108 protein-coding genes, 2 tRNA genes, 3 rRNA genes and 8 pseudogenes (1 of these 121 running past the window's edge) are annotated in these 115,343 nt (G+C 30.6%); 86 read left to right on the top strand and 35 right to left on the bottom strand.

The annotated features are described in order from the left end of the window. Together AJ882_RS05635 and AJ882_RS05630 are read left to right on the top strand one after the other, a co-directional pair. A protein-coding gene (locus AJ882_RS05635; protein ID WP_002859979.1) for a site-specific DNA-methyltransferase crosses the window boundary here: on the top strand, positions 1-407 show its 3' portion. Its footprint begins 1,621 nt before the window's first position; only the last 407 of its 2,028 coding nucleotides appear in the window; the start codon falls outside the window, past its left edge; the stop codon is at positions 405-407. Then, positions 400-2,949: a DEAD/DEAH box helicase family protein gene (locus AJ882_RS05630; RefSeq protein WP_002867719.1), complete on the top strand. Its 2,550-nt coding sequence runs from the start codon at positions 400-402 to the stop codon at positions 2,947-2,949. The genes AJ882_RS05635 and AJ882_RS05630 overlap by 8 nt, the downstream gene beginning before the upstream one ends. A gap of 30 nt (positions 2,950-2,979) precedes the next feature. Here the strand turns inward: AJ882_RS05630 and holA are convergent, their stop codons facing one another. Together holA and AJ882_RS05620 are read right to left on the bottom strand one after the other, a co-directional pair. Then, the gene (holA, locus tag AJ882_RS05625) at positions 2,980-3,945 is read right to left on the bottom strand and encodes a DNA polymerase III subunit delta (protein WP_002859981.1); all 966 of its coding nucleotides are present in this window, start codon (positions 3,943-3,945) and stop codon (positions 2,980-2,982) included. Then, positions 3,938-5,872: an RNB domain-containing ribonuclease gene (locus AJ882_RS05620; RefSeq protein WP_002867720.1), complete on the bottom strand. Its 1,935-nt coding sequence runs from the start codon at positions 5,870-5,872 to the stop codon at positions 3,938-3,940. The genes holA and AJ882_RS05620 overlap by 8 nt, the downstream gene beginning before the upstream one ends. A gap of 118 nt (positions 5,873-5,990) precedes the next feature. Between AJ882_RS05620 and ilvC the strand changes: the two genes are divergently transcribed. Genes ilvC through AJ882_RS05595 form a run of 5 tightly spaced genes read left to right on the top strand, consistent with a single transcriptional unit; the run spans position 5,991 to position 10,110 of the window. Then, positions 5,991-7,013 (top strand): ketol-acid reductoisomerase, encoded by a 1,023-nt coding sequence (gene ilvC / locus AJ882_RS05615; RefSeq protein ID WP_002852218.1) that lies wholly within the window; start codon positions 5,991-5,993, stop codon positions 7,011-7,013. A 3-nt stretch (positions 7,014-7,016) separates the two neighbouring features. Further along, positions 7,017-8,099: a divergent polysaccharide deacetylase family protein gene (locus tag AJ882_RS05610; protein ID WP_002859983.1), complete on the top strand. Its 1,083-nt coding sequence runs from the start codon at positions 7,017-7,019 to the stop codon at positions 8,097-8,099. After that, on the top strand, positions 8,089-8,862 hold the full coding sequence (locus tag AJ882_RS05605) for a DNA-processing protein DprA (RefSeq protein WP_002867721.1): 774 nt from the start codon (positions 8,089-8,091) through the stop codon (positions 8,860-8,862). The genes AJ882_RS05610 and AJ882_RS05605 overlap by 11 nt, the downstream gene beginning before the upstream one ends. After that, a complete protein-coding gene (gene ruvX / locus AJ882_RS05600) occupies positions 8,859-9,242 on the top strand; it encodes a Holliday junction resolvase RuvX (protein ID WP_002852281.1) in 384 nt (127 codons plus the stop codon). Before AJ882_RS05605 ends, ruvX begins: the two co-directional genes overlap by 4 nt. A 28-nt stretch (positions 9,243-9,270) precedes the next feature. After that, the gene (locus tag AJ882_RS05595; RefSeq protein WP_011049748.1) at positions 9,271-10,110 is read left to right on the top strand and encodes an RsmB/NOP family class I SAM-dependent RNA methyltransferase; all 840 of its coding nucleotides are present in this window, start codon (positions 9,271-9,273) and stop codon (positions 10,108-10,110) included. 175 nt (positions 10,111-10,285) lie between these two features. On the opposite strand, the gene msrA is transcribed toward AJ882_RS05595, so the two are convergent. From msrA to aspS, 4 genes are read right to left on the bottom strand one after another with little or no spacing between them, the layout of a single operon-like run. Further along, a complete protein-coding gene (gene msrA, locus AJ882_RS05590) occupies positions 10,286-10,783 on the bottom strand; it encodes a peptide-methionine (S)-S-oxide reductase MsrA (RefSeq protein WP_002852283.1) in 498 nt (165 codons plus the stop codon). Between the two features lie 41 nt (positions 10,784-10,824). Then, positions 10,825-11,343: an inorganic diphosphatase gene (gene ppa / locus AJ882_RS05585; protein ID WP_002867724.1), complete on the bottom strand. Its 519-nt coding sequence runs from the start codon at positions 11,341-11,343 to the stop codon at positions 10,825-10,827. 9 nt (positions 11,344-11,352) lie between these two features. Next, the gene (locus AJ882_RS05580) at positions 11,353-11,931 is read right to left on the bottom strand and encodes an adenylate kinase (RefSeq protein WP_011049749.1); all 579 of its coding nucleotides are present in this window, start codon (positions 11,929-11,931) and stop codon (positions 11,353-11,355) included. Then, entirely contained in the window at positions 11,928-13,679 is a 1,752-nt protein-coding gene (gene aspS, locus AJ882_RS05575; protein WP_011049750.1) for an aspartate--tRNA ligase, read from the bottom strand. The genes AJ882_RS05580 and aspS overlap by 4 nt, the downstream gene beginning before the upstream one ends. Positions 13,680-13,769: 90 nt before the next feature. Here aspS and AJ882_RS05570 point away from each other — a divergent pair, with 90 nt between their 5' ends. From AJ882_RS05570 to mrdA, 12 genes are all read left to right on the top strand, one after another. Beyond that, on the top strand, positions 13,770-14,630 hold the full coding sequence (locus AJ882_RS05570; protein WP_002852365.1) for an NAD(+) kinase: 861 nt from the start codon (positions 13,770-13,772) through the stop codon (positions 14,628-14,630). Then, on the top strand, positions 14,630-16,153 hold the full coding sequence (locus tag AJ882_RS05565) for an AAA family ATPase (RefSeq protein WP_011049751.1): 1,524 nt from the start codon (positions 14,630-14,632) through the stop codon (positions 16,151-16,153). Before AJ882_RS05570 ends, AJ882_RS05565 begins: the two co-directional genes overlap by 1 nt. 105 nt (positions 16,154-16,258) lie before the next feature. Continuing rightward, the gene (cbrR, locus tag AJ882_RS05560) at positions 16,259-17,503 is read left to right on the top strand and encodes a bile resistance response regulator CbrR (RefSeq protein WP_002852330.1); all 1,245 of its coding nucleotides are present in this window, start codon (positions 16,259-16,261) and stop codon (positions 17,501-17,503) included. Further along, positions 17,494-18,309, top strand: coding sequence for a TatD family hydrolase (locus AJ882_RS05555; RefSeq protein WP_002852210.1), 816 nt, complete (start codon positions 17,494-17,496; stop codon positions 18,307-18,309). Before cbrR ends, AJ882_RS05555 begins: the two co-directional genes overlap by 10 nt. Continuing rightward, a complete protein-coding gene (locus AJ882_RS05550) occupies positions 18,309-19,427 on the top strand; it encodes a lytic transglycosylase domain-containing protein (protein WP_002852087.1) in 1,119 nt (372 codons plus the stop codon). Before AJ882_RS05555 ends, AJ882_RS05550 begins: the two co-directional genes overlap by 1 nt. After that, a complete protein-coding gene (locus tag AJ882_RS05545; RefSeq protein WP_002852227.1) occupies positions 19,387-20,214 on the top strand; it encodes a septal ring lytic transglycosylase RlpA family protein in 828 nt (275 codons plus the stop codon). The genes AJ882_RS05550 and AJ882_RS05545 overlap by 41 nt, the downstream gene beginning before the upstream one ends. A 5-nt stretch (positions 20,215-20,219) precedes the next feature. After that, on the top strand, positions 20,220-20,708 hold the full coding sequence (locus tag AJ882_RS05540) for an HAD-IIIA family hydrolase (protein WP_002866504.1): 489 nt from the start codon (positions 20,220-20,222) through the stop codon (positions 20,706-20,708). Beyond that, positions 20,699-21,214 (top strand): hypothetical protein, encoded by a 516-nt coding sequence (locus AJ882_RS05535; protein WP_014517205.1) that lies wholly within the window; start codon positions 20,699-20,701, stop codon positions 21,212-21,214. The genes AJ882_RS05540 and AJ882_RS05535 overlap by 10 nt, the downstream gene beginning before the upstream one ends. Then, positions 21,196-21,657: an LptA/OstA family protein gene (locus tag AJ882_RS05530; protein WP_002859586.1), complete on the top strand. Its 462-nt coding sequence runs from the start codon at positions 21,196-21,198 to the stop codon at positions 21,655-21,657. Before AJ882_RS05535 ends, AJ882_RS05530 begins: the two co-directional genes overlap by 19 nt. Beyond that, positions 21,654-22,250 (top strand): ribosome biogenesis GTP-binding protein YihA/YsxC, encoded by a 597-nt coding sequence (gene yihA, locus AJ882_RS05525; protein ID WP_002867727.1) that lies wholly within the window; start codon positions 21,654-21,656, stop codon positions 22,248-22,250. Before AJ882_RS05530 ends, yihA begins: the two co-directional genes overlap by 4 nt. Continuing rightward, positions 22,247-22,741 carry a membrane protein gene (locus AJ882_RS05520; protein ID WP_002852364.1) on the top strand — a complete coding sequence of 165 codons (495 nt, stop codon included), beginning with the start codon at positions 22,247-22,249 and terminating at the stop codon, positions 22,739-22,741. Before yihA ends, AJ882_RS05520 begins: the two co-directional genes overlap by 4 nt. Beyond that, on the top strand, positions 22,742-24,547 hold the full coding sequence (gene mrdA, locus AJ882_RS05515; RefSeq protein WP_014517206.1) for a penicillin-binding protein 2: 1,806 nt from the start codon (positions 22,742-22,744) through the stop codon (positions 24,545-24,547). Positions 24,548-24,667: 120 nt separating this feature from the next. Here mrdA and AJ882_RS05510 read toward each other — a convergent pair whose 3' ends face one another. The 13 genes and pseudogenes from AJ882_RS05510 to AJ882_RS05450 form a co-directional block, all read right to left on the bottom strand. Continuing rightward, positions 24,668-26,458, bottom strand: coding sequence for an aminopeptidase P family protein (locus AJ882_RS05510; protein ID WP_014517207.1), 1,791 nt, complete (start codon positions 26,456-26,458; stop codon positions 24,668-24,670). Positions 26,459-26,473: 15 nt separating this feature from the next. Continuing rightward, positions 26,474-28,027, bottom strand: coding sequence for a peptide MFS transporter (locus AJ882_RS05505; RefSeq protein WP_002867729.1), 1,554 nt, complete (start codon positions 28,025-28,027; stop codon positions 26,474-26,476). 198 nt (positions 28,028-28,225) lie between these two features. Beyond that, positions 28,226-28,905 (bottom strand): annotated as a pseudogene (locus AJ882_RS09650) (oligopeptide:H+ symporter). 38 nt (positions 28,906-28,943) lie between these two features. Further along, positions 28,944-29,144 carry a hypothetical protein gene (locus AJ882_RS09645; protein WP_014517209.1) on the bottom strand — a complete coding sequence of 67 codons (201 nt, stop codon included), beginning with the start codon at positions 29,142-29,144 and terminating at the stop codon, positions 28,944-28,946. 11 nt (positions 29,145-29,155) lie between these two features. After that, positions 29,156-29,296 carry a Di-/tripeptide transporter gene (locus tag AJ882_RS09640; protein WP_014517210.1) on the bottom strand — a complete coding sequence of 47 codons (141 nt, stop codon included), beginning with the start codon at positions 29,294-29,296 and terminating at the stop codon, positions 29,156-29,158. Between the two features lie 8 nt (positions 29,297-29,304). Continuing rightward, complete coding sequence (locus tag AJ882_RS09635; RefSeq protein WP_014517211.1) at positions 29,305-29,631, bottom strand: amino acid transporter; 327 nt, start codon at positions 29,629-29,631, stop codon at positions 29,305-29,307. A 209-nt stretch (positions 29,632-29,840) separates the two neighbouring features. After that, positions 29,841-30,389 (bottom strand): hypothetical protein, encoded by a 549-nt coding sequence (locus AJ882_RS05480; RefSeq protein WP_002867650.1) that lies wholly within the window; start codon positions 30,387-30,389, stop codon positions 29,841-29,843. Beyond that, a complete protein-coding gene (locus AJ882_RS05475; RefSeq protein ID WP_074482723.1) occupies positions 30,382-31,488 on the bottom strand; it encodes a hypothetical protein in 1,107 nt (368 codons plus the stop codon). The genes AJ882_RS05480 and AJ882_RS05475 overlap by 8 nt, the downstream gene beginning before the upstream one ends. After that, positions 31,475-32,350, bottom strand: a complete 876-nt coding sequence (gene era, locus AJ882_RS05470; protein WP_002888740.1) for a GTPase Era — start codon at positions 32,348-32,350, stop codon at positions 31,475-31,477. The genes AJ882_RS05475 and era overlap by 14 nt, the downstream gene beginning before the upstream one ends. Next, complete coding sequence (gene hslU, locus AJ882_RS05465; RefSeq protein WP_002867647.1) at positions 32,347-33,666, bottom strand: ATP-dependent protease ATPase subunit HslU; 1,320 nt, start codon at positions 33,664-33,666, stop codon at positions 32,347-32,349. Before hslU ends, era begins: the two co-directional genes overlap by 4 nt. Next, entirely contained in the window at positions 33,663-34,205 is a 543-nt protein-coding gene (hslV, locus tag AJ882_RS05460; protein ID WP_070279685.1) for an ATP-dependent protease subunit HslV, read from the bottom strand. Before hslV ends, hslU begins: the two co-directional genes overlap by 4 nt. Further along, positions 34,205-34,648, bottom strand: a complete 444-nt coding sequence (gene rplI, locus AJ882_RS05455; RefSeq protein ID WP_002781628.1) for a 50S ribosomal protein L9 — start codon at positions 34,646-34,648, stop codon at positions 34,205-34,207. The genes hslV and rplI overlap by 1 nt, the downstream gene beginning before the upstream one ends. 12 nt (positions 34,649-34,660) lie before the next feature. Then, the gene (locus tag AJ882_RS05450) at positions 34,661-35,881 is read right to left on the bottom strand and encodes an argininosuccinate synthase (RefSeq protein WP_002867646.1); all 1,221 of its coding nucleotides are present in this window, start codon (positions 35,879-35,881) and stop codon (positions 34,661-34,663) included. A gap of 155 nt (positions 35,882-36,036) precedes the next feature. Between AJ882_RS05450 and AJ882_RS05445 the strand changes: the two genes are divergently transcribed. The 14 genes and pseudogenes from AJ882_RS05445 (at position 36,037) to AJ882_RS09605 (ending at position 46,659) form a co-directional block, all read left to right on the top strand. Further along, entirely contained in the window at positions 36,037-36,282 is a 246-nt protein-coding gene (locus tag AJ882_RS05445; protein ID WP_002864726.1) for an RNA-binding S4 domain-containing protein, read from the top strand. After that, the gene (gene tsaE / locus AJ882_RS05440; protein ID WP_002867644.1) at positions 36,279-36,686 is read left to right on the top strand and encodes a tRNA (adenosine(37)-N6)-threonylcarbamoyltransferase complex ATPase subunit type 1 TsaE; all 408 of its coding nucleotides are present in this window, start codon (positions 36,279-36,281) and stop codon (positions 36,684-36,686) included. The genes AJ882_RS05445 and tsaE overlap by 4 nt, the downstream gene beginning before the upstream one ends. Next, positions 36,679-37,407 (top strand): LPS export ABC transporter ATP-binding protein, encoded by a 729-nt coding sequence (lptB, locus tag AJ882_RS05435; protein ID WP_002855252.1) that lies wholly within the window; start codon positions 36,679-36,681, stop codon positions 37,405-37,407. The genes tsaE and lptB overlap by 8 nt, the downstream gene beginning before the upstream one ends. Further along, positions 37,407-38,657 carry an RNA polymerase factor sigma-54 gene (locus AJ882_RS05430; RefSeq protein ID WP_002854994.1) on the top strand — a complete coding sequence of 417 codons (1,251 nt, stop codon included), beginning with the start codon at positions 37,407-37,409 and terminating at the stop codon, positions 38,655-38,657. Before lptB ends, AJ882_RS05430 begins: the two co-directional genes overlap by 1 nt. 163 nt (positions 38,658-38,820) lie before the next feature. Continuing rightward, positions 38,821-40,245, top strand: a complete 1,425-nt coding sequence (locus tag AJ882_RS05425; protein WP_011049757.1) for an anaerobic C4-dicarboxylate transporter — start codon at positions 38,821-38,823, stop codon at positions 40,243-40,245. A gap of 141 nt (positions 40,246-40,386) precedes the next feature. Beyond that, positions 40,387-40,574: pseudogene (gene kdpF, locus AJ882_RS09240) on the top strand (K(+)-transporting ATPase subunit F). 9 nt (positions 40,575-40,583) lie between these two features. After that, complete coding sequence (locus tag AJ882_RS09630) at positions 40,584-40,787, top strand: potassium-transporting ATPase subunit KdpA (RefSeq protein WP_002864731.1); 204 nt, start codon at positions 40,584-40,586, stop codon at positions 40,785-40,787. A gap of 7 nt (positions 40,788-40,794) precedes the next feature. Beyond that, positions 40,795-41,289, top strand: a pseudogene (locus AJ882_RS09625) (potassium-transporting ATPase subunit KdpA). Further along, on the top strand, positions 41,261-41,749 hold the full coding sequence (locus tag AJ882_RS09620; RefSeq protein ID WP_041176763.1) for a potassium-transporting ATPase subunit KdpA: 489 nt from the start codon (positions 41,261-41,263) through the stop codon (positions 41,747-41,749). The pseudogene AJ882_RS09625 and the gene AJ882_RS09620 overlap by 29 nt, the downstream one beginning before the upstream one ends. A 43-nt stretch (positions 41,750-41,792) precedes the next feature. Then, on the top strand, positions 41,793-42,281 hold the full coding sequence (locus AJ882_RS09615) for a potassium-transporting ATPase subunit KdpA (RefSeq protein ID WP_250482766.1): 489 nt from the start codon (positions 41,793-41,795) through the stop codon (positions 42,279-42,281). Positions 42,282-42,290: 9 nt separating this feature from the next. Continuing rightward, positions 42,291-44,351 (top strand): annotated as a pseudogene (kdpB, locus tag AJ882_RS09355) (potassium-transporting ATPase subunit KdpB). Between the two features lies 1 nt (position 44,352). Beyond that, positions 44,353-44,961, top strand: coding sequence for a potassium-transporting ATPase subunit KdpC (gene kdpC / locus AJ882_RS05395; protein ID WP_014517212.1), 609 nt, complete (start codon positions 44,353-44,355; stop codon positions 44,959-44,961). A gap of 130 nt (positions 44,962-45,091) precedes the next feature. After that, on the top strand, positions 45,092-45,985 hold the full coding sequence (locus tag AJ882_RS09610; RefSeq protein ID WP_250482767.1) for a hypothetical protein: 894 nt from the start codon (positions 45,092-45,094) through the stop codon (positions 45,983-45,985). 23 nt (positions 45,986-46,008) lie between these two features. Continuing rightward, the gene (locus tag AJ882_RS09605; RefSeq protein ID WP_250482768.1) at positions 46,009-46,659 is read left to right on the top strand and encodes a DUF4118 domain-containing protein; all 651 of its coding nucleotides are present in this window, start codon (positions 46,009-46,011) and stop codon (positions 46,657-46,659) included. 101 nt (positions 46,660-46,760) lie between these two features. On the opposite strand, the gene uvrB is transcribed toward AJ882_RS09605, so the two are convergent. Further along, positions 46,761-48,734: an excinuclease ABC subunit UvrB gene (uvrB, locus tag AJ882_RS05385; protein WP_011049758.1), complete on the bottom strand. Its 1,974-nt coding sequence runs from the start codon at positions 48,732-48,734 to the stop codon at positions 46,761-46,763. A 153-nt stretch (positions 48,735-48,887) separates the two neighbouring features. Between uvrB and AJ882_RS05380 the strand changes: the two genes are divergently transcribed. The 4 genes from AJ882_RS05380 to AJ882_RS05365 are packed head-to-tail and all read left to right on the top strand — an operon-like array spanning position 48,888 to position 51,619. Further along, a complete protein-coding gene (locus tag AJ882_RS05380; RefSeq protein ID WP_002852327.1) occupies positions 48,888-49,118 on the top strand; it encodes a hypothetical protein in 231 nt (76 codons plus the stop codon). Next, positions 49,108-49,350, top strand: a complete 243-nt coding sequence (locus AJ882_RS05375) for a hypothetical protein (RefSeq protein ID WP_002854947.1) — start codon at positions 49,108-49,110, stop codon at positions 49,348-49,350. The genes AJ882_RS05380 and AJ882_RS05375 overlap by 11 nt, the downstream gene beginning before the upstream one ends. Next, positions 49,347-49,784, top strand: a complete 438-nt coding sequence (locus AJ882_RS05370) for a prepilin-type N-terminal cleavage/methylation domain-containing protein (RefSeq protein WP_002852324.1) — start codon at positions 49,347-49,349, stop codon at positions 49,782-49,784. The genes AJ882_RS05375 and AJ882_RS05370 overlap by 4 nt, the downstream gene beginning before the upstream one ends. Next, the gene (locus AJ882_RS05365; RefSeq protein ID WP_002867637.1) at positions 49,766-51,619 is read left to right on the top strand and encodes a primosomal protein N'; all 1,854 of its coding nucleotides are present in this window, start codon (positions 49,766-49,768) and stop codon (positions 51,617-51,619) included. Before AJ882_RS05370 ends, AJ882_RS05365 begins: the two co-directional genes overlap by 19 nt. 9 nt (positions 51,620-51,628) lie before the next feature. Here the strand turns inward: AJ882_RS05365 and AJ882_RS05360 are convergent. Further along, positions 51,629-53,024: pseudogene (locus tag AJ882_RS05360) on the bottom strand (DUF2972 domain-containing protein). A 145-nt stretch (positions 53,025-53,169) separates the two neighbouring features. Between AJ882_RS05360 and ispG the strand changes: the two are divergent. Further along, entirely contained in the window at positions 53,170-54,243 is a 1,074-nt protein-coding gene (ispG, locus tag AJ882_RS05355; RefSeq protein WP_002854766.1) for a flavodoxin-dependent (E)-4-hydroxy-3-methylbut-2-enyl-diphosphate synthase, read from the top strand. Between the two features lie 29 nt (positions 54,244-54,272). Here the strand turns inward: ispG and flgH are convergent, their stop codons facing one another. Continuing rightward, a complete protein-coding gene (gene flgH / locus AJ882_RS05350) occupies positions 54,273-54,971 on the bottom strand; it encodes a flagellar basal body L-ring protein FlgH (RefSeq protein WP_002864738.1) in 699 nt (232 codons plus the stop codon). Between the two features lie 89 nt (positions 54,972-55,060). On the opposite strand from flgH, the gene pta reads away from it, so the two are divergent. Continuing rightward, a complete protein-coding gene (gene pta, locus AJ882_RS05345; RefSeq protein WP_002864739.1) occupies positions 55,061-56,566 on the top strand; it encodes a phosphate acetyltransferase in 1,506 nt (501 codons plus the stop codon). 13 nt (positions 56,567-56,579) lie between these two features. Then, positions 56,580-57,770 carry an acetate kinase gene (locus tag AJ882_RS05340; protein WP_002864740.1) on the top strand — a complete coding sequence of 397 codons (1,191 nt, stop codon included), beginning with the start codon at positions 56,580-56,582 and terminating at the stop codon, positions 57,768-57,770. Positions 57,771-57,797: 27 nt separating this feature from the next. On the opposite strand, the gene AJ882_RS05335 is transcribed toward AJ882_RS05340, so the two are convergent. Continuing rightward, entirely contained in the window at positions 57,798-61,550 is a 3,753-nt protein-coding gene (locus tag AJ882_RS05335) for an Eco57I restriction-modification methylase domain-containing protein (RefSeq protein WP_011049761.1), read from the bottom strand. 149 nt (positions 61,551-61,699) lie between these two features. Between AJ882_RS05335 and AJ882_RS05330 the strand changes: the two genes are divergently transcribed. Beyond that, positions 61,700-62,191: a hypothetical protein gene (locus tag AJ882_RS05330; RefSeq protein ID WP_002852223.1), complete on the top strand. Its 492-nt coding sequence runs from the start codon at positions 61,700-61,702 to the stop codon at positions 62,189-62,191. Here the strand turns inward: AJ882_RS05330 and AJ882_RS05325 are convergent. Further along, the gene (locus tag AJ882_RS05325) at positions 62,179-63,117 is read right to left on the bottom strand and encodes a hypothetical protein (protein ID WP_002867634.1); all 939 of its coding nucleotides are present in this window, start codon (positions 63,115-63,117) and stop codon (positions 62,179-62,181) included. The two genes, AJ882_RS05330 and AJ882_RS05325, sit on opposite strands and share 13 nt — an antisense overlap. Further along, a complete protein-coding gene (rsmH, locus tag AJ882_RS05320; RefSeq protein ID WP_079254349.1) occupies positions 63,117-64,055 on the bottom strand; it encodes a 16S rRNA (cytosine(1402)-N(4))-methyltransferase RsmH in 939 nt (312 codons plus the stop codon). The genes AJ882_RS05325 and rsmH overlap by 1 nt, the downstream gene beginning before the upstream one ends. Positions 64,056-64,213: 158 nt before the next feature. Here rsmH and AJ882_RS05315 point away from each other — a divergent pair, with 158 nt between their 5' ends. From AJ882_RS05315 to flgG, 5 genes are all read left to right on the top strand, one after another. Continuing rightward, positions 64,214-65,704 (top strand): peptidylprolyl isomerase, encoded by a 1,491-nt coding sequence (locus AJ882_RS05315; RefSeq protein WP_002867632.1) that lies wholly within the window; start codon positions 64,214-64,216, stop codon positions 65,702-65,704. Further along, positions 65,701-67,089: a cell division protein FtsA gene (gene ftsA / locus AJ882_RS05310; RefSeq protein ID WP_002859607.1), complete on the top strand. Its 1,389-nt coding sequence runs from the start codon at positions 65,701-65,703 to the stop codon at positions 67,087-67,089. The genes AJ882_RS05315 and ftsA overlap by 4 nt, the downstream gene beginning before the upstream one ends. A 15-nt stretch (positions 67,090-67,104) precedes the next feature. After that, positions 67,105-68,217, top strand: coding sequence for a cell division protein FtsZ (ftsZ, locus tag AJ882_RS05305; protein ID WP_002852071.1), 1,113 nt, complete (start codon positions 67,105-67,107; stop codon positions 68,215-68,217). Between the two features lie 155 nt (positions 68,218-68,372). Continuing rightward, positions 68,373-69,185, top strand: a complete 813-nt coding sequence (locus AJ882_RS05300; RefSeq protein WP_002852052.1) for a flagellar hook-basal body protein — start codon at positions 68,373-68,375, stop codon at positions 69,183-69,185. A 28-nt stretch (positions 69,186-69,213) separates the two neighbouring features. Continuing rightward, positions 69,214-70,005 (top strand): flagellar basal-body rod protein FlgG, encoded by a 792-nt coding sequence (flgG, locus tag AJ882_RS05295; RefSeq protein WP_002852142.1) that lies wholly within the window; start codon positions 69,214-69,216, stop codon positions 70,003-70,005. 65 nt (positions 70,006-70,070) lie between these two features. Here flgG and glnA read toward each other — a convergent pair whose 3' ends face one another. After that, positions 70,071-71,501, bottom strand: a complete 1,431-nt coding sequence (gene glnA / locus AJ882_RS05290; RefSeq protein WP_002867631.1) for a type I glutamate--ammonia ligase — start codon at positions 71,499-71,501, stop codon at positions 70,071-70,073. 202 nt (positions 71,502-71,703) lie between these two features. Here glnA and AJ882_RS05285 point away from each other — a divergent pair, with 202 nt between their 5' ends. The 18 genes from AJ882_RS05285 to AJ882_RS05200 all read left to right on the top strand — a co-directional run bounded on the left by AJ882_RS05285 (position 71,704) and on the right by AJ882_RS05200 (position 84,670). Beyond that, positions 71,704-72,399, top strand: coding sequence for a hypothetical protein (locus AJ882_RS05285; RefSeq protein WP_002867858.1), 696 nt, complete (start codon positions 71,704-71,706; stop codon positions 72,397-72,399). Beyond that, a complete protein-coding gene (locus AJ882_RS05280; protein WP_002867857.1) occupies positions 72,396-73,649 on the top strand; it encodes a peptidase U32 family protein in 1,254 nt (417 codons plus the stop codon). The genes AJ882_RS05285 and AJ882_RS05280 overlap by 4 nt, the downstream gene beginning before the upstream one ends. Further along, on the top strand, positions 73,650-74,144 hold the full coding sequence (purE, locus tag AJ882_RS05275) for a 5-(carboxyamino)imidazole ribonucleotide mutase (protein WP_002852194.1): 495 nt from the start codon (positions 73,650-73,652) through the stop codon (positions 74,142-74,144). Positions 74,145-74,153: 9 nt separating this feature from the next. Then, positions 74,154-74,690 carry a DUF3972 domain-containing protein gene (locus AJ882_RS05270; RefSeq protein WP_002867856.1) on the top strand — a complete coding sequence of 179 codons (537 nt, stop codon included), beginning with the start codon at positions 74,154-74,156 and terminating at the stop codon, positions 74,688-74,690. Positions 74,691-74,701: 11 nt separating this feature from the next. After that, complete coding sequence (gene glyQ, locus AJ882_RS05265; RefSeq protein WP_002867855.1) at positions 74,702-75,565, top strand: glycine--tRNA ligase subunit alpha; 864 nt, start codon at positions 74,702-74,704, stop codon at positions 75,563-75,565. Then, positions 75,552-76,277, top strand: coding sequence for a Nif3-like dinuclear metal center hexameric protein (locus AJ882_RS05260; protein WP_002867854.1), 726 nt, complete (start codon positions 75,552-75,554; stop codon positions 76,275-76,277). Before glyQ ends, AJ882_RS05260 begins: the two co-directional genes overlap by 14 nt. Positions 76,278-76,286: 9 nt before the next feature. Further along, a complete protein-coding gene (locus AJ882_RS05255) occupies positions 76,287-77,003 on the top strand; it encodes a zinc ribbon domain-containing protein (protein WP_002856929.1) in 717 nt (238 codons plus the stop codon). Beyond that, positions 77,000-78,157: a lipid IV(A) 3-deoxy-D-manno-octulosonic acid transferase gene (waaA, locus tag AJ882_RS05250; RefSeq protein ID WP_002867853.1), complete on the top strand. Its 1,158-nt coding sequence runs from the start codon at positions 77,000-77,002 to the stop codon at positions 78,155-78,157. The genes AJ882_RS05255 and waaA overlap by 4 nt, the downstream gene beginning before the upstream one ends. Next, the gene (locus tag AJ882_RS05245; protein ID WP_002867852.1) at positions 78,138-78,890 is read left to right on the top strand and encodes an RluA family pseudouridine synthase; all 753 of its coding nucleotides are present in this window, start codon (positions 78,138-78,140) and stop codon (positions 78,888-78,890) included. The genes waaA and AJ882_RS05245 overlap by 20 nt, the downstream gene beginning before the upstream one ends. Positions 78,891-78,957: 67 nt before the next feature. Continuing rightward, entirely contained in the window at positions 78,958-80,295 is a 1,338-nt protein-coding gene (gene ffh / locus AJ882_RS05240) for a signal recognition particle protein (protein ID WP_002859618.1), read from the top strand. A 65-nt stretch (positions 80,296-80,360) separates the two neighbouring features. Further along, on the top strand, positions 80,361-80,588 hold the full coding sequence (rpsP, locus tag AJ882_RS05235) for a 30S ribosomal protein S16 (protein WP_002852274.1): 228 nt from the start codon (positions 80,361-80,363) through the stop codon (positions 80,586-80,588). A 2-nt stretch (positions 80,589-80,590) separates the two neighbouring features. After that, a complete protein-coding gene (locus AJ882_RS05230) occupies positions 80,591-80,833 on the top strand; it encodes a KH domain-containing protein (RefSeq protein WP_002852144.1) in 243 nt (80 codons plus the stop codon). Next, on the top strand, positions 80,826-81,365 hold the full coding sequence (rimM, locus tag AJ882_RS05225) for a ribosome maturation factor RimM (RefSeq protein ID WP_002867850.1): 540 nt from the start codon (positions 80,826-80,828) through the stop codon (positions 81,363-81,365). Before AJ882_RS05230 ends, rimM begins: the two co-directional genes overlap by 8 nt. Continuing rightward, positions 81,362-82,066: a tRNA (guanosine(37)-N1)-methyltransferase TrmD gene (gene trmD, locus AJ882_RS05220; RefSeq protein WP_002885710.1), complete on the top strand. Its 705-nt coding sequence runs from the start codon at positions 81,362-81,364 to the stop codon at positions 82,064-82,066. Before rimM ends, trmD begins: the two co-directional genes overlap by 4 nt. 10 nt (positions 82,067-82,076) lie before the next feature. After that, on the top strand, positions 82,077-82,433 hold the full coding sequence (gene rplS, locus AJ882_RS05215) for a 50S ribosomal protein L19 (RefSeq protein ID WP_002852307.1): 357 nt from the start codon (positions 82,077-82,079) through the stop codon (positions 82,431-82,433). A gap of 133 nt (positions 82,434-82,566) precedes the next feature. Continuing rightward, positions 82,567-82,980 carry a hydroxyisourate hydrolase gene (gene uraH, locus AJ882_RS05210; protein WP_002852246.1) on the top strand — a complete coding sequence of 138 codons (414 nt, stop codon included), beginning with the start codon at positions 82,567-82,569 and terminating at the stop codon, positions 82,978-82,980. Between the two features lie 23 nt (positions 82,981-83,003). Next, positions 83,004-84,344, top strand: coding sequence for a class II 3-deoxy-7-phosphoheptulonate synthase (locus tag AJ882_RS05205; protein ID WP_002867848.1), 1,341 nt, complete (start codon positions 83,004-83,006; stop codon positions 84,342-84,344). Continuing rightward, positions 84,341-84,670 (top strand): ArsC/Spx/MgsR family protein, encoded by a 330-nt coding sequence (locus AJ882_RS05200; RefSeq protein WP_002859623.1) that lies wholly within the window; start codon positions 84,341-84,343, stop codon positions 84,668-84,670. The genes AJ882_RS05205 and AJ882_RS05200 overlap by 4 nt, the downstream gene beginning before the upstream one ends. Positions 84,671-84,682: 12 nt before the next feature. Here the strand turns inward: AJ882_RS05200 and AJ882_RS09220 are convergent. Further along, positions 84,683-84,925, bottom strand: a pseudogene (locus tag AJ882_RS09220) (SelT/SelW/SelH family (seleno)protein). Between the two features lie 192 nt (positions 84,926-85,117). Between AJ882_RS09220 and dnaE the strand changes: the two are divergent. After that, positions 85,118-88,720 (top strand): DNA polymerase III subunit alpha, encoded by a 3,603-nt coding sequence (dnaE, locus tag AJ882_RS05195; RefSeq protein ID WP_070279684.1) that lies wholly within the window; start codon positions 85,118-85,120, stop codon positions 88,718-88,720. An 11-nt stretch (positions 88,721-88,731) separates the two neighbouring features. Here the strand turns inward: dnaE and AJ882_RS05190 are convergent, their stop codons facing one another. From AJ882_RS05190 to AJ882_RS05170, 5 genes are read right to left on the bottom strand one after another with little or no spacing between them, the layout of a single operon-like run. Further along, complete coding sequence (locus AJ882_RS05190; RefSeq protein ID WP_002852054.1) at positions 88,732-89,364, bottom strand: YggS family pyridoxal phosphate-dependent enzyme; 633 nt, start codon at positions 89,362-89,364, stop codon at positions 88,732-88,734. A 34-nt stretch (positions 89,365-89,398) separates the two neighbouring features. After that, positions 89,399-90,148 (bottom strand): flagellin C, encoded by a 750-nt coding sequence (flaC, locus tag AJ882_RS05185; protein WP_002860035.1) that lies wholly within the window; start codon positions 90,146-90,148, stop codon positions 89,399-89,401. A gap of 38 nt (positions 90,149-90,186) precedes the next feature. Further along, positions 90,187-90,657 carry a DUF4149 domain-containing protein gene (locus AJ882_RS05180; RefSeq protein ID WP_002856891.1) on the bottom strand — a complete coding sequence of 157 codons (471 nt, stop codon included), beginning with the start codon at positions 90,655-90,657 and terminating at the stop codon, positions 90,187-90,189. 12 nt (positions 90,658-90,669) lie between these two features. Then, positions 90,670-91,485, bottom strand: coding sequence for a HemK/PrmC family methyltransferase (locus AJ882_RS05175; protein WP_011049764.1), 816 nt, complete (start codon positions 91,483-91,485; stop codon positions 90,670-90,672). Continuing rightward, positions 91,482-92,669 carry a M48 family metallopeptidase gene (locus AJ882_RS05170; protein ID WP_011049765.1) on the bottom strand — a complete coding sequence of 396 codons (1,188 nt, stop codon included), beginning with the start codon at positions 92,667-92,669 and terminating at the stop codon, positions 91,482-91,484. The genes AJ882_RS05175 and AJ882_RS05170 overlap by 4 nt, the downstream gene beginning before the upstream one ends. A gap of 126 nt (positions 92,670-92,795) precedes the next feature. Between AJ882_RS05170 and AJ882_RS05165 the strand changes: the two genes are divergently transcribed. Beyond that, entirely contained in the window at positions 92,796-92,981 is a 186-nt protein-coding gene (locus AJ882_RS05165; RefSeq protein WP_002776553.1) for a hypothetical protein, read from the top strand. On the opposite strand, the gene mog is transcribed toward AJ882_RS05165, so the two are convergent. Both mog and corA read right to left on the bottom strand, forming a co-directional pair. Continuing rightward, entirely contained in the window at positions 92,978-93,520 is a 543-nt protein-coding gene (mog, locus tag AJ882_RS05160) for a molybdopterin adenylyltransferase (protein ID WP_002842823.1), read from the bottom strand. The genes AJ882_RS05165 and mog overlap by 4 nt on opposite strands. Positions 93,521-93,540: 20 nt before the next feature. After that, a complete protein-coding gene (gene corA / locus AJ882_RS05155) occupies positions 93,541-94,524 on the bottom strand; it encodes a magnesium/cobalt transporter CorA (protein WP_002873011.1) in 984 nt (327 codons plus the stop codon). A 116-nt stretch (positions 94,525-94,640) separates the two neighbouring features. On the opposite strand from corA, the gene AJ882_RS05150 reads away from it, so the two are divergent. Genes AJ882_RS05150 through AJ882_RS05120 form a run of 7 tightly spaced genes read left to right on the top strand, consistent with a single transcriptional unit; the run spans position 94,641 to position 101,074 of the window. Beyond that, the gene (locus AJ882_RS05150; protein ID WP_002776559.1) at positions 94,641-95,687 is read left to right on the top strand and encodes an ABC transporter substrate-binding protein; all 1,047 of its coding nucleotides are present in this window, start codon (positions 94,641-94,643) and stop codon (positions 95,685-95,687) included. Positions 95,688-95,697: 10 nt separating this feature from the next. Continuing rightward, positions 95,698-97,023 carry an esterase-like activity of phytase family protein gene (locus AJ882_RS05145; protein WP_002867841.1) on the top strand — a complete coding sequence of 442 codons (1,326 nt, stop codon included), beginning with the start codon at positions 95,698-95,700 and terminating at the stop codon, positions 97,021-97,023. After that, a complete protein-coding gene (locus tag AJ882_RS05140; RefSeq protein WP_079254350.1) occupies positions 97,020-97,829 on the top strand; it encodes an alkaline phosphatase family protein in 810 nt (269 codons plus the stop codon). Before AJ882_RS05145 ends, AJ882_RS05140 begins: the two co-directional genes overlap by 4 nt. Then, a complete protein-coding gene (locus AJ882_RS05135; RefSeq protein WP_002784190.1) occupies positions 97,826-98,665 on the top strand; it encodes an ABC transporter permease in 840 nt (279 codons plus the stop codon). The genes AJ882_RS05140 and AJ882_RS05135 overlap by 4 nt, the downstream gene beginning before the upstream one ends. A gap of 1 nt (position 98,666) precedes the next feature. Beyond that, positions 98,667-99,446 (top strand): ABC transporter permease, encoded by a 780-nt coding sequence (locus AJ882_RS05130; RefSeq protein WP_011049767.1) that lies wholly within the window; start codon positions 98,667-98,669, stop codon positions 99,444-99,446. A gap of 3 nt (positions 99,447-99,449) precedes the next feature. After that, on the top strand, positions 99,450-100,439 hold the full coding sequence (locus tag AJ882_RS05125) for an ABC transporter ATP-binding protein (RefSeq protein ID WP_002776579.1): 990 nt from the start codon (positions 99,450-99,452) through the stop codon (positions 100,437-100,439). Further along, positions 100,436-101,074, top strand: coding sequence for an HAD family hydrolase (locus tag AJ882_RS05120; protein WP_002781807.1), 639 nt, complete (start codon positions 100,436-100,438; stop codon positions 101,072-101,074). The genes AJ882_RS05125 and AJ882_RS05120 overlap by 4 nt, the downstream gene beginning before the upstream one ends. Positions 101,075-101,097: 23 nt before the next feature. Here the strand turns inward: AJ882_RS05120 and AJ882_RS05115 are convergent, their stop codons facing one another. Next, positions 101,098-101,853: a basic amino acid ABC transporter substrate-binding protein gene (locus AJ882_RS05115; RefSeq protein ID WP_002854837.1), complete on the bottom strand. Its 756-nt coding sequence runs from the start codon at positions 101,851-101,853 to the stop codon at positions 101,098-101,100. Between the two features lie 332 nt (positions 101,854-102,185). Between AJ882_RS05115 and AJ882_RS05110 the strand changes: the two genes are divergently transcribed. The 13 genes and pseudogenes from AJ882_RS05110 to rrf all read left to right on the top strand — a co-directional run bounded on the left by AJ882_RS05110 (position 102,186) and on the right by rrf (position 115,337). Further along, positions 102,186-102,908 carry a hypothetical protein gene (locus tag AJ882_RS05110; RefSeq protein WP_070279682.1) on the top strand — a complete coding sequence of 241 codons (723 nt, stop codon included), beginning with the start codon at positions 102,186-102,188 and terminating at the stop codon, positions 102,906-102,908. Beyond that, positions 102,838-104,751 (top strand): annotated as a pseudogene (locus tag AJ882_RS05105) (hypothetical protein). Before AJ882_RS05110 ends, AJ882_RS05105 begins: the two are co-directional and overlap by 71 nt. Before the next feature lie 11 nt (positions 104,752-104,762). Then, complete coding sequence (locus AJ882_RS05100; protein ID WP_002867989.1) at positions 104,763-105,182, top strand: filamentous hemagglutinin N-terminal domain-containing protein; 420 nt, start codon at positions 104,763-104,765, stop codon at positions 105,180-105,182. 1,178 nt (positions 105,183-106,360) lie between these two features. Beyond that, a pseudogene (locus tag AJ882_RS05090) lies at positions 106,361-107,285 on the top strand (hypothetical protein); the annotation flags it as partial. A 422-nt stretch (positions 107,286-107,707) separates the two neighbouring features. After that, positions 107,708-107,905, top strand: a complete 198-nt coding sequence (locus tag AJ882_RS09600; protein WP_223209782.1) for a POTRA domain-containing protein — start codon at positions 107,708-107,710, stop codon at positions 107,903-107,905. After that, entirely contained in the window at positions 107,877-108,119 is a 243-nt protein-coding gene (locus tag AJ882_RS09595; RefSeq protein ID WP_011049773.1) for a hypothetical protein, read from the top strand. The genes AJ882_RS09600 and AJ882_RS09595 overlap by 29 nt, the downstream gene beginning before the upstream one ends. Before the next feature lie 251 nt (positions 108,120-108,370). Next, positions 108,371-108,592 (top strand): hypothetical protein, encoded by a 222-nt coding sequence (locus AJ882_RS09590; protein ID WP_011049774.1) that lies wholly within the window; start codon positions 108,371-108,373, stop codon positions 108,590-108,592. Between the two features lie 250 nt (positions 108,593-108,842). Continuing rightward, positions 108,843-109,097, top strand: coding sequence for a hypothetical protein (locus AJ882_RS09585; RefSeq protein ID WP_002867991.1), 255 nt, complete (start codon positions 108,843-108,845; stop codon positions 109,095-109,097). A 502-nt stretch (positions 109,098-109,599) separates the two neighbouring features. Then, a 16S ribosomal RNA gene (locus AJ882_RS05080) occupies positions 109,600-111,112 on the top strand. Positions 111,113-111,214: 102 nt separating this feature from the next. Beyond that, positions 111,215-111,290 (top strand) — tRNA-Ala (locus AJ882_RS05075). A gap of 8 nt (positions 111,291-111,298) precedes the next feature. After that, positions 111,299-111,375, top strand: a tRNA-Ile gene (locus tag AJ882_RS05070). A 533-nt stretch (positions 111,376-111,908) separates the two neighbouring features. Further along, positions 111,909-114,964 (top strand): 23S ribosomal RNA (locus tag AJ882_RS05065). Positions 114,965-115,220: 256 nt separating this feature from the next. Beyond that, a 5S ribosomal RNA gene (gene rrf / locus AJ882_RS05060) occupies positions 115,221-115,337 on the top strand. Together the 16S, 23S and 5S rRNA genes with 2 tRNA genes alongside form the textbook arrangement of a ribosomal RNA operon. Positions 115,338-115,343 lie beyond the last annotated feature (6 nt).

Below are 115,343 nucleotides of genomic sequence, written 5' to 3'. Positions count from 1 at the left end.
CTATCACAAAAGAAAGACTCAAAAAAGTCATAGAAGGTGAGCAAGGTGGTATCAGCAAAGCAATAAATTGGCAAGGTGGTGGAAATTTTGTTTATGCTGAGCTTATGCCACTTAATGCAATTTATAAAGAAAAAATACAAAATTTAAATGATGAAAAAGAACTAGATAATATTTATCAAGAGTTAAAAACCAAAGCTTTTTTAGATTATAGAGTAGATATAAATGAAATTTTAAAAGATAAAGAATTTGAAAATTTAGACTTAGAAAGCAAAAAAGAAATTTTAAAACTTGTTTTAGACTCTAATATGGATTATCTTTTATATGGTGATATAAAAGATGAAGATTATGCCTTGTCTAAAGAAATAATAAAACTTAATAAAATATTTTATGGTGATGAAAATGTTTAATAAAAAACTACACGAGCTTTTACAAGAAGAATTTGGAAAAAGAGGTATAGAGCAAATAGAAATTCCTTTTTACGTAAAAGAGAATTTATCAAAAGAATTAAGAATTTATCAAGAAAAAGCTCTAAAGTATTATTATGCAAATTCTGATAGCATAAAACAAAGACATTTAATGTTTAATATGGCAACAGGAAGTGGAAAAACTCTTATAATGGCTGCATTAATACTAGATTGTTATAACAAAGGATATAGAAATTTTATATTTTTTGTAAATTCTACTTCGATTTTAGAAAAAACTAAAGCAAATTTTGCAAATAAATATTCTAGCAAATATCTTTTTAAAGAAAATATAAATATAGACTCTAAAAATATAGAAATTAATATTATAAATAATCTTTTTGAAAGCAAAAATGAATGCATTAATATATATTTTACAACTATACAAGCTTTATTTTCTCTTTTTAAAAATGAAAGAGAAAATTCTTTAAGCTTTGAAGATTTAAAAGATGAAAAGCTTGTATTTTTAGCTGATGAAGCTCATCATTTAAATAGTGATACTAAAAGCAAAAACGAAAACGAGCTTAAAGAAGGTTGGGAAGCTATTATAAAAAGAGCTTATGAAAGCAATAATGAAAATTTATTATTTGAATTTAGTGCTACTATTCCGCAAGAATTTAATGTTTTGGAGAAATATCAAGATAAAATTATTTATGAATACACCTTAAGAGAATTTTGCAAAGAGGGATATTCTAAACGTATATTTTTAGTTAAGTATGACAATGATAGTTTAGAACATAGATTTTTAGGAGCCGTGCTTTGTAGTCTTTATAGAGAGTTGTTGGCTCAAAAATATAATATCATATTAAAGCCTGTTGTTTTACTTAAGAGTGAATCTATAAAAGAATCTATGCAAAATCAAGAAAAATTTATAGATTTTATAGATAATTTAGAAAGCTTGCATATAGAAGATTTTTATAAAAATATAAACAAAGAAAGTGATCTTTTAAATAAAAGTTTAGAGTTTTTTAAAAAAGAATATCAAAATACTTATGCAAAAACTATTGTAAATTTTTTGAAAAATAATTTTAAAACGCTTTATATGTTAAACACAAATGATGATAAAGAGCTAGAAAAAAATCAAATTTTACTTAATAGCTTAGAAGAAAAAGATAATCAAATAAGAGTTATTTTTTGCGTTGATAAACTTAATGAAGGTTGGGATGTTTTAAATCTTTTTGATATAGTTAGGCTTGGAAATAAAAAGGCAAGTAAAACAATAACCACAAAGGAAGCACAACTTATAGGAAGAGGTGCTAGATATTATTCTTTCAAAAGCGATTTGTTTGATTTTGATGATGAGTTTAGATTTAAAAGAAAGTATGATAGTGATCTTGAAAATGAGTTAAATGCTTTAGAGAAATTAACTTATCATACTAGAAATGATGTTGAGTTTATCAAGCAACTCAATGAAAGCATGAATAAAGAAGGATTATTATTTGAGGAGGAAAAAACACGCATAGATTTAATAGTCAATGAAAAAATAAAAGAGATTATTAAAAATAACAAAATTTATTACGCTAATAATAAAAGAATCAAAAAGCGTGATTTGAAAAATTTTTACATTACAAGAATTGAGATGGAACAAAAAATAAAAGGTTTGCAAATTCCTTATTTTTCAAATTCTATAAAAGAAAGTGAGGAGAAATTTGAAGAAATCAAAGAAGAATATGATCTTCAAAAACCATCTGCTCTTAATCATATAGATAATATATATTTTTTAAAAGCTATGAATATATTAGGACTTGATTTTAACAAAATCAATGAAAATTTTACTTTTAAAAGCAAAAAAGATTTTATAGAAAATTGTTTAAAAAATACAGTTGTTTGTTTTTCAAAACGACAAGAATTTAATCAAATAAATAATCTTGAAATAGCCAAATATATTTTAGAAAATTTTAAATCGCTCAAGCAAAACATAAAACAAGAATACGAAGTAAGTGAGTTTATAACTCATGAATTTAATATAGGGAATAAGGTAGTATTTAAAAATAAAGAGAATTTTAAGGAAATGAATTTTGAGTGGCTTTATCACAAAACTTTTTGTTTTGATAGTAATTTAGAAAAAGAATTTTTAAATTTTATAGAAGTGAAAAAAGATGAAATCAATAAAGTGTTTTCTAAATGGTTTGTTATAAGAAATGAAGGCTTTGAAGAATTTAAAATTTACGATAATAGAAAAGATGAAGTAACTTATGCTATGGGATTTGAACCTGATTTTATTTTCTTTGGTAAGAAAAATAAAGATGATGATAATTTTTTAAGCATACAATGTTTTATAGAAACAAAAGGAGAGCATTTAGCAATAGCAAAAGATGCTTGGAAGGAAGAATTCTTAGAGACTTTAAAAGGAAAAATAATAACCACCAAGGATGATAAAAAATTAACTCTTCAATCTTTACCGTTTTTTATAAACAAGAACTTTAATATAAATGATAAATTCCTTAGTAGTTTTGATGAATTTGTAAGTTTTCAAGATGAAAGATAAGTAATATTTATTTTTACCAAGTATATAAATCTAGCTTTTCAAAATCCTTGCAAGTTTAAGCAAATTTGAAATCAAAAATTCTTTTTTTACGAGCTTAGAATTGGTTTTAAGCTCGTATTCGCTTTTAAGCAAAAGAGTGAAAATTTCTTTATATTGTTCGATTTTTAAATTAAAGGCTTGAGAGCTTAAATTTTGTCCCACTTGAGGAGGTGGAGTATAGCCTAAAAGATCTTTAAAGTCAATTTTACCATTGACTTTAGCATAAAGTGCGATTTTAAACAAACGATAAAAAGAATTATACAAAGAGTTGATTAAAGCAATTTCATTAAAATTATCTAAAATTTTTTCAAGTTCGCTTTTAAAGTCTTGTTTTTTTAAAATTTTCTCAAAAAAGCTTTCAAAACTTCCTGTATTCAAACTATAGCAGTATTGTTCTATGGTTTTTTCATCTACTCTTAAACCACTAAATTTATTAAGCTCACTCGCAGCAAGATATAAGTTTTCATCAAAACTTGCAAAAAGAGTAAATAAAGCATTTTGAGTGATTTCAACCCCTAGTTGTTTTGCTTTTATGCTTAAAAGTTCCACGCCTTCTTTAGCTCCGTTAGCTTTGAAAAATCTTACAAAATGAGGAGAGAAAATTTTTTCTATATCGCTTTGTTTAGAATTTTCATCATAAAGCTCTAAAAGAAAGAAATTGTTCGTATTGTTTTTGCAAAGTTCGACTAAAATTTTAAGATCTTTTGTTGGAATTTTTTTAGAAGTTTTGATTTCTAGTAATTTTTTTTCGCTAAAAAGCGATCCTGCGCTTAAAAAATCACTCGCACGAGTGAAGTTGTATTCTTCAAAAAAAAGTTTTAAAGTTTCATCGGGCTTATATTTTTCTTTTATAAATTCAGCATAAAGTTCGCTTTGAAAATTATCTGCTCCATAAAGAAAGAAAAAATTAGGTATTGAATCTTTAGAAAGTAAGATTTGAAGCTCTTTTCTATACATTTTCTTCCTTTATAAGTCTTTGGGTGATTTTAGCATAAATTTTTGCCATAACTATATCCGCTTCTATGATTTGCACCTCAACACTTTCTAGCAAATTTACACGCGTATCATAAAGGATTATATCTGCTCCTTTGATTTCATCATCTAGTTTAGCTATGCAAAGTCCATCATTTTGCACAACTAAAGCTTTAAATTTTTTGCCTATATTTTTAGCTGCCCATCTAGCAAATTTTCTATCCATAAAATCAAAAGCAACCTTATCCGCCTCTCTTTCAAGTGTGCTAAGATTCTCGCAAGTGCTTTCTATGTTTAAAAGTAGATAATTAAAAAGTTTTTCATCGTTTTTTTGTTTGGCTTTTAAAAGTCTGTGTAAAATAAGATCAGAATACCTTCTTATAGGGCTTGTAAAATGTGAGTATTTATCAAAACCTAAGCCAAAATGCCCCGCATTTACGCTAGAGTATTCCGCTTTTTTTTGTGCTTTGATGATGAGTTTATCTACTTCTGCTCTTAAATTTAATTCATCAGCTAAAGCTTGTATGTCGCGTATGAGCTCAGGAAGATTGGGTTTAAAATTTACATCGATTCCGAGTTCGCGTAATTCATTTAAAAGCTTATCGATTTTTCTTGTATCAGCACTTAAGTGATTTCTAAAAACGCCTATATCTATGAGTTTTGCTGCGGCTTTATTGGCTAAAAGCATACAATCTTCGATCAAATTATGCGAAGGCGTGTCTTTTTCAAAAACTGTGCTTTTTAGACTTAAATTTTCATCTAAATTCATTCTTAATTCTTCGGTGCGAAATTCAAAGGCATTTTTAAGACGCATTTTGCGTAAATTTTTTGTGATTTCAAAAAGCTCATAAAGCCATGAAAGTTCTTTTAAATCAGGTTTTTGTACCAAAATTTCATCAACTTCATCATAATTAAAACGGCGTTTTGAGTTGATAATACCTTCAAAAAGTTCTTCTTTGATGACTTTATTTTCATGATCGAGTGTGATTTTAAAACAATACGCTAAGCGATCTAAATGAGGTTTTAAAGAACAGATATTTTCACTTAAAGGATGCGGTAACATAGGTATAGCAATGTGCGGAAAATAAATAGAAAATCCACGATTTCTTGCTTCTTTATCTATAGCACTATAAGCATAAACATATTCGCTAACATCAGCAATAGCTACATAAATTTCTCGTTTTTGAGTGTCAAAATAAATCGCATCATCAAAATCTTTTGCATGTATAGGATCTATAGTGCAAAAAGGCAAGGCTCTTAAATCCATGCGATTTTCATACATACTCGCATCAACACTATCGCCGTTTGCTAGGGCTTCTTTGATACAAGCGTCGCTAAATTCGTTGTTTTTATTGAAAAGGGCTAAAGAGATTTTTTCATCTATACTTTCATCATCAATATGCCCTAAAACTTCTATGATATTGTTATTTTCATTTTCTATTTTTAAAACTGTTCCTAAAGGTAGCAATTTTAAGGATTTTTGAGAAGCTTTTAAGGCGGTGCTTAATCCTGTTTTGATATTCATTCCAAGTACGGCTTCGCCATACCTTTTGGTGATCACTAAAGAGGTTTCATTGGCTCTTTTTAGAACCAAAATCACCTTTGCACTGGGGCGTTTTTTCTTTAAAGGTAGAAGTTTTACTGCAACTATATCTTTATAGTTTGCACCTTTTAGGTTTTTGTTTTCTATCAAAAGATCTTTTTTAAAACTTTCATCAAAGCATTGTAAAAAACCTGTACCTTTGCTCGAAATATCAAGCACCCCAAAGGCAAAACCATTGTTAAGATAGTATTTGTTTTTGTGTTCTTTAATGATATGATTGGCTAAAAGCTCTCTTAAAATTTGTTTAAATTCATTACTTACTTCATGAGAGTTAATGCCATAACTAAGACTGTTTAAAAATTCTTTCACTTTTGATACTTTATGATTTTTTGTAAAATTCTTACATAAAGTTTATAAAAAAAATATGAAATTTATACTTTAATTGCTATAATAATACCTTTAATTTTTGAATTTTTAAGGAGTGAATATGGCTATTACAGTATATTATGATAAAGATTGTGATTTAAATTTAATCAAATCAAAAAAAGTAGCAATTATAGGCTTTGGCTCTCAAGGGCACGCTCATGCGATGAATTTAAGAGATAATGGCGTAAATGTAACTATCGGACTTCGTGAAGGTAGTGTAAGTGCTGTTAAAGCAAAAAATGCTGGTTTTGAAGTAATGAGTGTGAGTGAGGCTTCTAAGATAGCGGATGTGATTATGATTTTAGCTCCTGATGAAATTCAAGCAGATATTTTTAATGTCGAAATAAAACCAAATTTAAGTGAAGGCAAGGCTATAGCTTTTGCACACGGTTTTAATATCCATTATGGTCAAATTGTTGTTCCAAAAGGTGTAGATGTTATCATGATAGCACCTAAAGCACCAGGTCATACAGTAAGAAATGAATTTACTCTAGGTGGTGGCACTCCTTGTTTAATAGCTATCCATCAAGATGAAAGCAAAAATGCTAAAAATTTAGCCTTAAGTTATGCAAGTGCGATCGGGGGTGGACGTACAGGTATTATAGAAACAACCTTTAAAGCCGAAACAGAAACAGATCTTTTTGGTGAGCAAGCTGTGCTTTGTGGTGGACTTAGTGCTTTGATTCAAGCAGGTTTTGAAACTTTGGTTGAAGCAGGTTATGAACCTGAAATGGCTTATTTTGAGTGTTTGCATGAAATGAAACTCATTGTGGATTTGATTTATCAAGGTGGTATTGCAGATATGCGTTATTCTATTTCAAATACTGCAGAATACGGCGATTACATCACAGGGCCAAAGATTATCACTGAAGAGACTAAAAAAGCGATGAAAGGTGTTTTAAAAGATATACAAAATGGTGTTTTTGCAAAAGATTTTATCTTAGAACGCCGTGCAGGTTTTGCTAGAATGCATGCAGAACGCAAAAATATGAATGATTCTTTGATAGAAAAAACAGGACGCAATTTGCGTGCTATGATGCCTTGGATCAGTGCTAAAAAATTAGTAGATAAAGATAAGAACTAAACATTGTCAAAGAAAAAATTAGTTCAAATTCAGCGTTATTTAATCATAGCTATACTTTTTTTACTTTGCATAGCTTTAGCTTTGGGAATTTTAGTAAAATATCAAAATTCCCAAGATGTTTCTTCTGTTAAGCCGGATTATTTTATTGATAAGCAAGAAGATTTAATTTCATTAAATAAAGATCATTATGAAATTGGTATTTTTCAAGAGAATGAGTTTGATAATAATAAATCTGTAAGTATTTTAGAGCAAAAAATTCAAGAAATTGATGATTTAAATACAAGTTTAAATGAGCAAAATTTAAGCAGTGTGGAGCAGAATTTAAGTTTAGAGCAAAATCAGAGTTTAGAACAAAATTTTATTCTAAAAGATACAAATTTAACCCAAGATCAAAATTTAACTTTTAATGAAGATATTCATTTAAATAAAATTTCTAAAAAACCAAAACTTGCTATTATTATCGATGATATGGCAAATGCAAGTCAGGTTAGAGGTTTAAAAGCTTTAAATTTAAAGTTAAATCCTTCTTTTTTTCCGCCAGATAAAAACCATAGCGAAACGCCAAAACTTGCTTTAAAATTTGATTTTTATATGGTGCATTTACCTTTAGCAGCGATTAATTACAATAAACCTGAGCTTGATACTTTAAATCCAAATGATAGCAAAGAAAGAATTTTTAAAAAAATCAAGCAAATTAAAAAAGATTTTAAGGATTTAAGATACATCAATAATCACACGGGAAGTTTATTTACAAGCAATGAAGAAGCTATGAGAAAGCTTTATGAGGTTTTAAAAAATCAAAATATATTTTTTGTAGATTCTAAAACTATAGGAAATTCTAAAGCAAATAAAATAGCCAAAGAGTTAAATGTTCCTTATATACAAAGAGATGTGTTTTTGGATAATGAAGATGATGTTAATTATGTTAAAAAACAACTTGAAAGTGCGGTAAAACTTACACAAAAAAAAGGTTTTGTTATAGCCATAGGACATCCTAGAAAAAATACTTTTAAAGCTTTAGAGCAAAGTAAAGATTTGTTAAAAAGCGTTGATCTTGTGTATTTGAGTGAAATTTATGGCAAGTGAAATTTTGCCTGATGAATTTTTAGAGCTTTTTCAAGATTTAAAAAAGCCTCCTAAAAAATTACACTATAAAGGAAATTTATCTTTATTAAAACAAGATAAAATCGCTATTATAGGTTCAAGGCGTATGAGTGTTTATACGAAAAATTGTGTTTTTTCCTTAGCGAGTATGCTTAAAAATGCTCATCTTTGCGTGGTAAGTGGCGGTGCTTTGGGTGTGGATATCACCGCAAGTATGGCAGCTATGCCAAATACTATAGGTATTTTTGCCAATGGTTTAGATCAAATTTATCCAAGAACTAATGAAAAAATCATTAAACAAATTTATGAAAATGCTTTAGCTTTAAGTGAATACGAAGATGATTATTTGCCAAAAAATTATGATTTTTTACTAAGAAATCGTTTGGTTATTGCTTTAAGTAAGGCCGTTGTGGTTGCACAAGCAGATATAAAAAGTGGTTCTATGCAGAGTACAAAACTTGCTTTAGAACTCAATAAACCTTTATATGTTTTACCACAAAGACTAGAAGAAAGCACAGGAACTAATTTTCTTTTAAAGGAAAATAAAGCAAAGTTAATTTGTGATTTTAAAGAATTTGTAAGTGAGTTTGCAAGTATAGATATAAATCAAGATGAGTTTTTAGAGTTTTGTAAAAAAGGTGTGAGTGTTGATGAGGCTTTAAAAATTTATGGACAAAAAGTTTATGAATATGAACTTGAGGGAAAAATTTCCATAGAAGGGCTTTTTATAAGGGTTTTAGCATGAGAGCTTTGGCTTTAGATGTAGGTTTAAAACGCATAGGTGTAGCGCTTTGCATAGATAAAAAGATCGCTTTGCCTTTAGATGCAGTTTTAAGAAAAAATCGCAATCAAGCCGCTAATGAAATCAAAAATTTACTTAAAATACATGAGATTTCTTTACTCATTGTAGGCATTCCTAAGGGTGGATCAAGTGAAGAAGAAATGACAAGACGCATTAAGCATTTTGTTTCTTTGCTTGAATTTGATAAAGAAATTTGCTTTGTAGATGAAAGCGGAACAAGCAAAGAAGCTTTAGGATACGGCGTAGCCAATACACGCAAAAAAGATGGTAAATTAGACTCCTTATCCGCTTTTATCATGATAAAGGATTATTTTGCTCTCTAGAATAGAAAAACTTTATACCAAAGATGAAATGCAAAATATTTTATCTTCTTTTACTCAAGAAAAAAATGTTTGTGTATTTACAAATACTTTAAAAATTAGCATTGAAGAATTAGAAAAAGAATTTTTAAAACAAAAATTAAAATTTAAAAAGATCAATGCTTATTGTTATTTGTTTGATGCCAAAGATAAGGCTATCTTAAGTTCTATGAAAGTTTTTAATGAGGCGCACTTTTATATACAAAATTATTCTTCTTATTTGTGTGCTTTAAATTTAGAAGTCAAAGCAGGGCAAAGGGTTCTTGATATGTGTGCAGCTCCGGGTGGTAAAAGTATCAATCTTGCAAATTTTATGCAAAATACAGGTTATTTAGCTTGCAATGAGATGAGTAGGGATAGATTTTTTATTTTGCAAAAAAATCTTAAAAATTACGGCGTGAATGCTAAAGTTTTTATGAAAGATGGTAAAAATATAGGCAATTTATGTCCTTTAAAATTTGATAAAATCTTACTTGATGCACCTTGTTCGACTTTTGCTAAAATAGGTTTTGATTTGGAAAAAAGTTATAAAGAAATCAAAAATATTGCAAAAACTCAAAAAAAACTTCTACATTCTGCTTTAAAGGCATTAAAAATAGGTGGAGAGCTTGTATATAGTACTTGCACCTTTACCAAAGAAGAAAATGAAGAAGTGATAGAGAATGCTTTAAAAAGTGAGTTTAAATTAGAGCTTTTAGATATTGATTTGGAAAATGTTGAGGCTAAAGCAGGGCAAAGTGAAGAATTTGCTGAAATTTCAAAATGCAGACGGATTTTACCAAGCTTAGACTATGATGGATTTTTCATAGCTAAACTTAGGAAATTATGTTAATTAATAAAATTATTCACATTTAAATACAAATTCATAAAAAAACTTAAAAAACAATAAATAATTTTTTCTTTATTTTAAAGCTTAAAGTTCTATTTTTAAGTACTTTGAAAAGAAAATCACAGCGTGAAAAGGCTGTGAATAAAGTTGAATTTTTTTTAACCTTAAAAAGATGAAATTAGTCTGATTGTATTTTTTGCAGTTTTGGAGCTATTACAGCTTGACAATATCCTTGATCGGGATTATTTATAAAATAATGTTGATGATAGTTTTCAGCTTTATAGTAAGTTTGCAATCTTGAAATTTTAGTAACTATTTTTTTACTAAATATTTTTTGCTGTTCTTCAATGAAATTTTGAGCTAAAATTTTATCTTCTTCATTTTCGTAAAATATTATTGAGCGATATTGTATGCCAATATCTTCACCTTGTTTATCTATACTTGTTGGATCATGAATTTTAAAAAAGAGTATTAGGATTTCAAGAAGAGAGATTTGTTTTTCATCGTAATTTATTTTGACAACTTCTATGTTACCATCACCATTACACACGCTTTCATAGCTAGGATTTGGTTTTCCTCCGCTATATCCAACTTCAGTATTGATTACACCTTTTAGACGTTCAAATACGGCTTCAATACACCAAAAACAACCACCACCTAAAATGATATTTTTCATTGCGAGTTTTCCTTAATCTTAGCCCTTTGAAAGGGCTAAGATTATTTATAGTTTTTGATTGCTTTTTCTAAAATTTCAATTGCGGCTTTTTCATCTTTGAAGTCTTGCACTTTAACCCATTTATTTGGTTCTAAAATTTTATAAGTTTCAAAGAAGTTTTTGATTTTATTCAAAGTTGCCTGTGGTAAGTCTGTATAAGTTTTTATATTATCATATCTCGCATCTATTTTTGAATTTGGAACTGCAAGAAGTTTTTCGTCCATTCCACTTTCATCTTCCATGATTAAAACACCGATTAAGCGACAAGGAATCACAGCTCCAGCTTGGATAGGATATTCATTAAGCACTAAAATATCTACAGGATCACCATCATCAGCCAAAGTATTAGCAATAAAACCATAGTTTGCTGGGTAAAACATCGCGCTAGCCATAACGCGATCTACCATAATAGCACCGCTATCTTTATCGATTTCGTATTTTATATTTGAGCCATATGGAATTTCAATTACGGCATTGATTTTATTTGGAATATCTCCGATTTTGATTTTGTTTAAATTCATTTTTTCTCCTTATATACTTTGAATTTTTTTAATCAGTTCTTTCATGTCTGCAACGATAGGTTCGATAGCGCGCTCTCCATCGATAATAAAATGAAGTTTTTTCTTTTGATAAAAATCTAAAATTTCATTTAAAGGTTCTGTATAAACTTTCATTCTATTGTAAAACACTTCTTCATTATCATCTGTGCCGCGATTTCTGCCTAAAACTCTTTCTTTGGCAACTTCTTCGCTTACTCTTACTTCTATGACGCCTTTAAGACAAATTTCATTTTGCTCACTTAAAACCTTATCAAATTCCATCATTTGCTCTACGCTTCTTGGATAGCCATCGATGATGATAGTTTTAGTTGGAGCAGCTTTTAGAGCACAAACTATAGTATTTATAACAACATCTAAAGGAACAAGATTGCCTTTGGAGATAAAACTATCTATAGTTTTTCCAAGCTCGCTCCCACTTGCTACTTCAGCTCTTAAAAGATCTCCTGTTGAATAGTGTGTAATATTTGTCGCATCTGCTTGTGCGATTAAACTAGCATCGGTAGTTTTTCCACTACCTGGTGCACCTATGATTAAAAACAATTCTTTCATTTTATATTCTCCCTTAATTTGATTCCTAATTCTCTCATTGCTTCATTGCTAGCAGGCGATGGTGCATCTGTCATTAAGCATTGCGCTCTTTGGGTTTTTGGAAAGGCTATAACCTCTCTTATGTTGTTTGCTCCTGTAACTAGCATGATGAGTCTATCAAGTCCTATAGCGATACCTCCATGTGGTGGAGCACCAAAACTTAAAGCATCAAGCAAGAAGCCAAATTTTTCTTTTTGTTGTTCTTCATCGATATTTAAAAGTTTAAATACTTTTTGTTGAATATCATTTTTATGGATTCTTATACTACCTCCACCTAGCTCAACGCCATTTAACACTACATCATAAGCAATAGATGAAATTTCTTCTAAATCAGTCTCATCAATATTTTTTGGCATGGTAAAAGGATGGTGCATCGCAGAATAACTTCCGTCATCATTTTGCTCAAACATAGGAAAATCAACAACCCATAAGAATTCCAAGGCATTTGGATCTATAAGTTTTAACTCGTTGGCTAAGAAAATTCTAAATCTTCCCATATAATCAAGCACGGTTTTTTTAGCTCCTGCACCGAAAAATACCACATCTCCTACTTCAAGCTCACAGCGTTTGCTTAGCTCATTTAAATCTTCTTCGCTAAAGAATTTGCAAAGTGGACCTTTAAGCCCATCTTCTTTAACTTGTATGAAAGCTAAGCCTTGGGCGCCAAATTTACGCACAAATTCTTCAAATCTTTGCATTTGTCTTTTTGAAAAAATAGTATCGCCTTTTGGAACGCGTATGGCTTTGATGCGATTTTTCTTTGTATCTTTGGCAATATTTGCAAAAATTTCATTATTTGACTTAGCGAAAATATCAATCACATCAATAAATTTAAGATTAAATCTTAAATCCGGCTTATCAGAGCCATAATTTTCCATAGCGTCTTTGTATTGCATTTGTCTAAAAGGGGTTTGAATTTCTTTGCCGCAAGCTTTGAAAATATCTTTTAAAAAAGTTTCAGCTACATTGATTACATCTTTTTGTTCGCAAAAACTCATTTCAATATCAATTTGTGTGAATTCGGGTTGGCGATCAGCTCTTAAATCTTCATCTCTAAAACATTTTGCGATTTGAAAATAACGATCAAAACCGCTACACATTAAAAGTTGTTTGAAAAGCTGAGGGCTTTGTGGAAGAGCATAAAATTCACCCTGATGCACACGAGAAGGCACGAGATAATCTCTTGCGCCTTCGGGAGTAGCTTTGGTAAGAATAGGGGTTTCAACTTCTAAAAATCCCATATTTGCCAAAGAATTTCTAGCTGCTATACAAGCTTTAGAACGCAAGGCAAAATTTTCATAAAGTTTAGGATTTCTTAAATCTAAAAAGCGATATTTTAAGCGTAATTCTTCATTTACACTTTCATCAGCGATAGCAAAAGGAGGTACGGCACTTTCATTTTCTATGGTAAGTTTAGAAACAACTACTTCGATTTCTCCTGTTTTTAATTTAGGATTTATAAGTCCTTCGCCACGCGGACGAATAGTGCCTTCTGCAATAAGTACAAATTCATTTCTTGCATTGGAAGCGATTTCATGAGCTTCTTTGCTATCATTTGGATCACAAACAAGTTGGATAATACCACTTCTATCTCTTAAATCTATAAAAATAACTCCACCATGATCGCGGTAGCTATTTACCCAACCGCAAAGTTTAACGCTTTGACCAACATGGGAAATTCCCAAGTCTGTATTATAATGACTTCGCAAATTTATTCCTTGAAAAAGATTTTTTAAGATAATGAGCAAAATTATAGTATTTTTATTCTTTTGCTTTGCTAAGATTTGATATAATTTTTTATGCAAAATAAAATAGATTATAAAAATATTAAAAAAATTGGACTTGTTACGCGACCCAATGTGAGTTTAGATAAGGAAATTTTAAAACTTCAATCGATTTTATCTATATATAAAGTTGAACTTGTATTGCTTAAAGAAAGTTCTGAAATTTTAGATTTGCCAAAGTATGGATTGGATGATTTGTTTAAAATATCCGATTTTGTTATTTCTTTAGGTGGAGATGGAACTTTGATTTCTTTATGCCGTAAAGCTTGTGAATATGATAAAGCAGTTTTAGGAATTCATGCTGGACATTTAGGTTTTTTAACAGATTTTAAAGTTGATGAAGCTGAAAATTTTTTTCAAGCTTTTTTTCAAGGAGAATTTAGAATAGAAAAGCCTTATTTGTTAAGTGTTTTTTTAGAAGATAAGCAAGGAAAAATTTTAGAAAAATTAGCTTTTAACGATGTGGTCATCAGTAAAAACAATCAAGCTTCTATGGCTCATATAGAAGTTTTTAGAAAAGAAAAGAAATTTAATGAATATTTTGGAGATGGGCTTATTGTTGCAACTCCTGCGGGTTCAACAGCTTATAATTTAAGTGCAAATGGGCCCATAGTTTATACTTTAGCTCAAGCTTTTATCTTAACTCCTGTTTGTTCTCATTCTTTAACACAACGCCCTATTGTCTTACCAAAAGGTTTTGAAATAGAGATTATGGCAAAGGATTGTATACTTTGCATTGATGGGCAAGAAAATTATAAAATGAATGATTTTAAAAGTATAAAAGTGGGTTTAAGTGATAAAAATGTGGCTTTAATTCACCCAAAAAATAGGGATTATTTTCAAATTTTAAAAGAAAAATTACACTGGGGAAATTGATGATAAATAGAATTTTTATGAAAGAAAATCTTGGTTTTAAAAAGGCTGAACTTGAAATTTCTAAAGGGCTTACCGTTTTTACGGGGCTAAGTGGAGCTGGAAAATCAGTTTTGTTTAAAGGAATTTTATCCGCATTTTCTTTGAGTGAAAGTGAGGCTAAAATTGTCGAAATAGAACTAGATGATAAGTTGGATTTAGAAAGTTTTGGTATAGAAAGTGAAGAGGAGAATGTTTTTAAGCTTTTAAAAGAAAAAAACACAAAATATTTTATTAACAATCAAAGCATAGCGAAAAAAAGTTTGCAAAATTTAAGTAAAACTTTTATTAAGTATTTAAGCGCAAAGGAAAATAACGAATTTGGAAATGAAAAATTTTTAAATCTCTTAGATGCCTTGGAGATGCAAGAAAATACAAATTTTGTTTCCTTTTTAGAAGATTTTAAAAAAGATTTTAATGCTTATAGTCAAATTTCTAATGAGCTTAATGCAATTTTAGAAGAAGAAAAAAAAGTAGAAGAATTAAAAGAACTAGCTAGAGCGCAAATTGAAAAAATTTCAAGCATTAATCCTAAAATAGGTGAGCATGAAGAGCTTTTAATACTTAAAAAAAAGCTTTCTAAAAAAGATAAATTAGAAGAAGCTTGGAGTAAGGCAGAGCGTATTTTTGAGCTTGAAAAAGTTGTTATTGAAGCTTTAAATTTAAGCGAAGTTGATGCGAGTTTTTTTAGTGAATGTTTGAATGAATTGCGTGTGATTTGCGAAAATCAAAAAATGGAAGATTTGGATTTTGATGTGGAGGCGCTTTTAGATCGCATTGAAAATTTATCCTATCTTATCAAGCGTTATGAAAGCATAGAAAATGCTTTAGAAGTTTTAAAACAAAAAAAATATGAGCTAGAGCATTATGAAAATTTAAGTTTTGAAAAAAAAGAACTTGAAAAAAAATTTCAAGAATTAAAACAAAAATTAGAAGAAAAAGCACAAATTTTAACTCAAACAAGAAAGAAAAACCTTAAAAAATTAGAAAAATGTTTAAATAATTATCTTAAAGATCTTTATATGAAAGATGCAAGTTTGACGCTTAAAGAAAATGAAAAAATTTCAATTTTAGGCAAAGATGAGATAATGCTAGATATTAATTTAGCTCATTTAAAAAATTTAAGTTCGGGTGAATTAAATCGCTTAAGACTTGCTTTTATAGCCACAGAATGTAATATTTTAAATACAGGCAAAGGGATATTATTTTTAGATGAAATTGATGCAAATTTAAGCGGAAAAGAGGCTATGAGTATAGCTAAGGTTTTAGAGGAACTTTCTAAGTTTTATCAAATTTTTGCTATTTCTCATTTGCCTCAACTTTCCTCTAAGGCACATAATCATTTTTTAGTTGAAAAAAATGGTGAAGAAAGTAAGGTAAAAAAGCTTGATCAAGAAGAAAGAATTAAAGAACTTGCTAGGATGGTAAGTGGAGAGCTTGTTAGTGATGAAGCGATCGAATTTGCTAAGAGCTTATTTAAGAATTAAGCGGATTTTTTATTTTGCTATGTTAAAATATATAACTATAAAAATTTCCTTTCTTTTGAAACAAATATAATAAAAAATTTTAGATATAAAGGTATTTTACACACTATGAATAAGAAAATTTTAATTATTGATGACAATAAAATGCTCGGCAAACTTTTGGCTAAAAAAATTCAAATGACTTTAGACTATGAGGTAGATATTGCTTTTGGTTTTGCTGAAGCTAAGGAGTTAATGAATAATGATTATTTTTTAGCTTTTGTGGATTTATGCTTGCCAGATGCCCCAAATGGTGAAGTTGTGGATTATGTTATAGAAAAGAAAATTCCTGCTATTGTTCTTACGGCTAGTGGTGATAAGGCTACTAAAGAAAAATTTATGGATAAAGATATATTAGATTATATTTTTAAAGAAAGTGAAACTTGCATTGATGAGATTATTAGTTCTATTGTAAAACTTAATCAATATGCAAAAACTAAAGTGATTTTAGCTATGAGCAAGCTACCTGAACGTAATGAAATTAAAAAAATACTTACTCAAAGACAATTTAATGTTTTAGCTGCAGCTCATGGTGAAGAAGCAATGAGTTATTTAAATGATAATAATGATGTTAAGCTTATTATAGCAGATGTCAATATGCCAGTAATTAGCGGTTTTGAGCTTTTGACTCAAGTAAGAGAACGTTTTAGTGACGATGAATTAGGTGTGATTCTTTTGGGGGATCATAATGATTCATTTGAAGCGAATTCTTTTAAAAATGGAGTTAATGAGTATTTGTTTAAGCCTTTAAGCAAAGAAAGTTTTAATTGTCGCTTAGATCGTTGTTTATCTTACATGGATGATAAAAAATTTTTAAGCACTTATAATGTTTTAGATCCTGTATCTGGGGTTAAAAATTATAATGCTTTAATCGATGGAATAGATGATTATTTTAACGAAATAGCAACAAAAGACGAGGAATTTGCTTTTGCTTTCTTAGATATAGATAATCTTCAAATGATTAACGATGAATACGGCCGTGAAGTTGGTGATGAAGTAATTAAAATCTGCGCCAATGAAATAGTTAATGAAACTAAAGGAAGAGATCTTGTAGGTAGATATAGTGCAGAAAAAATTTGTATTTTACTTAAAAATATATCTCAAGAAAGAGCGATTAAAATCTTTTCTCGTATACGAGTAAATATAAAAAAGGCTGGTGTTTTGGTTAATTTAGATGAAGTCTTTTTTACAGCTTCTATAGGCGTGGTTTTTGGAAAAAGTGGAGATAAGATTGATTCTTTGGTTGATAAAGCAAGTAAAATATTGTCTCAAGCAAAAGATAATGGCAAGGATAGAGTTGAAGTATGTTCTTAAATCTTGATTTTCAAGATGGTTTAAGGATTGTTGATACACATTGCCATCTAGACAGTGAAGCATTTAAAGATGATTTAGATGAAACTTTAAATCGTGCTTTTAAAAATGGTATAGAGAAAATCATCATACCTGGTGCTGATATAAAAGATTTGCCCTATGCAGCTACAATTGCTCATAAATATAAAAATATTTTTTTTGCAGCAGGGGTGCATCCTTATGAAATTGATAATTATGATGAGAAAATTTTAAGGCAGTATTTATGCGATGAAAAATGTGTAGCTGTAGGTGAATGTGGGCTTGATTATTTTCGTTTTAAAAGTGATCTTGCTGAAGAAATTCAAAAAGAAAAAGAAAATCAAAAAAAGATTTTTATCGCACAGCTTGAACTTGCTATTGAATTTAAAAAACCTGTTATCATTCACTCAAGAGAAGCAAATCATGATACCTATGAGATTTTACATGGGTATTCTAAGGATCTTGTAGGAGGAGTTTTACACTGCTTTAATGCAAGCGAACATTTGCTAACTCTTTTTGAAGATGGATTTTATTTTGGTATTGGGGGAGTTTTAACTTTTAAAAATGCTAAGAAATTAGTTGAAATTTTACCTAAAATTCCAAAAGATAGACTACTACTTGAAACTGATGCTCCATATCTTACTCCAGAGCCTTATCGCGGTAAAAGAAATGAACCTTTGTTAACTCAATTTGTAGCAAACAAAATGTGTGAAGTATTGAATTTATCAAGAAAAGAACTTCTAGAAATTTGTTTTAACAATTCTGAAAAATTATTTTTTAAAGGTTATTAATGAAAAAAATTTTATTGTGTTTTTTAATATGTTTTAATTTTCTTTTTGCACAAATTAATACTCCTGAATTTTATGAAAGACAAATGAATGTTTTAAGAAATTTAGATATTAATCCAAGTTTTATCAGTGATTTGATTTTTGTGCAAACTCAACAAGATATAAAATCAAAACATGCTCAAACTTTAATAGATAGTATGCAAAATTTTTCAAAAGTTACTCCTATGATAAGAAAAATTTTAGCCCAGCAGGAAGTTCCTGATGAGATTTTGTATCTAGCTATGGTTGAATCAGGCTTGAAAACTCATAGCGTTTCTAATGCCAAGGCTGTAGGGGTTTGGCAATTTATGCAACCAACAGCTAGAAATTTGGGTTTAAGAATCGATGCTTATGTTGATGAAAGGCGTGATCCAGTCAAGTCAACTTATGCCGCTACAAATTATTTAAAAGAGTTAAAAGAAGAATTTGGCAAATGGTATTTAGCACTTTTAGCTTATAATTGCGGAAATGGCAAGCTAAGACAAGCTATCAAGCAAGCAGGAAGTGATGATTTAAGTGTTTTATTGAACCCTGATAAGAAATATCTTTCTTTAGAAACTAGAAATTTTATAAGAAAGATTTTAACGCTTGCTTTTTTAGCTAATGATAGGGATTTTTTACTAGATAAAGATGCGTCTTTAATGAATTATGCTTTAAGCAATGAATTTGCAAAAGTTGATGTGCCTTCTTCTGCATCTTTAAAAGAAATAGCTAAAAATTTAAATATGGATCTTGCAACTTTTAAGAAATATAATCCACAATTTAAACATAATTTTACGCCTCCTGGTAAAGGGTATTATATGTATATACCACTTAATAAAGTAGCATTTTTTGATAAAAATTTTAAAGCAGAAAAACTTGCGAAGGTTGATACAACTATACCTATGACAAGAACTTATACCGTTAAGTCTGGTGACTCTTTATATAAAATAGCAAAAAATTATAATATAAGTGTTGATGAAATTCGAGAATTCAATAAAATAGCAAAAAATCATCTTAGTATTAATCAAAAATTAATTATACCAATCAAGGAGAATAAAAATGCAAATAAAAACAATTACACTAAAGTTGTCAGCCGTTAGTCTAGGGGCTTTATTTTTTAGTGGTTGTTTAGGCACTAGTTTTTTTTCTAGCTTGGATAATGCTCAAGTGTATTATCCTTCAAATGATTTTAAAAGCAGTCCTAGTTCTTCAGGGACTAAAGGAACGATGAAGCCTTATACTATCAATGGTAAAACTTATTATCCTACTGTTGTAGCAGTAGGCGAAACTGCTGATGGTATTGCGAGTTGGTATGGGCCAGGCTTTCACGGCAAGAAAACCTCTAATGGCGAAACCTATAATCAAAATGCTTTAACCGCGGCTCATAAAACTTTACCTATGAATACCATCTTAAAAGTAACCAATCTAAATAACAATCGTCAAGTTACCGTTCGTGTGAATGATAGAGGTCCTTTTGTAAATAATCGTATTATAGATTTATCAAAAGGAGCTGCTAGTCAAATTGATATGATTGCTTCAGGAACAGCTCCAGTAAGGCTTGAGGTTATAGGGTTTGGATCAAGTAATTCGGGTAATAATATTGTACATTCTAATGTAAACTATGGAAATAGTGGAGAGATTGCAAATAATGGACAAATTTATGAAGGTGGAAATTTCATGGTTCAAATTGGAGCCTTTAAAAACCCAGCTGGAGCACAAACGATAGCAGCAAGATATAAAACTTATAGAACTTATAGCTCTACTATACGCACAAGTTCAGTGGATGGGTTAAATCGCGTTTTCTTAACAGGCTTTAGAAGTGAAGATGAAGCAAGGGATTTTGCTGCAAGTGGTGCATTTGCAGGTGCATTTGTTGTAAGAGAGTAGAAATTATGACAGAATTGATTTTTTTGGATGTAGATGGCTGTTTAACTGATGGAAAAATTATTTATACTTCTAATGGAGAATTTATTAAAGAATTTGATGTAAAAGATGGAGCAGCTATCGAGGCTTGGCTAAAGCTTGGTAAAAAAATTGCTATTATTACAGGTAGAAATTGTCCTTGTGTTGAAAAAAGAGCTAAAGATTTAAAAATAGAAATTTTATATCAAGGCATCAAGGATAAGTTAGCTTGTGCAAAAGAAATTTTACAAAAACTTAATTTAGATTTTTCTCAGTGTGCGGCTATTGGGGATTATTTTAACGATAAGGCTTTGCTTGAAAGTGTAGGACTTAGTTTTAAGCCAAAAGATGGTCATAAAGATTTAAATGTAGACATAGTGCTTAGCAAAAAAGGTGGTAAGGCTGCTGTAGCACAGATGATAGAAATTTTAGTAGAAAAAAATCATCTAGAAGAAGAATGGAATAAGCTTTGGCTATAAAAATTTTTGGAATTTTAATTGCTCTTTTTACAATTACTTTTACGATTTTAAGTTTGCAAGATCCATATTCTTTGAATTTGCAAACTAATGCTTTAAATTTTAAAAATATTGAGGCTAAAAATTTGAAAGCTTATGAGAGTAATACTAGTACAATTAAGGCATATTATAAGGCAAATTCTTGGGTGAGATATGCAGATAGAGATGAATTTAATGATTTTATTACTTTAAATTTAGATTTTAATCTTAGTGCAAATCGTTTAGAATTTTTTAATAAAGATATGAGCAAGGTTTTATTTGAAGGAAATGTTACTTATATAGGTGCTAATAATGTCAAAATTATTTCCCAAGAGGTAGAATACGAACCTAAGAATAAAGTTCTATATATAAATACTGATTTTAAAGCTCTAATTAATGGAAGTATTATTAACGGAAATGCTTTAAACTATGATGTAAAAAACAAAATTTTAAATATCCAAGGAGTAAATGCGTGGTTGCAAGACAAATAATTTTATTGTTAGCTTGTGTAAGTGTAACTTGGGCAACTCAAATTGAAGTAAAAGCTTTAAATTTTTACTCAGATGAAAATAAGGGTGAAAGTATTCTTAGTGGAAATGTAGAAGTAATTAGAGGTGATGATATTTTAAATTCTGAAAAATTGATTATTTATACGGATAAAAATCGCAAACCTATTCGTTATGAAGCAATGCAAAATGCTAGGTTTAAGATTGTTTTAAAAGGTAAAACTTATAAAGGTAGTGGAGATAAATTTATTTATAATGTTATTAAAGATACTTACGAGATTAATGGTCATGCTTATATAAATGAGCTTGGAAGCAATCAAAAACTTTTTGGTGATAAAATAATAGTCGATAGAAAAGCTAATATTTATCGAGTGGAGAGTAAGGATCAAAAACCTGCTCGTTTTGTATTTGACCTTAAAGACAAATGATAATTAGTGCTAAATTTATCACTTCTTTAGTGAAATTTGATGAGAATTTGAGCTCAAATTTTAGTGAAGTAGCATTTTTAGGGCGTTCTAATGTCGGAAAAAGTTCTTTAATCAATTCTTTGTGTAAACAAAAAAATTTAGCCAAAAGTTCGGCAACTCCTGGAAAAACTCAGCTTATAAATTTTTTCGAAGTAATTTGCAAAAGAAATGAAGAAAAATTTAATATCAATTTTATCGATTTGCCAGGGTTTGGTTATGCAAAGGTTTCTAAAAATTTAAAAGAAATATGGAATCAAAACTTAGATGAATTTTTAAAATTAAGAACCTCGATAAAGTTATTTATACATTTAATCGACTCAAGACATACTCATTTAGAGATCGATGTAAATTTAAATGACTATTTGAAAAGATTTTTACGACCTGATCAAAAAATTTTAAAAGTTTTTACCAAATGCGATAAATTAAATCAAAGTGAAAAAGCTAAGTTAAAAAATGAATTTAAAGACTCTATTTTAGTTTCAAATTTGAATAAATTTGGCCTTGATTCTTTAGAAGATATTATTATCAATCAAACTTTAGGTCTTGATAAATGAGAAGAAATTTAAGTGCTTATAAAGCAAAATTTAATGGAGCTTATGTCTTTTTAGGATTTTTTTTTCTAATTTATCAGATTCTTGGTTCGACTTTTGTATATACCCCGTTACTTTATGGGATTTTTTTCTGTTATATGTTTTGCTTATTAGAAGAGAGAGAGAGAACTTTTTCAAAGCTTGATTTTAGATGGTATTTTTCTTTATTTTTTTTATTTTTTACTGATATAACTTATAATTTTTTTATTTTTTCATCTTGGTTGGCATTTTTTATTTTTTATTATCTTTGTGCAGATTGGATTAAGACAAATTTAAAAATTGGTAAATTTATCCCTGTTGTTTTTGTGCTTTGTGCTTACGGCATTATTTTGTTTTTGGATATGATATTGTCTTATATTGGAGATGAAAAAATTAAAATTTTAGGATGGGCGTATATTGTTTCAGTTTTTATAGAATGTTGTTTAGCTTATGTGTTTTTTAAAGGTAAAATTTAAATGAGAATGCGTTTAGTTGTTGGATTTATACTATTGTTTTTTATATTTTTATTAAGTCGTGTGTATTATTTGAGTATAAAATCAAATGTATATTATGAAGAGCTTGCTAAACAAAATGCCATAAAAACTGAATTTTTACCACCTGTTAGGGGTCAAATTACAGATAGAAATGGAACTTTATTGGCTATTAATGATTTGGGTTTTAGTATTTCTATTAAACCTTATTTAAGTATTAAAAAGTCAAATAAAGGAATTTTAGATAAAGAATTATCTGAACTTACAAATTTATTTCCCGATTTAAATGCTAGTAAATTAGCAGAAATTTATAAGAGAAATGATTCTTACTATAATCAAGATTTTATTAAAGTTGTAGATTTTATACCCTACGATGAGATTATTCCGCATTATTCAGAGTTAAATCTTAATAAAACAATAAAAATAGATCCTGTTGTAAAAAGAAAATATCCTTTTGGAAAATTGGCTTCGCATATTATTGGGTATGTAGGTAAGGCAAATTTGCAAGATGTTCAAGAAAATGAAATAGCAAAACTTTCTAACTATACGGGAAAAAGCGGTATAGAACGCTATTATAATGATATTTTACAAGGAGAAAAAGGAACTAGGGTTTATAAGGTTAATGCCTTAAATCAAGAAGTAGAACAGCTTTCTTACACTCCTGCTATGTCTAATGATATAGAACTTACGATAGATATAGAGCTTCAGTCTTATTTAACTTCATTGTTTGAAGGGAATGCTGGAGCTGCTATAATTATGAATGTAAATGATGGATCTATTTTAGCTGCAGGGAGTTTCCCTGAATATGATCTTAATCCTTTTGTAACAGGGATTTCTTTTAAGGATTGGGATGAGCTTTCAAATAGTCTTGATCATCCTTTTACAAATAAACTTATAAATGGATATTATCCTCCAGGTTCTGTTGTAAAAATGGGAGTAGGGCTTTCTTTTTTAAATTCTAAAAATATTAGCCCGTCGACTCAATATGTTTGCAATGGAAGCATTGAGCTTGGAGGCAGGTTTTTTAGATGTTGGAATCGATCAGGCCATGGACCTGTGGATTTAAAACATGCGATAAAATATAGTTGTGATGTTTATTTTTATAATGGCAGTTTGCAAGTTGGAATCGATCAAATAAGTGAAACTTTATCTCGCATTGGCTTTGGAACGAAAACAGGGGTAGATTTACCTAGTGAATTTGTAGGAACTTTACCAAGCAAAGAATGGAAGATGCAAAGATATAGACAATCTTGGTTTCAAGGTGATACTTTAAATACAGCCATAGGTCAAGGTAATTTTCTTGCAACACCTATGCAAATTGCTAGATATACGGCTCAAATCGCAAAAGGTGGAGAGGTTATACCTCATTTTTTAAAAAGCATAGAAAATAATAATACAACTATAGAAAATCAAATGGATGAAAATAAAAAAGAAATTTTTACTTTATTTGAAAAGAGTCAATTGCCTTATATAAGAGATGCAATGTATGCCGTTGCCAATGAGCAAGGAGGAACCTCTTATCGTTATTTGCATAATCTTGATGTGAAAGTTGCAGCAAAAACAGGAACCGCTCAGGTTGTGGGATTTTCACAAACAGATAAAAATAGGGTCGATGAAAAACAATTTGAGTATTATACTAGATCTCATGCGTGGCTTACTTCTTATGCTCCTTATTCTAAGCCAAAATATGTAGTTACCGTTCTTTTGGAGCATGGTGGGAGAAATATTACTTCAGGGGCAACTGTAGCTAAAATTTATCAAAAAATGATTGATCTTGGATATTTTAAATAATTTTTAGTTGTAAATTGAGTTTTTCAAAAAAAACTTTTTTAGCAATTGGTTTAAAAACCTTGTATTAAATAAATTATAAGTTTAATACAAGGAAAATTTATCTATATTAACAAAAGTATCTTAAAAGATGGCTTTTGTTCTTTTTTCAAGCCAAACTAGAGCTTTTGGATAATCACCTAGCTTAGGAGAAAGTTTTTCAAATACTTCTTTGTGGTAATTGTTTAACCACTCTTTTTCTTTTTCATCTAACATTTTTGTATCAATACAAGATATTTCAAAAGGACAAAGAGTAACAGGTTTAAAGTATAAAAACTCACCAAAATCTTTATTTTTAGGATTTTCTACTTTGGTATGAATAACTAAATTTTCAAGTCTTATACCCCATTTACCTACTTTATAAATACCTGGTTCTATGGAGGTTAGCATACCTTCTTTGGCTTTTGTTTTTTCAAGCACAGGGGATAGATAAGATAAAACTTGTGGACCTTCATGGACATTTAAAAAATATCCCACGCCATGTCCTGTGCCGTGTATATAGTCAATTTGTTCTTTCCATAAAGGTGCGCGTGTGATTGCATCAAGTAAGGGCATAGCTATATCTTTTGGAAAAATTGCACTGGAAATGGCAATATGTGCTTTTAAAACCAAGGTATAGTCATGAATTTGTTCTGCATTAGCCTTTCCTATTGGTACAACGCGTGTAATATCTGTTGTGCCGTTTTTATATTGTCCACCAGAATCAATAAGTAAAAGCCCATCTTTTTTAAGATAAGCAAAACTCTCTTTTGTGGCTTTATAATGTGGATATGCTGCATTTTCGTTAAAGCCTGCTATAGTGGCAAAACTATCACTTATGTAGTACTTGCTTTGTGCTCTAAATTCGCTTGCTTTAACATCTATGTCTAATTCGCTTATTAGTTCTTTATTTTCTATCGCTTCTTCAAGCCAGGCAAAAAATTTACATAAAGCCACTCCATCTTCTATCATAGCATCTTGTATATGCGCTATTTCTTTTGTATTTTTAGCTGCTTTTAAGTGAGTGCTTGGATTAATTTCTTGAATGATTTTTACGCTTTTATCTAAAGAATTTATGAGTAAAGCGGTCATTTTTGAAGGTTCAATAAGCAAATTTGTATTTGCAAGTTTTTCAAGCTCCATGATGATTTCATCATAATTTTTAAGCCAAAACCCATCTAAATTTAATTTTTTTTCAAGTTCTGAATTTACTTTTTTCTGATCAACAAAAAGCAAGGCTTTGTCCTCCAAGATTAGCAAATGACTTAAAAATACAGGATTATAATTTACATCATTCCCTCTTAAATTTGTAAGCCAAGCTATATCATCAAGGCTGGAGATTAAATGAGAGGTAACATTTAAATTTTTCATTTTTTGATGCACTAATGCTAATTTTTCTTTTCTTGAGTAAGAGCAGTATTCTAGTTCGTGTTCATAAATTTTTTCTTGTGGTAAAGTGGGACGATCTTTCCAAAGCGGACTTATCAAATCTATATGTTTTAAATTTGCCTTGCAATTAATCTTTAAATCTTTTTGCAAAGATAAAGGTAAAAGTGCAAAATCGATGCCTAAAATTTGATCTTCGCTTAAATTTTTTTCCAACCATTTGGTAAAAGTATTTTTAGCATCTTGCTTTTGTAAAAGTATGCCACTACCTTCTAATTCCTTTTGTGCTTGAAGCCAATATCTTCCATCTACCCACAAAAAGCCCTCTTCTTGTGTGATAAGAACTGTTCCAACAGAACCCTTAAAGCCACTGATAAAGACTCTGTTTTTGTAATATTCTGGTAAATATTCGCTCAAATGCGGATCCGCGCTTAAGATGAGATAGGCGTCAATATTATTTTCTTTCATTAATCTTCTAAGTTCTAATACTCTTTGTTTGTAAATACTCATATTTTCTCCTTAATATTAATTTTTTAGTATTTTATTGATAGGTTTTTTGAGTATAAGTAAAATTATAACAGCACCAAGTAATATCCACATACATTGGTAAAATAAATTTGGCAAATAAGCTATATTTTCTTCACTTGCTTTACCACCTATGAATCCAGCTAAAGCATTGCCTAATGCACTTGCTACAAACCAAAGTCCCATGACTTGAGATTTAATTAAATTAGGTGCAATTTTTGTCATTATAGAAAGTCCCACAGGGGAAAGGCAAAGCTCTCCTAAAACCATAAGCAAAAAGCTACTGACAAGCCACCAAGGTGAAACTAAAATAATTTGTGATGAATTTTCTAAATTTTCTCTTAATGTATTAGCATCGCCATTTAAACTAATTGCATGATTTGAAGCTAAAGCCATTATTAAAAATGCCAAAGCTGCACCCAAAAGTCCTAATGCAAATTTAATAATAGATGAAATTTCTTTATTATTTTTGGCACATATAGTCCATATAAAAGCACTAAAAGGTGCAAAAAGTATAACAAATAAACCTCCAAGAGATTGAAACCATATTGTAGGAATTTCATAATTTAATATGGTTTTATCTGTTAATTTTTCTGCAAAAAAATTAAAAGAAGTGTATTGTTGCTCATATACTGACCAAAATAACGCAGCCGCTAAAAATAAAACAATAAAAATAATTAAATTTCTTTTTTCTTCTATTTTTAAAGAAGTAAAAGCGAAAAGATATAAAAAATAAATTCCAGCACAAGCTAAGATAGTTAGAATAATATTTTTATTAATAACTTGTGCATCTAATTTTATAAAACCACCAAGGATTAAAAATATTGCTCCAAGCAAAACAATACCTGATACAATGATGATGTAAAATGCGTTTTTGCTTTTTTTGCTTGGTCTATCCCAAGTAGAGTCTATGCCAACTTTTTCATCAAATTCTTTTAAATCAGGCATAGTTTTTAGGTAGAAAATAATTACCGCTAAAAGCATACCAATCCCACCTGCACCAAAACCAAAATGCCATCCGTATTCTTTTTGTAAAAAGCCGCAAATTAAAGGAGCTACAAAAGCACCAAAATTAAAGCACATATAAAAAAGAGTAAAACCAGAGTCACGCCTTGCATCATTTTTTTTATAAAGCATTCCAACCATTACAGAAGCACAAGTTTTAAAAAGTCCTGTACCTATAACCAAAAAAACCATACCAACAAAAATCATTTTATTGTTAAAATAAGAAAAGGCTATGCACAAATGTCCAAATGCTATAGTTAAAGCACCTAGTAAAATTGCTCTTTTTTGTCCTAAGTAATTGTCCGCAAGCCATCCACCTGGCAAAGCAGCAAGATATAAACAACTTGCAAAAATTCCCATAATTGCACTTGCTTCTTCAGGTTTTAAGTTCATTCCACTTTTTTCAAAACTTGCTATCATAAAAAGGTAAAGCAAGGGACGAATTCCGTAAAAAGAAAATCTTTCCCAAAGCTCAGTAAGTGAAAGAGATAAAAGTGGTTTTGGATGTCCAAAAAATGAAGTATCTAAATTTTTTACATTTTTACTCAATTTATATCCTTTGTGTATTTTTATTTATAAATTATAGACAAGAAATTAAAAAATATGTATAACTTTGTAATATTTTTAAATGATTTATATCATAATGTTACTTTTTTGCAAATATAAAAAAAGAAATATTAAGATCAATTTTAAACTTTGGTGTATTTTGTATTTTAAGTTTAGTTAGATAATTGCTTATTTTTTTTGTTAAGATGGTTTTTTAGCAATAAAAAGCAAAAGTGCTACAACAAAAAGCATCCACATGCATTGTCTAAAAATATTAGGAAGTTGATCGATGTTTTTAATATTGACATTTCCTCCTATAAGTCCTGCAACAAAATTTCCAAGCGCACTTGCTACAAACCAAAGTCCCATGATTTGATTTTTGATTAAATCAGGGGCAACCTTAGCCATTATAGAGAGTCCAATAGGAGACACGCATAGTTCCCCAAGTGTTAAAAAGAATATACTTATGATAATCCAAGCCATGGATATTGGTAAACCATTGTTGTTTATTAGATTTTGTGAAGCAAAGGTCATCATCATAAAGCCAATACCGGCAAATAATATTCCTAAAGTAAATTTTCCAATGGAAGAAAAATATATATTTTTTTCTCTAAAAATATCCAAATATAACTTGCTATAGGAGCAAGTATGATGATAAAAATTGGATTAAAAGATTGAAACCAGTTTGTTGGAATTTTCCAATCAAAAATATTTCTATTTGTAAAATCTTGCGCAAAAAGATTATAAGCGGTAGGGTTTTTGTTTAAAAGTACTCCAAAAAAAGTGGCTGCAAAGAATAAAACAATTAAAATTATTAATTGTTGTTTCTCTCTTTTATTTAAGGCTTTAAAAACAAAAAGATATATGAAATAAATTACCAAGCATAGTAAAATTACAATTAGAAGTTTTTTTGATAGTATTATATGGGATTAATATTTACAAGATTAATAAACATTAGAAAAAATCCAATAATACTTAACAAGCTTATACTTAGTATAAGAGTTAAATTTTTTACTTTTTTAAATGGTTGTTCCCAGTTTTGCTTTAAGGTGCAATTTTTATGAAATTCTTCAAGCTCAGGGACAGCTTTAAAATATAAAATAAGCAAAGAGATTAGCATACCTAAACCTCCTAGCCAAATCCTAAATGATAATTCCATTTTGCTTGAACAAAACCACATATAAGAGGAGCAATGAATGCTCCAATGTTAATTCCTATATAAAAAATCGTATAGCCAGTATCGCATCTTGTATCATTTTGTTTATACAACATTCCAACTGTTACAGAAGCGCTAGTTTTAAAAAATCCAGTACCAATAACGATAAAAGAAGTCCTAGGAAAAATATAGGTGTGCTTAAAATAGATAAGGCTATGCTAATATGTCCTAAAGCTATAATAAAAGAACCTAAAAATAAAGCCTTTTTTTGCCCTAAATAATTATCAGTAATCCAGCCTCCAGGAAGTGCTGCTAAATACAAGCATCCTGCAAAAATGCCATAAATTGCCGAGGCGTATTCAGTACTTATTCCAAGTCCACCTTTGCTTATGGTTGTTGCCATGAAAAGCACAAGTAAGATCGTATGCCATAAAAAGCAAATCTTTCCCAAAGTTCTACCATTGATAAAGAGAATAAAGGCTTGGGATGACCTAGGAAATTTGTATCGAGTTTTTGTATTTCTTGTTTAGTCACTTCCCAATACCTTTCTTTTTTATGCTTAAAATATTTTAACTAATAGTAATAGAAAAATAATTAAATTACAATATTTTTAAATATTTTTTTTATAATAATATTTAAAAATATAATATTTTAATATTATTATAAATTAACAAATTTAAACATTAAATCAAGCTTTAATTTTAAACCCTGTGTATTGTATAGTTTTATTTTATCAATTTTTAAAGCTATAGGAAGATTTTCTAAATTTTGTATAAAATTGAGTAAGTCTTTAAAGTTGCCATTTAAACTTAGAGAAACATAATTATAGTGAATAAAATTTTTGTTTTCTTGGGAAAATTTTATTTCATTAATGATTAAATTTTTGGATAAATTATTGATTTTTTTATTGAAAAAATCTTTATCATAAGAAAATAAATGCAATTTTTCTTTATAGTATTTTAATTTTTCTTCCTCTGTTTTTATCTGTTTTGTTAGCTTTGTCTCTATTTCTTTAAGATGTGAATTTTCTATTTTTGCTTCATTTAATGCAAGGCAATTATGTTCTACTAATGTTTTTTGAAAAATATCTTCCAAAAAGTGATCGTGAATTTTAAAAGCTAAAAACAAAGCACAAAGGCAGATAAAAGAAATAAAAAGAAATTTTTCCCTAGGATTTAAATTTTGCAAAAATACTTCTATTTTATTCATGTATGACTTCTAATATGATATTAAATGTTTCTTCATTTTTATCAAGAATTTTAAAAGCAGAATTTAGATTTTCTAATGCTCTTTTAAAGTGGTTTTCATCGATAAAAGAAAGAATGATTTTTGTTTGTTCAAATTCAAGATTTGTGATTTTAAGTTCATTGGAGTTAAGCCATGATATGATTTGATTTAGAATGATTGCTTTATTTTTATCTAAATTGATTTCTTTTGTTATGGTGGATAAAATATGAAATTGTTGTTGTGTAGATGATATTTTATTGGAAAGAGTAAAGTTTAAATCTTGTATGTTTGTTAATAATTTTTGCTTATCTTGTTTTAGTTTAGAAATTTCTTTTTGTATGATAAAATTTTTATTTTGAATTTCCTTATTTTGTTTGTACTCTATAAAATCTTTAAATAATAAAATCATCATGCTAAGACTAAAGCTAAAAATAAATATTAATATAATTTTAAAAGAAATAGATATTTTTATTTTATTATGCTTGATAAAATTACAATTTTGATCTAGATTTTTTATACTATATGAACTTAATTTCAATAAACTATTTTTATCAAGAATATCATTTAGATTTAAACATTTTATTTGAGATGAGAAGTAATGTTTGATTGTATCCAAATCTTGATAAAGTAGCAATTTGCTTTCATAGTGTTTTAAAAGTTCTGTAAATCGATTTTGTTTAAAAAATAAATCCATATTACCTGGGTTGAAATTTTCGATTTTTTTAAGATTGATAAATTTTCCTTCTTGGTAAAAATATAAATATAAAGTTTGATCATATAAATTTAAAACACAATAATCACTTTCTTCAATCAATCTTTCATCAAATAAAGCTTGAAAAATTAAAGGTTCAGGAAAGCAAAAACGACTTTTTCTCAATTTGCAAACAGGTGCTAAAAAACAATGATAAATTTCACTATGTTTAAAAAAAGCTATTTGATAGTCAAAGGGTTTGCTTAGCTTAAAATCTGCGGTTAAATTGTTAAAAAGTTCGTCTTCTTTGGATATTCCCGTTCTTTGAGCATAAAGTAAATCTGTAGATTTTATAAAATTTATTTTATTTAATGAATTAATTTTCATCATTTAGAAGTTTTTTTAAAAATTCTTCATCTTTTTGCCAGTTTTTTTTCACTGTTACAAAAAGCTTTAAAAGTACCTTTTTTTGGGCAAGTTTTGAAATTTTAAAGCGTGCATCTTTGCCTATTCTTTTTAAAGTTGCCCCTTCTTTTCCTATAAGCATACCCTTGTGAGAGTTTGTATCTGTGATGATATTGGCTTCTAGGATTAAAAGATTAGGTGTGTCTTTGGTGCGATTGATAAGCACTTCGCTACTATAAGGAAGCTCATCGCTTAAATTTTCATAAATACTTTCAAGTATGAAATCTCTATAAAGTTCTTTTTCGCTACTCGCACTTAAAAATTCAGGATTATAAAAATATTCATGTTCGTCAAGATATTTGACTATCTCATCTAACAAGCCTTTTTTATAGCTTTTTTTCTTAGAAGAATAAGGAATGATAGCCTTAAAATGTTGGCTAAATTTTGCATATTCGCTAAGTTTTTTTAAAAGCGTAGCATTGTCGGTTAAATCTACTTTATTTAAAGCGATGATATGTGGTACTTGTGGGTTTAGACTAAGGAAATTTTCATAGTCTTTTGTACTATCAAAAACACTTGCCACAAATAAAATCACATCACAATCTCCCATGGATTTAATAGCACTTTGGACAAGCAGTTGATTAAGCGTAGCACCGCTTTCGTGAAGTCCTGGGGTATCGATGAAAATGATTTGATTTTTTTCATGCATCACTATGGCTTTGATTTTACGCCTTGTGGCGTTTTGTTTGTGAGAAACTAGGGCGATTTTTTCTTCTAATAAGGAATTGATTAAAGTACTTTTTCCTGCATTAGTACGCCCTATGATACTAACAAAGCCACTTTTCACAAAATATACCTTGCAAGATCTTTATTTTCTATGATATCTCCGAGTTTTTCTTCTACCATTTTTTTATCCACTACGAATTTTTTACCCGCATACTCATCAGCTTCAAAGCTTAGATCTTCAAGTAATTTTTCTATCACAGTATGTAAGCGTCTAGCACCTATATCTTGCATTTCTTCATTGGCTCTTGAAGCTATTTTTGCTATTTCTTTAATAGCTTCATCATTAAATTCAAGTTCTAAATTTTCAGTTTTTAAAAGCTGAGAGTATTGTTTTAAAAGTGAATTTTTAGGGCGTGTTAAAATTTCATAAAGAGCTTTATCATCAAGACTATCTAATTCCACTCTTAAAGGAAAGCGTCCTTGCAGTTCAGGGATAAGATCACTTGGTTTGCTAAGGTGAAAAGCCCCTGCAGCGATAAAAAGAATATGATCGGTTTTTAAAGTACCTATTTTTGTTTGTACATTTGATCCCTCGACTATAGGAAGTAAGTCTCTTTGTACCCCTTCTTTACTTGGATCTTGGCGGTTTGAATTTCCGCTTGAAACAGCGATTTTATCAATTTCATCAATAAAAATAATCCCTTCATTTTCTGCTCTTTTTAAGGCTTCGCTTTTGATGCTTTCTTGGTCTAGGATTTTTTCTCCTGCTTCGTTTTTTAAAGCATTTTTAGCGTCTTTGATTTTCATTTCTTTTTTGACTTTTTTACTGCCAACGCCTATAACCTTAACTATATCTTGCATTGCACCCATTTCAGGAGGTAGGTTAGGATTGGTATCGAACATATTTTGTGAAATTTCTATTTCTATGGTGCTTTCATCAAGATTGCCATTTCTTAGTTTAGTTCTCATTTTTTCAAGACTGTTTTTATATTCTTCTTGTTTTTCATCGCTGATACCCTTTGGCAAAGGTGGCAAAAGTTTTTCTAAAATTTTATTTTCTATAAATTCATCGATTTTATCTTTGTTTTTTTCTCTTTGCTCATTTTTTACCAAATTTAAAGCTGCATTGGCAAGATCTCTTACCATGCTTTCTACATCACGACCTACAAAACCTACTTCAGTATATTTACTCGCCTCGATTTTGATGAAAGGAAAGCCCATCATTTTAGCTAAACGCCTAGCGATTTCTGTTTTTCCTACGCCTGTAGAACCTATCATCAAGATATTTTTTGGCACTATATCATCTTGCAACTCAGGGCTAAGTTGCATTCTGCGGTAGCGATTTCTTAAAGCTATAGCTATGATTTTTTTAGCTTTTTTTTGTCCTATAACATAATCATCTAAAAATTTAACGATTTCTTTTGGAGTTAGATTCATTTCTTATCCTCGATTACATAAGTTTTGATATTGGTATTGGTATAAATGCAAATTTCACCTGCGATTTGAAGGCTTGATTTTACAAGTTCTTCTTCATCTAAATCGGTATGTTTTGCTAAGGCTCTAGCAGCTGAAAGTGCATAGTTTCCACCACTTCCTATAGCTGCGATTTGCCCATCTTCAGGTTCGACCACATCGCCTGTACCAGAAAGTAGAAAAATGTGATTTCTATCAAGTACGAGCATCATGGCTTCAAGTTTTCTTAGGTATTTGTCTTTTCTCCATTCTTTAGAAAAGTCAATCGCTGCTTTTAAAAGATCGCCTTTAGAACTTTGAAGGAGATTTTCAAACATATCAAAAAGATTAAAAGCATCAGCTGTTGATCCTGCAAAACCTGCTAAAACTTTGCCATTGTTGAGTTTTCTAATCTTTACAGCATTGCCTTTTAGCACCGTATTTCCAAAGCTTACTTGTCCATCTCCGCCAATTACGGATTTATTTTTACCTTTGTAAGCTAAAATCGTTGTTGCGTGAAACATTATTCTGCCTTTATATTTATGTTAAATTTAGCATGGATTGCGTGTCCAAGTTTTACGCTTACTTCGTGGATTCCTAAGCTTTTTAAGGTATCACATTCTAAACTTTTTTTATCGATTTCTATATGGCTTTGTTCTTTTAGGGCGTGAGCGATTTCATCTTTGGTTACGCCACCAAACAAACTTCCATTTGCACCTACGGGTTTTGAAATTTCAAGAGTGATTTTGCTAAGTTCTTCTTTGAGTTTTTCTAAATTTGCGATTTCAAAGCGTAAATTTTCAGCCTCTTTTTTCTTGTCGCTTTCATATTTTCTTAAAACTTCATTAGTAGCTGCTTTAGCAAAGCCTTTAGCGATTAAGAAATTTTGTCCGTAGCCGTCTTTTACTTCTTTTATTTCTCCTGCTTTTCCAAGTGCTTTTACATCTTTGATTAATAATACTTTCATTTTATTCCTTTATTAAAATTTTCTTCCATTTTTTCCTGCGATGATAAAACGCAAAGCATTAAGCTTGATAAAGCCTGCTGCGTCTTTTTGATTATACACTTCATCTTCTTCAAAAGTACAATAAGCTGCGTTAAACAAGCTATCGTTCGAACTTTCGCGTCCTATAACTATCACATTGCCTTTATAAAGCTCGAGTTTTACTCTGCCATTGGCGTGAATTTGAGACTCATCGATTAAGGCTTGAAGCATCATTCTTTCAGGCGAGAACCAATAGCCATTATAAATTAAACTCGCGTATTTTGGCATGAGTTCATCTTTTAAGTGTGCTGCTTCTCTATCAAGCGTGATGCTTTCAAGCGCTCTGTGTGCTTTTAAAAGTATGGTACCACCTGGTGTTTCGTAACAACCACGGCTTTTCATACCTACATAGCGATTTTCTACTATATCAAGGCGTCCTATACCGTGTTTGCAGCCTAGTTCGTTAAGTTTGGTTAAAAGTCCTGCAGGACTTAGTTTTTCTCCATTTATCGCTACTAAATCTCCTTTTTGGAAATCAAGTTCTATAATTTCACTTTCATTTGGAGCATCTTTTGGGCTTTTACTCCATCTCCACATATCTTCTTCAGGTGCGTGTGCAGGATCTTCTAAGACAAGTCCTTCGTAAGAAATATGAAGTAAATTTGCGTCCATAGAATAAGGAGATTTTCCTTTTTTCTTAGAAATATCAATACCGTGTTTTTGTGCATAAGCAAGGAGTTTTTCACGACTGTTTAAATCCCACTCACGCCATGGAGCGATGATTTTTAAATCGGGATTAAAAGCAAGATAACCAAGTTCAAAACGCACTTGATCATTTCCTTTACCTGTGGCACCATGACTTACTGCATCAGCACCTGTTTGCAGGGCGATTTGTGCTTGAGTTTTTGCTATAAGTGGTCTTGCTATACTTGTTCCTAAAAGATATTCTCCTTCATAAATCGCATTGGCTCTAAACATAGGAAATACATAATCTTTAACAAATTCATCTCTTAAATCTTTAATGAAAATATTTTCTTCTTTTATGCCTAAAGAAAGGGCTTTTTTTCTTGCAGGTTCGAGTTCTTCACCTTGACCAATATCTGCTGTAAAAGTTACAACTTCACAATTATACTCATCTTGAAGCCATTTTAAAATAATGCTCGTATCAAGCCCCCCAGAATACGCTAAAACTACTTTTTTTACTTCATTTTTCATAAGATATCCTTTGTTAAAATAGATTTGAAAATTGTAAAATTGTATCCAAATTTCATTAAAGAAAAGTTTTTACTTGCTATTTTCTTAAAAAAATAAAGCAAAGGCGTAAGCAAATTTTGTTCCAAAAATTGATTTTTTTTGCTAAAATTGCTTTTATGAGAGTAGATAAATTTTTAAATGTAGTTAATATCACGAAAAGAAGAGCTATTTCTGAAGATATGTGTAAAAGTGGCGTAGTGGGGATTAATGGCGTTATTGTTAAGGCGAGTAAAGAGGTTAAGGTAGGTGATATTATCACTTTACATTTTACTGAATACACTCAAAAATATAAAGTGCTAGCTCTACCTAGTACGAAAAGCATTCCTAAAAACGCACAAAATGAATATGTGGTAAAATTATGAAAGAATTTATTTTAGCAAAAAATGAGATCAAAACGATGCTTCAAATAATGCCTAAAGAAGGTGTTGTTTTGCTTCAAGGAGATTTGGCTAGCGGAAAAACAAGCTTAGTGCAAGCTTGGGTTAAATTTCTTGGTCTTGATGCAAGGGTGGATTCTCCAACTTTTTCCATTATGCAAAGATATGAAAATCATGATATTTGCATTTATCATTATGATATTTATCAAGAAGGTTTAGAAGGACTTTTAGCGAATGGTTTATTTGAAAATTTTTTTGAAAAAGGTTTACATTTGGTTGAATGGGGCGGTGAAAATTTGAAAAAAACTTTAATGAAATTTGGAATTTCTACTATCCAGATTAAAATTAGCATTAAAGATGACAAAAGAAAGTATGAAATTTATGAGTAAATTAGAAATTGTAAATTTGGAAAAAATTATTAAAAAAACTAAGATTATACATGGAATTTCTTTGGAGGTTAATAGCGGAGAAGTTGTAGGACTTTTAGGGCCAAATGGTGCAGGAAAAACAACAACTTTTTATATGATATGTGGACTTATTTCTCCAAGTAGTGGAAAAGTTCTTTTAGATGGTTTAGATGTGACAAAAGATCCTTTAAATAAAAGAGCTCGATCAGGGATAGGTTATTTACCTCAAGAAAGTAGTATTTTTAAGGATTTAAGTGTAGAAGATAATCTGCTTTTAGCGGCTCAGATTTTTTATAAAGATAAAAAAATTTTACATGATAAAGTTGAGCAAATGCTTGAACTTTTAAGTATAGAACCTATTCGTTTAAGGAAAGGTTTAAGTTTAAGTGGAGGCGAAAGAAGGCGTTGTGAGATCGCTCGAAGTTTGATGTGTGAACCTAAGTTTTTGCTTCTTGATGAGCCTTTTGCAGGTGTTGATCCTATAGCAGTAGCTGAAATTCAAACTTTAATTAAAGAGCTTAAAAGATTGGGGATTGGGGTTTTAATTACCGATCATAATGTGCGTGAGACTTTGGCTATTTGTGATAGAGCTTATGTTATAAGATCAGGTTCTTTACTTGCTAGTGGGAATGCTGATGAAATTGCAACCAATAAAGACGTGAAAAAGTATTATTTAGGAGCGGAGTTTAAACTCCTTGATTGATGTTAAAGCAAAAAATCACCCAAGCGCCCAAGACTAAAATTTCTCAAACTTTACGCTCTTGGTTGCCTATTTTACAAGCAAATATAGAGGATTTAAAAGAAAATTTAGATAAATTTGCTGAGGATAATCCTTTCTTAAATGTTCAAGATTCGATACAAACTCATGATAAGGGTAAGAATTATTTTGATTCATTTTATAAACATAATGTAAATTCGGCTTTTGTGGATAGTAAAGGACTTGCCAAAAAAAGTGTTTATGAGCTTTTAAATGAACAGATTCTTCCTCCTTTGTTTCCTACAAACAAATCTCAAGAACTTGCAAAAAAAATTATAGAATGCTTAAATGAGGAAGGATATTTTGAATACGATGAAGAATTTTTAAAAGAGTATTCTTTGGAAGAAATTGAGCGAGTAAGAGCAAGATTTAAATTTTTAGATCCTGTAGGAGTGGGAGCTAAAGATTATAAAGAAGCATTTTTATTTGCTCTTGAAAATATGGAATTAGATGAAGATATTGATGAGTTTTGTAGAATGTTGATTATGGATTTTGAAAATATACAAAACTATACCAAAGAGCCTTTATATAAAGAAGCATTAGCTGTACTTAAGCGCTTTAGCACTCCTCCTTTTTTGGAATATTTTGAAGATTCTCGTATAATTGTTCCTGATATTTTTGTTTATAAAGAAAATGGTGAAATTAAAGTAAAAATCAATGATGATTATTATCCTGAAATTTCAATCCAAACTGATGGTTTAGAGCATGATTTTTTAAGTCATTACATCAAAGAAGCAAAAAATTTAGTCGATGCTCTAGCGATGAGAAAAGCTACTCTTTATAAAATAGGGCTTATGATAGTAGAATATCAATATGATTTTTTTATGGGAAAAGAGATAAAACCTATGACTTTTAAGGATTTAGCACTTGATTTAGAACGCAATGCTTCGACTATATCAAGAGCTGTGGCAAATAAATATTTAAGTTGTGAAAGAGGACTTATCCCTTTGCGTGATTTTTTTGCTTTTGCTCTTGATGAAGAGGGAGAGACTTCAAATGTAGGTGTTAAAGAATTTGTAGCAAATTTGGTAAAGAATGAAGATCGAAATAAACCTTTAAGTGATAGTAAAATTTTAGAATTAATCAAAGAAGAATTTAAAGTCGATATAGGGCGAAGAACTATTACAAAATATCGCAAACATCTTAATATAGCAAGCTCTACAGATAGAAAAAAATTATATGAACTTGAAGGATAAAATTCTATCAATCTATCAAACCCATTACACTTTTGTTTTATATTTAAATTTAATTTAAATAATATAAAAAATTATTGTTTTATTTTTAGAAATATTATTCTTTAATTTAAAAATGTGATACAATAATAACTGTTTTTAAATATTAATTTTCAAAGGAGTTAAAATGGACTTTTTAACAAGCCTTAGTGAGGGAGGGCAATTTGCAATCCAAATCATTATCGTTTTAATTTGTCTTTTTTACGGTGCAAAAAAAGGCGGCATAGCGCTTGGTTTACTTGGTGGTATAGGTATTTTAATGCTTGTATTTACTTTTCATATAAAGCCTGGAAAACCAGCCATAGATGTTATGCTTACAATTTTAGCGGTAGTGGTTGCGAGTGCAACTTTGCAAGCAAGCGGTGGTTTGGATGTTATGCTTCAAATAGCAGAAAGAATTTTAAGACGCAATCCTAAATTTTTAACAATATTAGCGCCTTTTGTAACCTGCTTTTTGACTATACTTTGTGGAACAGGACATGTGGTTTATACTATTATGCCTATTATTTATGATATAGCGATTAAAAACGGTATTCGTCCTGAGCGTCCAATGGCGGCAGCTTCTATATCATCACAAATGGGTATTATTGCATCTCCTGTATCTGTGGCTGTTGTGAGTTTGACTGCTTTGCTTTTAAATGCTAATCATAAATTAGCAGGTTTTGATGGCTATATCAATCTTCTTCAAATTACTATACCTAGTACGCTTTTTGGTGTTTTATGTGTGGGAATTTTTTCTTGGTTTAGAGGAAAAGATTTGGATAAAGATGAAGTATTTCAAGAAAAACTTAAAGATCCTGAATTTAAAAAATATGTTTATGGGGATTCTAAAACACTTTTAGGTGTTAAACTTCCAAAAAGCAATTGGGTTGCAATGTGGATTTTCTTAGGAGCTATTGCTTTAGTGGCTTTATTAGGTGTATTTGATTTCTTGCGTCCAAACTGGGGACAAGTTGTAAAAAATGGCATTCCTCAAGTAGACGCTTTAGGCAATCCTAAAATGGATGTTTTATCCATGGTTTCAGTTATTCAGATGTTTATGCTTTTAGCAGGTTCTTTGATTATCATCTTTACTAAAACAGATGCAAAGAAAATCGGCTCTAATGAAATTTTTAAATCAGGTATGATAGCTCTTGTTGCAGTTTTTGGAATTTCTTGGATGGCTGATACTATGTTTGCAGTTCACACTCCTATGATGAAAGCAGCGCTTGGAGATATAGTAAAAGAGCATCCTTGGACTTATGCTGTAATGCTTCTTTTAATTTCAAAATTTGTAAATTCTCAAGCAGCGGCTATTTCGGCTTTTGTTCCTTTGGCTTTAGGAATTGGTGTTGAACCTGGTGCAATTGTTGCCTTTGCGGCTGCTTGTTATGGATATTATATTTTACCAACTTATCCAAGCGATTTGGCTACTATACAATTTGACAGATCAGGTACTACTCACATTGGTAAATTTGTTATCAATCATAGTTTTATTTTACCAGGTCTTATAGGTGTAATCACTTCTTGTATAGCGGGATATTTTATCGCTATGGCAGCGGGTTATCTTTAAAAATTTTTAGTAGGATTTTTCCTGCTAAATTCTTCATTTGTCTTTTTATTTAATATAGATAAAAATTATAAATAAATCATAAAATTAGTATTAATCAAAATATAAGCTTAACAAGGATAGGATAAATCCTATTTTGAATCAATGAGAAAGGGCTATCCTATGGATGTTATCTTTGCTTTGCTTCTGCTTTTAGCTTTTGGTAGTTTATGGTTGTTTATCCGTTTTTGTGAAATTCAAACTAGGACAAGCGGATGATATTTTTACTAGTTTTAAGCTTAATACTTGCTCTTTATTTATTTTATGCTCTATTATATCCTGAAAAATTTTAAAGGAAAAATATGCTAGAAATTTTAATAACACTGATTATAGCTTTTATATTGGCTTTAATTTTTGGAAATTATCTTTATAAAATTGCAAGCTGTAAAAAAACTATTTTTGATTTTATTTTTAATCCAATTGATAACTTAATTTATAAAATTTGTGCAATTGATAGAAAAAATATGACTTGGCAAAAATTATTCTTTGCATTTAATTGCTTTTAATGCCTTAGTGGCTATTTTTTCTTTCGTGATTTTTTATTTACAAGATAAACTTTTTTTAAATCCTAATTCGATAAATTCTATGAAAGGGGATTTGAATTTAAATACTGTAATTAGTTTTATTACAAATACAAACCTTCAGCATTGTAGTGGAGAGAGTGCTTTAAGTTTGCTTTCGCAAAATACAGGCATTTTACTTGCTATGTTTGTTTCAAGTGCGAGTGGATATTCTGCTTGTATGGCTTTTTGTCGTGCTTTATGTAGTATGCAAATGGGAAATTTTTATGAAGATTTTACGCGTATTATTACGCATTTGATGTTGCCTTTAAGTTTTATTTTGGCTGTAATTTTTATCTCTGAAGGCGTGGTGTAAAATTATCACGCAAATTTTAGCGTGCTTACTTTAGAAAATAAATTTCAAAGCATTGCCACAGGTCCTGTTGCAGCTCTTGAGTCTATAAAACATTTAGGGACAAATGGGGGGGGGTGGTTTTTTTGGTGCTAATTCAAGCATGCCTTTTGAAAATCCTGCTTTACTTACAAATTTTTTGCAAATTTTATCCATGATGCTTATTCCTAGTGCCTGTGTTGTAGCTTTTGGATTGATGGTTTATCATAGAAAAGAAAGACAAGGTTTTGCTCTTATGGGAAAAGAAGGGGGAGTTATTTTTGGTGCAATGGGGATTATTTTTATCATTTCTTTGCTTTTAGTTTATTTTAGCGAAAAAATGTCAAATCCAAATTTGGATTCTTTGGGTTTAAATGCAAATTTGGGAAATTTGGAAGGTAAAGAAATAAGATTTGGCACAGATGGTTCGAGTTTATTTAGTGCTGTAACTACTGCTTTTACTGCAGGAAGCGTCAATAATATGCACGATAGTTTAAATCCATTAAGTATCAGTGCTACTTTGCTAAATATGATGCTAAATGTAGCTTTCGGTGGCGAAGGAGTAGAGGGCTTATGAATATATTATTTATGTGCTCTTAACCGTGTTTATTTGTGCATTAATGATAGGTAGAACTCCAGAATTCTTGGGTAAAAAAATAGAAAGCGCACAAATGAAGCTTATAGCTTTGGTAATTCTTATCCATCCTTTATTAATCCTTGTTTTAAGTGCATTAGCTGTTGTTTTTGCAAAAGATAGTATAAGCAATCCTAGCTTTCATGACTTGGCTCAAATTTTGTATGAATTTAGTTCTTCGGCAGCAAATAATGGTTCAGGACTTGAAGGTTTAAAAGATGATAATTTATTTTGGAATTTAAGCACAGCTTTTGCTATGTTTTGTGGGCGTTATTTGGTTTTAATAGCTCAGCTTGCTATAGCTGGATCGCTTTTGGCTAAAAATACACAAGAAAATACTGCAAATTCTTTAAAAACGGATAATTTAACTTTTATGTTTGTGCTTGTTTGTATTATATATATTTTTGCTGCACTTACTTTTTTTCCAGTGCTTACTTTATCAAGCGTTGCAGAATATTTATCTTTATGGCATTAAGGAGAGTCAATGTCTAAAAAACAAAATAAACTCATTACAAAAGAAATTTTAAATAATGCCATAAAAAAAGGAACATTTTTAAAATTTGATCCACGCTTGATGGTAAAAAATCCTGTTATGTTTATGGTGGAAGTTGGATCGATTCTTACTTTGATTTTAAGTATTTTTCCTACTTTATTTAATGGAAATTTTGATGAAAGAATTTATAACATCTTAATCACTTTTATTTTATTTATAATCTTGCTTTTTGCAAATTTTGCAGAAAGTATTGCAGAAGGAAGGGGTAAAGCCCAAGCAGCTACCTTAAGACAAAGCAAAAAGGATTCTAAAGCTAGACGCATAAAAAGTGATGGCAGTGAAGAAATGCTTAATTCTAGCGAGTTAAAAATAGGTGATATAGTTTTAGTTAAAGCAGGTGAACTTATACCTAATGATGGAGAAATTATAGAAGGTGCTGCAAGTGTTGATGAATCAGCTATTACAGGTGAAAGTGCACCTGTTATGCGTGAAGCGGGCGGTGATTTTTCTTCTGTTACAGGTGGGACTACGGTTTTAACTGATTTTTTAAAGATTAAAATTTTAGTTGGAGCTGGGGAAAGTTTTTTAGATAAAATGATCAATCTTGTAGAAGGTGCTGCGCGTCAAAAAACTCCAAATGAAATTGCTCTTAATACTCTTTTAATTGCACTTAGTTTGAGTTTTTTGGTGGTGGTTGTAAGTTTATATCCTTTTATACAATTTTTAGGCGTGAGTTTGCCTATTTCATGGTTAGTAGCATTGCTTGTATGTCTTATTCCTACAACTATAGGGGGGGGGGCTTTATCAGCTATAGGAATAGCAGGTATGGACAGGGTAACGCGTTTTAATGTGATCGCACTTTCAGGCAAGGCTGTTGAAAGTTGTGGTGATGTTGATACTATGATTTTGGATAAAACAGGAACGATTACTTTTGGAAACCGTTTGGCAAATGAATTTTATGAAGTCCAAGGTATAAGTAAAGAAGAAATGATTAAAGCTTGTGTTTTATCCTCTTTAAAAGATGAAACTCCAGAAGGTAAAAGCATAGTTGCATTGGCTTAAAAAATGGGTTATGAATTAGAAGGTAATGATATTAAAGAATTTATCGAATTTAGCGCTCAAAATAGAATGAGTGATGTGGATTTGCAAGATAATATAAAAATTCGCAAAGGTGCTTTTGATGCTATAAGAGCTTATATAAGCGAAATGAATGGAAAAATTCCTAGCGATTTAGAAACTAAGGTAATGGAAATTTCAAATCTTGGTGGTACTCCTTTGGTAGTGTGTAAAAATGAAAAAATTTTAGGAGTGATTTATCTAAAGGATACAGTAAAACACAGTAAAACCAGGACTTAAAGAGCGCTTTGATGAGCTTAGAAAAATGGGCATAAAAACTTAATGTGTACCGGAGATAATCCTTTAACAGCAGCTACTATAGCCAAAGAAGCAGGGCTTGATCGATTTATAGCAGAATGCAAGCCTGAAGATAAAATAGAAGCTATTAAAAAAGAACAAGCCCAAGGTAAGATAGTAGCCATGACAGGAGATGGAACCAATGATGCTCCAGCTCTTGCACAAGCTGATGTAGGTATAGCTATGAACTCAGGAACTCAAGCAGCTAAAGAAGCAGCCAATATGATAGATCTTGATTCTAATCCTACTAAAATTTTAGAAGTAGTTGAAATAGGAAAAGGTTTGCTTATTACTAGAGGCAGTCTTACAACTTTTAGTATGGCAAATGATATTGCTAAGTATTTTGCTATTTTACCTGCTATGTTTAGTGTGGTTTTACCTCAAATGCAAATTTTAAATATTATGCATTTAGCTACCCCGCAAAGCGCTATTTTATCAGCACTTATTTTTAATGCTATTATTATACTTTTGCTCATACCTATTGCTATGCGTGGAGTTAAATTTAAGCCTATGAAAAGTGAGCATTTGCTTTTAAGAAATTTGAGTATTTATGGTTTAGGTGGTATGATAGCACCTTTTATAGGGATAAAAATAATTGATATTCCTACAGCTTGGATACTTAGAATTTTAGGAGTGTGATATGCTTAGAACTTTGCTTAGTTTTTTTGTGGTAATGCTAATATTGTGTACTCTTATTTATCCTTTTGCTTTAAATACAGTTGCAAAATTTATTTTTCCTTATCAATCAAGTGGAAGTTTAGTGGGTAAAGAAGGTCGTCCGACTTTGGATATAAGCAAAGCGGTAGGTTCAAAACTTTTGGGTCAAGATTTTAATAAGCCTTATTTTCTACATTCAAGAGCATCTGTATCAAATTACAATACAAGTGATACAAATGAAAGCAGTGTAAGTTCAGGTGGATTTAATTATGCTATGTCAAATCCTGCTTTAAAAGAGCGTGTGCAAAAAGATTTGCAAAAATTTTTAGATGAAAATCCGCAAATTACAAAAGAACAAATTCCTTTGGATTTATTAAGCGCTTCAGGATCAGGATTTGATCCTCATATCAGTCTTCAAGCAGCCCTAGTGCAAATTCCTAGGATAAGTCAATCTTCAAAAATCATCAAAGAAGAATTAGAAAAAATCATTCAAGAAAATACAGAGTCTAAATTTTTAGGGATTTTTGGGGAAGAAAAGGTTAATGTTGTAACCGTTAATATAGCTATTACTAAAGCCATGAAAAAAGAATAAACATGTAAAGACAAAGTCCTGAACAAATTCTAAAAAACTTGAGGTTAAAGCTAAGGAAGAAGAAAAAAACAAACTTGCAAAATTAAAAATTTTCTTAGGTTATGCTGCAGGTTCTGGAAAAACTTATGCTATGTTAAGTGAAGCCAGAACTTTAAGGGATAATGGAGTTGATGTTGTTTTAGGCTATATAGAGCCTCACGATAGACCTGAAACAATGGCTTTAGCACAAGGTTTTGAAAGTATAGCTAATCTTGAAATTCCTTATAAAAATATAGTATTAAAAGAATTTGATTTAGACGCTACCCTTAAGAGAAAGCCTGCTTTGGTTTTAGTAGATGAGCTTGCACACACTAATGCTAAAGGCTTGCGTAATGAAAAGCGTTTTCAAGATATAGAAGAACTTCTAAAAGCAGGGATTGATGTTTATACTACTTTAAATATACAGCATTTAGAAAGTTTAAATGATTTAGTCGCTAATATCAGTAAGATAGAAGTTAAAGAGCGTATTCCTGATCGTATTTTTGATGAGGCTGATCAGGTTGAACTTGTTGATATTGAATCTAATAAGCTTTTAAAAAGAATGCAAGATGGTAAAATTTATAAGGAAAAACAAGCCAAACTAGCACTTGAAAATTTCTTTCGCCAAGAAAGACTTATAGCTTTGCGTGAGATTGCCTTAAGAAGACTTGCTTTAGCTTTTCATGCTAAATTGAGTGCGCTTTATATAAAAAATCCCAATATTAAAGAAGAAAAAGCCTTAGAAGAAAATATAGAACTAGCTAAAAGTTTTGATGCTGAAATCATTAGCGTATATGATGATGATATAGCAAGACAAATTGCAGAGTATTCAAGTCTTAGCAATGTTTCTAAAATTGTTTTAGGTAAAAATAAAGATAAAAAAAGTTTAAAGAAGAGATTTTTGAAGCTGTTGCTAAAAAAGCACCCAATATTGATTTATATCTTGTTAATGAAAATCAAATTTCTACTCCTAAAATACGAAGTAAAAAAGGTTTTGATTTTTTAGGTTTTTTAAAAATCACAGGAGTTTTGCTTTTAGCAACTTTTATAGCTTTTGTATTTCATAAATTTAATACTCAGCCAAGTAATATGGTTATGATTTTTATTTTAGCAGTTTTTGCTTCTTCTTTTATTTCTGATAATAAAATTTTCGCCTTTTATTCTTCTTTGGTAAGTGTTTTGATTTATAATTTTTTCTTTTTAGAACCTATTTTTAGTCTTAAAGTTCATGATAGTGGAAATATTGTTACTTTTACAACCATGTTTATAGTTGGATTTTTAACAGCTGTTTTTACTAGAAGATTAAAATTGCAATCTAAAGAACTCACTAAAAGAGCTTATAGAACAGCTATTTTGCTTGAAAATAGTGAAAATTTAGCAAGAGTGAAAAGCAAACAAGAGCTTTGGGAACAACTTGGAAATCAAGCTTTAAAATTATTAAATTTGCCTATTATTATTTATCCTATAAATAAAAACAATATTTTATCGAAACCTTTGTTGTTTTTTAACGATGATAAGCAAATGTTAAAAAATTGTTTTAGTGCTGATGAGATTGCTATTGCTCAATGGGTTGCAACAAATAAAGAAAGAGCAGGTGTTTGTACAAATACCCTGCCTAATGCTAATGCTAATGCTATGTATTTACCTATAGAAGATGGGAAAAAACTAAAGGGGTTATAGGTATAGTTTTAAAAGAAAAACGTCCCTTGCAAGACTTTCAGTATGAAATTTTAAGTGCTTTACTTAATGAGGCAGGAGTTAGAACAAGGGATATATTTTTATTATAAATCCCTTAATTTATTAATCTCATCTCTAATAGCAGCAGCTTTTTCAAACTCAAGTGCTTTAGCTGCTTCAAGCATTTGTTTTCTTAACTCTTTGGCAAGTTTAGCTCTTTCGCTAGCAGGCATTTTTTCTAGTTTTTTACCTTTGCGATAAATTTCGCCTAAATCCTCTTCATTTTTCAAACTCTCTTCAATATGGCGTTTGACTGAAGTTGGCGTGATATTGTATTTTTTATTATAAGCCATTTGAAGTTTGCGGCGTTCATTTGTGGTATCCATAGCTTCTTGCATGGATTTTGTAATCTTTTTGCAAAAAAGCAAAACCTTACCATTGACATTTCTAGCTGCTCTTCCCATGGTTTGGATTAAACTTGTAGTGCTTCTTAAAAAACCTTCCTTATCTGCATCCATAATGGCAATGAGTGAAACTTCAGGCAAATCAAGTCCTTCTCTAAGTAAGTTAATGCCAATTAGCATATCAAAAGCACCGCTTCTTAAACCTCTTATGATTTCATTGCGTTCTATAGCATCGATATCTGAGTGCATGTATTTGACTTTTATACCAAGCTCTAAATAATACCTTGTAAGCTCTTCAGCGAGTTTTTTAGTCAGTACAGTTACTAAAACCCGTTCGTTTCTTTGTATGACTTTTTTAGCCTCATCAAATAAAATTTCAACCTGATTATCACTATCTTTTAATTCTATTAAAGGATCAAGCAGTCCTGTAGGACGCATGATTTGATGAAAGATGTTTTCTTTACTCAGTTCAAGTTCTAAAGGTGCAGGTGTAGCTGAAACAAAAAGAAATTGACAATTTTTATGGATAAATTCATCAAACATTAAAGGACGATTATCCAAGGCTGAAGGCAAACGAAAACCATAATCCACCAAGGTTTGTTTTCTACTTCTATCTCCTGCAAACATACCTCTAAATTGCGGTAAAGATACATGGCTTTCATCGACTATGACAAGAAATTTTCTATTTTTAATCGCAAAATAATCAAAAAGCGTATAAGGAGTATCACCTTCTTTAAGCCCTGTTAAATGCCTTGCATAGTTTTCAACTCCTTTACACATTCCTGTGCTTGTAAGCATTTCAAGATCAAATTCAACCCTTTGTTTAAGGCGTTGATATTCTACGAGTTTATTTTCATGTTCAAAATAAGCAAGGCGTTCGTTAAGTTCTGCTTTTATGTCTTTTATCGCTTGTTTTAATCTTGTTTCGCCCACGCTAAACTGGCTTGTAGGATAGAGTATGAAGCGTTTTAAATCTTTGCCTTTTTTATTTTCTAAAACATTGTAATGATACATAGCATCAAGCTCATCGCCAAAAAATTCAAGTCTTACTACTTCATCTTCATAATAAGCTGGATAAATGTCTATAATATCTCCTTGAACTCTAAAATCTGCACGATCAAAAAAATTATCATTTCTTTTATAACCCATATCTACAAGTTTTTTTAAAAGTTCTTTTTGTGAAATTTGCATACCTAGTTCAAAGATTAAAACCATGCCTATGTATTCATTTGGATTACCAAGTCCATAATTTGCCGAAACGCTAGCTATGCAAACTACATCTTCATAACTTAAAAGAGAAGCAGTAGCACTCAGTCTTAAACGCTCTAAGTCTTCATTAGTGGAGCTGTCTTTTTCTATGAAAACATCAGTGCGTGGAATATAGGCTTCAGGTTGATAATAATCATAATAAGATATAAAATATTCCACATGATTTTTAGAAAAAAAGCCTTTAAATTCGCTATAAAGTTGTGCACAAAGGCTTTTATTGTGACTCATGATAAGAGTGGGTATATTAAGTTCTTTAATGACATTTGCCATGGTAAAGGTTTTTCCGCTTCCTGTAACGCCTAGTAAGGTTTGATATTTGTTGCCTTTTTTTATACTTTTTACTATACCTTTTATGGCTTCTTGTTGATCAGGACTAGGTTTAAATTCGCTGGTAAGTTCTAACATTTTTCTACTTTATTTTTATTTTTGAAAAAATTTTAAAAGAAAATGCTTTAATTAAAAATTAATTGACAATAAAAACCTAAATTTAAATTTTTTTCTGCTACAATATCAAATAATATTTTCCATAAATTACAAATTTTTTAAGAAGGCAAAAATATGTTTGATGAAAAAATAATCAATACTATGACAGATAAAGTAAATGAATTAATTGAAAAGTATAACGAAGTTTGCGAAGCCAATGAGGCTTTAAGAAATGAGCTTGTAAGCGTTAAAGCACAAAATGAAGCAAAAAGTAATCAAATTATGCGTTTGGAAGAAGAACTTAAATCTCGCAATATAGAAAGCGAAGATATTTATAAGAAAATAGAGGCTGTTCTTGGCAGATAATCTAAAACAAGTCATTGTTAATGTTAATGCAAAAGATTTCATTGTTAAGTGCAGTGAAGAATTTGCAAATTTTTTAGAAGATGATATCGCTTTGATTTCAGGGGGTACTAAAAAAATAGAACTTAAACGCTTTGTAGATGCGTTTGTTAAAAAAAGTTATGAAAATTATATTCTAGAAAGAGAACTTAAGAAACTAATAAAAGCAATCAATGAAGAACTCCCGACAAAATGAACAAAGCTTTTACTCTGCTTGAGCTTGTTTTTGTGATTTTGATTTTGGGAATTTTGTCAAGCTTATCTTTATCTTTTATCAATACTACAAAAGATGAGGTTAAAATTTTAAAATTAAAAATGGACTATGAAATGCTAAGCTCAGCTCTTGCTTTAATGCGTAGTCAAATGAGACTTAAAAATTTAAATTTTCCAGAAATTTTAGATAATGCGCAAAACAATCAAGCCAAAGAAAAACTCTTTTATTGTTTAAATGATTGTGATTATTCTTTGCTTGATACACCTATTTATTCTGATTTTAAATCTTGGATAAAAATAGGTAAAAATCACTATAGATTTGCATTAAATGCTAAAGAGATGGTTGAATTTATTTATGATTCTAAAGAAGGTTTGTTAAAATGTATAGGAAGTTCTAGATGCAAAGATCTGATATAAGATATTATGAACTTGCAATTTGTGGTTTGTATTTGGATAATTTAACTTTTCATAGTTTTGATGAAATCAAACCTTTAACACAAGTATTAGTGGATTTAAAATCTAAAAAAAATCTTAAAGCCATCGTACTTAAAGAATGTCAAAAACCTGATTTTAAAACTATAGAAATTAAAGAAATTACAGGGTATTTTCTAACTCCTTTGCAGTTTGAATTGGCAAATTTTATTGTTTATTATTATGCTTCAAAACTTGGTTTTGTTTTGGGTTTTTTTGAAACTAGTCCTAAGTATGAATGTCACAAAATGTTTTTTAAAGATACTCCTAAACTAAGCAATCAACAACAAAATGCCTTAAGTTTTCTTCAAAAAGAAAATAATTCCTTGCTTTTTGCTGATACGGGTAGTGGCAAGACTGAAATTTATATTTCTTTGATAAAAGAGTGTTTAGAACAGGGTAAGCAAGCTTTGCTTTTGATGCCAGAAATCGCACTTACTCCACAAATGCAAAAGCGTTTAGAAGTGTATTTTAAGGATAATTTTTTCCTGTGGCATTCTAAAATTTCAAAGAAAAAAAAGCAAGAATATTTAGAGCGTTTTTGCAAGGGAGAAGTGCTTTTAGTAGCGGGTGCAAGATCGGCTTTGTTTTTACCTTTTAGAAATTTAGGACTTATTGTAGTAGATGAAGAACATGATAATTCTTATAAGGCTTCTAACCAGCCTTTTATCAATGCAAGAGATTTAGCACTTTTTTTGGGTCAAAAAAATAATATTAAAGTGGTTTTAGGTTCTGCAACCCCATCTTTAACGAGCTTTTATAAACAAAAAAGTTTTAGATTAAAAGGAACTTTTTTTGAGAGTAAAAAACATTTTTTATATGATGAAAATGAGCTTGGTATAACGCCTATGCTTTTAAGTGAATTAGAAAAAAGTTTAAAACATCAAAAGCAAGCTATAGTGTTTTTACCTACAAGGGCTAATTTTAGGCAAATCATTTGTAAGGATTGCGGAGAAACGATAAAATGTCCTTTTTGTTCTATTGCTATGAGTATGCATAAAAAGAAAAATGTTTTAAAATGTCATTATTGTAATTATACTTCTTTAATAGAGCAAAATTGTCCAAGTTGCAAAGGAGAAATGTTAGAAGCTAGAAAAATGGGGACTGCTGAACTTTTAGAGCTTTTGCAAAATGCTTTGCCTTTAGCAAAAATAGCAAAATTTGATAGCGATGAAATCACAAGTGTTAAAAAGCTTAATACTATTTTAAAAGACTTTAATGAAAATAAGATCGATATACTTATTGGCACTTCTATGCTTGCTAAAGGACATGATTATCATAGTGTGGATTTGAGTGTGATTTTAGGGCTTGATGAATATTTGTTGCGTCCTAGTTTTAGAGCGAGTGAAGAAACTTTAGCTTTAGCTATGCAAGTTGCAGGCAGGGCAGGGCGTAAAGGCGAAGCAAGAGTACTTTTGCAAACAAAAAATAGAGCTTTTTTTGAAAGGTATATAGAGAATTATGATGCTTTTTTAAAAGATGAGTTAGAAAATAGAAAAGATCTTTACCCCCCATTTAAACGCCTTTTAAGAGTTCTTATAGAAGATAAAGATCAAAAAAGTGCACAAAAACTTTGTGAAAAATTTGCTTCTCAATTTAGAAATATCAAACAGGTAGAATTGGTAGGCTATGGAATTTGTGGAGTTGAAATGCTGTATGGAAAATATCGTTTTTATTTGTTGCTTAGAAGTGAAAATCATAAAGCTTTAGTGGCAATTGAAAATTATATTTTGCAATTTAAAAATGCAAGTGCGGATATTGATCCTATTGATTTTGTGTAAGTGATATGATTATTTATCTTTGTATATTTTTTCAAATTCTTTATAATATTTCCAAGAATCAATAATATGAGGATGTGTTTGTTTTAAATGATTTAGTTCATTTTCAAATATATTAAAAAAAGTGTAAATAAGTGATTTATTTTTTATAAAATAATCTATTACATCTTTTTCTTTCATCATTTTTGATTCTGTTTCATCTATGGTTATTTTAATTTGATATAAAAAATCATACAAATAATGTTTAATTGTTGAAAATAAAAGATTGTTTTGTTCTAATTGCTTAAAATCATTTTTATCAATATATACACCCATATCATTACATAGGTCGTTTTTTATAATTTCTTGTATTATGTCTATTTTTTCATGATTGATATGTTTTCTGTCTAAAATTATGGGAATGCTAGAAGTTCTATCAATATTGAAATTTTTATTATTTTTAGGAGTATTGAGATAAAAGGTGTTATTAATATCTTTAGAATTTGCATAAAGTGTAATAGGAAAAAGATAGCGAATATAACCTCTAAATTCTTTAATTTTAAATAAATCTAATTTATCTTTATGGGGGGGGGATAAAATTAAAATTTATAGCAAGTAAATTCATGGTATCGAAGGCCTTTGATTGGCGGATTTCTTCCATATCAAGATAGTATACATTGTCTTTGTTAAAATATTTTAATAAATAAGAGATGATAAAAACTCCTTGTTGTAGTTCATTTATATCGATTTTAATTTTATGATTTTGATGAGTAAGATAGTTGATGTAATAACGCCAATCATAAGTTAGATTAAATTCAGGGGGATAGTTTCTTAAAACTTTACTCCAATCTCTTCCCCAGCTATGCTTTAAAAGTCCTATTGGATCTCGAACTCCGCAAATAATCTTAGAATTAAAATCTAATAAAGATAGATATTTATCAAAATAAGGTAGATTAATTTCTGATATATTAATAGCATATTGAGCAATTGTATTATCATTTAGACACATGTAATTAATACAATATCTCTCTTTGCTATCAGGTGGTAAAACCCAGGAGGCAAAACAAGTTACATCGCAACATTGATTAAGGTATCTTAAAAATGCTGCTGCTCCAACGCCATGTGGAGAAATATAGATAAATTTATAGTGTTTAGGTAGGGGTAAATTTAAATCCCAAGCTAATTCTGCGCAATGTCGACTAGAATCTATTTCTATAAAATTAGGATTGATTAAAGGTGGATAAGGATGTTTTGTTGATAAATATCTATCCCTAAATTCGTTAGAATTGAGCCAAGTGCAAATTGTTTCAATATTTTTCAAAACAAAGGTAAAAAATTTTTCATTATTCGAATTTTTTAAAGCTTGTAAAAGAATTTGAGCTAGGGTTGGAGTTAGGTTATTTTTTATATAGAGTAAAAGATTTTGCATATAACCTCTTTTAATTGTATTTAATTTATATATAATTCATAAATATTTAAATGTCATGAAATTTAAATATATTATCAAAAATAAACTTTAATTAAAGCAATAAAAAGTTAAAATTTGATATTAAAATTTTTCAAAGAGTGAAGTTATGGAGTATAAAAGATTTAAAACCAGACAAATCAAAGTAGGAAATGTTTTAATAGGCGGTGATGCACCCATTTCAGTTCAATCTATGCTTTTTACTAAAACAAGAGATATAGAAGGTTCTTTAGAACAAATCAATCGTCTTTATTTTGCAGGAGCAAACATAGTGCGTTTGGCGTGCTTGGATATGGCTGATGCAAGGGCTTTAAAAGAGATTAAAGCTAAAAGTCCTCTACCTTTAATCGTAGATATTCATTTTAATCATAATTTGGCTGTATATTGTGCTGAATTTATCGATGGCGTGCGTATAAATCCTGGCAATATAGGCTCTAAAGAAAATATTAAAGAAGTGGTAAAAGCATGTAAAGAACGGGGTATCCCTATACGCATCGGTGTAAATCACGGCTCCATAGAAAAACAATTTAGTGATAAATTTGGTTATGGTGTCGATGCCATGCTAGAAAGTGCGATGTATAATATCAAGCTTTTAGAGGATTTAGACTTTTTTGATATTAAAATTTCCATGAAGACTTCAGATGCTCAAAAAACTATAGAAGCTTATGAGAGATTAAGACCGCTTTGTGATTATCCTTTTCACTTAGGGGTAACTGAAGCAGGAACTAAATTTCATAGCACTGTAAAAAGTTCTATAGCTTTAGGAAATTTACTTCTTAAAGGTATAGGCGATACTATGCGTGTTTCTATGACGGGTGAGCTTGAAGAAGAAATTCGTGTAGCAAGAGCAATTTTGCAAGATAGCGGAGTACAAAAAAGCGGAGTAAATATTATTTCATGTCCAACTTGCGGTAGGATTCAAAGTGATTTGTTAAGTGCGATTAAAATCGTAGAGGAAAAAACCAAGCATATAAAAGAACCTTTAAACATCAGTGTCATGGGTTGTGTGGTAAATGCTTTAGGCGAAGCCAAGGGCGCTGATGTGGCTATAGCCTTTGGGAAAAATCAAGGACTTGTCATAAGACATGGTGAAGTTGTAGCTAAATTAAAAGAAAGTGAACTTGTAGATAGATTTTTAGCTGAAGTTGAAGATGAGGTTAAAAGTAGGGCTGTAAAAGAATAAAAGCCTAAAAGCAAGGTTTAACCTTGCTTTTAGAATGGCCATATCGCTTCTATAACTTTACTACCCCAAGGTTTTCTTGTGCTTCTATCCACTTCTCCTTCTGTTTTATATAGAATTTTAGCATCTGCTATATATTTACTATCTATAGTATTGTCTTGACCGATGTCATAAGGACGAATAACACCGCTTAATTGTATGATTTGCTTCTCTCCGTTGATTAAAAGCTCTCTTGAACCTTCGATAAAATAATTACCATTTGATAAAATTTTAATTACACGTGTTGAAATTGTAGTATTGAAACTTTCATTTCTACTTTGTGAGCCTGTTCCTGTGTAGTTGTTTGAACTATTGGTTTGAAAGCCTATATTAGAATAAGCATTGACTTTATTAAGAGCATTAGCTACCACTCCTGAACTTCCTGTTAAAGCACCTCCGCCTAAATTTGAGGTATTAGTTCTACTTGTTGCTTTATTAGCTTGTGTGCTTTGAGTGGTACTTTCTTGTATAACAACTGTAACTAAATCATTTACATTCATAGCTTTTTTATCTGAAAATAAAGGATTATCCCCTTTGCCAAAAAGCGATCCTGGTGCACTTTCTACATTATTGCTTTGTTTTGGTGCAAGTTCTTCTACATAAGCAGGTGGTTTCATTGAAATTTGCGGATCAACCGTTGCAGAACAACCAAAAAATGCAAACGGTAACACATAAAATAAAACTTTTTTCATTTTCGTCCTTTAAAATATGAATTTTTATTTTTCTTTGTTAAAATTAGAAAAAGCAAAGAGTGTTCCACATTTATAAATTCAAGGAGAAAATGATGGCAAATCTTTATTTGATGAGATCTAGAAGTGATGAGTTAAATACTATTATTAGTACAAATTTGCTTAAAAATTATAGCAAAATTTACAAAAATATCGCAATTTATTGCCCTGTGATATACATACATCGCGTTCCTGTTTTGCAGGGTTGGTTGGAAGAATTTAATATCAATCAAACCGTAAAAAGCGCTTATGGTTTTACCTTTAGAGAGGCAATGGAGGAATTTAGCAAAGATCCTCATAATTTTTTTAATGTTATTTTAGAAGAATACGAAGAGTTAAAACGCAAATACGATTTTGTGCTTGTAAATAGTTTTTGCGAATTTGGAATACTTGATGGATTTGATCTTAGTATAAAATTGGCTAAAAATCTTAATACCCCTATCGCTGCTATTATTAACGATGAAGATAAACTTATAGCTCAAAAATATTTTGATCATGCTCTAGATGGTCGTAATTATGTTTTGATTAATGAAAATTTTAATTTTGAAGAAGTGCAAAAACTTAAAGAATATGATTTTATAACTCCTCATCGTTTTAAATATGAATTAATCAAACAAAGTATAAAAAATAAAAAAACCGTTGTTTTGCCAGAAAGTAATGATGAGAGAATTTTAAAAGCTGCTGAAATTTTATTAAAAAGTAAAGTTGTTGATCTTATTTTATTGGGCGATGAAGAAAAAATCAAACAAGATGCTACTAGATTAAGTCTTGATTTAAGTGCTATGCAAATTATGAATCCACTTAATTCAGAATATAATCAAGAATTTACTTCTATTCTTTATGAAGCAAGAAAATCTAAAGGCATGAGTTTAGAAGAGGCTAAGATGCTAGTTCAGGATAAAACTTATTTTGGAACTTTGCTTATACATACTGGAAAAGCTGATGCTATGGTTAGTGGAGCATCAACTACTACAGCTGAAACGATTCGCCCAGCATTACAGCTTATTAAAACCAAAGAAGGTATTAGTTCCGTTTCAGGAATTTTCTTTATGGGGCTTGAAGATCAAGTTTTAGCTTTTGCTGATTGTGCTGTAAATCCAAGTCCAACTGCCGAACAGCTTGCAACTAGTGCTTATGTAAGTGCTATGACTGCTAAATCTTTTGGACTTGAACCAAGAATAGCTTTGCTTTCTTATTCTAGTGGCGATAGTGGTAAAGGGGAAAGCGTAGATCTTGTAAAAGAAGCATTAAAGATTGCTAAAGAAAAATACCCTGAGTTAAATATAGATGGTCCTATGCAGTTTGATTGCGCTTATGATCCAAAGACTGCAGCAAAGAAAATGCCAAATTCTAAGATAGCAGGCCATGCAAATGTATATATTTTTCCTGATCTTAACGCAGCAAATATTTGTTACAAAGCAGTTCAAAGAACTGCTAATGCTTTAGCAATCGGTCCTATTTTGCAAGGTCTTAAAAAACCTGTTAATGATTTAAGTCGTGGATGTTTGGTAGATGATATTGTAGATACTGTTATTTTAAGTGCTATACAAGCTCAATAGAAAGGAATAATAAATGAAAATTTTAGTTTTAAATTCAGGTTCTTCATCGATTAAATTTAAATTTTTTGATAATAAAATCGTTAAAGCCAGTGGATTGGTAGAAAAAATTGGAGAGCAAAATTCAAAGGTTGTATTAAAAAATACTTTAAATAACGAAAGTTTTGAAAGAGAATTAACAATAAATAATCACGAAGAAGGACTTAGTATAGTCAACGAGCTTTTTAAAGAATCAGGAATTTTAGCAGATTTAAATGCTCTTGATGGCTGTGGTCATCGTATAGTTCACGGGGGAAGAAATTTAAGTGAGCATTGTTTAGTAGATGATTATGTTCTTAAAGAGATAGATAGGGTTAGTATTTTTGCTCCTTTGCATAATCCTGCCCATTTAGCAGGTATAAAAACAATGATCAAAGCTGCACCTAGTGTTGCTAATGCAGCTATTTTTGATACAGCTTTTCATCGCACTATGCCTGATTTTGCTTATATGTATGCTTTGCCTTATGATTTTTATGATAAGCATAATATTAGAAGATATGGTTTTCATGGGACTTCTCATGCTTATGTTAGTTCTAGAGCGGCAAAATTTCTTCAAAAAGATCAAAATGAATTAAATGTCATCTCTGCTCATCTTGGAAATGGTGCAAGTGTATGTGCTATAGAAAAAGGTAAGAGTATGGATACTTCTATGGGCTTTACTCCACTTGAAGGACTTATTATGGGAACGCGTTGTGGAGATTTAGACCCTGCTATTTTACCTTTTGTTAGTCATCTTAAGGGTTTAACTATAGAAGAAATAGATACACTGATGAATAAAAAAAGTGGAGTATATGGAATTTGCGGTTATAATGATTTTAGAGATATAGAAAGAGAGATAGAACAAGGTAATGATAAAGCACGCTTGGCTCTTGATATGTTTTGTTATCGTCTTGTTAAATATATAGGATCCTACTTTGCTGTGTTGCCAAAAACCGATGCTATTATTTTTACAGGTGGTATAGGAGAAAATGATAGTTTGGTTCGACAAAAAGTATGCGAGAGATTAGCTCATCTTGGTATCGAGTTAGATTTTGAACTTAACAAACAAAGGATTTCGGGCGAAAGAATGATAAATCATGCAAATTCTAAACTTAAAGTGCTTGTTATTCCTACAGATGAAGAATTAGAAATCGCTAGAATCACAGAAGAACTTATCGGTAAAAATTAAATTTTAAAAACTATATAAATCTTTCATTTATATAGTTTTTAGCAAGGTTGTATATTCACTTTGCTTTTCATTTAAAACTTTAAAAGTGCTTATCATGTAAGAAAATTCATCATCACTTAAATCATAAAGTTTTTTAACCAATAAATCATTTTTTGCTCTTAAGATATCATAAGCCTTTTTAGTTTTTGGAATTTCTTCATTTTTTATATTAAATTCTTGTTTTAGCTCATCAAAATGATGATTTTTATCATTGTAAAGCTGTAAAAGCAAAGCATTTTTAGCGAGGGTTTTATAAATTTCATTGTTTTGAATTTCTTCATCACTTGGTTGAGGCAGAGGAATTCTTTCTAGATAGGTTTTGCTTACATTGATTTGCACCATATTTCTTATGATAAAATCAACCACTAAAGAATTAAACAAAGCCAAAACAAATAAAATTCTTTCATAAGGCACTATATCCATGCAAATTGCATCATCTTTTACAATATATTGTTTCGGAATATTAGAATAAACACTATTTCCGCACCCGCAATTTTTTGGCAATAAAGAAGCTATCAAGGTTCTTTCATTTGTATCGCTTGCAATAGTTCTATATCCAAGTCTAAAAAATTCTCTATCGTATTTTATCAATTTAGGATTTAATTCTTTCCCAGTAGCTTTTTTAGCTCTTGAAAGTTCTTTGCTTTTTAATCGCTCGTCAAATTTAGCCTTTTCTAAAAAATAAGTAGCTTGGCTAAAATTTGTATCAAACTGATGTATCATTTTGCCTTCAAATAAAGGCAAAAGTCCTTCCCTAAACTCTTCTATAAACAAATCTTTATCATTTGTCATATGAAGTTCATTTACAAAATCTATATAATCAAAAGACAAGTTTTGAAAAGCATTGTAGCATTTTCTTAGAATTTCTAAAGCCTGTTTGTCTTTTAACTCCATTAAAGCTAGGTGAGTTGGGCTTAGTTTTTTGATATCTTTTAAACTTAGAGTTAAAATTTCATCTTTGTTTTTTAATGGGTTCATATCTGTTTTATAAAACATCGTTTTGATTTTGTGAGTGTGATTTGCTTGTGTGTTTTTTACTTGCATAAGAGCAAATTTATAGCTTTTATGCACATCAGCAAATATAGCTTGTCTATTTTCAAAACTATAAAAATATTCTAAAGTTTTATTTTCTAAAATTTCTTTTCTTAAAGTTAAGCTTCCATCTTCAAACATCAAAGCACTAGGAAGTACATAAGCTAAATTTCCATCTTGTTTTAAAAGAGAAAGATTTTTTTCTACAAAAAGACGAAATAAATTTCCATCTCCACTGCCTTTGTTTAAAGGATAAGCTTTTTTATAATACTCGCTTAAATCATTTATATATGCTTTTTGTTTTTCATAATTTTGCTTTATATAATCTTTCGCTAGCAAATTGTCTTGAATTTCTTTTTTCTTGCTAGCGATTAAGCTTCTATAATCGCTTTTATATTGCGGAAAGAAATCATCGTCACTAAATTTAGTTTTATCCCAAGGTGGATTACCTATGATGATATCAAAGCCTTTAAAGACTTGATTTTCTACGATTTCAGGAAATTCTAACTCATAGTTAAAGAAATTAAATTCTTTTTGATATTTGCTAATGACAGCTTTTGCTTGTTCATTTTGGCTTAAATTTTGTATATCATCTTGACTTAGGGCTTTTAGAATTTGTAATTCTTCTTTGTTGACAAAATGAAGCGTGTTGATATAGTTTAGATATAAATTTAGTTTCTTAAGTTTTGGTGTGATTTCATTTTGATAGATTTGTTTAGATTGTTTGATTTGTTCTTCGTTGGTATCTTTTAGATTGTCAAGTTTTTCAAATACTTCTTGTAAAATTTCAAATTCTTGTGTTATGGAATTTGTAAAAAGGTTGCTTGAGTTTTGTTTTATCAAATCTTTAAAATCACTTAGGTTAGAATTTATCAAAGCATTGCCGCACTTTATGTGGTGTTCTATAAAAGAAAGTGGGGTTGTAAAGATAAAACTATCTATCCAAAGGCTAAGTTTAGTAAGCTCTATGCTAAAAGGGTTTAAATCCACTCCATAAATAATGCGTTTTAGTAAAAGTCGTTTTAAAATATCACTCTCATCTACTTCATAGTCTTGCACAAAATCTTTTATATGATTTAAAATATTTTCTTTTTCTTCTTCGTAAAGTTCTTTTAAATTTGTAAAATGATCAAAATCTGATAAAACAATGTGTGTAATAGCGTTTAAAACTCCAACTAAAAAATGTCCACTACCGCAAGCATTGTCTAGTATTTTAAATTTCAAAATATTTTCATTGTTTAGTTTGTCTTTTAAAGCACTTTGGATTAAAAAATTAGCTATGGATTGAGGTGTGTAAAAGCTTGCGCTTGCTTTTCTTGAGTTGCTAGTATTTTTAAGGTAAATTTGTCCTTTTTTGTAAAAGGTGTATTTTTCTACTTTTTTTGATTTTTCTAAAATTTTGAAATCATAATTATCAAAATAACATTCTATTTCTTTTGATTTTTCTTTATAGCTTACATAGTAAATATCTTCATTTGCTATTTCAAAAAAATAAGAAAGCAAGCCTTCATAAATCGTGCCTAAATGTTCTACACTTAAAGTTTTGTAATCTCTTTTAAAGCTTAGATTTTTATCTTTAAAATTTAATAATTGGTTTAAAATGAATTTTAAATCTTTATCGTTAAAGATTTTTGGCGTGCTTAAAAGAGCGGTTTTGCTCTCATCAAACAAACCGCCATTAAAAACAGGCATGTCAAAATTGCCTTTGCCTTTGTTGTAAATGTTGAAAATATTTTCAAGTTCTCCAAAGCCACCACTTGAGCTTTCATCTTCTTGTAAATTTTCAAGTAAGGTTCTAAGACTGATTTTACTTTTAAAATACTTATGTTTTTCTAGTATAATTTCAAATTTATCTTCAAAATAAGCAATAAATAAAAGCCTAAAGATAAAATATAAAGAATTTTCATAGATTAGTTTTAAATCCGCCTTTGTTTTATTGTAAATTCTAGAGCCTATGAATTCAAATAAAGATTCATTTCCATTGGTTCCGTAAATGATAGATTTTAAATCATCTTCTATTTTGATTTTTGAAAGTTTATTGTTTTGTAGAGTTATTTCTAAATGATCTTCTTTTTCTGTGAAATTAAAAGCGCTAAATACACTATAAAAATACGCAAAAGCTTCAATATTTTGATCTTCAATGATTTTTTCTAGATTGATTTCGTAAAAAACTTTGTTTGAATTCAGTATAGAATTATCATAAAAACGCCAAAATCTACCATTGGTTAAAAAACCATAATTTTTCTTAAGATTGCCTAGATATCTTAGAATTTGAAAGTGAGGGTTGTCTTTTACTTTTTTATTGTCTATTTCTATATTATAAGCTTTTGACTCTAAAATGATTGTGAAATCATTGCTTGATTTTTTTGTTTCTTTGTCTAAATTTTCGTATTTTGATTTTAATTTGTCATTGCTAAAAAGTAGAAAATCAGGTTTTTCCAATTTTCCTTGTATGATTTTTTCATCTTGTCTTACAAAGCACCACCCTAAAATTTCTAATACTTTTGATATAAATTCATCTTCAAATTGATGTTCGTTTTGTTTTATAAATTTATTTTTGTCGTAAATTTTTGTAATTTTAGTTAAAATATCTCTAAAGGCTTTTTGATTTGCGTTGAAATTATAAATCTTAGGAAAGTCAATTTCTAAAGAATAGCTTGTAAAAAGATTATTGTTGAGGTATTTTTTAAGTTCTTGATAGTAATTCATGGCTTTCTTTCTAAAGTATTTTTAAAAATTTGACATTTTAAATTATATCTAAAAAACTTTAAAGACTTGTGCTTATTTATGAAAATGATTTTTTAGTTGGAATTAATTTTCTTTGGATAAAATTTTAATTAAAAAATAAAGCGTGGATTATGAAAAAATTTAAAGAATTTAGCCTTCGTTTTTTATTTAAAGTATCAGAGCAACCTGTTCTTATAAGAGATTTATTAGAGGCAAATGCACTTTTTAACGATGGAATGCTTGTAGATCCTTCTAAGCTAAATTTTAATTTCAAAATTCTAAATTCTTATATTTATTTTGGTGTTTTTTGCGCTGTGATTTTATTGCCATTGCTTTTGATTACTCATTATTTTTTAACAAAGCTTGACTTTCATATAAGCATAGTGAGCGCTGTTATGGTTACTGCTTGTGTATTTATAGGATATGATATTTTTAAAGTTTATACTCGCAAAATAATCTCAAAAAAAATAATACAAAAAGCCTGGGCTTTACACTTTCCTTATTTTGCTTATGAAAAGTACTCTACAATGGCGGGTGAATTTTATAAAGAAGCTTTAAAAGAAGAAATTCCAAAAGCAAATTTAGAGCAGTATGTTTTAGATAAGATTATTCATTCTAAATAATCTAAAATTTGATTTTGGAATCGCATATTTTCAAGTCTTCTTTTTAAGTCTTTATTTTCCTCGTTTAAAACACTTTCTTCTGTTCTTAATGTAGCAATCTCTCTACTAAGATAATAAATTTGATTTCTAATATAAATTTGTGGGGCAAATAAAAATAATGCAAAACTAACAAGTAAAGCTGCAAAAAGAAGATGATTGAAGTTTAGGTTTCTATCTTCTTTGGTAGCATTAGAGAAGCCTTCTAGTAAAATATTTTTTGCCTTTTGAGCATCTTCATCATTTTGTTGTTTTTCTTGAGCTTGATTAGATGGTTTTGGAAGTTCTTGTTTATTTTCTTGTGGTGTTATTTTTTTTTGTAAATTTTCTAAACTTTTCTTGATATTAGGTTGATTTTTAACATCTAGTTTTTTTTCTATAATTAGGGGTTTTTGTATTTTAGTTTCTGTTTTTTGAATTTTTTCTATAGAATTTGTAAGTCCCTTTTTTTCTTGTTTTGTTTGAGTGGTAGCTTGATTGCTTTTTGTTTGAATTTGTGTTTTGGTTTGGATATTTTTTATTTCGTTTGCTTTTTTTCTGCTAAATAAAAAATTTTTTTTAGTTTTTTTATTTTCTCCTTTTCTTCTTTCTTTCATTTTGGAAAAAATTTTTTTAGCAAGAGATTGCTTTTCTTCTAATTTAACATTGATTAGATCTTCTTTTAAATATATATTTGATTTTTTAGTATGTTTTGACTCATACTCTTCATCGAGTTCTTCTAAGAATTTATTAGGAGTCTTTTTTTTAAAACGACGTCTTAAAATATCATCGCTAGAAATTTCATCTCTTAAATCATCATCAAGCGGTTTGCCTTGATTTATGGCGCGAGAAAATTTCAGCATTTTTTGGCGTATGTTTTGGCGTTCTTTTATAAAATCATCTTCTAGCATTATTTATTATCCAAATTATTAAAATAAAAAGCCCGCATTTTAGCACAACTAGAGCGAGAATTTTTTAAAAGTTCTTCCTTGCTCGCACTTATAGCTTTTTTAGTTATTATTTGTCCTAGGCTATGGTTATTTCCACATTCGCAACGCATTATTTTTTCATTACAAATGCAGTTTTTTGACCATTTTTTGAAAAATTGTTTTACTATTCTATCTTCTAAAGAATGAAAGCTAATGATAGCTAAAATGCAATTTTTTGGTTTTAAATTTTCTAAATGCCCAAGAAAATCTTTAAGCACTTTAAGTTCTTGATTTACTTCTATTCTAATGGCTTGAAATGCTAAAGTAGCTTTGGAAATTTTTCTATGATTTTGTTTACCTTTTCCTATGATTTGATAAAGCTCTTTGGCACTTTTGATTGGATTTTTACTTCTTTCTAGGCAAATTTTTTCAGCAATAAAATGTGCATCATGTAATTCTCCATAATCTTTAAAAATGGAAGTTAATTGCTCTTTTGTATAAGTATTAATAATCTCATAAGCCGATATTTTGGAGTTTTGATTCATTCTCATATCCAAAAAGTCAGAATTTACACTAAAACCTCTTTCGTTATTATCAAGCTGAAATGAAGAAACTCCAATGTCTGCTAAAATACCTCTTAATTCTTCTTTATGTGAAATTTTTTCTAAAACTTCACTAAAATTACTTTGCATAAAAGTTATCCTATTGCGAAAATCTTTAAGACGTTTTTTAGAAAATTCTAAAGCTTGTTGATCTTGATCACAAGCAATGAATTTAAGATCAGGATGATTTTTAAGCAAAGCTTCACTATGTCCGCCAAATCCTAAAGTGCAGTCTAAAAAATAACCTGTTTTAAGATTTTTAAAAATCTCTTGAACTTCATTAAGCAAAACTGGGATATGAGGAATTTCCAAAATCAATCCTAATAAATTTTTATAAACTATAATTATAACTAAATTTCATTGTAAAAATCATAAAATTTAAAGAACAAATATTTTTTGGTAAAAATTTTATAATTAAACTCCACTTAAACACTTCTACGATACAATATCTGGTTTAAATTTAATCAAGGAATGATATGCTTACTTGGATGCAACATCACAAAAAATATCTTGTTGTTACTATATGGGTTAGTACTATAGCTTTTGTTGGCGCTGGCTTTTTAGGTTGGGGTGCTTATGATTTTAATCTCAATAGAAGTTCGAGTGTTGCAACTGTAGGAAATGAAAAGATAGGTTTTAGCGAATTTGATACTAGATATAGACAAATTTTAAGTTATTATAATCAAATTAGCAATGGTGCTTTAACTCCAGAAAATGCTGAGCAACTAGGCATTAAAAATATAGCTTTAAGCTCTCTTGTTGAAGATAAGCTTTTGTTAAATTTTGCCAAAGATTTGGGTATTGGTGTAAACGAGAATGAAATTTTACAAAAACTTGCAAATACTAGAGAATTTCAAGATCCTACAGGGGATTTTAACAAAACAATTTATTATGAACTTTTAAATGCCAATAATTTAGCTCCAAAAGATTATGAAACACAACTTGCAAATGAAGTAATTACCGATAAACTTAATCAAATTTTTAATATTCCTAGCAAAGATGAGGAATTAAAAATGTTAGCTTCTAGTTATTTTATGCAAGATGCTTTAAGTATTGCAAAAATTGATTATGACAAAAAAAATATTAAGATTAACGAAGAGGATTTAAAAAAGCTTTGGAATGAACATAAAGAAGATTATAAAACTAAAAAAATATATGAAATTTCAACTTATTTTTTGCCAGTTAGCAATGAGAAAATTGACGACAAAGAATTAGAAAAATTTTATAATCAAGATGAAAATAAACTAAAATATAAAGATTTTGCAGGTAAAGTGATGGATTTTCAGTCTGCTAAAAATGAAGTTGCTAAAGATTACGCCTTAATGCAACTAAAGAATGTGGCTAATGCTAAATTTTTAGATTTAAAAAATGGGAAAGATAATTTTCAAAAAGATCAAAATATTAGTGAATCTGATGTTTATTATCCAATTGATCTTTTGAGTAAAGCTAAAAATGGAGATGTTTTACGGCCAGCACCTTATAATAACGGATATATCATAGTTAAACTAAATAAAGTAGATCCTATAAGAAATAAAACTTTTGAAGAAGCTAGAGAAGAAGTTTTACCTATGTATTTAAGCGAACAAACTAGAAAAAATTTAGAAGAAAAAGCTAAAAATAGTTTAGTAAATTTTAAAGGCGATGATATAGGCTTTGTAAGTCGAGATAGTTCTCGCGAGAGTGTAAAGGTTAGCGATAAAATATTAAACGATTCTGAATTTGCTTATTTTTTAATGAATGTATTTAATACTGATCAAAATAGTTCTTATGTGGTCATTAATGACAATAAAGCAATATTATATAAAATAAATAAACAAAAATTAGATATGAACTCCGATAAATTTGAACAATACAAAACTATGCTTGAACAAAATTTGCAAAATTTAAAAGCAAATGAGCTTAAGCAAGAACTTGTTGATGAACTTAAAAAGATATATCCGATAAAAATTTATTATAAAGGGAATTGATTTTGAATATATTAGGAATTGACTTAGGCTCAACCCAGACTTGTGCCATTATTGCTCAAAAAGATGAAGATGGATTAAAAATTATTGGTTTTTCCAAGTCGAAAACCAACGGGGTTAAAAAAGGTGCCATTACCAATATAGAGCTTGCTTCTAAATCTATTGAAGAGGCTGTTAGAAGTGCTGAGATGATGAGCGGAGTTCATTATGATAGGGTTGTGGTGTCTATATCAGGTGCTTATACTAAAAGCGTTGATAGCATAGGTGTTGTTAATATTCCAAATCATGAAATAGGCATTAAAGAAATTCATCGTGCTGTAAGTACAGCTAAGCATACTGCCAATCTACCAAGTGGTTATGAAATTATCCATGTTTTGCCTTATAATTTTAAGGTTAATGATCTTGAACATGTTGATGATCCTTTGGGAATGAGTGGTAATCGTTTAGAAGTTTCAACCCATATAGTGATTTCACAAGAATCTCATATTAAAAATCTTAAGAAAGCAGTTGAATTAGCTGATTTAAGAGTGGATAATATAGTTCTTTCAGGATATGCTTCAGCTATAGCTTGTTTAGATGATAGCGAAAAGGAATTAGGTGCTGTTTTGATTGATATGGGTGGAGCGATTTGTGATATGGTTGTTCATACTGGAAATTCAATTAGATATAATGATTGTTTGCAAATTGGCTCGATTAATATCACCCAAGATTTATCAATGGCATTGCATACACCTTTAAAAGAAGCAGAAAAAATCAAGCTTAATTATGCAGCTCTTTCACAACAGCCTAATACCCTTATACAAATTCCTTCAATGGGTGATGAAAGAAAAGTTAATGAAGTTTCTTTGGATATTATTTCAAACGTAATTTATGCAAGAGCGGAAGAAACTTTGATGATTTTGGCAAAAATCTTAAGTGATAATCGTTATGCCAATGCTATAGGTGGCGGAGTTGTTTTAACAGGTGGAATGACTAAGTTAGCAGGTATTGATGAGCTAGCTCCTGCAACATTTGATAATCGCTCAGTTAGACTGGCTACTGCAAGAAAAGATTTGATTACTGGTTTTAGTGAAATTTTTAATGATCCTGAAAATACTTGTGCTATAGGACTTTGTTTATATGGAGCGGGATATTTTACGCCTTATGAACTTGATTCTAATGAGAAATTAAGATATAAAGGGGAAATTGAAAATTTTAATCGTCAAATTAAACAAGATATTGTTTTGCAAAAAGATACAGAAAGTGAAATAAAATCTGATTTTTTTGATGAAAATTTGCAAGAAAATGATACAATTGCAATACAAGAACAATTAGATTTTAAAGAGCCAAAAGAAAAAAAACCTAGTGTTTTTTCAAATATCTGGCATAAAATTATGAATCAATTTTAACAAGGAGAAATTTTTATGAGTGAATTTTTAGTAGAAGAAATGCAACATAATAAAGGTGCAAAAATTAAGGTTATAGGCTGCGGTGGCGGTGGCGGTAATATGATCAATCATATGGTTAAAATGGGATTAAATGATCTTGATTTAATTGCAGCGAATACTGATGCACAAGCTATTTCAATTTCATTAGCAAAAACTAAAATTCAACTTGGCGAGAAAAAAACTAAAGGTTTGGGCGCTGGTATGCTTCCTGAAGTAGGTGCAGAAAGCGCTAGAGAAAGTTTTGAAGAAATAAAAGCAAGTCTTAGTCAAAGTGATATTGTATTTATTGCTTCAGGTTTTGGTGGAGGTACTGGAACGGGTGCCACTCCAGTTATTGCACAAGCAGCTAAAGAGATTGGAGCTTTAACTGTTTCTGTTGTAACTATGCCTTTTGCATTCGAAGGAAAACAAAGAAAAAAACTTGCTGAAAGCGGTCTCCTTGAGCTTAAAAAAGAAAGTGATTCTATTCTTGTAATTCAAAATGAAAAATTATTGAGCATTATTGATAAAAAAGCAGGCATTAAAGATGCTTTTAGGTTGGTTGATGATATTTTAGCTCGTGCTGTAAAAGGTATGGTGTCTATCTTACTTGATAATGGAGATATTAATGTTGACTTTGCGGATGTAAGAACCATCATGAGTCATCGCGGACTCGCGCTTATGGGTGTTGGTAGTGCTAGCGGTGAAAATGCTATAGAAGAGGCTCTTTCAAACGCTATAGAATCTCCTTTGCTTGATGGAATGGATATTAAAGGTGCCAAGGGAGTTATTTTACATTTTAAAACAAGTTCTAATTGCTCTTTGTTTGAAATTTCGGCAGCAGCAAATAGTATACAAGAAATTGTTGATGAAAATGCTAAGATTATTTTTGGTTCTACCACAGATGATAGCATGGAAGATAGAGTTGAAGTAACTATTATTGCGACAGGGTTTGAAGATAAAGATACAGTAGCTAAAAAATCTACCGAAGAAGCTCAAGCTTCTAAGAAAAATCCTTATTTAAGTCTTAAAAAGGTAAGCGGTGGTTACGATGAAGAGATAATGGCGCAAATTGAAACACCAACTTTCTTGCGTCGTCAAATGGATTAAAATTGATTTTTAAAGCAAGATTGAGTCAAATCTTGCTTTTTATAGTTTAAAATTCTCTCCTAATAATCTTTCAAATATTTATTTTTCTTTGTTTTTAAAAGTTGGAACACTCTTTGCTTTTATAGTTATAAAATCTTAAATTTATAGGTGAAAATATGCAAAATGGATATTATCAAGCAACTGGCGGAATGGTAACTCAGTTTAATAAACTTGATGTGATTACTAATAATCTTGCCAATATCAATACAAGTGGATATAAAAGAGATGATGTGGTTATTGCAGATTTTAAAAGGATTTTTAAAGAAACTCAGGATGAGTTGCCTATAGAAAATCACACAAGAGATGCATCTCGTTTTGTAAATACTACAATAGATAGAATCCCACAAGTTTCTCAAGAATATACGGATTTTAGCCTAGGTTCTTTAAAGGCCACAAACAATCCTTTGGATTTGGCAATGACTAGAGAAGATGCTTTTTATTTGGTTCAGACCAAAGATGGAGAAGTAAGATTAACCAAAGATGGAAATTTTCAACTTGATGATGAGGGTTATTTGGTAAATAAGCAAGGATACAAGGTATTAAGTAGTGATTATTTTAATAATCCTCAGAATGCTGGCATACGCATTCCTAATGGTGCTGTTCAAATTAGCGTTGATAAAAACGGAAGCATTGAAGTTGATGGAGCTCAAAATGCAAGATTATTTGTAGCACAAGTAGATGATATAAGAGCTTTGCAAAAAGATGGGGATAATGTCTATAAAATAGATGATCTAACCCGTATTAGAGATTTGAAAAACTCCAATGCTATTCGCCAAGGTTTTTCTCAGGGATCAAATGTTAATCCAGTTACTGAAATGGTAGGACTGATTGAAGCAAACAGAATGGTAGAAATGTATCAAAAAGTTATGACAGCTCATATGGATGACTTAAATCAAGAAGCTATCAATAAGCTTGCAGCTGTTAAATAATTTAAAATAAAATAAAAAAGGATTCAAGATGATGAGATCACTTCATACTGCTGCTACAGGAATGGTAGCGCAGCAAACACAAATTGATGTTACTTCAAATAACATCGCCAATGTTAATACAGCAGGTTTTAAGAAAAGTCGTGCAGAATTTGCTGATCTTATGTATCAAGTTATGAAGTATGCAGGAACTTCAACTTCAGCTACTACTCTTTCTCCTTCGGGTATAGAAGTGGGTGTGGGTGTTCGTCCAACAGCGGTAACTAAAGTTTTTACTGAAGGAAATTTAAAATCAACAAGTACTGATGGTCTTGATATGGCTATTGCAGGTAATGGGTTTTTTCAAATACAACTTCCTGATGGCACTATAGGATATACTAGAAATGGGCAATTTACAAAAGATAATGAAGGTAATATTGTAAATTCAGATGGCTATAGACTTTTACCTGAAATGACAATACCTGAAGGCGCAACAGCAATTAATGTTGCTACAGATGGAACCGTTTCTGTAATGCTACCAGGGGAGCAACAAGAAACTCAAATTGGCCAAGTGGAGCTAGTTCAGTTTATAAATCCAGCGGGTCTTCATTCTATGGGTGATAATCTTTATCTCGAAACAGGAGCAAGTGGTGCACCTGTTGCGGGTATAGCAGGACAAGATGGGCTTGGAACAATAAGACATGGATTTATAGAACTTAGTAATGTTCAGCTTGTTGAAGAAATGACAGATCTTATCACAGGACAAAGAGCTTATGAAGCGGGTTCTAAGGCCATTACAACAAGTGATGATATGCTAGGAATTGTAAATCAGCTTAAGCGATAGTTGATATAAAATAAATAATTTTTAATTCTTTTTTGTTTAATGGCGTGTTAAACGCCATTAAATTTTTAGCAAGAGTAGCAAGTTTTAAATTCATAAGCAGTTGGACGAGCTTCTACTGGCCAAACTTGTGTTTCAAATTTTAAATGCTGATAGTCATCGATAAAAATATCGCTCATTACAGGTTTTAAATAAGAATTATGTCGGATTAAAGCTTCTAAACTTCCTCTTAGAGTATGTGGTAATTGCTCTATCCCTTTTTCACGTATTTCATCCAAAGTAAGATCAAATAAATTTTCATCCATAGGACCCACAGGAATGGTTTTATTTTTGATTCCATCAAGACCTGCCATTAAAAGACTAACAAAAGCTAAATAAGGATTAGCAGTGCTATCAGGGAAGCGAATTTCTATACGAGCTGAATTTTTACCTATGCCATAAGGAACGCGACAACTTGCTGATCTGTTTTGACAAGAATAAGTTAAAATACAAGGAGCTTCAAAGCCAGGAACTATTCTTTTGTAAGAGTTGGAACTTGGATTTGTAAAAGCTGCAACACTTCTAGCATTTTTTAAAATTCCACCTATATAATTTATAGCAGTTTGACTAAGTCCACTGTATCCATCTTTATCGTAAAATAAATTTACTCCATTTTTCCATAAGCTCATATGAACATGCATACCATTGCCATTATCTCCGTATAAAGGTTTTGGCATAAAAGTGGCAGTTTTGCCATTTAAATGAGCTACCATTTTTACAACATATTTATAAATTTGAACATTGTCAGCTGCTTCTACAAGCGTGCCAAAATTTACTCCTATTTCAGCTTGTCCTTGTGCAACTTCATGATGATGAACAAAAGTTTTAAGACCTACTTTTTCAAGGGTTTGAACCATTTCAGAACGAATATCTACTAAAGAATCAATTGGCTGAACTGGAAAATATCCACCTTTGTTTCTTGGCCTGTGTCCAGTATTGTAGCTATCGGTAAATTCTCTATCATCATTCCACTCTCCTTCTTCGGTATCAACTTCATACTTAGAACAATGAGCAGTATCAACTATTTTTACACTATCAAAAACAAAGAATTCATTTTCTGGTCCAAAGTAAGCAGTATCAGCTATGCCACTATTTTTAAGGTGTTCCATTGCTTTTTTTGCTATGCTTCTTGGACATTTTTCATACATTTGTCCTTTGTAAATATCATACACATCACAAAATACTATGATAGTAGGATCAGCCGTAAAAGGATCTAAAAAAGCACTTTGAGCATCAGGTTTTAAAATCATATCTGATTTTTCTATAGGTTGCCATCCATGAATTGAGCTTCCATCAAATGGAATGCCAGTTTGAAATGTTTCTTCATTGATTGCATGAAGATTATAGGTAATATGATGCCAAGTTCCTATCATATCTGTAAAACGAAAATCAACAAAAAGCACTTCATTTTGTTTGCAAAATTTGAAAAAATCATCTATATTATTAACAAATTTTCCCATATTTTTACTCCTTTATGTAATTAAATTTATAAAATTATATCATAAAATTTTTAATTAAGATTTAATTAATATATTTTTTTTAATAAATTTAAAAATTTAATTTAAAAAGATTAAAAAATAAAAATTTATATTTTTGTTTTAGATAAAATTGATTATAATTTTGAGCAATTATTGAAAATCTAGATTTAAAAAAGGGAAAAAAATGACTCAAGAAGAGCTTGATGCTTTGATGAATGGTGATGTTGATCTTGATTCAGAGACAGAAGCAGAGGTAAAAACCGAAGAATCGAATACCGAAGAAGATGCTTTGATGTTAGAAGATGTCAAAATAGCTGATTACAAACCTAATCCTAGCGTGGTATGGCCACCACCCCCACCAAATCAGGAGCATAAAGTTGTACATCAGTTAGATGATGTTACAAAAGATAGCGAGCTTAAAGCAACGGAAATGATGGATAAGCTTGAAAGTATTAATAATTTTTTTGCGGATTCTGAAAGTTTACTCAAAGAGATAAATAAAGCAATAGAAAAAAATATTGATATTTTTTCTAAACTTAGTGAAAAATTTCCTAATGTGGAAAGTTTCAGTGAAGCTTTAGAATTAAACAATCAAGCTAAAAAAAGTTCTAAGGAGATTGTCGGAAATCTTCAAAGCGGACAAGATGAAGTGATGATGGCAATGGATGCAATGCAGTATCAAGATATACATCGTCAAAAAATCGAACGTGTTATTAATGTAATGCGTGCTTTAAGCCGTTATATGAGTTCCTTATTTGAAGGTAAAATTGATGATAAAAAACGTGTAAGTTCTGCAGTGCATATTGAAGGTGATAGTACTGCTGATGTTGTAAGTAATGATGATATAGAAGCTTTAATTGCAAGTTTAGGGCAAAAATGATCATTCCTGAAATAGTAGCTCCTGCAGGAAATTTCACAAAATTAAAAATTGCTTTAGCTTATGGCGCAGATGCGGTTTATGCGGGTGTGAATAATTTTTCTTTAAGATCACGCACTGCAAGAGAATTTAATTATGAAAGTTTTGAAGAAGCTATTAAATATACCCATAAGTGTGGTAAGAAAATTTATGTTACTTTAAATGGTTTTCATTTAAGCTCCCAAATTGAAGGTTTAAAAAGACATATTTTAAAATTGCGTGAGATGAAACCTGATGCTTTTATTGTAGCTTCTGTTGGAGCTATGCGTCTTGTTAAAGAACTTGCACCTGAAATTTCTTTACATGTTTCTACTCAGGCAAATATTTTAAATTATTTAGATGCTCAAGTTTATAAGGATATGGGTGCTAAAAGGGTTGTAATTGCCAGAGAATTAGGGCTTAAAGACGCTAAAGCTTTAAAGGAAAATTGCGATATTGAACTTGAAGCTTTTGTGCATGGTTCTATGTGTTTTGCTTATTCAGGGCGTTGTTTAATAAGCTCTGTGCAAAGTGGAAGAATGAGCAATCGTGGATCTTGTGCAAATGACTGTAGATTTAATTATGAGCTTTATGCTAAAAATCCAGAAAATGGCACTTTATTTCGCTTAGAAGAAGATGAAAATGGTACTCATGTGTTTAATTCTAAGGATTTAAATCTTTGTTCTTATATAGAAAAAATCATGCAAGAAAATTGTATCAGTGCTTTTAAAATAGAAGGGCGTACTAAAAGCGAATATTATGTTGCGCTTACAACAAGGACTTATAAAATGGCCATACAAGATGCTTTAGAGAGTAAATTTGAGTCAAGTAAGTATGAAAAAGAGATTACTACACTTAAAAATCGTGGTTTTACAGATGGTTATCTTGTTTCGCGTCCTTTAGAAAAAACCGACACGCAAAATCATAATACAAGCATAGAAGAAGGTTCTCATCAAGTGCATGCTATAAGCGAAGATGGAAGCTTTTTTAAATGTAAAGGGAAAATCGTTTTAAACACGCCTTATGAAATTTTAGCCCCTTTAGGCGATGTGATTCAAACTTGCGATAATGAACTAGGTAAAATTTATCAAAAAGAGGATAAATATTTTATAGAGTTTAAAAAACTCATTGCTAAAAACAATAAGGAATTTAGCGAAATTCATAGTGGCAATGAACATGAAATCCAATTACCAAATAAAATCAGTGCATTAAGTTTTTTAAGAAAGGAAATATAGATGAATTTTGTTTCTATTTTAATGGGAAGCAAGAGTGATTATGAGACTATGAAAGAGGCTGCTAAAACTTTAGAAAGTTTTGGGGTAAAGTATGAACTTATTATCTCATCAGCTCATCGTAGTCCAAAAAGAACAAAAGAGTATATTGCAAATGCTGAAGAAAAAGGTGTGAAAGTTTTTATAGCAGCAGCTGGAATGGCAGCGCATTTAGCTGGAGCTGTTGCAGCTTATACAACAAAACCTGTTTTGGGAGTGCCTATGTCAGGAAGCAATCTTGCAAGTATGGATTCTTTGTTTTCTACGGTGCAAATGCCTAGTGGAATTCCTGTAGGAACTTTAGCTATTGGTAAGGCTGGAGCAATCAATGCTGCTTATTTGGCTATGCAAATTTTAGCTATTTATGATGTTGATTTAGCACAAAAGCTTAAAGAAGATCGTCTTGAAAAAGAAAAAAAACTTGTATCTGATTCAAAAGAAGTAGAAGTTTTATTATAAGGGATAAAAATGCAAACCTATCTTGAACTTGAAGAATTTTGTAAACTTGTGCATTTAAATGAAGATGTGGTTAAAGGTATGATGGCTAATGGGGCTTTAAATTTTAAAGAAGAAGAGGGTAAAATTTACATCGAAGCTCATCAAGGTACTTTTAGTGTAGTACCTGGTTCTGCAAAATCTCAAACTACAATGGTAAATTCAATGACTTTAGCAGGGGAAAGTTTTGTTGAAAAAACAATAGGAACTATTTTAAATTTACATGAAAAAGTTTTAGATGCTAAAGATGAAACACTTGAAGCATTAAAAAATGAGAATAAATTTTTAAAAGATGCTCTTTATTCTATGCAAGAACTTTATGATGAAGATAGAAAAACTATAGAAACCTTAAACAATGAGCTAAAACATGCGCGTGAAGAGATAGAATTTCTCAAGCGTAAATATAAATTAATGTGGAGTAAAACTGCAGAAATTTTTGGAGCTAAGACAGAGCCTGATTTGGAAATGAATAAAAAATTAGAAAAACCTATTGAAAATATGGAACAATAAAGAGAGATACAATGACTTTTTCACAAATGATACTTAATTTACAAAATTATTGGCAAGAGCAAGGTTGTGCGATTATGCAACCTTATGATATGCCAGCAGGTGCAGGAACCTTTCATCCAGCAACTTTTTTAAGAAGTTTAGGAAAAAAACCTTGGGCAGCTGCTTATGTGGCTCCAAGTAGAAGGCCTACTGATGGACGTTATGGTGAAAATCCTAATCGCTTAGGTGCTTATTATCAATTTCAAGTTTTAATTAAACCTAGTCCTGATAATATCCAAGAATTATATCTTAAAAGTCTTGAAAATTTAGGTTTTGATTTAAAAAGTCATGATATTCGTTTTGTTGAAGATAATTGGGAGAGTCCAAGTTTGGGTGCTTGGGGTTTAGGCTGGGAAGTATGGCTTGATGGTATGGAAGTCACTCAATTTACTTATTTTCAGCAAGTTGGTGGTATAGCGGTAGATTTAGTAAGTGCTGAAATTACCTATGGTCTTGAAAGAATAGCCATGTATCTTCAAAATGTTGATAATGTTTATGATATAGTTTGGAGTGAATTTAATGGAGAAAAAATTAAATACGCAGATGTGCATAAGCAAAGTGAATATGAATTTAGTAAATACAATTTTGAAATAAGTGATGTTAAAATCTTAAATGAGCAGTTTGAAAATTCTTATAAAGAATGTAAAAATATTTTAGAGCAAGGACTAGCTTTGCCTGCTTATGATTATTGTATGCTTGCTGCACATACTTTTAATCTTTTAGATGCAAGAGGATCAATTTCTGTAGCACAAAGACAAGATTATATGTTAAAAATTCGTGAACTTTCAAAAAATTGTGCTGAAATTTATAAGAAAAATTTAAATGAAGCTGAGTGAAATTTATAATTTTTTAGATCAATTAAGTCCCTTTAATATCCAAGAATCATGGGATAATAGTGGAATTTTGCTTGGAGATAGGGATAGTGAAATTTCAACTGTTTATTTAAGTTTAGATATTGATGAAAATATCATTAAAGAAGCGAGTGAAAATTCTTTAATTATCACACACCATCCTTTGATATTTAAAGGTTTAAAAGATTTATATGACAAGACTTATCCTAGAGCTTTTATTAAAGAAATGATTTGTAAAAATATTTCTTTAATCAGTATGCATACAAATTACGATTTAAGTCATTTAAATACTTATTTTACGGAAGAAATTTTAGGTTTTAAAATTTCTTTTAAAGACGAATTTTTAATTTATGTAGAAAATTCTATGTCTTTTGAAGCTTTGTGTGACTGGGTGAAAAAAAAGTTAAATTTGCAAATTTTACGTGTAAGTGATTGTGGTAAAAAAGACATTAAGCGTATTGCTATATGTACTGGAAGTGGTGGGGATTTAATTTCTAAAGTAGATGCGGATTGTTTTTTAAGTGGAGATTTTAAATATCATCAAGCTTTAGAGGCGCTTAGTAATCAAATCAGTCTTATTGATTTAGGTCATTTTGAAAGTGAGAGATATTTTTCTCAATGTTTAGCAAAAGACTTGAAAAATTTGCCACTACAAGTTATAATAACAGTTTCAAAAAATCCATTTCAATATTTTTAAGGAAAATAAATGAATAAATATCTCGAACAATTAGTGCTTTTATCAAAAATAGATCAAGAAATTGATAGTTATGAACCAAAAATAGACAGTATTAATAGGACTTTAAAAGATGCTGAGTTAAAAATAGGAAAAATCAACACAGATTTAGAAAAAATCGATGAAGAAATCAAAGATATAGAAAATCAAAAAGTGCAAAATAATGCTCATATTTCTGAGTTTTCAGCAAAAATTAAAGAGCTTTCTAAAAAAAGTGGCGCAGTAAAAACAGAAAAAGAAGCTAATGCTTTAAAAATTGAAGAAGATATTGCAAAAGAGCAATTAGACGCTGCAAATGATGAGATTGTAAGACTGGATAAAATTTTAGAGAATAAAGAAACTTATAAAAAAGAACTCGAAGAAGAAAAAATCAAACAAGAGCAAAATATTAATGAGATTAGAGTAAGTATTAAATCTGAAATGGAAGTTCTTGAAAAAGATAGAATGAGTGTTTATGATAAAAAAACCAAACTTGTGGGCGAGATGAATCAAAAAGTTCTAAGTTTTTATGAGAAAATTCGCAAATGGGCGAAAAATACTGCTGTAGTACCCGTTAAGAAACAAGCATGCTATGGATGTTTTATGAAAATTTACGATAAGACCTATCTATCTGTTGTAAAAGGCGAAGAGATTGTAACTTGCCCCCATTGTGGAAGAATTCTTTATAAAGAGCAAGAAGAACAAAATTGATCTTTTTTTATTATTTTTTAACTTGGACGGCATTTTTATTTTGTGCTGTCTTTATTCTTTTGCTTTCTTTTTTAAAATCCAAATACAAAACTAGTTTAAAATCCCGATTTTTTCTTTATAAAAATTTACATCAAGAAAAAGCTGATGTACATTTTCATGCTTGTTCTTACGGGGAGGTAAGAAGTATTAAAACTTTGGTTTTGAAATTTGATTCAAGAATAACTACTATTACTCAAACAGGTTTTGAATGTGCAAAAGAATTTTGTAAAAAGGTAAATTATCTTGCTTTTGAAAATTTTTTGCCTTTTTGGTTTAAACCTTGTAAGGTTTTGGTAATTTTTGAAGCAGAATATTGGCTTATGCTTGTTTTTATGGCACGTATTTATAAGGCTAAGATTATTTTGCTTAATGCAAGAATATCTGATAAATCTTATCATTCTTATCAAAGATTTTCTTTTTTTTATAAAAAAATTTTTTCTTATATTGATGAAGTTTTTGCTCAAAGCGATTTAGATAAAGCAAGACTTGAAAGTTTGGGAGCTAAAAATGTTAAAATTTTTAAAAATATTAAGGCAAATTTAGAAATTAAAAATAATAAAATTTATGCCAAACCTAAGGAAAAGCTTATCATTTTTGCTAGTACGCATAAAGATGAAGAAGAGCTTTTGCTTGATTATTTTAAACTAGAAGAAAATGAAAAACTCATTATCGCCCCACGACACCCTGAGCGTTTTAAAGAAGTTGAAAATTTGCTTTTAAACAAAGGTTTGGAATTTGAAAAATTTAGTTCTTTAAAAGATGAAAATAAGAAATTTGCTAAAAAAATTTTGCTTTTAGATGCTTTAGGAGAGCTTGTAAATTTTTATACAATTTCTGATGTTGTTGTGCTTGGAGGTTCTTTCATAGAAGGCATAGGAGGACACAATCCTATAGAAGTGGCATATTTTGACAATGTATTAATCAGTGGGAAATTTATTCATAATCAAAAGGCTTTATTTGAAGAAGTAGAAAATGTATATTTTTGCGAAAATTTAAAAGATTTAAATGATAAAATTCATTATTTAAATTTAAAAGCTAAAATTTCCAAAAAAGGAAATTTAGATCTTATCATACAGACCATACAAAAGGGAATTGATGCAAGAAAAAGCTTATAAACTCTTAGCTTTGCAAGAAAAAATTTCAAATCGTGAAGCTAAAGATTTGATTGATAAGGGTTGTGTTTTTTCACATGGAAAAAAAGTTGTGGTTGCTAGAGCTTTGATGAGCGATAAGGCAAGATTTAATGTGATAAAAGCTAAAAATCCTCAAATTATTTTTGAAGATGATAAGATTATTGCTATTAATAAACCTTATGCTTATGTGAGTGAAGACTTGGAGAAAAAATTTAATGCCAAGCTTTTAAATCGTTTAGACAAAGAAACAAGCGGTGTGATTTTGCTTTGTAAAGATGAAGATTTTAGAAAGCTTTGTATAGAAGAATTTAAAAAACACAGGGTTTATAAAAGTTATATTGCGGTTTTAGATGGGGTTTTGGCTGAAGAGGTTGAAGTGAATGAGCCTATTTTTACCATAAAAGCAAAAGGTGGGGCATTAAGTAAAGTTTCAAAAGATGGTTTAAGTGCCTTAAGTATCATTACTCCTATCATGATGCAGTCAAAAAAAACCTTAGCAAAAATAGTCATTCAAACAGGTAGAACTCATCAAATCAGAGTGCATGCTAAATTTATAAAACATGGCGTTGTAGGTGATGAAAAATATGCTAAAATTTCAAGCGATAGAATGTATTTACATAGTTATGAAATTAAAATTTTTGATTATTATTTTAAGGCTGAGCTAGATAATAGTTTTGCAAAAGTTGGCTTTGAGATAAAAAATTTAGATTTTTAAAGCCATTTAAGAAAAAATTTTGTATAATGCAAGGTTTAATTTAAAAATTTTATAGAAAGGTGATAAAGTGTTTGAGTTAGTTAGCGAATCTTTTAAATCAGCGATTAATAAATTACGTTTTGTTGATGATGAAAAAGCACTTAAGAACGCTTTAGAAACCTTAAAAAAAGCTCTTTTAAAAGCAGATGTTCACCATAAGGTAACTAAAGAGCTTTTGACTTTGATAGAAGAAGATGTAAAGCAAAACGGAATAGGTCAAAAACAATTTTTAAATGCCATTAAAGTAAATTTAGAAAATATTTTAAGTGTCAATGGCAAAAATCAAGGTTTTGTTTTTGCTTCTAAACCCCCAACAGTAGTTCTAATGGCAGGTTTGCAAGGGGGCGGTAAGACTACAAGCACTATCAAACTCGCAAATTATTTAAAATTACGTAATAAAAAAGTTTTAGTTGCAGCTTGTGATTTGCAGCGTTTAGCAGCAGTGGAGCAACTAAGACAACTTTGTGAAGCTAATGAAATTGAACTTTTCTTTATAGAAAATGAAAAAGATCCTATTAGAGTTGCTAAAGAGGCTTTAAAAAAGGCTGAAAGTTCCATGGTGGATGTTTTGCTTGTGGATACTGCTGGACGTTTGGCTATAGATGAGGCTTTGATGAATGAATTAAAAGCAGTTAAGGATGTTTTAAATCCTGATGAGATTTTCTATGTTGCTGATGCAATGAGTGGTCAAGATGGGGTTAAGACTGCGGCTAGTTTTAATGAAGCTTTGAATATCAGCGGGGTAATTTTATCAAAATTTGATGCAGATACTAAAGGTGGAGTAGCCTTGGGTATAGCAAAACAAATCGGTATTCCTTTAAGATTTATTGGTGTGGGTGAAAAAGTAGCAGATTTAGAAGTTTTTATACCAGATCGTATAGTAAGTCGTATTATGGGCGAGGGTGATTTGGCTACTTTAGCTGAAAAAACTGCTGCAGTGATTGATGAAAAAGAAGCTAAAAAACTCAATCAAAAAATTAAAAAAGGGGAATTTAATTTTAATGATTTTCTTAACCAAATGGAAAGTATTAAAAAATTAGGAAGTATGAAGTCTTTAATCGGTATGATACCAGGACTTGGTGGAATGGCAAATGCGGTAAAAGATATAGATTTGGATAATTCTAAAGAAATTATACACATTAAAGCAATGATTTCTTCAATGACTCCAAAAGAAAGAGAAAATCCTGATTTATTAAATAATGCTAGAAAGCGTCGTATAGCAGAGGGAGCAGGTCTTTCTCAGGTAGAAGTCAATCGTTTTTTAAAACAATTTAGCAATGCAGCAAAACTTGCAAAAAGATTTTCAGGTAAAAAAGGAATGGAGAGTTTGACACAAATGATGAGTCAAGCTAGAAGACAATTTTAAATTTTATTTATAAATACTTTTTATAGTATCTATAAATAAAATTTTTAATTTTTTAAGGAGTATAAATGACAGTTATTAGACTTACAAGAATGGGTAGAACCAAAAGACCATTTTATCGTATTGTAGTTACGGACAGTAGAAAACGTCGTGATGGTGGTTGGATAGAAAGTATTGGGTATTATAATCCTATGGTAGAACCTGAAGTAATTAAAGTTGATGCAGAGCGTTTAGCTTATTGGAAAAGCGTTGGTGCAAAACTTAGCGATAAAGTTGCTTCTATCACTAGCAAATAATCATGGTAGAGAATTTTCTTAGAGAATACGCAAAATTAATTGCAGATTATCCTGAACAGATTGATACTCAAAAAATTGAATTAAGTGAAAATTTTTTTGAGATTGTTCTTTTTGCACATAAGGTTGATACAGGTAAGCTTATAGGTAAAAATGGAAAAATGATCAATGCTATAAAAACTGTAATCTCTGCTTATAAGAGCAAGGATGCAAGTTCTTATAGAGTAACGGTAAAAGCGCTTGAGTGAAAAAGATTTTGTTCAAGTTGCAAAACTTGGTAAAACTGTGGGTCTTAAGGGTTATGTAAAATTGCATAACCTGAGCGACTTTTCTTCTCAATTTAAAAAAGATGCTACTTTTTTTATAAAAAACACCAAAGAAATGTTAAAGATTAAGCATTATAATGCAAACAATTCTACTGTTTTATTTGAAAATTATGAAGATATAGAAAAGGCCAAAGAATTAACTAATCTTATTCTTTTTCAGAGTATCGAGAAAAGCAGACAAACTTGTAAATTAAAAAAAGATGAGTTTTTTTATTTTGATATTTTAGAGTGTGAAGTTTTTGAAGAAGATAAAAGATTAGGTAAAGTGGTTGATATCTTGGAAACTGGAGCTTCTTATTTATTTGAAATTCAAAGTGATGAAAAATGGGTTGAAAAAAAATATCCTAAAATATTTTTTATTCCATATTTGGGTAAATTTGTTAAAAATATAGATATAGAAAAACGACAGATTTTTTGCACGCAAGATGCTTTTTTAATTTTAGAAAATTCATGAAATTTAGTTTCGTTTCTTTGTTCCCTAATCTTATGGAATTTTACTTCCAAGATTCTATACTTGCAAGAGCAAAAGAAAAAAAACTTTTCAAACTTAATTTTTATAATCCAAGAGATTTTTCTAAAAATTCCTATCATAAAGTCGATGATTATAAAATAGGTGGTGGAGCTGGACTTTTGATGCAAGCTGAACCTATGTATGAGGTGCTAAGAAGTATTCAAGAAAAAAAAGAAAATCCCTATTTTATTTTTTTAAATCCAAGTGGTAAAACCTTTAATCAAAAAGACGCCAAACGCTTAAGTAAAAAAGAACATATAGTTTTTGTATGTGGGCGCTATGAAGGTATAGATGAAAGAGTGCTTGAAATTTTTGCGAATGAAATTTTTAGTATAGGGGATTTTATTTTAACAGGAGGAGAATTACCTGCGCTTGTAATGTGTGATGCGATTTTAAGAAATGTTAACGGGGTTTTAGGAAATATGGAAAGTTTGAAAGAAGAAAGCTTTGAAAATAATTTACTCGAAGCGCCTGCTTTTTCAAAACCTTTTATTTTTGAGAAAAAAAATAAAAAATTTTATACTCCTTCAGAGTTTTTAAAGGGTAATCACGCTAGAATTGCAAGTTTAAAAACTACTTTGGCGTCTTGCAAAACGAAATTTTTTCGTCCAGATTTATTTTTAGAGCATGAACGCAAAAAATAAGGGATTTTTTATGAAAAATAAATATATAGAACAATTTGAAGCAAAACAAATTGAAGGTAAAAATGTTCCAGATTTTCGTGCTGGTGATACTTTAAAGCTTGCAATTCGCATTAAAGAAGGGGATAAAACAAGAATCCAAAATTTTGAGGGTATTTGTATTGCTAGAAGAGGTAATGGCGTAAGTGAAACTTTTATCGTGCGTAAAATTGGCGCTAATAATGTTGGCGTTGAGAGAATTTTCCCTATTTATAGTGAAAGTTTAGAAAGTATTACTGTTTTGCGTCGTGGTCGTGTACGCCGTGCAAGATTATTCTACTTAAGAGATAGACGTGGTAAAGCAGCACGTATTAAAGAGCTTAAAAAATAATTTATAATTATTTTCTATTATAAGTCTAACAATTAAATAATTATAATTAATTTATAATTATTATTTATTTGATTTTAATTATTAATAATACTCTTGTATAATATTTCTTGTAAATATTATACAAGGAGAGAAAATGTTTTCTATTAAAAAAACTTTATTAATACTAGCAAGCGTGCCAATGTTTTTGAGTGCTACTGAATATCAATTAAGTACTCATGTCTTGGATATTACTTCTGGACAACCTGCTCCTAAAGTAAAAGTTGAGCTTTATAAGTTGGAAGCAAATCAACAGTGGAAAAAAGTAAGTGAAGAATTTACCGAAGAAAATGGTAGAATAGGAGATTTATTACCATATGAAAAAGCTGAAAATAGGGCTTTTGGAATTTATAAGCTTAAATTTTTTACAAAAGACTATTACACATCACACAAAATAAATACTTTTTATCCTTTTGTAGAGGTAAGTTTTGAGCTTTCTAAAGATCAGAAACATTATCATGTTCCAATAACCCTTTCTCCTTTTGGTTATTCAACTTATAGAGGAAGCTGATAAATAAAACGAAAGAAAAAACCATGTGGGCTAAGAATTCTTGGAAAAACTATCCTATAAAACAGCAACCTATCTATCCAGATCAAGAGGAAATGAATAGAGTTTTAGCAAGACTTGAGAAACTTCCTCCTTTGGTTTTTGCTGGAGAAGTGAGAAATCTTCAAAAGTCTTTAGCAAGAGTTTGTAAAAAAGAAGCTTTTTTACTTCAAGGTGGAGATTGCGCTGAAAGTTTTGAAAATTTTGGCGCTGTAAATATCCGTGATATGTTTAAAATTTTACTTCAAATGGCTATAGTACTTACATTTGCTGGTGGATGTCCTGTTATAAAAATTGGTCGTATTGCAGGGCAGTTTGCCAAGCCAAGAAGTAGTGATTTTGAAGAGTTAGATGGTATAAGTCTTCCTAGTTATCGTGGTGATATTATTAATGGTTTTGAATTTAGTGAACAAGCACGCATTCCTGATCCACATAGAATGCTTGAAGCTTATTATCAAAGCGCAACAACGCTAAATTTGTTGCGTGGATTTGCTAAGGGTGGTTTAGCAGATTTACATGAAGTACATCGTTGGAATTTGGGCTTTTTAAAAAAGAGTGAACTCCATAAGCAATATACTGATATCAGTGAAAAAATTTCACAAGCTTTAGCTTTTATGGAAGCTTGTGGAATTAATACAAGTAATACTCCAAGTCTAAGAGAAGTTAGTGTTTATACTTCACATGAAGCTTTACTTTTGCCTTATGAAGAAGCTTTAACTAGAGTGGATAGTTTAAGTGGAGAAATTTACGATTGTTCAGCTCACATGCTTTGGATAGGTGAAAGAACAAGGGCGCTTGATGAAGCTCATGTGCATTTTTTAAGTGGAGTAAAAAATCCTTTAGGGGTTAAAATAGGACCTAGTGCAAGTGCTGATGATATCATAGCTTTAGCAAATGTTTTAAATCCAAATAATGAAGAAGGAAGATTAAATATTATTATCCGCATGGGTGCAGATAAAATTATCAATAATTTGCCAAAAATTTTCTCTAAACTTAAAAGTGAAGGTTTAAATTTAGTATATAGCATAGATCCTATGCATGGAAATACGGTAAAAGCAGGCAATTTTAAAACACGTGAGTTTGATAAAATTATGCAAGAAGTGAGATCTTTTTTTGAGATTGCAATAAGCGAAGGGGTTTATCCAGGTGGAGTGCATCTTGAAATGACTGGGAAAGATGTAACAGAATGCACAGGTGGTGCAAGCAATGTTACTGCTCAAAGCTTGGAAGATCGTTATGAGACTCAATGCGATCCAAGACTTAATGCGGATCAAGCATTAGAACTTGCTTTTTTAATCGCAGATTTGGTAAAAAAGGCTAGAAAATGAAATTTTATGGTATTAAAAATTGCAATTCTGTAAAGAAAGCTATAGATGCTTTAACACAAAAAGGTATTGTGTTTGATTTTATGGATATTAAAAAGATTAATCAAGATATTTTATACACATGGTTAAAACAAAAATCTTTTGAAGAACTTATCAATACTGCTGGATTAACTTCTAAAAAACTTGGCTTAAACAAAGAAAAAGTTAAAAATTTAAATGAAAAAGAACTTGAAAAAATTGTATTAGAAAATCCAAGTTGTATTAAGCGTCCTATTATCGAGTATGAGCAAAACATATATATTGGTAAGGAATATGAGAAAATGTTATGATAGAGTGTTTGATTACACTCTATTTTTTATTAATTGATTAATTTCATTTTGATATGGAAATCTTTCACTTTCGCAATTAATAAGTTGTGTTTTAGAGAAGATAACTTTTCCGTCTACTTCAACGATAAAATCACCTCTGCCGCCAATTTCAAATTCTACTTCAACATCTTTGAAATCGCTTTGTAGTTCTTCTGCAATCCTTGCAGCTTATGGGCGATAATTTCAAAGATTGCAATAAGCAATTTTTACTTTCATCATTTCATCCTTTGAAAAGTTCTTTTTATTAAGATTAAAATCTTAGACTTTATTATAGTTTATTTTGGCTGAATTTTTGCCTTTTTGTAAAATTTAAGTTGAAATTTAGGGTCAATTTCTTTCAAATTCAGCGAGAAAAATTTATAATTTTTATCAAAATTAAAATAAGCCTTAAAAAACTAAAGGAAGAAAATGAGTCAATTTACACACTTGCATTTACATACAGAATATTCTTTGCTTGATGGAGCCAATAAGCTTAAAGAATTAGCTTTGACTTTAAAAGAGCAGGGTGCTACAAGTGTTGCTATGACAGATCATGGAAATATGTTTGGGGCAATTGATTTTTATCAAACAATGAAAGCACAAGGTTTAAAACCTATCATTGGTATGGAAGCGTATTTACATAATCACGATGAATTAGATGATAAAAGTTCTCGTCAGCGTTTTCACCTTTGTTTGTATGCAAAAAATGAGATCGGATATCAAAATTTAATGTATTTAAGTTCTCAAAGTTATATTAAAGGTTTGTATTATTATCCGCGTATCAATAAAAAGCTTTTGGAAGATTATAGCGAAGGTCTTATTTGCTCTTCTGCTTGCTTGCAAGGTGAAGTAAATTGGCACTTAAATACTTATAGTGAAAGAAATGTGCGTTTTGGTGCAAAAGGCTATGAAGCAGCAAAAGAAGCGGCATTATGGTATAAAAAAGTTTTTAAAGATGATTTTTATTTTGAAATCATGCGTCATGGTATAGGCGATCAAAGAATGATAGATGATGATATTATCAGACTTTCTAAAGAATTAAATATAAAAATCATTGCTACAAATGATACGCATTACACTTTTAAAGAAAGAGCGGCTGCCCATGAGGTTTTTATGTGTATAGCCATGGGAAAAAAACTTAACGATCCTGATAGAATGCGTCATAGTGTGCATGAATTTTATGTTAAAAGTCCTGAGCAGATGAGTGAGCTTTTTGCAGATATTCCAGAAGCTATAGAAAATACACAAGAAATCGCACAAAAATGTAATTTAGAGCTTAATCTTGGCAATCCCACTCCACCGAATTTTAAATTTACAAGAGAATATGCTAAAGATCATAATATTATCTTACCTGAAGAAACAAAAGAATTTAGCTTTGATAATGATGACATGGTTTTTGAAGAACTTTGTAAAAAAGGACTTAAAGAGAGATTAAAATTTATCGATGAAAGTAAGCATGAAGAATACAAACAAAGACTTGAAGTAGAAATTAACATCATTAAAAATATGAAATTTTCAGGTTATATGCTTATTGTTCATGATTTTATTAAAGTGGCTAAGGATAAAGGTATTCCAGTAGGCCCTGGAAGAGGATCAGCTGCAGGAAGTTTGGTTTCTTATTGTTTAAGGATTACGGATTTAGATCCTATTCCTTATAGTCTACTTTTTGAGCGTTTTTTAAATCCTGAGCGTGTGAGCATGCCTGATATTGATGTGGATTTTTGTCAAGACAGACGTGCTGAAGTGATTGATTATGTGATTGATAAATATGGAGCGGATAAGGTTGCACAGGTGATTACCTTTGGTAAACTTTTGGCTAAAGGGGTGATTCGTGATGTGGCTAGAGTTTGTGATATGAGTATTCAAGATGCTGATGAACTTGCTAAACTTGTGCCTGAAGAGCTTAAAATCACTCTTGATGCTGCTTATGAAAAAGAACCTAAAATCAAAGAATTTATCGATCGTCATCCTAAAGGTCCTGAAGTTTGGGAGTATGCAAGAGCTTTGGAAGGATTAAATCGCAATGCTGGTATGCACGCAGCGGGTGTTGTAATTTCTAATGAAAGTTTATGGAAGAAAACTCCGCTTTTTAGACAAAGTAAAAATGATGAAAGACATTTAGTAACGCAGTACTCTAAAGATCATTTAGAAGATGTGGATTTGATAAAATTTGACTTTTTAGGTCTTAAAACTTTAACAGTAATTAATAATGCAATCAAGCTTATTAAAAAGCGTTACAATAAAGACATTATTTGGGAAACTATAGATGTAAATGATAGCAAGGTTTATAAAACCATACAAAGTGGAAATACTTTAGGGATTTTTCAAATCGAATCAGGCGGTATGCAAAGCTTAAATGCACGCTTAAAACCAGAGCGTTTTGAAGATATCATTGCGGTTCTTGCGCTTTATCGTCCAGGCCCTATGGAATCAGGAATGCTTGATGATTTTATCGATAGAAAGCACGGTTTAAAAAACATAGAATATCCTTTTGACAGTTTAGCAAAGGTTTTAGAACCTACTTATGGGGTTATTGTTTATCAAGAACAGGTTATGCAAATTGTTCAAATTATAGGTGGCTTTTCTTTAGGAGGTGCTGATGTAGTGCGTCGTGCTATGGGTAAAAAAGATCCTGAGAAGATGAAGAAGCTTAAGACTGATTTTGCAGATGGAGCAGAAAAACAAGGATATGATAGAGTAAAAGCTGAAGATTTATGGGAGCTTATCGTAAAATTTGCAGGATATGGTTTTAATAAATCTCACTCTGCGGCTTATGCGTTGATTACTTTTCAAACAGCTTATTTAAAAACTTATTACCCTAGTGAATTTATGGCAGCGCTTTTAACAAGCGAAGAAAACAATGTGGATAAAATTGCTGTTTATATTGATGAGATGAAAAAAATGAATATTAAACTTTTACCTCCATCGATTAACAAAGCGATCCGTGAATTTAGTGCTTTAGAGCAAGATGGCAAGGATGCTATTATATACGGACTTGGGGCTATAAAAAGTGTGGGTATTCCTGCAGTTGAAAATTTACTTGAAGCAAGGCAAGATGGAGAATTTAAGGATATTAATGATTTCTTAGGTAAGATAGATCCTACCAAGATAAACCGTAGAACATTAGAAAGTCTTATTAAGGCAGGGGCTTTTGATGAGTTTGGTTTTACTAGAAAAGCTTTGTTTGATAATATGGAAAATCTTAGCGAAGCATCGCGTAAAATGGCTGAAGTAAGAAAAAATGCTGCAAGTTCTCTTTTTGGTGAAGAGGAGTTAACTTCAGGTGTTCAAGTAAATTTTACTCCCAAAAATGAAGAATTTGAAGTGATGGAAAAATTGGGATATGAAAAAGAAATTTTAGGAATTTATGTTTCAGGCCATCCTTTAGATCGATTTTATGAACAAATTAATGCCATAGATTATGTTAAAAGTTTAGAGTTTGAAGGTTTAAAAAACAATGGAGAAATTTTAAGTATAGGTAAAATTGAAGATTTTAAATCTATGATGAGTAAAAATAATAAGCGTTATGGTAGAATTGAAATTTTGGATTATTATTCTTCGTTTGATGCTACTGTATTTGAAAGTAATGTAGAAGAAATAGAAAATATCATTAAAGATGAAAATTTGAAAAATAATGCTTATGGTTTTGTATTGGGATTTAAAGCTGAAGGAGGGGAAAAGCCCAGCTTTTTTTTAAAAGCAATTAAAGACTTGCAAAGTCTTGAAGATGGTGAGATTAAAGCTATAAAAAAATTTGGCACAAAAAAAGATTTTAAAAATAAAGAAGAAAATCATTTTACCGCAGAACCTAAGGAATTTGAAAAAAATATCATAGAGCTAGATTTGACAAGGTTAAATAGAGAATTAATCTATGAAATTCATGAAATTGCTAGAAATGCACATAATCCTAATGAAAAAAATAATAAAAAACTTGTTTTAAAAGTTATTAGCGCGGGATCTTGCCTGCTTTATCATACAGATTTTATTATCTCTGATAGTATAGTAGAGGAAATTTCTAATAAATATGCTTAAGTAAGATTGTTTTACTTAAGATTTTTAAATAAAATGCTTCCGAGTCTTACCAAGTTGGATCCGCATTTTATAGCAATTTCAAAATCATTACTCATCCCCATAGAGCAAATCTTAGCCCCATGTTTTTGAAGAATTTCATAAATTTTAAATGTAGTTTCAAAGCTTTTTATAATATTTTCTTTATCTTGGCTGTGTGATCCTATGCTCATTACGCCACAAAGATTTAAATTAGAGCATTCTTCTTGTATTTGTAAATATTCTTCTACGGCTTGATTTGGATCTAGACCGCTTTTGCTATTTTCATTTGCACTATTGATTTCTAATAAAGTATTTAATTTATAATCAAGTCTTTTGTCCATAGCTTTAGCTATTTTAATACCATTGCAAGAGTGCCATAATATAGGTTTTTGTTTGATTAAGAGATTGATTTTGTTGCTTTGTAGCGTTCCTATAAAATGCCACTTTATGTCTAGTTTTTTTTCATCAAGATTTTCTTTTTTTTGTGCTAGAGCTTGGACTTGATTTTCTCCAAATTCTACTATACCTTGATCAAAAAGCTTTTCAATTATACTTGCATCGACATACTTGCTTGCGGCTACAAGACGAACGTTTTTGGTTTTTTCTAAAATTTGCTCTAAAGTCATTTTGATAAAAAATAAGCCCTAAATAGGGCTTATTTTATTGTAATAAATTAGCAATTTTGCTTTGAAGCTGCATGTTGGATTGCGCAGCAACAAAAGCAGCAGCATTTTCTTTTAGATAATTGGCATTAAAATCATTGACATTTTTTGCCATGTCATTATTTAGTAAATTATTTTCAGCTGCTTTTGAGTTGATGCTATTTTGAACACTTGCATTAATATTTGATGTGATGGCATTGATACCCGAGCCTATTTCACTTCTTAAACTTCCAAGTTGATCCATAAAATTTGTAATACTATCTTGATTATCTATGCTTAATCCATCTGTTGCTAATGGATTTAAATTTGTAGTTTCAGTTCCGCTACCTACTACAAAATTCATAGTTTGAAAGACATTTTTTCCATTATAAGTTGCATTATTAAAAGAATCATTGATGGATTCTTGTATGCGTGTTGCTTCTGTTCTTAGCATTCCTTTTTGAGAATCATTAAGTGCAGCATTGTTCATTTTTACTGAAAGTTCATTAAGTCTATCTGCGCTTTGAGAGATATTGGTAAGGCTAGCATCTGCAATTTGTAAAACCCCTATAGCATCATAAGCATTTGCGACACCTTGATCTATAGTGCTTGATTGAGATCTTAAAGAATCAGCAATAGCTAAATTAGCACTATCAACTCCACTTATTGCGCGAACAGCTGCAATATTTTCTAAAGCTTTATCGCTAGCTTTTTGTGCATTATTTAAATAATAATTTTGTTGCATTATAGTTGCATCAGAGATCATCATGGCCTACTCCTTCTCTTTTGGATTTATTTAATATTTTATCATTTTTTTGCTATTTTAAAGCTTAAGAAATATAAAAAAACTTGCATTATCAAGATGATTTTAATCACCACTTCACTTGCATTATGGATGCTGATAAATTCTTGAGTTTTTGTAGTGTTTTCGCCTAATTTCTGGAGTTCAATTATGGTATTAGTAAAATAAAAAACAAATATTAAGCTTAAAATCAAAATAAGCAAACTCAGCATAAATTTTGAAAATTTTATTTTAAATTTTATTTCATCTTTTATAAGAGAATAAATTTCATATAAAAAATTAACCACTGAAACAAAAACCAGTAAATATCCCATCTTAATAAAAATTCGCGTCATCATTAAGCCACTTTGAAAATGGCTCAACACTCCTTCTCCTATAAGATTTTGAGGAAAAAAAATTGTTGGCGCAACAACTATTCCTAGTATGAGTTCAACCCCTATTATGGAGGCAAGTAAAAATAAATTAACAGCTTTCAAGAGTTTCTCCTTTTATTTTTTATCATAACGCATATTTGTAAATTTAGCTACAAAAGCACGATTATAACCTTGTTCATCTTTGAAAAAATCAACAATGAAATTATTTTGATATAAAATTTTTTCCAAAATTTCTTTTTGATCATAGCCAAATTCGCAAGCTAAAAATTTAACTTTTTTATCAAGGGAAAAATGTATGATTTCTTCTAGAATTTCATATCCTTTTTCTCCTCCAAATAAAGCCTCTTTGGGTTCTTTTTGCACCCAAATATCTATAGGATATGAATTTTTAATATAGGGTGGATTTGAAAAAATAAAATCATAATTTTCTTTAATTTGCTTAAAATTACAAAGTTTAAAGTCAATCAAGTGATCGACTTTGTGTAATTTGGCATTCTCTAAAGCTAATTCTAAGGCTTTGAGATTGATATCGCAGGCTGTGATTTTTAACCCAAGTTCTTTGGCTAAAATAATGCTTAAAATTCCACTTCCAAATCCTATTTCTAAAATCCCATTAAAAGTATTTTTTTTGCATAAATTTAAAATTTGAAAAAGTAAAATTTCACTATCGTAGCGAGGGATTAGAATGCCTTTTTTTATCTTAAATTCTAAGCCCCAAAAATCCACTTTTTCAAATATATATTCAAAAGGTTCTCCAGATTTAAAACGCCTTATAAGCTTAAAATAAGGTTCATGATCTATTTGTATATCTTGGTTTAAAAATAACCAAGCTTTATCTTTTTTTAGATATTCACAGAGTATAAATACTGCTTCATTTTCATAACCTTTTAAGCTAGATTTAGCTTCCATAAGAGCATTTTTTATAGTCAAGAAAGAGCCTTGATTCTATCACTAATACTTGGATGGCTGAGATAAAAAAATGCATATATTTTACTTGTTTTGATAAAAGCTTTATTTTCTCTTGCTAGGGCTATCAATGCATTTTTCATATCTTCTTTGCTTGTAACTTTAGCTCCGTGTTGATCAGCCGCAAATTCATTTTTTCTACTTAAGGCATTAAGCATAGGAGAGATTAAAAAGTTAAAAATATTTGCCAAGATAAATAAAAGAGCAAACACACCGCCATTTACTCCTTCTAGATGACTTTCTAAGTAAACAAATTCAGGTAAATTTGCAAAAACAAAAAAAAGTAAAAACATAGTTATAGCGCCGTTAAATAAAGCTTTGATAATATCCTTATGAACAAAATGTCCAAGCTCGTGTCCTAAAACAGCTAAAAGTTCTCTTTCATTTAAGGCTTTTAATAATGTATCAAAAAGCACCACTCTTTTGCTTTTAAAAAGTCCACCAAAATAAGCATTTAAACGCTTATCTCTTTTGCTTGCATCAATAACATAAATCCCATTTGCACTAAACCCGCATTGTTTCATTAAAGAGCTGATTTTTTTCAATAAATTTTCATCGTCTAGTTTTTTCATTTTATTAAAAATAGGTGCTATTAAGGTAGGGTAGATGAGATTTATAATCACTATAATACAAAAGGCAAAAATAAAGGCCGCAATCCACCAAAAAGTTCCAAAAAAATCATAGCAAAAAAGCAAAGCATAAAGGATTAAAAATCCAAATATTAAAGTTAAAATAAGACTTTTCATAGTGTCTTTGATAAAAAGTTTTACAGTCATATTTGAAAAACCATGGGCTTTATCTTTGATAAAACTTTCATAAATACTTAAAGGTAGATTTAAAATACTTGTGATTATTAAAAAAGATAATAAAAATAAAGTATTTTCAAAACGAGTGTTGTTTAAGATAAGCAATTCTTTAAGATATAAAAATCCAAAACCTATCCATGCAATATTGATGATTAAATTATAAAAATTGGAAAATAGTTTAAATTTTTCATTTTCGATGGCAATATCTGCTGCATTTTGATAGTCTTTTTCGCTTAAAATTTGAGCTTGTTTGTCTTTTTCTCTTTCTAAGAAACGAATTTGAGCATAGGAAATCCAAGATAAAAGTGCTGTGTAAAGACATAAAATTGCAATTAAAGTCATTATTTTTCCTTGATTGGTTTTTTGCGAATTCTAGCTTAAAATAATGAAATAAAGTTAATAGTTTAAAATCTAAAATAATATTCTTTTCAACTAAGTTGGTGTATATTTATAAAAAAGGATTAAAGAATGTTTTTTAAGAAAAAGATTTCACAAAAGCAAAAAGAAAAGCCTAAAATTCCAATCAATGATGTGATTTTAGATGACAGGCTTTGTAAGTTTAAAAACAAAGTGCAAAAGATAAGCAAAGATGAAGCTTCGGCAAGTCTACTTGCTAGACAATTAAGCAGACTTGTTAGGGCTAATAAATTTTAATTTTGACATTTTTTCTTAGGGCGAAAAACCTTAATAACTTCATCATTTGCTTCTATATAAGCGCCTTCTATCAAATCGATACAGTAAGGTATAGCCGGAAAAACAGGCTCTAGGCATTCTTTTATAGCCTTAGGATTTCCTGGTAAATTAATGATAAAAGATTTATTGCGAATTCCTGCACTCTGTCTTGAAAGTATAGCTGTTGGGACATATTTTAAACTTTCTAAGCGCATAAGTTCTCCAAAACCTGGCATCATTTTATCACACACGGCTTCCGTGGCTTCTGGGGTTACATCACGAAGTGCTGGACCTGTACCTCCGCTTGTAACAATCAAATCGCATTTTTTTTCATCTGCTAGATAAAGTAATTTTTTAATGATCAAATCATAATCATCAGGGATTAATTCTTTATGATAAATAATATCATTTTTTATATATGAATTTAACACTCTTTCAATTTCAGCAGTGGCTTTATCTTCGTATATACCACTACTTGCTCTATCGCTTAGGGTTAAAATTCCTATGTTTATTGTATCCATTGTTTCTCCTTAATAAATTTTTATAACCATCCTTTTTTCTTGAAAACAACCAAAGGTAAAATGATAGAAATTACCATCACGCCAAGCACTATGGGATAAGCATAGTGAAGTTCAAGTTCGGGCATGAATTTAAAATTCATACCATAAACAGTTCCTATTAAAGTAGGTGGCATCATGGCAACAGTTGCAACGGTGAAAATTTTAATGATTTTGTTTTGTTCTATGTTGATTTGGCTGGCTAAAATGGTTTGGATATTATCTAAGATATTAAGTTGCGAAACACTAAATTCAACCAAAGAATTTAAGTCTTTTAAAACTATAGTGAGATTTTGTTTTATGTCTTTATCGATTTTATCGCTTTTTAGCAAAGAAGTCATAGCGCGACGCTTATCAAATAAAGAATCTCTTACGCGCATATTAAGCTCTTGCAAACTTGAAATATCCTTTAGCATTTCATCATAACTATATTCATCTTTTTTTTCTAAAACACTTGTTCTTAAGCGTCTTGCTTCTTTATCTATCCATTCTAGTAAATCCGCATCTTTTTCAACGCGCACTTCAAACATTTTATCAATAATATCAAAACCATCTTCAAAATTCTTTGGACTAGCTAAAATCCTTGCTTGAATTTCTTCAAAAGTGCTAAATTCGTTATATCTTATAGTAAATAAGATATTTTTAGCGGTAGCAAAAGTAACAATTTCTGTGCGAAGCTTGATTAAATTCCTATCCTCTTCATCATTTTTAAGATCTCTTACTAAAAAATGAGCATTGATGGTTATTGTCGCATTATCTTCCCAATATTTTGCGCTAAGCTCTATTTCTTCCCTTTCTTCTTTTGTAGGAAACTCAAGATTAAATTCACTTGATATAAAAGCAATTTCTGCTGCACTTGGATGAAGTAAATCAATCCATAAAATATTTTGTGGTAGTTCTTGACTATCGAGATTAAAATTGATTCTTTGAACTAAAGCATTTTGAGTTTTGATATAAATATAAAGCATGATCGCTCCTTGTTTATGACTTTAAAATTATAACCTTGTTTGCTTAAAAATTAACTTGTTTCTAAAATGTTTCTAAAACTCATTAAATTTTCAAAATATTTTTTGAAAGGAAAAAAATGAGTAAGAAATTTTTCTTAAGTTTAGGTCTTGTTGCCTTATTGTTTTCAAATTCACAAGCTATTGATGAGAATTTGATTAAAGCTGCGCAAGCAGAAGGTAGGGTAAATTCTTTAGCTATGCCTGATACTTGGGCAAATTGGAAGGATACTTGGGCAGATCTTAAAAATCTTTATGGCATAGAACATAGCGATACAGATATGAGTTCAGCTCAAGAAATTGCTAAATTTAAAGCCGAAAAGAAAAATGCAAGCGGTGATATAGGGGATGTAGGAGCTTCTTTTGGAGAGATAGCGGTTAAACAAGGAGTAGCTCAGCCTTTTAAGACAAGCTACTGGGATCAAATTCCAACTTGGGCTAAAGATAAAGATGGAAATTGGCTTTTAGCTTATACAGGAACCATAGCTTTTATAGTCAATAAAGATGTAGTAAAAGATATACCTAAAACTTGGCAAGATTTGCTTAAGGGAAATTATAAAATTACCGTGGGTGATGTAAGCGTAGCAGCTCAAGCTGTGAGTGCAGTTTTAGCAGCTAATTATGCCTTAGGTGGGGATGAAAAAGATTTAAGTCCTGCTTTAGCTTTTTTTAATACTTTAGCCAAACAAGGAAGACTTGTAAATAATGATGTAAGTATAGCCAATCTTGAAAAAGGTGAAGTTGAAGTGGGTTTAGTTTGGGATTTTAATGGTTTAGGCTATAGAGATAAAGTGGGCAAAGATCGTTATGAAGTTTTAATCCCTGCTGATGGTAGTGTTATTTCGGGTTATACAACTATTATCAATAAATACGCAAAACATCCAAATGCGGCTAAATTAGCTCGTGAGTTTATACTTTCTGATAAAGGACAAATCAATCTAGCAAAAGGTTATGCAAGGCCAATAAGAATTGATCATATTACCTTGCCAGATGATATAAAAGCCAAACTTTTACCAAGTGAGCAATACAAAAATGCAAGAGCAATCAAAGATCAAAAAGCTTGGGAAAAAAGCGCTAAAGAACTACCACAACTTTGGCAAGAAAAAGTTATAGTGGATATGAAATAAAGGAGATTGGATGAAAAAGGTTATTTTAACAAGTGCTATGCTTTGCAGTGTTTTATTTGGAGTTCAAGAGTATGAGGCCAATTTAGCAGGGCATATTATCATAGATTCTAAAAGTACAGTAAAACCTCCTAAGGATGCTCCTGATTTTTTTAAAACTTATGGGAAATTTGCAAATATCACTAGAGAAGAAAAAATTGGAACTTTTAAATCTAAGGGAAACAGGGAAACAGATTTTTATTTACCTTTTAAAAATCAACCTATACAAGGACATAGTGGGATAAAATATATTCCAAAAAAAGATGTTTTTTGGGTAATTAGCGATAATGGCTTGGGTAAAAAGTATAATTCTTATGATTCTATGCTTTATGCTCACGAGTTTAAATTTGATTTTAAAAACTCAAAATACGAACTTTTAAAAACAGTTTTTTTTAAAGATAGTGATAAAAAATGCCCCTATCCTATAACCACCGAAACAACTAAAGAAAGGTATTTAAGTGGGGCTGATTTTGATACTGAGAGTATACAGGTTATCAATGATGAATTTTATATAGGTGATGAATTTGGTCCTTATTTGCTTCATTTTGATAAGAATGGGAATTTGAAAGAAGTTTTTGATGTGTATGTGGAGGGTAAAAAACTTATTTCTCCTGATAATCCAAGTTTAAAATTTAGCGATAAGCCTGATGGAGAAAATGAGAAATTTAATATCAAGCGTTCTAAAGGCTTTGAAGCTATGGCAAGCTCTAAAGATGGTTCTAAACTTTATTTGCTTTTAGAAGGAAGCATTTATAATAACAACGCTTATGAGAATGAAAAAGGTAAAGAATATCTAAGAATCATAGAATTTGATGTAAAAAATAAAAAATTCACTGGAAAAACTTATAAATATTTCTTAGAAGATAAAAGCCATTCCATAGGTGATTTTAATATGATAGATGATAAATACGGCATCATCATAGAAAGAGATCAAAAAGAAGGCACTAAAGATAAGGCTTGCAAAGAAGGTGAAGATACTAAGCATTGTTTTAATAATGTAGCTCAATTCAAAAGAATTTATAAGGTTAAATTAGATGATAAAACTCATGAAGCTCAAAAAATTTCTTATATAGATCTTTTAAATATTAAGGATAGAAATAAAATTTCTAAAAAGCCTTTGGTAAATGATAAATTTGTTTTTCCTTTTGAAACCATAGAAGGTGTGGATATAGTAGATGACTCTCATATAGTTGTAGAAAATGACAATAACTTTCCTTATTCTTCAAGTAGAGAACCTAATAAAACTGATGATAATGAATTTATTTTACTTGAAGTAAAAGATTTTTTAAAGAGTAAATGATGTCCAAAGTTATTTTAGTTGTGCTTGATGGCTTAAATTGTAAAAGCGCTAGTATAAATATGGGATATTTAAATGCACTTTGCAAAGAGAATTTAGGCAAATTTTATTCTTTAGAATGCGAACTTCCTAGTATGTCTCGTCCTTTATACGAGTGCTTATTAACAGGCGTAAAGCCTGTTTTAAGTGAGATAATTAATAATAAATTGAGTTTTTCAAAACAAACAAGCATTTTTGACCTTTGCAAAGAACAAGGCTTAAAAGCTGGAGGCGCAGCTTATCATTGGGTTTTTGAGCTTTATAATAAAAAAGAATTTATTCCTTCTTTACATCGCCACATAGAAGATGAAAATTTAACTTTGCCTTATGGACATTTTTATTATGAAGATGATTATTTAGATTCTCATTTATTTGCAGATGGGGAGCATTTAAGAAACAAATATAATCTAGATTTTACTCTTATACATTCTATGAATATAGATGATGCAGGACATAAATTTGGCTCACACTCTATTGAGTATGCTAATAAAACCAAAAAAGTTGATGTTTTGATTTCTGAGTATTTGCCTACTTGGTTAGAACAAGGTATTAATGTAATCATCACAAGCGATCATGGTATGACAGAGGGTAAAAGTCATGGAGGCTTAAGTGAAGATGAAATTTTAGTGCCTTTTTTCACTTTTGGTAGTGCTTTTTCGTATGAAAATGCCAAGATAAAACAGGATGAAATTTGTGGCAGTATCTGTGAAATTTTAGGACTTAAACACGATAAGAGATATAATGATGAAATTTTAAAGGCCAAAAAATGAAAGAAAAATTTCTAGCCTTTTTAAGTATTTTACCTTTTTTTATAGTTTTTACTTTTTTTATGATAGCACCTTTGATTTGGATTGTTTTTAATGCTTTTTATGTAGAAGAGGATGAAATTTATTCTTTAGCCAATTTTATACATATTTTTGAGTCCAAATTCTATCTACAAAGCATTATAAATTCTTTACAAATCAGTTTTATTTCTAGTATTTTTGGACTTTTAATAGGGCTTTTGGCGAGCTATTCTTTATTTGTTTTAGCTCCATCAAAAATATGTAAATTTCTTTTTTCTTTAAATACCATGATAAGTAATTTTTCAGGAGTTCCTTTAGCTTTTGCTTTCATTATAGTTCTTGGAAGCAATGGTGTAGTTAATGTGTTTTTGAAGAATTTAGGTATAGAGCCTTTTGTTAGTGTTTATGCTAATTTCGGGGTAAATATTGTTTATGTGTATTTTCAAATTCCTTTGGCGATCTTGCTTTTGCTTCCAGCTTTTAAAAGTCTTGAAAATTCACATTTAAATGCTTGTAAAATGTTAGGTGGAGGCAATTTTTTATATTGGTTAAAAATAGCTTTGCCTTTGCTCGCTCCTGCTTTGTTTGGTGTTTTTGTGATTTTATTTGCCAATGCTTTTGGAGCTTATGCGACTATTTATGCTTTAAGTTCGGGAAATTTTAATGTCGCTCCTGTAAGAATCGCTGCTTTAATCGCAGGCGATATCAATCTTGATCCTTATATGGCTAGTGCTTTAAGTATCATTATAACTATTATCATGCTTGTTGTTACCTTTATAGCCAATTTCCTTTCTAAAAAATATAATTTTAAGGTGCTTTAAAATGAATGAAAATTTGAGTTTAAAAGCTAAAATTTATCATTATGCAGTTTTGTTTTTGGTTTTTTTGTTTTTAGCTTTGCCTTTAATGGCTACTTTTTTATATTCTATTTCCACTTCTTGGGGTGTAAGTGTTTTGCCTGATGATCTTACGCTTAAATGGTATCAAGAACTTTTTCATGACGAAAGATTTTTACTTGCTCTTTGGCATTCTTTGCTTGTTTGTGTGGGCAGTATTTTACTTTCTGTGATTCTTGTTTTTCCTTTGGTTTTTGTGCTAAATTATTATTTTTTAAAATTAAAAGCCTTTGTAAATATACTTATTATCATGCCTTTTGCTGTACCTCCTATAGTTAGCTGTGTGGGGCTTTTGCAACTTTATGCTGACAATATAGGAGGCACAGCTTGGATGCTCATTTTTACTTATTTTACTATAGCTTTGCCTTTTATATATAGGGCTTTAGATAATGCTATGTCTAATGTCAATTTAAATGAACTCATCGCATCTAATGCTATGCTTGGAGGTTCTTTAATGGGAGCGATTTTTAAGCTTGTCTTGCCTAATTTAAGAAATGGAATTTTGGTGGCAGTTTTTTTAAGTTTTTCTTTTTTAATAGGCGAATTTTTATACGCAAATATTCTTGTAGGAAGTGCTTATGAGACTTTGCAAGTTTATCTTTATAATATCAAAAATCAAAGTGGGCATTATTCTAGTGCTTTGGTAATAGTTTATTTTGTGTTAATTTTTATAACAACTTTTATAGCTAGTTTGATTAAGGAGTAAAAAATGGCTTATTTAAAGATTAAAAATTTTAAAAAAGCTTATGGGGATAAAATTATTTTTGAAGATATTAATTTTAGTGCTAAAAAGGGTGAGTTTATAACCCTTTTGGGCCCAAGTGGCTGTGGAAAATCCACTCTTTTAAGGTGTATAGCAGGGCTTAGCCAAATTAATGGAGGAAAAATTTCTTTAAATGATAAAGATCTTACTAAATTAAGTCCTCAAAAAAGAAATATAGGTATGGTTTTTCAAAATTACGCTCTTTTTCCAAATCTTAACGTTTTTGAAAATGTAGCTTTTGGTTTAAAGATCAAAAAAATGGATAAAAAGGACATAGAAAAAAGAGTGAAAAAAATGTTAAAACTCGTCGAGCTTGAAGAATACGCTAAAACTTATCCACATAAGCTTTCAGGCGGACAAATGCAAAGAGTGGCTTTAGCAAGATCTTTGGTGACTAAACCTGATTTACTTTTGCTTGATGAGCCTTTATCGGCACTTGATGCTAAAATTCGTAAGCATTTAAGGGTGCAAATTAAAGAAATTCAAAAAGAACTTGAACTCACCACTATTTTTGTAACGCACGATCAAGAAGAAGCTTTAGAGTTATCCGATAGGATTATTTTAATGAATGAGGGTAAAATCATACAAAATTCCAACGCAAACAATCTTTATCTTTTGCCAGAATCTCATTTTGTGGCTAGCTTTATAGGAAATTACAATATTTTAAGCCCTAAAGAGCTTGATAGCTTGGGTTTAAAACACGATTTTAAAAAAGATATAGCCTTGCGTCCTGAAACCATAGAAATTTCTAACGAAGGCTTAGAGGCTAAGATCAAAGAAAAATCATTGCTAGGTAATATCATACGCTATAGGGTTAGAGTGCAAGAAATTGAATTTAAGGTAGATACTTTAAATTTTAGCACTCATAGTACTTATGAAGCAGGTGATAAAATCGCTTTAAAATTCAATCTTTCTTTAGCAAAAGAGTTAAAATGAAGCTTGTTTTATTTGATTTAGATGATACTTTAATACAAGGCGATAGTGCTAAACTTTGGCTTAAATTTTGTGTTGAAAAAGGTTTTTTACCTCAAGAATATTTAGAAAAAATCGTTTTTTATCAAAAACAATATCAAGAAAAAAAGCTTGATATGGATGAATTTATGACTTTTTTTCTTCAAAGTGTTAAGGGTAAAAATGAAGATAGAATTTCATCTTTAGTAGATGAATTTATAAAAATTTATATAAAACCTTATGAAAAAGCTAAAGAACTTATAATCAAATATCAAGATCAAAGGTGTATTATAATTTCAGCTACGGCTGAATTTTTAGTTAGAAAAATCGCCTCTTTTTTGGGAGTGAGAGAAAGCATAGCCATAAAATGTGAGCGTGTGGGTGATAAATTTAGCGGAAAAGCTTACGGGATTTATAGCTTTAAGGAAGGCAAGGTTTTAAGACTTAAGGAATATTTGGGTAAAGATTATGAAAAATGGATGAAAGATTCTTATTTTTTTAGTGATTCTATCAATGATTTACCTTTACTAGAGTCTGTTAGCAAAGCCTTTGTATGTAATGGCGATGAAAAAATTTTAAAAATTGCAAAAGAGAGAAAATATGAAATTTTAACTTTTTAAGCTATAAGCGTGAAAATTCACGCTTATTCTAATTCATATTTTTTAATTAAAGTATCATAAAATCCATCAGTTTTTGCTTCATCTATGCCTTTGTTAAATATTTCAATAATATCTTTTTGTTTATTTTTATCAAAAGCAAAACTAAAGCCTTCTCCTCCATCTGTTTCTTGGTAGAAACTTACCAATTCTGGATTTTCAGCTAAAAAACCTTTAGCAGTATCTTGATCAGCTACAATAGCATCGATTTTGTTGTTTTTTAGTGCTAAAACAGCTATGTTTAAATCTTTATTGCTTTGTACTTGTGCATTTTTGATAGCTTTTGCAGTATTTTCTTGTAAAGTTCCTAATTGAACTCCTATTTTTTTGCCTTCTAAATCATTTTTTGTTTGAAGAGAGTCGTTGTTTTTTAGCTTAAGATAAAGATTTTTACTCATATAGTAAGGTTTGGTAAAATCAACACTTTGTCTTCTTTCATCAGTTGCGCTCATAGCTGAGGCAATCATATCGATTTTGCCAGCTTTTAAAGCAGGAATCAATCCATCGAAATTGGTTTCAACCCAAACAATTTTAATACCATTTTTTTTGGCAATCTCTTCAACCAAATCAGTATCAAAACCTGTAAGTTTTGAGTTTTCTTTATAATTAAAAGGTTTATAATTTGGAGCAGTTCCAACCTTTAATTCTACACTTGCATTTGATTCTTTATTTTTAGAATCACTACAAGCACCTAAAAATAAACCAACTAAAGCAACTAGAGCAATGCTTAATATTTTTTTCATTTTTTTCCTTTGATATAAAATGTTTTAAAATTATACTTATTTTAAATTTATATTTAATTAAGTCTGGATCAATTTTTAGAAAAGTTATATTAATGTTGTGCTTTTAGATAATATTTAAATAATTATAAAAGTATTTTTTTAATATTTAAAATAAAATTTTATTTAAGAATATATTAATATAAAATTTGTTAAATTTTCATTAAATTTAAATATTGAAAAATAAAATATCAAATTAATATTTTATTTTATAATTAACTCAGGACATACGGGATAGTGTTGCAAATAATCAATTTGCGATAAATCAAAAGGATTTTATTTTAGTGAGAAATGAGATGAAAAAATATTTTAATATTTTTAAAATTTTTATAAATAAGACAAATGCAAAATTTGGCTTGGGCGTTTGTAGTGTGGTTTTATCTTCTTCGGTTTGTTTTGCGGCGGTTCAGGCTACAAGCAAGGATGGAAAAATTTTTTATATTTCTGAACATTCTTTTAAGGATAATCAAGTTTATGATCCTCAAGCAGAAATTTTTAAAAAAATTAATGGAAAAAATTTCTATGCTTCTAAGTCAAAATACCCTATATCAAATTTAACTATGATTTATAATAACCCTAAATCTGGAAATAAAAATTTATCCAAGCTTGAAATTTTAACTCCGGATACTTCAAAAGAAGAGATCATAACAGCTTTTAGCACTTTAGGAACCGTATCTTCAGATACTCAAGCCGTTCCTAGTTCTTTTATACCTTTTATTGTAACAGCTTATGCTCAAAATACAAATGCAACAAATAATAAACTTATATTAGAAAATGGAGAATTATCTTCTGTGTATTTTTGCAAACCAAGCATAGGGGATTGTGGAGTGCCTAATAATTCTCAAAAAGGTGATCGTTTTAAGTATTTAATTACTGCGGCGTTTACTGACAGGCGGGGGGGGGAATTTAACAATCAAACCATTTTAAAAGAAAACTCCTATATCAATAATGGGTGTAGAAAATATCTACACCTTGCCCTTAAATGGAGCTCCTTATATTTCAGGATCTGTAGCTTTTGATGGTGAAGCTAAAGACAATAAATTAATCTTAGAGTCAAATACAAAAATTGACCTTCATAATTCCCAGTATTTTTCAGATGAAGAAGGTAAGGGTATTTATGATGAAAGAATTACTCGTTTAATGGGAGCTTTTGGCATAAATTCTAATTTACAAAACAATAAAGTTCTTATCGATTCAGCCAATATCGTCCCTCATGGGCCAGATGGTGAGTATACAGCTCGTTCGACCTTTGAAATTTTAGGTGCTTTAGCTGATGTAAATAATCTTAAAAAATACAATGTAAGTAAAAATTCCGTAATAATTAAAAATTTAAATTTAGATTTAATGGTGAATTCGCAAAATAAAATAACTTTTTATGATGCTGTTTTATTTGGAGAAATTTATGGTGGAAGAACATTACAGGGTAATGCAGAGAAAAATTCTATAGAAGTTTATCATTTTAACTCATTAGATCATCTTAATAAAAACATTAAAACACATGCATCGTTAAACCTCTATGGTGTGTATTCTAATGATGGTGAAGCTAATGGAAATAAAATTGTATTTCGCCTTAAAAAACCTTTAAAAATCAGTGATAATTTTTATGGAAAAAATTATCACAATCTTTACGGAGGTTTTGCTACGGAGGGTGCGAATTTTAATGTTATTGATATACAAAATGATTTAACCTATGAAAAAGTTCCACAAAATTATTCTGATAAATTTACCGTATATGTGGCAAGAACTTTAAGTGGAAAAGCAAATAATAACACCTTAAGTATAAAAGATTCTGTTATTTCATTGCCTTTATATGCTTTTATTACAAGTGAAATTACGCTAGATGGTATAGACTATATCGCTGATGAATCAAACAATAATGAAGTAAATTTTGAAAATATTAAATCATCTAAAAATTTAAGTTTGATGATCAATGCTAAAAATGTTTCAAATAATAAAATAAATTATAATCTCATTCAGAGTCTAATCGAAGCGAGTTCTTTAGGAAAGGGTTTAAAAATTATTTTAAAAGCAGCTCAAAATGCAAATAACAACCTTATAAAGCTTAAAGATTGTTCTTCTGGAAAGTTCGTGCATCATAAAAGCAGATAAAGAAAGTGCTTTTAATAAAATCATCATCAACAACACAGTTTTTAGTACTGCCTCAGATAAAAGACAAGGTTATGCGGAGTTGATAGCTGGAGTGTCTGCAAATTCTCATGATAATATCATGGAATTTGTTAATTTAAATATAGATGAGTATAAAAATCAAGATGCTATATTTTTAGCTCCATCTGGAAGATATTTCAAATTTTAAATCTTATAACAATACTTTATATTTAGGCGGAGAGTTAAATTTCTTTAAAGATGTAAATATCGATTTGCTTTCTGGTTCTGTTTTTCATGAAGTAAATAAAAAAGGCAAAATAATCACTCAAATTCTACCGCATCAAGAAGATTTTTCTAAAAATAATCGTTTGATTATAGATACTCAAGATGTCAAATCAGAAGTGGTAAATAACTTTGAAAATTTTACTTATTTTACCAAATAAAATAAAAAATCCTATCTTGACTATAGAAAAACTTATCAATCTTCCTGCAAATGGAAGTATGGAAATTTTTACTAAAAATAAACCAACAAAAGGAAAATATATTCTCATACAAAGTGATGTTGGAATTTATGATGGTGACAATGGATTGTTAAATCAACAAGAATTAGAAAATTTGTTAGAAAAAATGAAAAATAATAAAAATAAATTTAATTACAACAAGATAGAAAAGTTGGCTAAAAGTACATTGAAAAATGCAAATTTTAGCTTTGAAGTTTCAGATGATGCAAAAATAATTTATATCAACATACTTTAAAGGAGAGTAACATGAAAAAGATGAGTAAACATATAGTTTTATCATTTGCGGTGGGTTCTTTGCTCTTTTCTCAAGCTTATGCTGTACCACGAGGAGGTAAATTTACTCATGGTGCAAGTGGGACTATCCACACCTCTGGAAATACTGTAATGATTACAGGAAAAGGACAAAATCATGTTATCCAATGGGGTGGTGGTTTTAATATAGCTCAGGGGGAAAGTGTAAATTTTACAACTTCTGGTAAAAACTACCTAAACATTGTTTATCACAAAGATGCTTCTAAAATAGATGGAGCTTTAAATGGCGGGAATAACAATATCTTTTTAGTTAATCCTATGGGAGTTTTGATTGGTCAAACAGGAACTATTACTGCGGGAAAATTTGTAGCTAGTACGACGCCTTTAAATGATGAGAATGTTAAAACTTTTTAAAGCAAGGAGCTAGTTTTTCTCCAGCATTTGATGTAAGCAAGCAAGGAAATATTATAAATCTTGGAAAGATTAATGCAGATAATATTGTTTTAATAGGAAATAAGGTTGAAATCAATAAAGGAAAAATTACTTTGGATGTATTAAAACTTGAAGGTAATAAAGTTTATGTTGATGCTGGAGTGGTAAAAGATACAAAAAATATCGTAGCCAAAGCAGAGCAAGAAGTTATCATTCAACAAAGCATAACAAGTTTTGAAGAAGATGGAGCTTTATTGGGTAATTCTAGTAGTAAATTTAGTTTTGATGATAGTAGTAAAGTTAAAAACTGGACTAAATATGGAAGTATTGCGGATGCAACAGAATGGAATAAATTTGCTGATTTTTGGAATGTAAATAAAGAAAAATTTAGAACAGCTTTTGATCATTTTCGTTTGATTGATGATATTGATTTTAGTGGCGTGAAAACATACATAGTAGGTGATAATACAAGCAATGCTTTTGCTAAATCTTTCGATGGTTCTGGTTATGCTTTAAAAAATGTTAATATTAATTCATCAAATCAATATGTAGGAATTTTTGGAGTTGTTCAAAATAGCTATATAAGAAACCTTAATATTCAAGGATTGAAAATTGCTTCAACTGGTTATGATGCTTATGTTGGAGGTATAGTAGGGCAAAATATTGCAAACAGTTATACGGGTTTTGAAAATGTGACTGTTAATGATCTCGTTATTAATACAGCTGTAAATACTAAAGTTGGCGGAATAATAGGCTGGGGAAATGGTAGTGGAGGGAATAACACTATCAATTTTACAAATGTTGCTATTAATAATATAAGTATAGTAGCAAAAAAAGGTTCTTATGTGGGTGGCATAGGCAGACAAATTGATGGTGGTAATTTTAATAATGTTGTGGTTAATGACATAGAAAAACTTATAACTTCTGGGAATGATAGTAAAACAGGAGGATTTACTGGAAAAGTTGGAAATTTAAAGATTAATAATGCTTACTTATTTTATAAAAATGGAGCAATTTTGAGTGCTGGAAACTATAAAACACAAGCTGGAAAAGTTATTGGTGATCCTGGAATTAGTGTAAATAATAATTTTAGTAATATTTATGTTTATCATAATTTAGAAAATGGTTACATTGATGAAGGACAGAATTTTTTTAAGTCTGTGCAATATAATAATGAAGTAACAGGAAAAAAGATTTTGATAGCGCTGTAAGAAAGAAATTTAACGATATAAAATATCTTGATAATAATTCTTATGCTTTTGCTGATTCTTTTACCAAGGTAACAGATGCTGTGAAATTATCCAAAGACGACTTTGACCCTAAATTGCTTCAAAGAATTTTAGATGATTTGATGAATGGAAAATACACTTATGATTTTGATACCAAAACTTGGACTTACGCAGATAGCAAGGGTGTGGCAGGGGAAAATGAAGCCAGTGAGATCACTCAAAGTTTAAATTTCTTAAATGCATTTAAAGATACTGGAGTAGAACAAGAATTTTTAAAGTTATGGCAAGGTTCGCAAGAACAAAGTTATAAAAATTATACCAATCTTTATGAAAAATGGACGCAAAAGAAAACTGCTATGGATAAAATCAAAACCGGCAAAGGTTGTTTCGCTAGTTTTAAAGAAGAATTATAAAAATACCAAGAAGCCTTAGCTCAACTTGACAAAGAAAATAAAAACTATGAAAAATCAAAGAATCAGGCTTAGTTAGCGATGAAACGCTTAGAGTTATGTATGCAAAACTTTTAGAACAAAAAGAAGCTCTTGAAAAGCAGTTTGCGGATCTTAGTGGAAATGAAGGATTTCACTATAAGCTTGAAAATGAGATTCTAAATTCTCAAGGTTTTGCTATAAATGGAAGCGATGTAGATGGTAAAGTGTACACTGGAAAATATAATTTTGAAGGAAAATTAGCCTCATTGCCAGAAAAATCAAATATATCTATCTATGAGCCAGATAAACAAAAAAAAGAGGGAGGGGGTGAAGATCCAGACAAACCTTCTGTATTGCCGCCTGAAATTCCTGAAAAGGTTGTAGAAGCTCCTATAAAAATTCAAACTAAAGTAGACACAAAAAAAGAAGATGATGATCAAGTGGACATAGGAGAAGTAGATGCTAGAAGTAGTGGTTTGCGTTGTATTGTAAGTGATAATTTTAAGACAATGAACATTTGTGTAAATGCAAAATAGGAAATAAAAATGAGAAAAATTTTAGTTGTTTTAATCTTATTGTAAGTATTTTCACATGCTGAAGAGCTAAATAATAATAAAATAAGAGAGCTTATAGAAAGCTCTTCTGAAGCAAATGGACCACAAAATAAAAATTAAAAAATACATTAAAAAATCAAAAAAGCCCTGTAAATTTTAAAGAGCAAAATACTACAAATATTGCAAATTTACAAACTGATCAAAATGAAGCTAAGGTTTTTGTAAGAGAGTATGTTTTGCATATCGATAATAAAGATTTGACATTTAAAAAATTAAGAATTAGCGAAAAATAAATTCAAGATGCAATAGCTGAATATCGCAACCAAGAATTAAGCTTACAAAATTTAAAAGATATAACAAACATTATAGTTTATTATTGTCAATTAAGTGGCCATCCTTCGGCAACTGCTTATATACCACCGCAAGATTTAAGTTCTAACAAAGTGCAAATTAACATAGTTTTTGGAACTTTTAGGAAAAGTAATTATTAAAAACAACTCAGGTGTCAGAGATTATGCTTTAGAGAGTAAATTGAACAAAAATCTTAAAGGGAAAGTTATCACAACTAAAAATGTGGAAAATGAAATTTATAAAATCAATGAAATATACGGAATCCAAACCAATGCTAATTTACAATCAGGTGATGGTTGTGGAGAAAGCGATGTTATTATAGAAGTAAACAAAGGTGAGATAGTGCAACTTTAACTTTATATTCTAACAACTATGGGGCTAAAGAAACAGGTCGTTTTAGAGCAGGAATGAGTCAAAGTTTAAACAATATAGCAAGATAAGGGGATAACTTAAATTTTTATCTTCAAGATAGTGATGAAAATCAAACAGATTATGGGATTAATTATAGTACTTTTATAGGGAATTTAAAAATTACTCCATTTGCAACTCAAGGACATTATGTTCCTGGCAGAATTTATAGAAATCTTAGTTTTTATAGGGACTCTATGAATGTTGGAGTAAATTTTTCTTATCCTGTGTTTTTATATACTGAGTATTCTTTATATCTTGTTTCGGGTTTTACTCATAAAAAGATTAAAGATTATTATCTTGATGGTTTAGTAAGCAATGAAAAAGCGAGAAATAGTGTAAATTTGGGCATAGAAAGAACTTATAGAGGTTTGGAGAATAATGTCCTAAGTTATACTTTAAATTTTTATATATGGTAATGTTGAAAATGATGGTGATTTTTCTGGATTTAATGAAGTAAATTTAGGAAATTTTGGAAAAATGAATTTAAATTTAAGCAACAAATATCAATTCTAAGAACGCTTAACTCACATTTTTCAACTTAATTATCAAAAAGTTATCAGCGATGCTGTTTTAGATAGTAGTGAATCCGTATCTTTAGGTAGACCTTGTGGTGTATGTGTTTGTTTAGAAGGTGAGGGAAGTGCGGATAATGTTGTTTCTGGCGCCTTGGGAATAAGATTTCAAACACCTTTAGAAGGGCTTTACTCGACTCCTTTTTATGATATAGGGTATTCTTGGTATGAAAATAAAGAATATCAAAGTGAAAATCATTATCTTATGGATGCAATGGGTATACAAATACTCTATACAAGAAGTGCTAATTTTTATGTAAAAATGGATGCTGCAAGAGCTGTTCATCGGTTTAAACACGATGGAGAACATCGAGCAAGAGTTTATGCAAGCCTAGAAAAATACTTTTAACTTTGGGGTGATTGGAAAATCCCCCCCCCCATTTTTAAACCCACCAAATACTTATATAAATACTTACACAAATATTTATACTATTTAATCCTTTGTTTAATCCCCTTTTAAGTTTAATTGGTTATACTTTCATTTCCTTTTTTTGAAAAAAGGACTTAAAATCTTTTAAATTATAAAGTTTCACTAGCTTAGTAGATTTTATAAATTAACTCTTTTGGTTTTTGTCTTATAAACTAAAAGCTTTTTTATAAATCTTGTTTTTTAATTTAAAAACTTTTCTTTTAAAAATGATTTTTTGTTTTGTTCTTTTAACTTAGTATTGTTATTCAAATCTTATTAGTCAATCTTTGAAATCTAAATAAGTGATCGATTGAGCCAGAAAGATTTAGGCATAAGTAATTATGTAAAATCTATTCAATCTAATAATTAAAAAGATTAAAAGTTTTTCTTTTAATCTTTCATAACTTTTTCTTTGAAGAAAAAGATTAAACTATCTATAATTTTTATGGAGAGTTTGATCCTGGCTCAGAGTGAACGCTGGCGGCGTGCCTAATACATGCAAGTCGAACGATGAAGCTTCTAGCTTGCTAGAAGTGGATTAGTGGCGCACGGGTGAGTAAGGTATAGTTAATCTGCCCTACACAAGAGGACAACAGTTGGAAACGACTGCTAATACTCTATACTCCTGCTTAACACAAGTTGAGTAGGGAAAGTTTTTCGGTGTAGGATGAGACTATATAGTATCAGCTAGTTGGTAAGGTAATGGCTTACCAAGGCTATGACGCTTAACTGGTCTGAGAGGATGATCAGTCACACTGGAACTGAGACACGGTCCAGACTCCTACGGGAGGCAGCAGTAGGGAATATTGCGCAATGGGGGAAACCCTGACGCAGCAACGCCGCGTGGAGGATGACACTTTTCGGAGCGTAAACTCCTTTTCTTAGGGAAGAATTCTGACGGTACCTAAGGAATAAGCACCGGCTAACTCCGTGCCAGCAGCCGCGGTAATACGGAGGGTGCAAGCGTTACTCGGAATCACTGGGCGTAAAGGGCGCGTAGGCGGATTATCAAGTCTCTTGTGAAATCTAATGGCTTAACCATTAAACTGCTTGGGAAACTGATAGTCTAGAGTGAGGGAGAGGCAGATGGAATTGGTGGTGTAGGGGTAAAATCCGTAGATATCACCAAGAATACCCATTGCGAAGGCGATCTGCTGGAACTCAACTGACGCTAAGGCGCGAAAGCGTGGGGAGCAAACAGGATTAGATACCCTGGTAGTCCACGCCCTAAACGATGTACACTAGTTGTTGGGGTGCTAGTCATCTCAGTAATGCAGCTAACGCATTAAGTGTACCGCCTGGGGAGTACGGTCGCAAGATTAAAACTCAAAGGAATAGACGGGGACCCGCACAAGCGGTGGAGCATGTGGTTTAATTCGAAGATACGCGAAGAACCTTACCTGGGCTTGATATCCTAAGAACCTTTTAGAGATAAGAGGGTGCTAGCTTGCTAGAACTTAGAGACAGGTGCTGCACGGCTGTCGTCAGCTCGTGTCGTGAGATGTTGGGTTAAGTCCCGCAACGAGCGCAACCCACGTATTTAGTTGCTAACGGTTCGGCCGAGCACTCTAAATAGACTGCCTTCGTAAGGAGGAGGAAGGTGTGGACGACGTCAAGTCATCATGGCCCTTATGCCCAGGGCGACACACGTGCTACAATGGCATATACAATGAGACGCAATACCGCGAGGTGGAGCAAATCTATAAAATATGTCCCAGTTCGGATTGTTCTCTGCAACTCGAGAGCATGAAGCCGGAATCGCTAGTAATCGTAGATCAGCCATGCTACGGTGAATACGTTCCCGGGTCTTGTACTCACCGCCCGTCACACCATGGGAGTTGATTTCACTCGAAGCCGGAATACTAAACTAGTTACCGTCCACAGTGGAATCAGCGACTGGGGTGAAGTCGTAACAAGGTAACCGTAGGAGAACCTGCGGTTGGATCACCTCCTTTCTAGAGTACAAAGTAATAAGTCTCACAACTATTACTTCAATATATAAACTCAATTGATTCTTGTTTAGATTTCAAAGATTGATGATAAAGCTAATTGTTTATGGGGAATTAGCTCAGCTGGGAGAGCGCCTGCTTTGCACGCAGGAGGTCAGCGGTTCGATCCCGCTATTCTCCACCATTTATTAAGGGCCTATAGCTCAGCTGGTTAGAGTGCACCCCTGATAAGGGTGAGGTCACAAGTTCAAGTCTTGTTAGGCCCACCATAAAAAAGATTTGAATAAAGAAGCTTTAAAATCTAAAGCAAGTATATAAAATAGATTAAATATAAAATATAAACTCTATACTTAGATTTATTTTTATCTTTAACTATAAAAGAATATACTTTAATAGATATAAGTAGCATATACATTATGCATTTATATTTATAATGATTATGTTAATATATATACTTCCTTTAGGTTTTAAACCTAAATGTTCTTTTAATTATCATTGTTAAGAGTCACAAGCAAGTTTTAATAAAAACAATTTTACAGGACTTGTTAAAGGATAAAACCTATTTATCTTTTCTTTAGTTTAACTTAACTTTTAGCTGTCTTCTCTTCTATGAATAAAGAGAATATTAGATTTAAGGATTATAAATTAAAGACAAGTTTCAAACTCACAGCTTAGTTGAGACTAAATCATTTAGTTTTATATTAAGTGTTTGAATGCTTTCCGTCTTAAGATAAAGAAGTCTTATCATAAAAACTTTAACAAGGAAGTGATGCGTTTTAGAATCAATAATAAAAGGTAAAAAAGGTAAGCTACTAAGAGCGAATGGTGGATGCCTTGACTGGTAAAGGCGATGAAGGACGTACTAGACTGCGATAAGCTACGGGGAGCTGTCAAGAAGCTTTGATCCGTAGATTTCCGAATGGGGCAACCCAATGTATAGAGATATACATTACCTATATAGGAGCGAACGAGGGGAATTGAAACATCTTAGTACCCTCAGGAAAAGAAATCAATAGAGATTGCGTCAGTAGCGGCGAGCGAAAGCGCAAGAGGGCAAACCCAGTGCTTGCACTGGGGGTTGTAGGACTGCAATGTGCAAGAGGTAAGTTTAGCAGAACATTCTGGAAAGTATAACCATAGAGGGTGATAGTCCCGTATGCGAAAAACAAACCTTAGCTAGCAGTATCCTGAGTAGGGCGGGACACGAGGAATCCTGTCTGAATCCGGGTCGACCACGATCCAACCCTAAATACTAATACCAGATCGATAGTGCACAAGTACCGTGAGGGAAAGGTGAAAAGAACTGAGGTGATCAGAGTGAAATAGAACCTGAAACCATTTGCTTACAATCATTCAGAGCCCTATGTAGCAATACAGGGTGATGGACTGCCTTTTGCATAATGAGCCTGCGAGTTGTGGTGTCTGGCAAGGTTAAGCAAACGCGAAGCCGTAGCGAAAGCGAGTCTGAATAGGGCGCTTAGTCAGATGCTGCAGACCCGAAACGAAGTGATCTATCCATGAGCAAGTTGAAGCTAGTGTAAGAACTAGTGGAGGACTGAACCCATAGGCGTTGAAAAGCCCCGGGATGACTTGTGGATAGGGGTGAAAGGCCAATCAAACTTCGTGATAGCTGGTTCTCTCCGAAATATATTTAGGTATAGCGTTGTGTCGTAATATAAGGGGGTAGAGCACTGAATGGGCTAGGGCATACACCAATGTACCAAACCCTATCAAACTCCGAATACCTTATATGTAATCACAGCAGTCAGGCGGCGAGTGATAAAATCCGTCGTCAAGAGGGAAACAACCCAGACTACCAGCTAAGGTCCCTAAATCTTACTTAAGTGGAAAACGATGTGAAGTTACTTAAACAACCAGGAGGTTGGCTTAGAAGCAGCCATCCTTTAAAGAAAGCGTAATAGCTCACTGGTCTAGTGATTTTGCGCGGAAAATATAACGGGGCTAAAGTAAGTACCGAAGCTGTAGACTTGCACACAACTTAGATTATTTAAGTTTAGAATATGAGAAACTAAGTTATATGTTTAGTTATATTTTTACTGATTTTTATAGAGTAAAGATAGAAATAAAACTTAGTAAAATCAGTAAAAATATTCTTAGACTAAAGTTAAGTAGTTTAAGTTGTGTGCAAGTGGTAGGAGAGCGTTCTATTTGCGTCGAAGGTATACCGGTAAGGAGTGCTGGAGCGAATAGAAGTGAGCATGCAGGCATGAGTAGCGATAATTAATGTGAGAATCATTAACGCCGTAAACCCAAGGTTTCCTACGCGATGCTCGTCATCGTAGGGTTAGTCGGGTCCTAAGTCGAGTCCGAAAGGGGTAGACGATGGCAAATTGGTTAATATTCCAATACCAACATTAGTGTGCGATGGAAGGACGCTTAGGGCTAAGGGGGCTAGCGGATGGAAGTGCTAGTCTAAGGTCGTAGGAGGTTATACAGGCAAATCCGTATAACAATACTCCGAGAACTGAAAGGCTTTTTGAAGTCTTCGGATGGATAGAAGAACCCCTGATGCCGTCGAGCCAAGAAAAGTTTCTAAGTTTAGCTAATGTTGCCCGTACCGTAAACCGACACAGGTGGGTGGGATGAGTATTCTAAGGCGCGTGGAAGAACTCTCTTTAAGGAACTCTGCAAAATAGCACCGTATCTTCGGTATAAGGTGTGGTTAGCTTTGTATTAGGATTTACTCCGAAAGCAAGGAAACTTACAACAAAGAGTCCCTCCCGACTGTTTACCAAAAACACAGCACTCTGCTAACTCGTAAGAGGATGTATAGGGTGTGACGCCTGCCCGGTGCTCGAAGGTTAATTGATGGGGTTAGCATTAGCGAAGCTCTTGATCGAAGCCCGAGTAAACGGCGGCCGTAACTATAACGGTCCTAAGGTAGCGAAATTCCTTGTCGGTTAAATACCGACCTGCATGAATGGCGTAACGAGATGGGAGCTGTCTCAAAGAGGGATCCAGTGAAATTGTAGTGGAGGTGAAAATTCCTCCTACCCGCGGCAAGACGGAAAGACCCCGTGGACCTTTACTACAGCTTGACACTGCTACTTGGATAAGAATGTGCAGGATAGGTGGGAGGCTTTGAGTATATGACGCCAGTTGTATATGAGCCATTGTTGAGATACCACTCTTTCTTATTTGGGTAGCTAACCAGCTTGAGTTATCCTCAAGTGGGACAATGTCTGGTGGGTAGTTTGACTGGGGCGGTCGCCTCCCAAATAATAACGGAGGCTTACAAAGGTTGGCTCAGAACGGTTGGAAATCGTTCGTAGAGTATAAAGGTATAAGCCAGCTTAACTGCAAGACATACAAGTCAAGCAGAGACGAAAGTCGGTCTTAGTGATCCGGTGGTTCTGTGTGGAAGGGCCATCGCTCAAAGGATAAAAGGTACCCCGGGGATAACAGGCTGATCTCCCCCAAGAGCTCACATCGACGGGGAGGTTTGGCACCTCGATGTCGGCTCATCGCATCCTGGGGCTGGAGCAGGTCCCAAGGGTATGGCTGTTCGCCATTTAAAGCGGTACGCGAGCTGGGTTCAGAACGTCGTGAGACAGTTCGGTCCCTATCTGCCGTGGGCGTAAGAAGATTGAAGAGATTTGACCCTAGTACGAGAGGACCGGGTTGAACAAACCACTGGTGTAGCTGTTGTTCTGCCAAGAGCATCGCAGCGTAGCTAAGTTTGGAAAGGATAAACGCTGAAAGCATCTAAGCGTGAAGCCAACTCTAAGATGAATCTTCTCTAAGCTCTCTAGAAGACTACTAGTTTGATAGGCTGGGTGTGTAATGGATGAAAGTCCTTTAGCTGACCAGTACTAATAGAGCGTTTGGCTTATCTTTAATAAAGCATCACTTCCTTGTTAAGGTTTTTAAGAAGACTTTGAATATAGATAATATTTAGAGTTTAATAGAAATCTTTCAAGTAGAGTTTGTATTAGAACTTGCTCTTAACATTGTTTTTTAAGTATTCTATATAAAAACTTATCAAAGATAAAAGATAAGAAAAGAAGAAAGAGAATAAAGAAAAAAGTAAAGAAATAAAAGATTAAGCTTTATTTTTTAAATTCAATCTTTCAAAGAATATTTAAATAACAATGTCCGTGATTATACAGATGTGGAAACGCCTTGCTCCATCCCGAACCAAGAAGCTAAGCACATCGTGGGTGATGATACTACGCCTTACTGGCAGGGGGAAAGTAGCTCATTGCGGACTTGTTAA

It is taken from the genome of Campylobacter sp. BCW_6461 (genome assembly GCF_001762735.1).
In the GTDB taxonomy this organism is placed as follows: domain Bacteria; phylum Campylobacterota; class Campylobacteria; order Campylobacterales; family Campylobacteraceae; genus Campylobacter_D; species Campylobacter_D jejuni.
This window is presented reverse-complemented; position numbering and strand designations above follow the sequence as displayed.

Bases quoted from the DNA above. Each gene is read 5' to 3' on its own strand.
- AJ882_RS05300 (WP_002852052.1), top strand. From the start codon at position 68,373: ATGCAAAATGGATATTATCAAGCAACTGGCGGAATGGTAACTCAGTTT.
- hslV (WP_070279685.1), bottom strand. From the start codon at position 34,205: ATGTTTCACGCAACAACGATTTTAGCTTACAAAGGTAAAAATAAATCC.
- flgH (WP_002864738.1), bottom strand. From the start codon at position 54,971: ATGAAAAAAGTTTTATTTTATGTGTTACCGTTTGCATTTTTTGGTTGT.
- AJ882_RS05285 (WP_002867858.1), top strand. From the start codon at position 71,704: ATGACTCAAGAAGAGCTTGATGCTTTGATGAATGGTGATGTTGATCTT.
- AJ882_RS05280 (WP_002867857.1), top strand. From the start codon at position 72,396: ATGATCATTCCTGAAATAGTAGCTCCTGCAGGAAATTTCACAAAATTA.
- AJ882_RS09630 (WP_002864731.1), top strand. From the start codon at position 40,584: ATGCTAGAAATTTTAATAACACTGATTATAGCTTTTATATTGGCTTTA.
- AJ882_RS05245 (WP_002867852.1), top strand. From the start codon at position 78,138: ATGCAAGAAAAAGCTTATAAACTCTTAGCTTTGCAAGAAAAAATTTCA.
- AJ882_RS05260 (WP_002867854.1), top strand. From the start codon at position 75,552: ATGAAGCTGAGTGAAATTTATAATTTTTTAGATCAATTAAGTCCCTTT.
- trmD (WP_002885710.1), top strand. From the start codon at position 81,362: ATGAAATTTAGTTTCGTTTCTTTGTTCCCTAATCTTATGGAATTTTAC.
- mrdA (WP_014517206.1), top strand. From the start codon at position 22,742: ATGAGAATGCGTTTAGTTGTTGGATTTATACTATTGTTTTTTATATTT.
- AJ882_RS05475 (WP_074482723.1), bottom strand. From the start codon at position 31,488: ATGATGAAAATTAATTCATTAAATAAAATAAATTTTATAAAATCTACA.
- AJ882_RS05365 (WP_002867637.1), top strand. From the start codon at position 49,766: ATGCAAAGATCTGATATAAGATATTATGAACTTGCAATTTGTGGTTTG.
- AJ882_RS05190 (WP_002852054.1), bottom strand. From the start codon at position 89,364: ATGACTTTAGAGCAAATTTTAGAAAAAACCAAAAACGTTCGTCTTGTA.
- glnA (WP_002867631.1), bottom strand. From the start codon at position 71,501: ATGGGAAAATTTGTTAATAATATAGATGATTTTTTCAAATTTTGCAAA.
- holA (WP_002859981.1), bottom strand. From the start codon at position 3,945: ATGTATAGAAAAGAGCTTCAAATCTTACTTTCTAAAGATTCAATACCT.
- ispG (WP_002854766.1), top strand. From the start codon at position 53,170: ATGGAGTATAAAAGATTTAAAACCAGACAAATCAAAGTAGGAAATGTT.
- AJ882_RS05335 (WP_011049761.1), bottom strand. From the start codon at position 61,550: ATGAATTACTATCAAGAACTTAAAAAATACCTCAACAATAATCTTTTT.
- AJ882_RS05315 (WP_002867632.1), top strand. From the start codon at position 64,214: ATGCTTACTTGGATGCAACATCACAAAAAATATCTTGTTGTTACTATA.
- AJ882_RS05445 (WP_002864726.1), top strand. From the start codon at position 36,037: ATGAGAGTAGATAAATTTTTAAATGTAGTTAATATCACGAAAAGAAGA.
- AJ882_RS05110 (WP_070279682.1), top strand. From the start codon at position 102,186: ATGAAAAAATATTTTAATATTTTTAAAATTTTTATAAATAAGACAAAT.
- AJ882_RS05520 (WP_002852364.1), top strand. From the start codon at position 22,247: ATGAGAAGAAATTTAAGTGCTTATAAAGCAAAATTTAATGGAGCTTAT.
- AJ882_RS05140 (WP_079254350.1), top strand. From the start codon at position 97,020: ATGATGTCCAAAGTTATTTTAGTTGTGCTTGATGGCTTAAATTGTAAA.
- AJ882_RS09620 (WP_041176763.1), top strand. From the start codon at position 41,261: ATGGGGGGGGGTGGTTTTTTTGGTGCTAATTCAAGCATGCCTTTTGAA.
- AJ882_RS05510 (WP_014517207.1), bottom strand. From the start codon at position 26,458: ATGAGTATTTACAAACAAAGAGTATTAGAACTTAGAAGATTAATGAAA.
- pta (WP_002864739.1), top strand. From the start codon at position 55,061: ATGATGGCAAATCTTTATTTGATGAGATCTAGAAGTGATGAGTTAAAT.
- uvrB (WP_011049758.1), bottom strand. From the start codon at position 48,734: ATGTTAGAACTTACCAGCGAATTTAAACCTAGTCCTGATCAACAAGAA.
- ruvX (WP_002852281.1), top strand. From the start codon at position 8,859: ATGAGAGCTTTGGCTTTAGATGTAGGTTTAAAACGCATAGGTGTAGCG.
- AJ882_RS05570 (WP_002852365.1), top strand. From the start codon at position 13,770: ATGCAAAATAAAATAGATTATAAAAATATTAAAAAAATTGGACTTGTT.
- AJ882_RS05555 (WP_002852210.1), top strand. From the start codon at position 17,494: ATGTTCTTAAATCTTGATTTTCAAGATGGTTTAAGGATTGTTGATACA.
- AJ882_RS05165 (WP_002776553.1), top strand. From the start codon at position 92,796: ATGTTTTTTAAGAAAAAGATTTCACAAAAGCAAAAAGAAAAGCCTAAA.
- purE (WP_002852194.1), top strand. From the start codon at position 73,650: ATGAATTTTGTTTCTATTTTAATGGGAAGCAAGAGTGATTATGAGACT.
- ilvC (WP_002852218.1), top strand. From the start codon at position 5,991: ATGGCTATTACAGTATATTATGATAAAGATTGTGATTTAAATTTAATC.
- yihA (WP_002867727.1), top strand. From the start codon at position 21,654: ATGATAATTAGTGCTAAATTTATCACTTCTTTAGTGAAATTTGATGAG.
- AJ882_RS05480 (WP_002867650.1), bottom strand. From the start codon at position 30,389: ATGAATAAAATAGAAGTATTTTTGCAAAATTTAAATCCTAGGGAAAAA.
- rpsP (WP_002852274.1), top strand. From the start codon at position 80,361: ATGACAGTTATTAGACTTACAAGAATGGGTAGAACCAAAAGACCATTT.
- flaC (WP_002860035.1), bottom strand. From the start codon at position 90,148: ATGATGATCTCTGATGCAACTATAATGCAACAAAATTATTATTTAAAT.
- AJ882_RS05450 (WP_002867646.1), bottom strand. From the start codon at position 35,881: ATGAAAAATGAAGTAAAAAAAGTAGTTTTAGCGTATTCTGGGGGGCTT.
- AJ882_RS05145 (WP_002867841.1), top strand. From the start codon at position 95,698: ATGAAAAAGGTTATTTTAACAAGTGCTATGCTTTGCAGTGTTTTATTT.
- ftsZ (WP_002852071.1), top strand. From the start codon at position 67,105: ATGAGTGAATTTTTAGTAGAAGAAATGCAACATAATAAAGGTGCAAAA.
- glyQ (WP_002867855.1), top strand. From the start codon at position 74,702: ATGACTTTTTCACAAATGATACTTAATTTACAAAATTATTGGCAAGAG.
- hslU (WP_002867647.1), bottom strand. From the start codon at position 33,666: ATGAATCTAACTCCAAAAGAAATCGTTAAATTTTTAGATGATTATGTT.
- AJ882_RS05120 (WP_002781807.1), top strand. From the start codon at position 100,436: ATGAAGCTTGTTTTATTTGATTTAGATGATACTTTAATACAAGGCGAT.
- AJ882_RS05115 (WP_002854837.1), bottom strand. From the start codon at position 101,853: ATGAAAAAAATATTAAGCATTGCTCTAGTTGCTTTAGTTGGTTTATTT.
- msrA (WP_002852283.1), bottom strand. From the start codon at position 10,783: ATGAAAAATATCATTTTAGGTGGTGGTTGTTTTTGGTGTATTGAAGCC.
- AJ882_RS05430 (WP_002854994.1), top strand. From the start codon at position 37,407: ATGTTAAAGCAAAAAATCACCCAAGCGCCCAAGACTAAAATTTCTCAA.
- AJ882_RS05580 (WP_011049749.1), bottom strand. From the start codon at position 11,931: ATGAAAGAATTGTTTTTAATCATAGGTGCACCAGGTAGTGGAAAAACT.
- flgG (WP_002852142.1), top strand. From the start codon at position 69,214: ATGATGAGATCACTTCATACTGCTGCTACAGGAATGGTAGCGCAGCAA.
- AJ882_RS05135 (WP_002784190.1), top strand. From the start codon at position 97,826: ATGAAAGAAAAATTTCTAGCCTTTTTAAGTATTTTACCTTTTTTTATA.
- AJ882_RS05230 (WP_002852144.1), top strand. From the start codon at position 80,591: ATGGTAGAGAATTTTCTTAGAGAATACGCAAAATTAATTGCAGATTAT.
- rplS (WP_002852307.1), top strand. From the start codon at position 82,077: ATGAAAAATAAATATATAGAACAATTTGAAGCAAAACAAATTGAAGGT.
- rplI (WP_002781628.1), bottom strand. From the start codon at position 34,648: ATGAAAGTATTATTAATCAAAGATGTAAAAGCACTTGGAAAAGCAGGA.
- AJ882_RS05200 (WP_002859623.1), top strand. From the start codon at position 84,341: ATGAAATTTTATGGTATTAAAAATTGCAATTCTGTAAAGAAAGCTATA.
- AJ882_RS05380 (WP_002852327.1), top strand. From the start codon at position 48,888: ATGTTTGATGAAAAAATAATCAATACTATGACAGATAAAGTAAATGAA.
- AJ882_RS05595 (WP_011049748.1), top strand. From the start codon at position 9,271: ATGCAAAATATTTTATCTTCTTTTACTCAAGAAAAAAATGTTTGTGTA.
- AJ882_RS05205 (WP_002867848.1), top strand. From the start codon at position 83,004: ATGTGGGCTAAGAATTCTTGGAAAAACTATCCTATAAAACAGCAACCT.
- uraH (WP_002852246.1), top strand. From the start codon at position 82,567: ATGTTTTCTATTAAAAAAACTTTATTAATACTAGCAAGCGTGCCAATG.
- AJ882_RS05605 (WP_002867721.1), top strand. From the start codon at position 8,089: ATGGCAAGTGAAATTTTGCCTGATGAATTTTTAGAGCTTTTTCAAGAT.
- AJ882_RS05545 (WP_002852227.1), top strand. From the start codon at position 19,387: ATGCAAATAAAAACAATTACACTAAAGTTGTCAGCCGTTAGTCTAGGG.
- AJ882_RS09640 (WP_014517210.1), bottom strand. From the start codon at position 29,296: ATGTTGTATAAACAAAATGATACAAGATGCGATACTGGCTATACGATT.
- AJ882_RS05270 (WP_002867856.1), top strand. From the start codon at position 74,154: ATGCAAACCTATCTTGAACTTGAAGAATTTTGTAAACTTGTGCATTTA.
- AJ882_RS05340 (WP_002864740.1), top strand. From the start codon at position 56,580: ATGAAAATTTTAGTTTTAAATTCAGGTTCTTCATCGATTAAATTTAAA.
- cbrR (WP_002852330.1), top strand. From the start codon at position 16,259: ATGAATAAGAAAATTTTAATTATTGATGACAATAAAATGCTCGGCAAA.
- AJ882_RS09615 (WP_250482766.1), top strand. From the start codon at position 41,793: ATGATAGGTAGAACTCCAGAATTCTTGGGTAAAAAAATAGAAAGCGCA.
- AJ882_RS05370 (WP_002852324.1), top strand. From the start codon at position 49,347: ATGAACAAAGCTTTTACTCTGCTTGAGCTTGTTTTTGTGATTTTGATT.
- AJ882_RS05565 (WP_011049751.1), top strand. From the start codon at position 14,630: ATGATAAATAGAATTTTTATGAAAGAAAATCTTGGTTTTAAAAAGGCT.
- AJ882_RS09645 (WP_014517209.1), bottom strand. From the start codon at position 29,144: ATGCTAATCTCTTTGCTTATTTTATATTTTAAAGCTGTCCCTGAGCTT.
- ppa (WP_002867724.1), bottom strand. From the start codon at position 11,343: ATGAATTTAAACAAAATCAAAATCGGAGATATTCCAAATAAAATCAAT.
- AJ882_RS09610 (WP_250482767.1), top strand. From the start codon at position 45,092: ATGTTAAGTGAAGCCAGAACTTTAAGGGATAATGGAGTTGATGTTGTT.
- kdpC (WP_014517212.1), top strand. From the start codon at position 44,353: ATGCTTAGAACTTTGCTTAGTTTTTTTGTGGTAATGCTAATATTGTGT.
- mog (WP_002842823.1), bottom strand. From the start codon at position 93,520: ATGGATACAATAAACATAGGAATTTTAACCCTAAGCGATAGAGCAAGT.
- AJ882_RS05150 (WP_002776559.1), top strand. From the start codon at position 94,641: ATGAGTAAGAAATTTTTCTTAAGTTTAGGTCTTGTTGCCTTATTGTTT.
- tsaE (WP_002867644.1), top strand. From the start codon at position 36,279: ATGAAAGAATTTATTTTAGCAAAAAATGAGATCAAAACGATGCTTCAA.
- dnaE (WP_070279684.1), top strand. From the start codon at position 85,118: ATGAGTCAATTTACACACTTGCATTTACATACAGAATATTCTTTGCTT.
- AJ882_RS05325 (WP_002867634.1), bottom strand. From the start codon at position 63,117: ATGCTAGAAGATGATTTTATAAAAGAACGCCAAAACATACGCCAAAAA.
- AJ882_RS05170 (WP_011049765.1), bottom strand. From the start codon at position 92,669: ATGACTTTAATTGCAATTTTATGTCTTTACACAGCACTTTTATCTTGG.
- AJ882_RS05100 (WP_002867989.1), top strand. From the start codon at position 104,763: ATGAAAAAGATGAGTAAACATATAGTTTTATCATTTGCGGTGGGTTCT.
- AJ882_RS09590 (WP_011049774.1), top strand. From the start codon at position 108,371: ATGAATGTTGGAGTAAATTTTTCTTATCCTGTGTTTTTATATACTGAG.
- AJ882_RS05125 (WP_002776579.1), top strand. From the start codon at position 99,450: ATGGCTTATTTAAAGATTAAAAATTTTAAAAAAGCTTATGGGGATAAA.
- AJ882_RS05330 (WP_002852223.1), top strand. From the start codon at position 61,700: ATGAAAAAATTTAAAGAATTTAGCCTTCGTTTTTTATTTAAAGTATCA.
- AJ882_RS05425 (WP_011049757.1), top strand. From the start codon at position 38,821: ATGGACTTTTTAACAAGCCTTAGTGAGGGAGGGCAATTTGCAATCCAA.
- AJ882_RS05550 (WP_002852087.1), top strand. From the start codon at position 18,309: ATGAAAAAAATTTTATTGTGTTTTTTAATATGTTTTAATTTTCTTTTT.
- AJ882_RS05130 (WP_011049767.1), top strand. From the start codon at position 98,667: ATGAATGAAAATTTGAGTTTAAAAGCTAAAATTTATCATTATGCAGTT.
- AJ882_RS05540 (WP_002866504.1), top strand. From the start codon at position 20,220: ATGACAGAATTGATTTTTTTGGATGTAGATGGCTGTTTAACTGATGGA.
- corA (WP_002873011.1), bottom strand. From the start codon at position 94,524: ATGCTTTATATTTATATCAAAACTCAAAATGCTTTAGTTCAAAGAATC.
- lptB (WP_002855252.1), top strand. From the start codon at position 36,679: ATGAGTAAATTAGAAATTGTAAATTTGGAAAAAATTATTAAAAAAACT.
- AJ882_RS05630 (WP_002867719.1), top strand. From the start codon at position 400: ATGTTTAATAAAAAACTACACGAGCTTTTACAAGAAGAATTTGGAAAA.
- AJ882_RS05255 (WP_002856929.1), top strand. From the start codon at position 76,287: ATGAATAAATATCTCGAACAATTAGTGCTTTTATCAAAAATAGATCAA.